Raw genomic sequence first — 111,221 nt, forward strand, 5'->3', positions numbered from 1 at the left:
CGTGTCCAAAAACTCCATAGACATCACAGTACTAGGGCTGGAGGTGCAGCATGCCCCTTCATTCTCAGGAAGTCCTCCAACCCATGTCAGCGCGGAGGCACTGTGCCAGTCACCGGCGTGTGGATGTTAATCGACGGGTGAAAGCTCGAGTATCTCGCAAACGGCATCCATGTGTCCGGCGTGCCTGGATACTTCGGCCAGTAGGTGGGACAACACCCAGTCGACAGTGGGGTGCCTGCCGTCCTCGTCAGCTTGGGATGCAGGCTCTCCCGGTGGATACGTTGCAAGCAAAGACAAGGCATCTTCCCACTCCTGTCGAAGGGCATCGACGAAGGTCTCGACCGTGACCTCGGGATCCGCGTTCCAGTCTTCATGTGGAGAGTCGTCGGTCCACGGGACCGGAAGATCGGCGCCTACCACAACATTTGCGATCCAAAACCGGATGACGTACCGCTGATGGTTCAGAAGTCCCGCAACGGTCCAGCGACTACGGAGGGGAACGTGTGTCACGCCTGAGCGATCTACCTGAACGGCCATGTCGACGATCGAGTCGAGTTGGCGCTGGATCTGATCAGTCAGCTCAGAATAGGACTTTGGTGTGGTGGGCATGTGCAGGAGCCTGCATTCTTAGGACTCTGCAGTTAGACGCCGCACGGCTTCGCGGATGACCTCGGGACGCTTGCAGAAAGCAAAGCGCACCTTGTGCTGCCACGGTTCCGGGTTGTCCGTGAAGGCGGCCAGCGGGATGGCGGCTACGCCCTTCGTTTCGGGCAGCTGCATGCAGAAATCGATGCCGTTTAAACCGGTAGAGGAGATATCGGCAACCACGTAGTAGGTGCCGCCGGTGTCATGCACGTGGAATCCCAGCTGCTTGAGGCCCTCCACAAGGATGCTGCGGCACTCTGCAAGCTCAGACACCATGCCGTCCAGCCATTCCTGTTCATAGCGCAGTGCATGGGCCACGGCCGGCTGGAAGGGCGTGGTGGAGACGAAGGTGGTGAATTGCTTGGCTTTGATGACGCCGTCGAGAAGCTTTGGCTCCGCGATGGCCCAGCCGGTCTTCCACCCGGTGCAGTTGAAAGACTTGGCGGCAGATGACACCGTGACGGTGCGCTCAGCCATTCCCGGCAGGGAGGCGATGCTGACGTGGTCGGTGCCGAAGGTGAGGTTTTCGTAGACCTCGTCAGCTAATACGAGGAGGTTCTTTTCCACGCAGAGCTCGGCGAGCTCGGTGAGTGCTTCGCGGGAGAAGACCGAGCCGGTCGGGTTGTGCGGGGTGTTGATGATGACCATGGCGGTCTTGTCCGTGATGGCTGCGCGCACGGCATCGACGTCGATGTCCCAGCTGTTGCCGGATTCTTTCAAGGGGACGGGGATGCGGGTGGCGTCGGCAAGCGCGATGGCGGCGATGTAGGCGTCGTAGTAAGGCTCGAGGACAATGACTTCGTGTCTGGGCTCCACTAGGCCAAGCACCGTGGCGGTGATGGCCTCGGTGGCACCGGCGGTGACTACGACGTGATCCTGCGGCACGGAGTAGGTCTCCGCGATGGCGTCGACCAGGTCTGGGACCCCGCGTAGGGGAGCGTATTGGTTGTTGCCGCCGGCGATATTCTCCTGGGCAATCTCCAGCATGCGCTGCGGGCCGTCGCTATCGGGGAAACCCTGGCCAAGGTTCACCGCGTCATTCTCCACGGCAAGGGCGGTCATGGTGGCGAAGATGGTTTCGCCAAATTCTTGTAGTCTCTCAACAGTCATTTAGAGCACCAATAGATCGTATTTCGTAGCCTTCACATCGGTCAGACGCTTGCGTGCGCGCTCGAGGCGCTGCCACTGATCCTCCGGAATGGACTTGCGGGCAATCGTCACGGTTTCCGCATCCGGGGTGCCCCAGGCAATCGGCATGGGAGTGATCTGCTGCCAGTGGTCTTTATCGCTTGAGCTGCGCTGGCCGGAGACCGCGGCCACCGGGACCTTGGTGCCCACGGTGCGCTTAATACCCGGGATGTTGCTGACGGTGCGCAGGCACGCGCCCCACCGCGGCGGTGCCTTCGGGTCAACGTTGGTATTTACCAAAGCCATGAGGACCATGTCGCGCTCGTTGACCTCCGCGACGACCGCGGGGGCTAGCGGATAGGAGTCGTAGAGCTTCTGGGCCGAGCCAACCTTGCTCGAAGCCAAGACACCGATGACGGCGCAAAAGATGCCGAAGAGCGCCATACCGACCGCCAGCGTGATGCGCCAGACGGCGTCGATTCCAAAATAGACGGCAATCGCGCCGATAATAAGCACGAGGCCCATGACGAGGCCGGAGTTGCGCAGGCGTGAGGAATCACGCAGGAGCTCGTTGTTCTTCTTGGCAAAGTCTTCGTTGACTTCAAACTTGAAAATCTTCATCAGCTCACAAGTCTACTTCGTCCACCAGCCGGTAGGCATAACCTTGCTCGGCCAAAAAGCGCTGGCGGTGCATGGCGTATTCCGCGTCGATCGATTCGCGCGCCACGAGAGTGTAGAAGGTGGCCTCCTGCCCGTCCTTCTTCGGGCGCAGCAGGCGGCCCAAGCGCTGCGCCTCTTCCTGGCGGGAACCAAAGGTGCCGGAGACCTGGATGGCCAGGGCAGCCTCGGGAAGGTCGATGGAAAAATTCGCCACCTTGGACACCACGAGGGTGGCCAGCTCGCCCTCGCGGAATTGCTGGAAGAGCTTTTCGCGCTTGGCGGTGGAGGTCTTGCCGTCGATTACCGGTGCGTTGAGGTGCTCGCCGAGCTCCTCCAGCTGGTCCACGTAGGCGCCGATGATCAGTGCCTGCTGGCCTGCATGTTTCTTCAGCAGCTTGTCGACGGCCCGCAGCTTCGCGCCTGCCGATGCCGCAATCCGGTAGCGCTCCCGCGCTTGTGCGGTGGCATAGAGCAGGCGCTCCTCCTGCGTCATGTCTACGCGCACCTCGACGCAGTCCGCGGTGGCGATATAGCCGGCGGTTTCCAGTTCCTTCCACGGCGCGTCATAACGCTTGGGCCCGATGAGCGAAAAGACATCGCCCTCGCGGCCGTCCTCGCGGATGAGCGTGGCGGTCAGCCCCAAGCGGCGGCGCGATTGCAGGTCGGAGGTCATACGGAAAACTGGAGCGGGCAAGAGGTGGACTTCGTCGTAGATGATAAGGCCCCAGTCGTGGGAATCGAAGAGCTCGAGCGCGCGGTATTCGCCCTTGGTCTTGCGCGTGACCACTTGGTAGGTGGCGATGGTGATGGGCTTGATCTCTTTCTTCTCACCCGAGTACTCACCAATTTCCTCCGGCATCAGGCTGGTGCGGCGCAATAGTTCATCGCGCCATTGGCGCCCGGCCACGGTGTTGGTCACCAGGATGAGCGTGGTGGCCTGTGCTTTGGCCATGGCGGCAGCACCCACGATGGTTTTGCCCGCGCCACAGGGCAGGACCACGATGCCGGAGCCACCGGACCAGAAGGATTCGGCGGCATACTGCTGATAATCCCGAAGCTCCCAGTCCACCTCCTCCGTGCTCAGCGCGATGGGGTGGGATTCGCCGTCGACGTAGCCGGCGCGGTCATCGGCGGGCCAGCTGGCTTTGAGCAGCTCTTGTTTGAGCCGCCCGCGTGCGGATGGCGGTACGGCGATGGTGTTGTCGTCAATGCGCGGGCCCAGAAGCTCGCTGACTTTCTTGGTGCGCGTGAGCTCCTCTAGGATGACGGGCTCGTCCGATTCGAGGATGAGACCGTGGGCTGGGTGGGCCAGCAGGCGCACGCGGCCGTAGCGCGACATGGTCTCGGCGACGTCGATCAGCAGCGCCTGCGGCACCGGGAAGCGGGAGTAGTTCTCCAGAACGTCGACGACTTGCTCGGCATCGTGCCCGGCGGCGCGGGCATTCCACAGGGCTAGTGGGGTGATGCGGTAGGTGTGAATGTGCTCGGGCGCGCGCTCCAGCTCGGCAAAAGGCGCGAGGGCTGCGCGTGTCTCGTTGGCTTGCGGGTGATCCACCTCGAGGAGGACGGTCTTGTCCGATTGGACGATGAGTGGTCCGGGCATGATGAGGCCTTTCTACTCTGGGCGTCAGGGAAAGATTTAATCCCTGTCGGCGAAGCGGACGGAGGAAATGCGGTGAACCGGGAAACGCACGGGTTTGCCCGCTGAGCCTAGGGCATCAATGTAGCCGCCTTCCACTGATAGTGGTTTCACGGTCACTGTGCGGAGATCGCCGCTTTTATCGGCATAGGAGATCACGATATCGGCGTGGAAGCGCGCGGCAGCGCGGGCGAGCGTGAGCGGATCTGGTTCTTCTTCCTTGTTCGCACTCGGGTTCTGCGCTGATGTCCGCAAGGTCTGCACAGCGTCATCCACCGAGGCGGGCTCGCGCTTGCGGGGCTTCGTACGAGGCGTGGGCAAAAGGTAAGGCTCGGGGGCGACGGCCAGGGAGGCGCCGGATTCATCCTCCGCAGTGGGGGAGAGGCCCTTGGCGCGTAGTTTCTCCAGCAGCTCGCCCACGCGCAGCTGGGATACCGCCACGGTGGGCGCGAGCAGGCGCAGGCCGGGGACTGAGGCGACGGCGAGTTCCAACAGCGCGGGGTCCTCGCTGCGGAGGTAGGAGAGCGCAGGACCACTGCGGAGGGTGCCATGGCGCTTGGCGACGTCCCCGATGGCAAACCCCAACGCCTGCGGCACGCCCGTCGGGGAATGCTTTTCCAAGAAGTCGGTCATTTCCTGGGTGGTGAGGCCCTGGTCCATGCCGCGGCGGATGGTGGACTCACTGATGCGGTACACGCTGGCTAGGCCCGGGGATTCGAGGTCTGCTAAGGATGCGAGGGTGCGGTGTGTGTCTGGCTCAAGGGGGCCGGGCACGAGGACGGTGAGGTCCTGCTGGATGATGAACTCGCTGACCGTCTCAGGAACGAGGCTGGTGGCCGCAGCGGAATCTCCCAGCACGCGGGTGGCCTTGCCCAGTGCCACCGCGCCGATCCATTCGGCTTCGGCGCGCAGCTTCTCGATGGTCAGCGTGCGCGTGTGGCTGGCAAAAAGTGGGGAGCGAAAGCGCAGGTCTTCCCAGAACTCCTCGTCGTCCAGCGCGACTGCGGAGTGTGCATAGACGCCGAGGACGAAGGCACGAAAGTGCGGCAGGCGGCGCACAATACTGTCTTCTGCGAGCACCCGGGTCTCAGCCCAACTGGCCCAAGGGGAGGTGCGCCAGGCGTCGAGAAGAATGCGCCACTTCTCCCCGAGATCGGCCTCGAGCCAGTCTTGGGACCCGGTGGTCGGGGCGAGGAAGTGTCCTTCCAGGCCATCCGGCTCGCCGCGGTGGAGAAGCCTGGCGTGGTGGCCCAAACAGATGAGTCGCGCGACCTCCTCCTTCTCCAGAGCGAGATCCTTGGCCAGCTGGTTGAGGGGGCGAACGCCGACCGAAGAATCCTTGAGCAGCGCTACCGGATGGCTTCCAAGCAACTCGATGAGCCGCTCCATGCCGCGCACGGCTTCCAGGCCAGCTGCGGCACCGGCGTCGTCCGCCTTGGGATCCGGCTCCGGTGTGCCGGCGCGCCCCGAAGGGGTGGTGGGGATGGGTGGGGTGGTATCACCAGCCAGCAGACGGGCAAGCGAGTGCGGCAGGCGCACCGAGTGTGCGTTGATGCGCTCCAGGAAACCTTTGGCCAGCAGGCGCTTGGCGGGATCCTCGGAGTTGATGTCTGGCTCGGTGTCGGTGGTATAGCCCATGCCGTCGCTTTTTCTTAGGGCATCGAGGATTCGGCGCTCTTCGGGAGCAAGCGTGGCTAGGTCCTTTTCATTGAATTCGACTTGGTTGCGCAGCGACCAGCCGGTGGGAAGCGAGCCCATGACGGCGGTGACGATGCGCACCTGGGGTGCGTCACCGAAGACGAGGCCGCGTTCCTTGAGCTGCCGTGTTACTTCAGGGTTGGTGTCTTCCACCATGTTGACCTCGCCGCCGCGGTGGGCGATGTCCTCCAAGGCAGCTAGCTGCTCGGCGTTACTTGCCGCCAAGGCATCCGCGACGTGCATCGGAAGTGTCAGACGCGAGGCCAGCGCGTCGAAGTCCTTCGGTGCGGGGGAGAGGACATCGCTGCGGTTACTCAGTAGGGCGCGCAGGTCCTCGTCGGGTAAGCGGCTGAGCCATTCGCGGTAGCTCTCGGTGACGCGGGCGCGGTTGGAGGGGGTGGTCATAATGGCGATCAAGCTTAGTAGTTAGTAGGCGGGGGAGGTATGGGGCCCTCGTTAAGTGAATAAGTTACTTTTTGCCGCGGGGTTTGGAATAATAAGAAGCATGTCGAATGAGAACAAAGGCTTCGTATCCCCGGCTTGGCCGAAGAACAGCCCCCGCGAGCACGCTATTACTGAACTTACTGCACCTTTTGCTGGTGCTTCCAGCCCGTACGGTGACGACCTGATTTTGCCGATGCCGGCAGAAAAGCTCAACTACGTTCACCCGTACACCCGCATCAACCGCTAAGTAGGCGCGCAGAAATCTGCGCTTCACTGAGCAGATGTGCCGAGCCTTGGCGGCTCGCTTTCAGCCCCTCCGAGAATGTTCTCCTCGGTGGGGCTATACGTGTTTGTAATGTACTTGCGCCTCAACTAGTTGGCACGGGCTTGGGCTTTAAGGCCGTCGAGCAGCGTATCGATGAGCTGGGCTTGTATACCTGATAGGTAGTCGGCGCTCACTGGTGTTCTGGGCAGCGGGCGGGTGATGAGACCGATGCCGATGTGAAGTTCGAGCGGGGGGAGGGACTCGGGGCAGAGACCTGCTTGTCGCGCGGGTTCGATAATCGGTTGGTAGATCGACTTCAGTTCAGCTTTGCGCTGGGCAGCGATCTCCTGCACGTCATCGTCTGAGAATGAGGCAGTATTCACCTCGGCTGCCGCTGCTTGAACAACCGCGGCGAAGTTAAGGCTGGCGATCCGATGAATAATATCGCGCCAGGTGCCTTCGGGATCCTCGTCGAAACCTTGTAGGTGGCTGTCCACCTCTTCTTTGATGTGTGCTACCTCCGCGCCGGTGACGGCATCGAGGAGGGAGAGCCGTTCGGGGAAGTGGCGTGAGACCGTGGCGACGCCCACGCCGGCTTTCTTGGCGATGGAGCGCATGGACACGCCCGGTCCCTCGCTGATGAGCAGCTGCCTGGCTGCTGCGACGATGGCTTGCTTGTTTTCTGCTGCGTCTTGTCTCACAGCTTGCATCATACCAAACGGAGCACTATGCTCCACTTTGTAAGTGAAACACCCTGTTCCGTTTGGAGGTTGGAAGTGTCAGCGGTGAAAAGTCAGGAAGGAAAGCAGCCATCGGTTGCTGTGAAATCGATAGTTGCCATTGTGGGGATCCCCGTCGTCATCGGCCTTATGCTGTGGGCGTTTTTGGCGCCCACCTTTGCATCGGGTCCGGCTGGCGTTCCGGTTGCCATTTCGGCGCCGGAGCCCATGCTCGAAGGTATCTCGCAGAAGATTGAGAGTGCGGCGGGGGATGAGGCTCCGGAGATCGTCGTGAAGCACAGCGAGGCCGAGGTGCGCGACGCGGTGCTGCAGCGTGAAGCTGTTGGTGGACTGGTCATCTCCCCGCAGGGCGCGAGTGCGTTCACCGCTGCGGGAAATGGTGCTCCCTACGTGACGATGATTGATGGCCTCGCTGGCCAGCTTGAAGCACAAGGAATGTCCGTGGAGAAGCAGGAGCTGGCGCCGACGACTGCGGAGGACCCGCAGGCGAGCGGTATCGCACTGTTGGGCCTGCCGCTGGCCTTTGGCGGGATTATTTCCGCTGTCATTGCCACCTTTGCATTTCGTGGCAAGAAATGGGTCAAGCTGGGGGTGCTCGTTGGTATTGCGCTTTTCGGCGGGCTCGTTGCTACGTGGATGCTGCACTCCGTCTATGGAACCCTCGGTGGCAGCTTCGCTGCCGAGTGGATGGCTATCGCTGCGGGCATCCTTGCGACGTCTGCGGTGACTGCAGGCCTTGCGGGGGTGATGGGTGCCGCGGGTATTGGAATCGGTGCCGTGCTGACTATCTTCTTAGCGAACCCGCTGTCGGGTCTGGCAACCGGCCCGTGGCTGCTGCCTGCCGGGTGGTCGACGTTGGGGCAGTGGATGCCCATCGGCGCGACGGGTCACCTAGTCCGCTCGCTGTCCTTCTTTGATGGGCAAGGCTTCGGCCATGCGTGGTGGTCTTTGGGTCTGTGGATCGTTGTTGGTCTGGCGATGTTGGCCTTCGATAGGTCGCGCGCTAAGGAAGGCGTAGCTGTTGAGGAAAAGGCTTAGTCAAAACTAAAAGAAGCTGGATGGAGAAAACCATCCAGCTTCTTTCTATGTAGTTAAAGCACTGCTTTTATGTGCCGTGCTTGCACCGCACGGCGCGCTGCTTAGCGTGCAGCCAGAACCTGTGCCACCGGGTCGATGACGTGGCGGTTAGCGGAGTAGAAGGCGTTGAAGTCGTGGCGGTTGGCCTTGTACTGCTCGGTGAAGGAAGCCGGGACGGTCAGGCCGTACTGGGTAGCGGTGTCCTCGATGAGGGTGTAGAGGGCGTCGACAGCCAGCTCGTCGGTGGGCTCCTCGGCAGCTTCCTGGACTGCCTTCGGTGCCTCAGCCGGTGCCTGCGGCGCGGTCTCTTCCTTTACCTGAGTAGCGGCCGCTGCCGGGGTAGCGTTCACGTTGCGCGGGGTCGGTGCGGAGTTCAGGCCCAAGCTAGCGGAGCAAGCCGGCCATGCGCCCCAGCCCTGCTGTGCCAGGGTGCGCTCAGCAACAGCGATCTGCTGCTCGCGGGTGGCCTGGTTGGCGGTTGGAGCGAACTCGCCGCCGCCGAAGGCCTGCCAGGTCTGAGCGCTGAACTGCAGGCCGCCGTGGTAGCCGTTGCCGGTGTTGATGGCCCAGTTGCCGCCGGACTCGCACTGTGCGAGGCGGTCCCAATCGGAATCCGGTGCAGCGGCAGCGTTCGGAGCCATGATGGCTGCGGCAGCGCCCACGGCAACGGTGGAAGCGGCAAACTTGGTGGCGATGGACTTGTTCTTAGCGGAGTGGCGTCCCATTAAAGTATTCCTTCTCTAGGTTGTTCTTGCTTTCTCGCGCCCAGATGATGCCCAGTCCGGCATGTAGTTTTGCAATTGATGTTCACGTTCATGCACATCATGTATGGCCGCCGTGTGGAAGCCCGGACTGTGTCTGGGGCGAGACTTCCACGACCGGCGGCCGAAGTGCCTGTGGGAAAGAGTAGCGGTTTATAACGAATCAGTCACGTTAAATGGCTCAAAACGATAACGGAAGCGGGGATTCCCCTACGTTTCCCCTGTTCGTGACGGGTGTGTTAGCTATGTCACACCTGTAACGGGTGTGGTGGTTGAGGCGATACCTATTCTTGGTTTCTTTGGTGGGGTGCGTGGAGGTTAAGATGTATCTCTTTATAAGTTCCACGGATAGTTCCTCCGCGCGGCAGCTTAAGTCACAACCACGCTTCGCCGCGCCTCCTTATCCCGGTATGCCGGTGCCTATCGGCAGGCAGGTGATACGGCCTAAGCTTTGGTAGAGGAGAGACGGAAAGAAAGTGAGTGAAGAACCATGCCTATCGGCAAAGTGAAGTGGTATGACGCGGACAAGGGCTTCGGCTTTGTCAGCAATCCCGGCGATGAAGACGTCTATGTTGGCCGTAACGTGCTGCCCAAGGGCGTTGATGAGCTGTACCAGGGCCAGCGCATCGAGTTCGATTTCGCCGCTGGTCGCCGTGGCCCGCAGGCGCTGCGCGTGAAGGTCCTTGATGCTCCGCGCCGCCGCACCCCGGCCCGCAAGCCGGAGGAGCTGTCGAGCATGCTTTCCGACGTCATGACGCTCCTCGAAACCCAAGTGCAGCCGGTGCTCAGCCAGGGTCGCTACCCGGAGCGCAAGACTGGTCGCCAGGTGGCGGAGATTCTGCGTGCTATTGCAAAGGATCTGGATAGCTAGGGGCCTACATTCTTAGGCCGATGACTGAAAAGTGCCCGACCTGCCAAAAGTACAGCTGATTTTGCAATGATCAGCCGTAAATTTGGCAGGTCGGGCACTTTGTCGATTGTAGCGGCGCGCGCTACATCGCGCGCCGCGGCGCGGCTACTTCTCCTCAGGAGCCTCTGCTGGAGATTCGGCGTCACCGGTGGCCTTGGATTCCTTGAGCTCTTCGTCGGTCATGGTGGATAGTGACCACACCGTGTGCATCGGGGTCTCTTCACCATTGGCATCGTGGCCAATCATGAGGGTGGAGATTTCCACGACCATCAGCTGCGGGCGCTCGCCGGTGGAAGCCTCAATCGGCGCGACGGAGCCGGGGATTTCGAGCGAGGTGGTTTCGTTGGCGCCGTGCGCAGTGCTGTCGTTGGCGGCTGGGTCATCGTAAATGGAGAGAACCGACCACTCGTGGTTATAGATGGCTTCGGGGATCTCCAGCTTCAGGGTGTCATCGGGCCCCACCGTGAGGTTGGGAACCTCGCCCTCCTCGCAGTCGGCGCCGGGCTCGCAGACGCTATAGGGCGCAACCTCCATCGTTTCATCACCCACCGTGGCCGTGATGGTGACGTCCTGCGGGTCGGGGCCCGGGCGGTCATTCCACCACTTCTGAAACATCACCACCGCCACGACGATCACCGCCACGGCGATAATGAGCGCCAGAAACTGCAGCAGTGACTTCTTCCTTGCTTGCTTCACGGTAGCCATGGGTGAGAATCCTACTCGAAGCGCACCCTGTACAGCTCATCCCAGAGCTTGCCGGTGATCCAGAACTCGTCGGTGCCCGGGATATGGGCGATGCCGTTGAGGACGGCGTTGGGATCGGCAGACGGGACATGGTTGAGGTTCGCGGTGTCAATCACCGCGGTGACCTCGCCGGTTGCGGGGTCGATGCGCAGGATGTCCTCGCTCATCCACACGTTGGCATAGACTGCGCCATCGACGCACTCTAGTTCGTTGAGGTTATCCACCGGCGAACCGTTGAGAGTGACCTCGGTGCGCGGGCCGAGCTCCTCAAAAGTCTGTGGGTCCAGGTGGCGCAGTGTGGCGGAGCCATCGGACATGATGAGCTCAGAGCCAGCGTTGCACAGGCCCCAGCCTTCGCCGTCATAGGTTGCGCGGTCGAGTTCGTTGAAGGTCTCGGCATCTCGCAGGAAGGCTGTGCCGGACTTCCACGTCAGCTGCCAGATACCGGTCTCGGTCTGCGTGATGCCCTCGCCGAAGAACGAGTCTTCGAGCGCGACCTCTTTCAGCGGGGCTAGCTCGCCCGGCTGGACGCGCATAAGGCGCGATTCGCCCTTCAGCCCGGTGCCGATGAGCAGGTGTCCGTCAGCGTCGACCTCGAGGCCCTGGGTAAAGGTGTCCGCTGGCAAGGGTGCGGTGTCCAGGGCGGTGACGCCGAGGCGCTCTGGGGAGCGTGCGCTTGGCGACGTCCCATCGCTACCCGCCGCTGTCGCCGTCGATGAGGATGCGCGCTCGTCTACAGCTTGGGAGGAACAGGAGGCCAGCGGTGCGAGCAGTACAGCGGCAGATAAAGCCGTGGCGAGCGCGCGGGCGGCGCGGGGGAAGTGTGGGAAGGCCATGACAGTCATTGTGCACGATGCTCGGGCGTGTGATTAATAATGGGAGGGTGACTCGCAAGAAAAAGATGCATTCCCCGCTTCTCGATTCGACGGCTGTCGACCTGGCGCGCCGGGCCGTGGAGGAGGTAGGAGAGGGGGACGTCGGTAAGCACCGGGGCGTTGCGGGTGTGGGCCGCAACGTGGCCACCCACCGTTTTGAGGCCCACGTTCCGGGATACCCGGGATGGGAGTGGCATGCCGTCGTCGCCTGCGCTGAAGGTTCCCGCACGCCGACCGTGAACGAGGTTGCGCTCGTCCCCGGCGGCCAGGCCCTCCAAGCCCCGGAGTGGGTGCCCTATTCCGAGCGCCTGCGCCCGGGTGACTTGGGCCCGGGAGACCTCATGCCGCCGGCGCCTGACGACGACAGACTGGACGGCGGGAAGCTCTCCGAGGCTGGCCTCAAGGAGGCCAAGGAGCGTTGGCGCAAGAAGTATGGGCCGAATACGGAGATGGCGGCGCAGGCCCAACTGCAGTGCAAAACCTGTGCTTTTTACCTCCAGCTGCTGCCCAATTTCGGCGTCTGTGCCAATGAATACTCCGCGGATGGAAAAGTGGTGCACGCCACCTACGGGTGTGGCGCGCATTCCGGTACGAGCGTCCGTGAGGAGGGAGCGGAGCAGGAGAGGCCCTTCGATGATGAGAGCCCTATCTATTAAAGAGAGCGGTTTTCGCCCCGCGCGCAGCAGCGATGCAGCGTGCGAGTTTTGCGTTTTAGTGCCCCGATGGAGCACCCTTAGCAGGTAAAACTTCATTTCTCTAGATAGAAGGGGCGCTCACTCACGATGAACGCAGCTATCGATCGCTATTTCAAAATCACCGAACGCGGATCCACCATTGGAACCGAGGTCCGCGCCGGCGTGGTCTCGTTCTTCGCGATGGCCTACATTATTCTCCTCAACCCTCTCATCCTGGGTACCTCCGCTGACTCGGCCGGAACCACTCTCGGAATCCCACAAGTCGCCGCCGCCACCGCGCTGGTGGCCGGTGTCATGACCATCGCCTTCGGCGTGATCGCTCGCTACCCGTTCGCCATGGCCGCGGGCCTGGGCATGAACACCTTCGTGGCCGTGACCATGGTCTCCCTCAACGGCCTGGAATGGCGCGAGGCTATGGGCCTGGTTGTCATCGAAGGCTTCATCATTGTCCTGCTGGCCATCTCCGGCTTCCGCCAGGCCGTCTTCGATGCCATCCCCGCCTCCATGAAGGCCGCGATGGGCGTCGGTATCGGCATGTTCATCGCGCTCATCGGTTTCGTGGACGGGCACTTCGTCACCCGCGTGCCGGATGCCGCGATGACCACCGTCCCGGTAAGCCTGGGCGTGAACGGCTCGATTGCAACCTGGCCTGCCTTCGTCTTCGTCGTGGGTCTGATTCTCTCCGCCTTCTTTGTCATTCGCCAGGTTCGTGGCGGACTGTTCATCGGCATCGTCATCACCACCATCATCGCCATGATCATCCAGGCACTGACCGGTTCCGAGGACTGGGGCATGGCCACCCCGGAGGTGCCCAGCTCCCTGGGCGGTCTGCCGGACCTGTCGATTGTGGGCCAAGTCGATCCGATTAGCGCCTTCACCAAGTTGGGCGTGGTCTCCACCGTCTTGCTCATCTTCACCCTGCTGCTCACCAACTTCTTCGATGCCATGGGCACCATGAACGGCCTGGGCAAGCAGGCCAACCTCGTGGATGAGAAGGGCAACCTGCCGGAGATGAAGACTGCCCTGGTGGTGGAAGGCTTTGGCGCCGTAGCTGGTGGTGCCGGTTCGGTGTCCTCCAACACGGTGTTTGCGGACTCGGCGGCTGGTATCGGTGACGGCGCCCGCACCGGACTGGCCAACGTTGTGACCGGTGTGATCTTCTTGCTGGCCATGTTCCTCACCCCGCTCTACGAGATCGTGCCGATCGAGGCGGCGGCCCCCGTACTCGTTATCGTCGGTGTGATGATGGCGGCACAGCTCAAGGACATCGAGTGGAACCGCATGGAGGAGGCCATCCCGGCCTTCCTCACCATCGTGGTCATGCCTTTCACCTACTCCATCGCCAACGGTATTGGCGTGGGCTTCATCGCTTATGCACTGATGGCCACCTTTGCCGGTAAGGCTAAGAAGGTGCACTGGATCATGTGGCTCGTGGCGGCCCTCTTCGTGGTCTACTTCGCCATGGATCCCATCAGCTCGCTGTTGGCATAGCCCGCCTAGGGGGAGCAGCTGGCCCTGCGCCTAGACTAGGGCCCATGCGTTTTGTCATCGATGACCCCACAGACCCTCGCCTGGACGATATCCGCGATCTCAAGCACGCGGATAAGTCCGGCGAGGGTTTTGTCTTTGGTGAGGGCCCACTGTGCGTGGAGCGCCTGCTGGCCTCCCGCTTCCCGGTGCGCTGCATCATCGGCTTTGAGGCGAAGCTCGACACCTTCCTGGCGAACCATGATGTCGGGGATATCCCCGTCTACCAAGTAACCCGACAGACTTTGGGGGAAGTCACGGGCTTCGATATGCACCGCGGGTTGGTTGCCGCAGCCGACCGCGCGGAAGCTTGGACCGTGGACGAGGTCCTCGAAGGTGCTCGCACCCTTGCCATCATGGAGGGCGTGGGCGACCACGAAAATATCGGCTCGCTCTTCCGCAATGCTGCAGGCATGGATGTTGACGGCATCCTCTTAGGCTCGGGCGCCGCGGATCCGCTCTACCGCCGCTCGGTGCGTGTGTCCATGGGGCACGTTCTGCGCTTGCCCTGGGCGCGTTTCGACGGCGGTTTTACCACCTGGCAGCGCGGGTTGGAGAAGCTGCGCGAGCAGGGCTTCCGGCTGGTGTCGCTGACCCCGCATCCGGATGCCGTGCACATTGCTGATGCGTTAGAGGGCGCGGACAAGGTAGCGCTGCTGGTCGGTGCGGAAGGGCCGGGCCTGACTGAGCACGCCATGCGTGCGACCGACGTGCGCGCCCGCATCCCCATGGCGGAGGGCACGGATTCCCTTAATGTGGCGACGTCGGCGGCCATCGCCTTCTACGAGCGCCAGCGCTCCCACAGGTTCCGCGAGGTCGATACCGCGTAGCGCCGCACCAAGCCGCCGAGGTGCTTGGCCGTGCGGATGATCTCTTCACCGGTGGATTCCGGCTCGAGGTCGTACTCTTCGTAGTCGTCATAGTCATTGAGCCCCAGCTTCGACACTGAGGTGGTGGTTACCTCGGCTACGCTGCGGCGGGGTGGGGGAGTATCGACCTTGGGCTCGGGGCGCCCGTCGGTGGCATAGCCTACGACGTCCACGTCAGGGCCGTCCGCGCCGACCTCGATGCCCAACCAGTATTCCTGGGCCGCCTCGGTGATGTTGAGTGGCTCAAAGGGAAGGGAAATCCCACCCACCGGCTCATCCATCTCCCCGGCCCAGAAAGGGGCCTCGAAGGTTTCGGGCAGACCATGGTCCTCGTAGAGGTTAAAACGCGTCCCGCACAGCGACCGGCGCAGGCGGCTGCCCGTCCAGTGGGCGAACCCGGCATAGCCGGTCTCCGGATTGGAGGCGAAGGCGTAGATTTCTGTGGCAGGCACGGCCTCGCGCAAGGTGCGGGACAGCTGGGAGAGAGTCAGCTGATCATCGTGGATGATGGTTTGCACCACGGTCACACCGGGATAGCCGCCCACATAGAACTCGCTCGCGCCGGGCTCGGCGGAACGGTTGAGAGGGAATTGCCCGATGGGAGTCACCGGCAGTGCGGGATTGAGCTGAGCGAGGAACTTGCGGCCGAAGCCGCGGTCGGCCTTGGGCTCGCCGCGGAGGACCTCGGCGGGGTCGGCGGCGGTGACGTACCAGAGAGTGAGAACGGCGCTTTGTGTATCCACGGCAGGCTACTCGCGGGGGCGCTTAGTGGAGGAACGAACGCCGAGCAACACATCCTCCCAGTGAGGGGTGACGGCCTTACGGCGGCGCTTGGTGGGCTTAGGCTCCGGATCCGGGTTTTGGAGGAAGTCCTCGTCCACCCCGGTGTCCTTCTCGTCCGTCTGCTGTGTGGCCTCCTCATTAGAAGAGTCCGTGCCCGCATCGGCTGCACTCTCGGCGGGGTGCTCCCCACCGTGCGGGGAGGGAAGAACGGAAGGCTCGGCGTATGCACCGGCGTCTGACTCGTTAGCGGCGTCATCGCCGCCGGTGTAGGAGGACAGCTCCGTCACGCCAGGGGTGCCGGCGCGTGCGGCTTCGTTGACCTCGCGGCCCTCAGCGTACTCCCGCCCGTCGATGGCTTCGTCGTAGCGCTCGCCGCGGCCCACGGAGGTCAGCGACCGCACCGGCTGCACGAAGTCCGGGTCGGTGAGGTCAGCGGCCACAGAGTTGCGTGCCTCCACCGTGGCCGGGGAAGACATGGTCTGTTTGAAGGTCCACTCCGCCTCGTTGGCGGACAGGCCGGTCTTCCACGTGATGCGCAGAATCCACGGTTCGCCTTGGTGGCGGTAGGCATCCCACGTCGCCTCTGACAGGGAGTGCCCGCGCGCGGCAAAGGCGGTGGCCAAGATCTCCCACAGTGTGAGCTTGGCTGGGCCATCCTCGCGGATCGGGTGGGCCTGCTTGGCGACGTCCGCGATGCGCGCCCGCTCCAAGAGCACCGGGTGCGCGAAAGGTTCGATGCGGGATTCTGGAACGTTGAGCTCCTCGGCGATCTCCGCAGCGGAAGCACCGGCGCGGATGCGGGCCTGAATCTCGTTGGGGCGCAGGCGGATTTCTTGTGCCTGCGGTGCAGGCTGGCTCTGTGGGGAAGAAGGCGAGCCACCAGAGGCAGGCATAACGGTGCGCAGCCCGGTGGAATGGTCTTGCTGCGCGGAGGCGGGGGAGGAGTCGCTTGCCTCCTCGTCGGTGTTTTCTGCGTCCTGCTCCGCCCCCTCGTTCTCGGAAGCGGGTTCGGCGGAATCGGCGGGAGCGAGAAGCTCGCGAAGCTCGTCGGTGACCTCGAGGAAGAACTCCTCACCATCCTCGGCCCGGAGGACGAGCGAGGTGTCAGTTGAGTCGCTGGGTGCGAGGAAAATCTCGCGCATGGTGGGCGCTCCTTAGCCTGGTAGCGGACATGTGATGAAGTCCACTTTACCCAGAACATGCCCCGAACTCTGGCAAGAGCGCGGGGCATGTTGTATGCCGCAACAAATGGCTGCAATAAATGGTGTGGTGCGGCATGCCAAGTTAGGGGGCGCGGGTTAACGGTTATCCAGAACGTAATCGATAGCCTTGGTGAGCTTGGTGACATCCGCGGAGTCTATCGCCGGGAACAGGCCCACGCGCAGCTGGTTGCGGCCGAGCTTGCGGTAAGGCTCGACGTCGAGAATGCCGTTGGCGCGCAGCGTAGCGGCCACTGCGGCGGCGTCGACAGAGTCCTCGAAATCGATGGTGCCGACCACCAGGGAGCGTGCCGACGGTTCGGCCACGAAGGGGGTCGCCTCCGGGCGGGACTCGGCCCAGTTGTACAGAATGGAGGAGTTCTCCGTGGTGCGCTTGACCATGCCGTCGAGACCGCCGTTGGCGTTCATCCACTTCACCTGGTCCTCCAGCATGAGGAGCGTGGCGACGGCCGGAGTGTTGTAGGTCTGGTTCTTGCGGGAGTTGTCTACCGCAGTCTGCAGGTTGAGGAAAGCCGGGATGAAGCGATCGGAGGAGTTGATCTTCTCGATGCGTTCCAGGGCTGCCGGGGACATAGCAGCCAGCCACAGGCCGCCGTCGGAGGCAAAGCACTTCTGGGGTGAGAAGTAGTAGACGTCAGCATCGGACATGTTGACTGGCAGGCCGCCGGCGCCCGAGGTGGCGTCGATGACAACAAGCTGCTCTGCGTTATCGGGGTTGGGGCGGGCTACCGGAACCATAGCGCCGGTGGAGGTTTCGTTGTGGGCCCAGGCGATGATGTCGGCGCCCTCGGCGTCGGCAGCCTTCGGGTCTGGGGCGGTGCCAACCTCGGCTTCGGTGACGAGCGGGGCGTCGAGCCAGGGGGCTCCGGCAGCGGCTTTAGCAAATTTAGAGGAGAATTCGCCGAAGCTTAGGTGCGCTGATTTCTTCTCAATCAGGCCGAAGGTTGCGGCGTCCCAGAAGGCGGTAGCGCCGCCCAGGGAGAGGACAATTTCATAGCCCTCTGGCAGCGCGAACAACTCGGAGAGCCCCTCACGGATGGAGCCGACGAGATTCTTGACGGCTGGCTTGCGGTGCGAAGTTCCAATGATGGTGTCAGCACCGGCGGTGATTGCCTCAATTTGGGCGGGACGGACCTTGGACGGCCCGCAGCCGAAGCGGCCGTCGGTAGGGAGGAGATCTGCTGGCAGGACGAGTTCTGAGTTGCTCATGTGGGCAGTGTAGCCTAGTTTCGTTCGCGCACTAGATACTTTGCCAGGATTGCCAATGTTGGCAGAGTCACAAGTTTTGCTAAAGTGTGAAGAGGTTTAGTCTTGTTGCGCCGGCCTTGGCCGGCGTTGAACATTGAGGAAAGGAAAACACGTGGCATCTGAAAACAACAAGGTTGTACTGCAGTACCCCGGTGGCGAGTACGAGATGGACATTAAGCAGTCCACGGAGGGTGACTCCGGCTTCGATATCGGCAAGCTCCGTAACGAGACCGGCCTCGTTACCTTCGACCCGGGTTATGCGGCTACTGGTTCCACCGAGTCCAAGATCACCTTTATTAACGGTGAGGAAGGCATCCTCCGTCACCGTGGCTACGACATCGCGGATCTCGCTGAGAACGCCACCTTTAACGAGGTGTCCTACCTGTTGATTAAGGGACACCTGCCGACCGAGGACGAGCTGTCGAAGTTCAACACTGATATCCGTCACCACACCCTGCTGGATGAGGATTTTAAGGCCGCCTTCAATATCTTCCCGCGCGACGCGCACCCGATGGCCGTTCTTGCCTCTTCCGTTAACATTCTCTCCGCTTACTACCAGGATCAGCTCAACCCGCTGGATGAGAAGCAGCTGGATAAGGCAACCGTCCGCCTGCTGGCCAAGGTGCCGATGCTGGCCGCTTACGCTTACCGTGCATCCCAGGGCAAGCCCTACATGTACCCGGATAACAAGCTGAACGCTCGCGAGAACTTCCTGCGCATGATGTTCGGTTACCCGACTGAGGAGTATGAGGTCGACCCGATCGTGGCCAAGGCTCTGGATAAGCTCCTTATCCTGCACGCTGACCACGAGCAGAACTGCTCCACCTCCACCGTTCGCATGATTGGCTCCGCGCAGGCCAACCTGTTCGTCGCCATCGCCGGTGGCATCAACGCACTGTCTGGCCCGCTGCACGGTGGCGCTAACCAGGCCGTTCTGGAGATGCTTGAGGATATCCAGAACAACCACGATGGTGACGCTACCGACTTCATGAACCGCGTGAAGAACAAGGAAAAGGGCGTTCGCCTCATGGGCTTCGGCCACCGCGTGTACAAGAACTACGACCCGCGCGCGGCCATCGTCAAGGACACTGCTCACGAGATCATCGATCACCTGGGCGGCGACCCGATGCTGGATCTGGCCATGAAGCTCGAGGAGATTGCGCTGAACGACGACTACTTCGTCTCCCGCAAGCTCTATCCGAACGTCGACTTCTACACCGGCTTGATCTACCGCGCCATGGGCTTCCCGACGGACTTCTTCACCGTCCTCTTCGCCATCGGCCGCCTGCCGGGCTGGATTGCTCAGTACCGCGAGCAGCTTGAGCTCAACACCAAGATCAACCGCCCGCGCCAGATTTACACCGGCGAGACCCTGCGTAAGGTCACCCCGCGTAGCGAGCGCTAAACAGTAACCTCAGCGGCGGTCTTCCACAGGCTGCCGTGGCTTAGCGTATAGCCCATACGCTGCATTTCTAGGGCCGAGCCCCACATCTCCGCTTATACTGGAGGGCGTTGTGGCTCGGCCTACGTGTATGCGGCCAGCAAAGAAGAAAGTAATCCAAGGAGGATAATCCCCAATGGAAAAGCCCGTAATTGAGCCGGCAACGGAGCCTGCTCCCCAGGACCTTGTCATCGAAGACATTGTGGTGGGTGACGGCGCCGAAGCCCAGCCGGGCGGCTTCGTTGAGGTTCACTACGTTGGTGTTGACTATGAGACGAACCAGGAATTTGACTCTTCGTGGGGTCGTGGCCAGTCCATCGAGTTCCCGCTGACTGGCCTCATCGCCGGCTGGCAGGAAGGAATCCCGGGTATGAAGGTGGGCGGCCGCCGCAAGCTGGTCATCCCGCCGGAGAAGGCTTATGGCCCGGCTGGTGGTGCACACCCGCTGTCTGGCCGCACGCTGACCTTCGTTATCGATCTCATCCGCGCCTAGCGTAGAAGGGCATAGCCCTTTCCGTTTCCCGAAACGACGCCCTTACCGGCCGTGCACTAGAGCACGGCACACATTGGTGAGGGCGTTTCGCGCGTTTTCGTCTGGGTTGAAGGACGCGAGCCGCCATTTTCCGCCACACAGCGCGCGGGAGTGCGGCACAATGGAGGGCATGAGTGTCCCACAAACTACGTTCAATGATGACCGCGAGATGCCGCTGCTGGGTCTCGGCACCTACAAGATGCGCGGGGAGGATCTCGTCCGCTCCGTGCGTGAAGCCATCGACCTGGGCTACCGCCACTTCGATACTGCCACCCTCTACGAGAATGAAGAAGAGCTAGGCCAAGCGCTCAACGCCGCTATGAAGGCTGGCGACGTGACCCGTGATGAGCTCTTTATTACCAGCAAGGTGTGGCACGACCACCATGGCAAGGACAAAGTGGGCCAGGCCTTCCGTGAGTCCCTGGACAAGCTGCAGCTGGATTACCTTGACCTGTACCTTATCCACTGGCCCTGGCCACAGGGCGGGTTGTACGTGGAGACCTTTGAGGAGATCGCCCGCATGCAGGGCATGGGGCAGATTGCATCGATTGGCGTGGCCAACTTTTATGAGGAAACTCTGCAAACCCTGATCGATGAGACTGGTGTCGTTCCTGTCCTCAATCAGGTTGAGTTGCATCCGGGCTTTACGCAGCCGGAGCTGCGTCAATTCCACGATAGCCATGGCATCGTGACGGAGGCGTGGTCGCCGTTGGCCCGCGGCATCATCCTCAATAACCCAGAAGTTATGGCCGTGGCCGAGAAACACGATATTACTGCTGGCCAAGCTGTCCTGGCGTACCTGTTGAGCAAGGGGATTTCGGTCATTCCGAAGTCCAGCCGCCGCGAGCGCTTGGAGGAAAACTTCGCTGCCGCGAAGGTTGAGCTCACTGCAGAGGATATTGCGGCTCTCGACGCGCTTGATGGCAAGGAAGGATTTGGCCGCATGTTCAAGGACCCGCGTGAGTTTCCTGGCGCCTAAAGCTTGAACACTTAGGGGACGCGTTATGCGCCCGTGAGCGATGGAGCCCGTCTTCCGCACCGTGCTCTTTCTTCCTTCAATATTGGGGAAGAGGAGTGGGGGTGCTGAAGGCGGGCTTTGTTGTGTTCCTGGGGGTGGAAATCGGCAGGGGAGGGCAGTGAAGATCTGTTAAAAACCCTGTGAAGTTTCGGTTTGCTAAATTAGATTCCCTCTTTGAATTCTCCTGTGGGGGTGTTAGCGGTGAGCTGAAAATGCCTTGTAGATGCAAGGAGAGGGGGTAGCAAAAGTGTGTGTTATTAACTTTTCTTGGCAGGATTTACAACCTTGCAAGAGTGGTTAGGTAACTTACTGTGCAAGGCAAAACGTGATTGAAGACACTAACTTTTGTCTCTCACCGCGGTTTGTGGAGAAAAGACCCTTTGTAAGGAGAGCGACATGACTGACGCACCTGCTTCGATTAACTCGCGCCGCGAACCAACGCCGCAAGAGTTCGTCGAGATGCGTGATAGCTCGCAGTTTTCTAAGCTGCGCGGCACATACCGCAAGTTCACCTTCCCCATGACTGTGGCGTTCTTTGTGTGGTACGTCCTCTACGTGCTGGCCGCCGTTTTTGCGCCAGACTTCATGGCTATTGAACTTGGGGGAGGCTGGAACGTCGGCCTCATCTTCGGCCTGGCCCAGTTCCTGACCACCTTCATCATCACGTATATCTACGTCAATTACGCCAACAAGAACATCGAGCCGCAGGCAGCGGCCATTCGCCAGGAACTGGAGGGCTAAACAATGCAGACCATTACCTTGGCCGCAGCGGAATCCTCCGCCGGCAACCCGATTCTGAATATTTCAGTCTTCGCGGCGTTCCTTGTTGTCACCATGTACGTGGTGCTGAAAGCCGGAAAGTCCACCAAGGAAGCCTCTGACTTTTACACCGGCGGCGGTAGCTTCTCCGGCCGGCAAAACGGCCTTGCTATCTCTGGCGACTACCTGTCCGCCGCATCCTTCCTGGGCATCGTGGGTGCCGTGGCGCTCAATGGCTACGATGGCTTCCTTTACTCAGTGGGCTTTTTCGTCGCCTGGCTCGTTGCGCTGATGCTCGTCGCCGAGCCAATGCGTAACGTCGGCCGTTTCACCATGGCGGACGTGCTGTCCTTCCGTCTCAAGCAGCGCCCGGTGCGCGTGGCGGCGGCGATTTCGACCCTGTTTGTGTCGTTGTTCTACCTCATTGCGCAGATGGCCGGTGCCGGCTCCCTGGTTGCCGTGCTGCTGGATATTCATGAGTTCAAGTGGCAGGCCGTCGTCGTCGGCATCGTGGGCATCCTCATGATCGTCTACGTTCTTGTCGGTGGCATGAAGGGCACGACCTACGTGCAGATGATCAAGGCCGTGCTCCTGGTCACCGGTGTGGTCATCATGTGCATCCTCACCTTTGTCTTGCTGAAGGGCGGCTTCAGCGCCCTGTTTACCCAGGCGATTGATATGCACGCTAATTCCGAAGCAATCAAGGAAGGCGGCTACGAGGCTTCCCAGATCATGGAGCCGGGGCTGAAGTACGGCAAGAACCTCACCACGAAACTCGACTTCATCTCCCTGGGTATTGCCCTCGTTCTCGGTGTTGGTGGCCTGCCGCACGTTCTCATGCGCTTCTACACGGTGCCGACCGCGACCGAGGCTCGCCGCTCCGTTACCTGGGCCATCGTCATCATCGGTGCCTTCTACCTGATGACCCTGGTTCTGGGCTACGGCGCTGCCGCCCTCGTTGGCCCGGACCGCATCCTCGCCGCACCGGGCGGTGCGAACTCCGCGGCCCCGCTGCTGGCGTTGGAGATCGGTGGCTCCATCTTCATGGCGGTCATCTCCGCGGTGGCCTTCGCTACCGTTCTGGCTGTTGTCGCCGGCCTCGCCATCACTGCTTCGGCTTCCATCGCGCACGATATCTACCACTCCGTCATCCGCAACGGTGAGTCCACCGAGGCTGAGCAGGTTCGCGTTTCCCAGATCACCGTGGTCGTCCTGGGCATTGTCTCCATCATCCTGGGCATTCTGGCCATGACCCAGAACGTTGCCTTCCTGGTGTCCCTGGCCTTTGCCGTGGCTGCCTCCGCCAACCTGCCGACCATCCTGTACTCCCTGTACTGGCGTCGATTCAACACCGCAGGTGCCGTGGCGTCGATGTACACCGGTGTTATCTCCTGCTTGGTACTCATCTTCCTGTCCCCGGCAGTCTCCGGTACCCCGACCTCGATGTTCCCGAACGCTGACTGGTCCATCTTCCCGCTGTCCTCCCCGGGCCTGGTCACCATCCCGCTGGCCTTCTTCGCCGGCTGGATCGTTTCCATCATGACCCCGCCGGACAACCTAGAAGAACTGTCCGCCGAGATGGAGGTTCGCTCCCTGACCGGCGTGGGTGTTGAGGCTCCGGTGGACCACTAAGCGCCACCTCAAGCACTACATTCCAGACGGTAGCGGGTAGACTCTAACCTCGTGTTTTACCCGCAGCCTCGTTATAGGGCGGTACCAGCGCGTGCTGGTGCCGCCCTTCTGGCGTGCGTGCTCGGTGCCACGGCCCTTGTTGCGTGCTCGCCTGCGAATGAAGAAGACTCCACGGTGGGGCGCCCAACGCACACCAGCACGGCTACTCCCGGCCCCATCGCGCATAAGAAGGGCGATCCACAACTCGCGGCGGTAGAGGACACCGTGGGGCAATTCCTCAAGGGCGATGACGAGAAGTCAATCACGTACTACCGCATTGAGACAGGCATGCACATGGGCTCACCCACCGAGCACCAGCCGCGCTATGCGCTCAGCCTGATCAAGCTTTACATCGCCGCCTACGTGCTCGAGCACGGTTCCTTCGAGGACAAGTATCTAGCGCTGGACATGATTGCTGATTCTTCGGATGAGAGCGCCGGGAAGCTCTTTGAGAAGTACCCGCGGTCCATCGATGCAATCGCCAAGGAATATGGGCTGGACTCTACGTCAGCGGGGGAGGATTGGGGTCACTCGATGACCTCAACCTATGACGTGGTGCGCTTCATCGTTCAGCTCTTGGAAGATGATCCGACGCACCCAGTTTTGGTGGCGATGTCTCACGCCGATGCCGTCTCAGCCGATGGCTACCAGCAAAACTATGGCACCGCGAAGCTCAGTGACGTCGTGGGATCAAAATGGGGCTGGTCGGACAGTAAGGACCGACACTCTTCGGTGTCTTTTGGGGAGAACTTTGTTGTGGCTGCCTCCATCGAGGGCTCTGCCGAGGAGCTTACGTCCTACGTGCGCAAGGAAATCACGGGTAAGAACCTCGTGAAGGGAAACAACTTGAACAAAGAGGCGCTGGCCCATCCTGGCGCTAGCACCACGCGCTTGACGACGTCTACCGCTGCCCCCTCCAGCACCTCAAAGCCAGCGGCGTCTACAGAATCGCCGGCACCGGCGTCATCGACCACGTCGTCGTCCTCCAAGCCGTCTTCTTCGGCAACGAAGACAACGGCGGCGCAGTAGAAACCAGCGCCGCCGCGTGTTGATTAGCCCATGGACTTGCGCACGGTGTTGAGGATATCCACCGCGCCGCGCACCTGGTCATTGCTAATGGAGGAGCCGGCGATGGTGATGCCATCGCCGCTGACGCTGGAGCCGCGCCCGGTGGGATCCGGCAGGGAAACATTGGGCAACGGGATGTCGTCAGGCACTGCCGGGATGTCCTTGACCTTTGGCGGCTCCACAGCACCATCGCCCGGGGTCCACTGGCCCCAGTCGTTGGCATATACGGTGTTGATATCGCACGTAATGCCGTCGATAGTGGCTTGATTCTTGGCCTTCTGGTGGATGGTGGTGCGCGGGTGGAGCTTTCCGCCAGAGCCCCAGTCGTGCATCCAGTAGAACTGGCCGATGCGGTCGGCAACACACCAGTCGATGACGTTGTAGTTGCCATACACGCCAGTCTGGTAGCCCGCGGCGCTCAGCGCTGCGGAGAAGGCCTTGAGGTAGGGGCGGATCTGGTTCTCGTACTGGGCGCGGGTGGGATTGTCATCGATGGCAATGTAGATGGGGCGCCCGGTCGGCCCGCCCGCAGCCTTGTGGATGGCGATGGCCTGCGGCGCATGGACTGCGGCGCCCGCAGCGCCGTTGAGCCAGTCCGCAGTTTCCGCGCGGCCAAACTGGTAGATGGAAGCGGTCTTGAGGCCTGCCGCTGCGTTGGCCTTGGTCTCCGCCAGGGTGACAGGCTTGCCCTTCATCCATTCGGCGCCGGGGCGGCGTTGGGATACGTAGCGGATGGCGCCGAGGTGGCCGGCTGCCTTGATGGCGCGGGCGGAAGGAACACCGGCAGAGAAGTCGATGATGGTGCCCAAAGCTGGGCCCACGGCGAGAGCGGCGGGCGCCTGGCTACCGATGGCACCGGCGGCCAGCGTGAGGGCACCGGCCTTGAACAGGGAACGACGGGACAAGGACATGGTGTGAATTCTCCTAGGGAGGCGGTGAAGAAGAAAGTTTCCGCAATCACTTTAGTCACAATGGTTAAAAATTGCACCAGGGGTAGCATTTGCTGGGCGCGACGGCAATCCCTTTGTTTAAAGGTGCTTAAGGCTTTGTCGTGCGGAACGTGACGTTAGTGGGATTTTCCACCGTGCGGGATACGGTGCAGTCCTTTTCTTGGGAGATGCGCACGAGGCGCTCCACCATGGACTGGGCCTGGCGCCCGGCGTCGGTATCGGGAAAGCGGAGGGAGAATTCCACGTCGACGTCGCTCAGTCGCGAGGCCCCGTCTTCGTCGACGCGGGTGCCTTCAACGTGGACGTCGAAAAGCTCCGGCTCTGTGCGGCGCGAGGTGACCACGTCGATGTCCACGGCCGAGCAGCCCGCCACGGCGGCGAGCAGCAACTCAACTGGGCTGAGTAGTCCCTCAGCGCGGCCAAACTCGAGGCTGATACCTTCGGCATTCGTGGCGCGGTAGTGGCCTGTATCGATGCGGGTGACGTCGACGGAGTATTTCTTGGTGATGTTGCTCATAGCGTCATCCTAGCGGCGGAAACAGGGGTAGGGGCGAGGGCTTTGCAGGTTGCCACACCGCATGCGTCATGCTGCGGAACTTTTAAAATTCTCCCTTTACAAAATTGTCACGCGGGGGAGAGGGTGTGATGTGCATCTCGCTGTGGGGGTAGGAATGGGAGAAATTGTTTCCCTTGATGAAGGAGTTGTGGCTATGACGACTGCGGAAATTAAAGGCTGGCTTGACAAGCTCGTCCACCTCACTGACCGTGAAGCACCGACGGCAGCGGACGTGGAGGAAGTCTTTGAACCCGGGGGCTTCTGGCGGGATCTTGCCGCGGTGACGTGGAACCTGCACACCGCCGAAGGTTCGGAAGCCATCGCCGCGATGATCGCTGGCACTGACGCTGCGCTCGACAACCCGGAGATAACAGAGGTGGAGGACGAAGGCAATGGCGTAACGCGGGTCCACTTCACGTGTGAGTCTGCGAACTTCTATGTCACCGCCGTCGCGCGCCTGCGCGACGCTAAGGCCTGGACCTTCCTCACCTCCGCGCGCGAGCTCAAGGATTTCCCGGAGCCTAAGGGGCGCCGCCGCCCGCTGGGCACGGAGCACAAGGTGGTCAAGGGCGCTAAGAACTGGGCGGACCTGCGGGAGGAGCGCCGTGCGGCACTGGGGCATACGGAACAGCCCTACGTCCTCATTATCGGTGGTGGCCAGGGCGGTATCGCGCTCGGGGCGCGCCTGAAGCGCCAAGGTGTTCCCACGCTTATCGTCGATAAGGCGGGCCGCCCCGGCGACCAGTGGCGCGGCCGCTACCACTCGCTGTGCCTGCACGATCCCGTGTGGTACGACCACCTGCCGTACCTCCCCTTCCCAGATGACTGGCCGATGTTCACCCCGAAAGACAAGATGGGGGACTGGCTGGAGCACTACGTGGGCATCATGGACTTGGATTACTGGACCAATAGCGAGTGCATGAAGGCCTCCTTCGATGAGTCCAGCGGCACGTGGAAGGTCACCGTTCGCAAGGACGGGGAAGAGATTCTTCTGGAACCCACACAGCTGGTTCTGGCCACGGGCATGTCCGGTGTGCCGAATCGTCCCCACCTGGAGGGGCAGGAGAACTTCGCCGGGGAAATCCGGCACTCCTCGGAACACCCGGGTGGCGCAGGCGATGAGGGCAAGGACGTCATTGTGCTGGGCGCGAACAACTCCGCCCACGACATCGCCGCGGACCTCTACGCGCATGGTGCGCGGCCGGTCATGATTCAGCGTTCCTCCACGCACATCGTGCAATCGGACACCCTCATGAAGGATGTCTTTGGCCCGCTCTACTCGGAAGAAGCCGTGGAGGCCGGTGTGGATACGGACAAGGCGGACCTCCTCTTTGCTTCCTGGCCCTACGCTGTGCTTCCCGACGTCCACCGTGAAGTCTTCGATGGCATCCGTGAGGCCGATAAAGACTTTTATGACGGTTTGGAGAAGGCCGGCTTCCAGAACGACTTTGGCGATGACGGCTCGGGTCTTTATCTGAAATACCTGCGCCGTGGTTCGGGCTACTACATCAACGTCGGTGCCAGCGAGCTGGTCATCGACGGCTCGATCCCGGTGAAGTCTGGCGTGTCCATCGCGGAGGTGAAGGAAAAGTCCGTGGTGCTCACCGACGGTACCGAATTGCCCGCCGATGTCATCATGCTGGCCACCGGTTACGGCTCTATGAATGGCTGGGCCGAGCAGTTGATTTCTAAGGAAGTTGCTGACACCGTGGGCAAGTGCTGGGGCTTGGGCTCGGATACCACCAAGGATCCCGGCCCGTGGGAGGGCGAGCTGCGCAACATGTGGAAGCCCACTCAGGTGCCGCAGCTGTGGTTCCACGGCGGCAACCTGCACCAATCGCGCCACTATTCGCGCTACCTAGCGCTTCAGCTCAAGGCGCGCTATGAGGGGATGGATACTCCGGTCTATGAACTGGCGCCGGTGTACCACACCTCTTAAGGCAGAAGAGCGCAGGCAGGAGCCTGCGGAAGTAGACGGCATTCTCATGAGGGGGCTAAAAGGCGGGTAGTCATTTAAAAGGAAATTCACATTGTGGTCACGCGGTCGCAAACTCCGGGCCATAATCTTTCCTTGTCTCTGTCGGTTGCTCCATGGCTTAAACCATGAAGCAACCTCACTACTTCGTTTTGATAGGAAGATCTATGACTGCTCGCCGCCTGCTCGGCACCCTGGTCACCGCCTCGGTGGCCGGTACGTTCCTCGTTGTCCCCGCCTCCGCCGCCGAACCAACAGAAGGCTTGGGCTCGCGCTTTAGCATCGGAGTGCTGCCGGATACTCAGTTCTATTCCCGGTATTCCACCCCGGAAACCGGCAACCTGGCCCAGGCACGCTACGGCAGCGAGCCTTTTAAGGCGCAGGTCGAGTGGCTGGTGAAGAACCAGGAAGCGCTCAACATGGACTTCGCTACGCACCTTGGTGACGTGGTGGACCAAGCGGATGTGGAAGGGGAGTGGAAGGTCGCCGATGAGGCCATGAAGGTCCTCGATGACTCCGATCTGAACTACTCCATCCTGCCGGGCAACCACGACATGATTGAGGATAAGTCAGCGCACCCGTACAACGACCACTTCAGTGCCGAGCGCGCCAAGACCGCCAACCCGGAAACCTTCCAAGAGCGCCACACCGCGGTCAATAACGACTCCGAGTACCACATTTTTGAGGCCGAGGGCCAGAAGTACCTGGTCCTGGCGCTGGGCTGGCGCGCGGATGATGCGGCGTTGGACTGGGCGCAGGGCGTTCTCGATGCCCACCCGGATCTGCCGGTCATCCTTACCAGCCACGAGGTGCTCAACATCGATGGCGCTGGCGAGGTCTTCTACTCCGAGGACTACGGCAAGGGCCTGTGGAACAAGTTCATCAAGAAGAACGACCAGATTTTCCTCACCATGGGCGGCCACCACCACGGCGCGGGCTACCGCGTGGATAAGAACGATGCTGGCCACGACGTCATTGGCATCCTGCAGGACTACCAGATGGCCTACCAAGGCGGTAACGGCCTGCTCGGTGTGCTCGAGTTTGATCTCTCCGGCAATGAACTGGAGATGACCGCCCTGTCCCCGTGGGTGGCGCAGAAACCGGCGAAGGAGCTCACGCAGTTCGACAAGCTCATCCTCGACGGCAAGGGCGATAGCTACCACGTGCCGCTCAACTTCAAGGAGCGCTTCGCTGACTTCGCCCCGGAGTGGACCATCGGCGATGAGAATGACCCAGACCTTGGCCAGAAGGCCCGCGACATCGCGAAGGAAGGCTACACCCCGTACACCATCCCGAAGGATCAGCTTCCGGAGGGCCCGAACGACTTCGTGCAGGCTGACAAGACCGTCTTCCACTGGCGCCCAGGCCAGACCAAGAACAAGGACGGCAAGCAACTTGCCGACGGCGACGTGGCCACCGAGGGCGCTGTTATCCCGGATGCCTTCGGTGCCGACGGTACCGGTGACCTCGTTCGCGAAGGCGGTCCTTCCAACACGGGTGAGCGCATCACTTACACCAAGGATCACCACCCGCTGTCTTCTGATTCTGGTTCCCTCTACTGGTCCGACCCAGCTGGCAAGGCCGCCATGGCGGAGTTCCGCTCCAAGGAGGGCGCTGAAATCAACAAGGTTGATACCTCCGCGGGCTACACCTTCGAGTCCTTCGTGAAAATCCCGAAGGATTTCAACGGCTCTGAGCACGGCTGGGGCAGTGCGCTCTCCCGCGATTCCAGCATCGCTGAGCTTGTCGACGGCTCTGATGACACCGACCCCACCGTCATGTTCGGCATCTCCAACCTGCGTGAGCTGCGCTGGTGGGCGGAGCCGAAGGAAGGTGAAGGCTCCACGGTCTGGTCCCACGAGGTACCTACCGATGAGTGGATGCACATCGCCGTGGTGAACAAGCCGGATTCCGACACCGTGGAGATGTTCATCAACGGTGCACCTATCCTGCGCAACGCCAAGGGTGCTGAGGGCTTGCTCCCACGCGACCTGCAGTGGGTCATGGGCGCTGGCTTTGATAACCGCAAGCCGCAGGACCCGTGGTACGGCTGGATTGGTGAGACCCGCCTGACCCAGGGTGTTCTGGACTCCGACCAGTGGTTGACCGCCCGCCCGGCCGTAAAAGATGAGGAGCCGTCCTCCTCCGCGACCACCTCCCCGGCTGAGACGACCACCACCGAGCCGAGCACGCCCGCTAAGCCGACCAATACGAAGGAGCCTTCCGCTGGTGACATTGGCCAGGCCTTCTTCGCCGGCTCCAGCCACGGCGCGAAGATTATCTTCCCAATCGTCGCCGTCATTGCAGTTGTCGGCGGCGCCGCCTACGCTCTCATCCCAACCATCAACCAACTCTTCGGCCTCAACATCCCGCAGCCGAAGCTGCCGAAGATTCCGGGCCTGAACTAGTCCCGTACACCTTCCGTCCCCCGCTTCGCACTGAGGCGGGGGATTTTTGCTGCACGGCACGACCCGATTTCGGCCCCTGATTGTTAGAAATATGGCTAGTTGTTAGAAATGTGGCTTGAGTGAATCGGCTTCGCAGTGTAGTCGAAGCTAATCCAGTTATGGACAAACTATTCTGGAATGAGTAGTATGAAACTCATGGGACGGCCTCGTAAATTCAATGAAAAAGAAGTTCTCTCTGGCGCGATCACGTTGTTTGGCAGGAGCGGATTCAATGCAGTGTCAGTGGACGTGGTGGTCAATCAACTGGGGCTTAACCGGTCCAGCTTCTACAACCTCTATGGCTCAAAGCATGGATTGTTTCGTGCTGCGGCAGAAACCGTGTGTGCTGAAGCTGAAGGCGGCCGAGTATCGGATGCTGCAAAGGACTTCGTGGTGGTGGCACTGGTTGAGGTGGCGCCAGTCAGTAAAGATTTACGCGAGCTTATTCAGCGAGCTTGTGAACTGTGCTTCGACAGTTCAGAAGCGCTAGGGAAGCACGTGCTGGCCCGTGCACAAGAAACCGAACACTAAGGAGAACCATCATGAACAACAAACTCACTCTGACAGATGCTGAGCTCATCGTCGAACCTCTCGGGCTAGACAAGCTTTGGTCTCTGACCGGCAGCATCACGATTCCGTGGGAGCATGTGCGCGGCGCTACTCATGACCCCGGCATGAAGCACGAACCAAAAGGTTTCCGTGCGCCGGGGCTGCGCAGTGGACAGAAGCTAGCGGGCACCTTCCACGCGGATGGTGGCCGACAATTCTGGAACGTCAGCGGCTATGAGAATGTCGTTGTCATTGAGCTCAAGGAAGAGCACTTCGATCGGCTCATCGTGTCCTTGGATAACCCGGCTGAATGTGTAGCGCGCATCAACGAAAAGGCTCAGGCCGCCTGAGCCTGACGTGAGCCAGCGCCAGAACCTGATGTCATTCACAGTAAAAAGCGTGTGAAAACCGCGGCGGCGAGTTTTCGTCCATTATTTACCGTGAATGACACGTTTAGGCTGAACGGCTCTCGGTTCTGGAGTTAAAGTGCCCCAGGTTTTGTCCTATCTACTCGGACGGAACAAAACCTGGGACACCTCAGTCCTTGGATGTTGAGGGTGTGGCTGGTGCGTCGGCCGGCGGGGTCGGTGAGCCAGTCGGCCTACCGTTGGAATGCAAATTTCACACGGCATTTTGACGGTGCTGGGCAAGGAATCCAACGAGATTTCTGGCATTGCCGGTTTGAGCCACATCTTTATCACGGTGGGGCTGACGGTCTTTCTCGTGAATTTGGGCTGGGCCATCAAGGAACCAGATGCAGGCAGCGCCAATGCTTCGGTGAACGCCTAACCATGAGCGAGCGCAGCGCTCAAGAACGCTCAAGAAAACGTCACGGCGCCTACTCGCCGCGATTGGATGAGCCTGGCGGTTCTTTCCGTCGGACTGGGCGTCATTGTCCTAGATGGCACTATCGTCGGCGTGGCATTGCCCTCGAACATCACTGACCTGCAGCTCAACCTGACGCAGGCGCAGTGGGTCAACAGCCTCTATGCGGTGCTACTGGCGGAGCTGCTCTGCGACGGGGCAAGATTGCGGATACCTGGGGACGCAAGCGAGCCTTCCTCACCGGCCTGACAATATTCGTGGCAGGCAGCGTATTGGCGGGATTTCCTACCTCGGCCGCCACGTGGATCTCCGCGCGCGCAGTACAGGCAATCGGTGCTGCGTTCATCATGCCTTCCACGCTTTCCACGGGGAAACCGTATTCCGCGGCAAATACCGCGCAGCAGCCTTTGGTGTGTGGGGCGCGGTGATTTCCGGTGCGGCAGCGGTCGGACCGCTTGCCGGTGGTGCACTGACGGAATGGGTGTCCTGGTATTCGCGATTATCGAGGGTCCGACCTAGGCTGGTGGGAGCCCAATCCTCATTCAGCTTCTTTGGCTGGACCTGGTTCGAAAACGCGGCTATTTCACCGGTTCCGCTAGGGCGCACGATTTCGGCCGTGGGCTTCGCGCTGTTAATCAGGTTGGAAAAGCACCGCGAGCGGGGTCACCGCTCGGCGCTGTTGTATCTTGAATTGTTTTCTTATTCCACGTTCTCGTGGGGCAATACCACCGCTGGTGCGGTAGCAATCGGCGAGTTTGCCATCATCTTCGTGTTGCCGCTGTACCTGATTAATACGTTGGACCTCTGCACGATGTTGTCTGGCCTGGTGCTGGCAGCCATGGCAATCGGTGCATTCTTCTCCGTTGCAGCAGCCCCCACGTCGCGGCACGGTACGGGGCGCCTGGCACCGTGCTCATTGGGCTCGGCTTGGAAGCCGTCGGCGTCCTTATCCTCGTCCTGCTTATGGGGCCGGATACGAATGATTGGATCATCGCCGCGCCGCTGACCCTGTACGGCTTGGGCCTGGGGTTCGCCTCCACGCAGCCGACCGGCACGATGCTGCGGGATATTCCCGTCGATGACTCCAGGCAAGCCTCCGCAACGCAAACCACCGTGCGCCTGGGGCAGTGGTGTAGACCTTAAGCGAAGGCATGGCCAACGCCGCGCAGTGGTCGCTCGTAGCCGCTACCGCATTCTTCGCTCTGAGCCTTGTCGGTGCACTTAGGGTGCTCCGTGCTGCGGGGGGAGAGGGGGAGAGAAGGGTGTCCCCCGCAAACAATGCCGATCTCGGTGCCCGCGTTAATCGCGTCCCGAACTGATTTTCCACCCGCTTGCTGCTTTGCGTTGCTGCCAGAAGTGACGGTAGATACCGGGGACATCGGAAAGCTCAGAATGCGTGCCCAGCTGGCTGACTTGCCCGTGTTCATCCAAGACTACGATTTGATCAGCAGATTTGATTGTATCCAGCTTATGGGCGATGACAATAAAAGTAGATTGCTCCCGTAGCTCGTCCATCGCAGCAAGAATGTTTGCCTCATTTTCTGCATCGAGCGCGGAGGTAGCCTCATCAAAGAGTACAATCGGCGCTTGCTTGAGAAGCGCGCGAGCTACAGATACGCGCTGGCGTTCACCACCGGATAGAAGCCGCCCGCCTTCACCAACAGGAGTATGCCACCCTAGGCGGTTGGCAATAGAAGTCACGCCTGAAAGATCAGCTGCGCGGAAGACTTCCTCATCGGAGGCGTCGGGACGACCAACGCGGATATTAGCGATTAACGAGTCGTCGAAGAGGTAAACGTCCTGAAAGACCATGGACAGCCTGGACATTAACTGTTCGGTTCCAAGCTCGCGGATATCTACGCCGTCAACCATCACCGCCCCGGAATCTACATCCCAGAATCGCGAAATAAGGCGCGCAATTGTGGTCTTTCCGGAGCCAGAAGGACCGACAATGGCGGTAACGGTGCCTGGTCGAGCATGGAAAGTGACATCTACCAATACTGGTTTATCGCCGTATCCAAACGTGACATTAAGCAGCTCTACATTTCCCGAACCATCGCCTAGGCGCGGAGTAGTGGGTTCTGGCAGGGAAGGAGCATCGGTGATGAGCTCAGTTTCTGCAAGCGCGATACGGCCGGCATCTAAACCGACGAAAGAAGAACCCAGCTGCTCAAGCGTGCGGGTAAACCTCAAGCTGATTCCGATGATCGCAATTGTTTCTAGTGGCGATAGGGCGCCTTCAACGGCAAGATCCGCGGAGACCATAATGAGAGCCACAATGAAGATCTGCACTACTATGCCGTTGAGTAGCAAAGCTAATGTGGATACCCATAGCTCGCGTATTCGTGCTTTATGGTCGATTTCTAGCGCTTGCTCTAGTGGCGCAAAAACCTGTGATTGTCCTGCCGCGCGCAGGGCTGGTTGACGGTTAGCAAATTCTACGATGCGCTGGGAGAGCTCTTTACTCGGCCCCAGTGCGCGGTTCGATGCTTTCTCACGAATCCATGCAGCCAACTGCATCACCACGAGCGCCAATGGTGCGATGATAAGAAGGACCAAGCCCAGCTTCGGGTTCCAGAAACACGCTCCTACTAACAAGGTGACAAGTGCCGCGCTATCGCGGTATATCGTTCCTTGAATATGCGCAATGGTCTCGGCCGCCACCATAAAGCGATCTGAAACGAGGCGAGATAGGCCGCCGGTATTAGCCGGTACGAACCAGCCGAGCGGTAGCGTTGCTAATTTATCGCCCACAGTCGTGTGCGCGGCTCGGATGAAATCCAAGGCCGTGTGGTAAGAGGCCATGGTTGCGAAAAATCGTAGCGCAAAAGCTACGAGCGCAATTGCCAAAAGCGTCCACATCCATGGTGCGATCGTCGTATCCCCATCGAGTGCCTTTGTAAGTGGCACGAGCGTGAGAACGGCGAGGCCATCAAGCACGCCAACGATAAGCGATAGACAAGCATACCTTTTATTGAGCTTATGGCCTACAGGACTTTGCAGCTTTTTGACACTGCGAGTGAGTAGCGGATCACGAAGACGCGAACTAGCAGGCGTAGTGGCATTAGACATGAGAATTATCCTTCATAGGCTTGAGGCAGATTATTTGGTCTGCTCCTTGGATGGACTCCGGCTTGTGGGCGATGACTAAGACGGTCTTGCCTCTGACGAGTGTGGCTAGAGCTGCTTGAATTTCTGCTTCGCAGTCAGGATCAGTTGCCGCAGTAGCTTCATCTAGGATCAAGATTGGCGCATTGGTAATAATTGCCCGGGCAATAGAAATGCGTTGCTGTTGTCCACCGGATAAAGAGGTGTCCTCACCAACAACGGTGTCGAGCCCAGCCGGTAAAGCGCGAATATCAGCAGCTATGTGCGCAGCCTCTGCGGCTTGCCAGATCTCTTCATCGCGGGCTTCTGGGCGTGCAAGGCGAATGTTTTCCCGAATACTCATACGCAGTAAGTGAGGGTCTTGTAAGACGAAAGCCACAGTGCGGTACAAACTGTCGAAAGTGAGATCACGGATATCCACGTTGTTGATAGTGATTGTGCCCGAATCTGGATCCTGGAAACGCGCCAGCATCGTTGCTGCTGTGGATTTGCCAGACCCGGAGGGGCCAATCAATGCCGTGACAGTGCCTGCATTTAGTTGCGCAGAAAAGTCTTGGAGGACTGGTGTGTCTGGGGCGTAGCTAAAGCTGACCTTATGGAACTCCACCTCCATGTCTTGACTACTGGCATCGAGGCTCTTTTGGCCTTCTTTCACATGGGAAATTGTCATGACTTCATCAAGGCGCAACGCCGCATTGCCAGCGAGCTGGTAAGACCACATCATTTGGCCGACGGTTTGAATCGTGCCCGGGAGCACCAGCGCAATTAACGTTGTTGCGATGACTTCAGCGACCGTGACATAGCCACCAGCTATCAGCAGGGAACCGACTCCTAGATTGATAAGGATGAGTACAGGAACCGCCACCACAGACTCTGAGATTGCGGAAACACGCAGAAGCGGACGTAGCCACTCGTAATAGAATTCCGCGAATTTTTGGGCAGCTTCGCGATATCGAGCGTGGGCTTTGCCAACGGTGCCGAAAGCCTTGACGACGGAAATACCTTCGGAGAACTCCACCGCAGTCGCAGAGACCTCACCCAGATAATTATCCAGTTCCGCAGTTTTTGTGCCCATATCTTTCATTGAATATGCTTGGATTGCTAGGAAAATGGGCACAGTGGCAATAGAAAGTAGACCAAGGCGCCAATCCAAGATAAAGGCATAAACCAGAAGCGCGAGGGGCGTAAAGATCGCGGCGACCTTCTCTACAGGAGCGTGGGCTGTCAGGGTGTGCAGAGTTAACGTATCGTCCTCGACGGCTTTGCGGACTTTGCCGGAATTAGTCTGGCTAAACCACGAGAGTGGTGCTTTCGCAATAGCGGTAATAATTCGGCGCCGGTTAATCCCCACCAGCTTTGCATCAGCGAAGTGGGTGATTACAAGGGCAAGGAAATAGAAGAATAGCTGGCCCAAAAATGCAGCAAGTAGCCATTTCACAATGGACGCGACGTCATCAGTATTGCCGTCGATTAGAGCATTTCCCAGTGCCACCAACGCGACGTAGGGTGCTACGGCGAGTACCGAGGATATAAGCGCGAGAAACTGTGCGAAGTAGATGGTTGTTTGCACTGGGGCCAGTAGTTTTTTTAGAGCGACCTGGCCGGCTTTTTGTTTTGCGCGAGCCTCTTCTTCCGGTGACGCACCGTGTGATTCTGGTGCGTGGGTTCCGCTTGATTCTGTGGAACTTTGTTTTAGTTCAGACATTTCTTTCTCAATTCTTGTTGATGTCAGTCATATCGATGATTCTGGTGACTGATTCTTGGATGAATTCGTGGTCATGGGTGATGACGATGACCACTGCTCCGCTTGCTGCAAGAGATCGAAGGAGCGCAGAGATGGATTGCAGTTGGCGCCAGCCCACGCCAGAGGTAGGTTCATCGAAGATGTAGATCGCTGCTTGCTTGGCTTGGGCTGAAGCTATGGCTAAGCGTTGCCGTTGCCCACCGGACAGAGACTGCGGATGCCGTTGGGCCATTCCTGCCAGATCGAGGCGATGGAGAATCTCATTGACATCGATATGGTCCCGCTTCTTCTTTGCCAGTCCGAGCGTTACTTCTTCTTCGGTGGTGGCTGCGAATAACTGGCGGCCAACATCTTGCATCACCATGTACGCGGTACGTCTGCGGGCAGCCGCTCCTACTCGTTTGCTGTTCAAACGAAGACTACCGCCGCGTTTGGGAGAAGCAAGACCACAAATGATCCTGGCGAGGGTGGTTTTTCCAGCGCCGTTGGGCCCGATTAAGGCGGTGACTTCGCCGCTGGGGAAAAATGCGTGGTCAATGTTTAATACCTCATGTGCGCCATAAGAAAAACAGATGTTGCTTAGCTCGAGTCCGCTCCGCTGGGGATCGGCGTTTTCGAGCGTGGGTGGTACCGGCACGCTCGCGGGCAGGGGAACATGGTGTAAGCTGCGTAGCCCCAATTGTTTGCGTTCGGGTTCGTCTAAGGCATAAAACTCCTGAGCGCGGAAACTCCGCGTTATTTTTCCCTGAGTCAAGTAAATAACTTGGTCAGCGATATCTTTTAAGAAAAAGAGACGGTGATCAGCGATAATGATCGTTGTGCCTAATTCCTTCAAGCGGTGTAGCACGCGTGCAAGAATATCGATGCTTTCCATAGAGAGATTGGACGTGGGTTCATCGAGAAGCACGAGACTGCCCGGGGACACAAGCGCGCATGCGCATGCCATGGTTTGTAACTGCCCACCGGATAATTCTTTGAATCGCCGGCCCCGAAGATCGTTAATGCCTAGTAGCTCGACCGCTGATTGAATCCTCGACTCAATTTCTTTGGGATCTACACCAAGGTTTTCTAGCCCGAAGGCCAATTCTGCATTGACGCTTTCAGTGAAAAATTGTGTCCTTGGATTCTGGAATACTGAGGCGCTGAACTCGATGGCTCGGGACAGCGGTTCTTCCGCAGGGGTAAAAGCCTGGTCATCCTTTATAATAGTGATGGTGCCTAGTAGCTCTCCTGGATTGAAATGGGGGATGAGTCCGTTGATCAACTTGAGTACCGTGGACTTTCCCGATCCGGAATCACCGGTAATCAGTAGACACTGTCCTGGAGAGACAGAAAAAGACACATCAGATACACCTTGAATGCCTGGCCGAGCTCCCAATGGATATGTAAAAGAAACGTTGTAGGCGTCTACACTGGTTGCGATACTGCGTTCGTTCATAAGTGGACCTCCGTGGGAAGCCAGACAGAGGCAACAACGAGGCCCAACCCAGCTAGTGCAGTTGCATCGACAAGCTTGAAGGAAAGATCGGCGGTGGTGGTTGGGCGTGCGGGTCCTCCCAATCCCCGGACAAGAGCAGAGGCAGCGAGCTCATCACCAGCGCGGACGACGGCACCTAATAAGGGGATGATCAACATCGCGGACGATTGTGTGGGCTGTGTGATCCAGCTTTTTACTCCAGGCTGGAGACCCCGAAGGACCATGGCATCGCGGATGGCTTTGGCTTCTGCCACGATGATCGGCAAAACGCGCAGGAATACCGCCGGTGGAATGGTGGCCCAGCCTGGTAAACGCAGGTCCCGCAGTGCTGAGGTCAACGTGGATGGTGTGAGAGTGAGCAAGCCGAATGTGCCGATGGACATGCTGATGACAAAACGGCTTAGCCACGAAAAAATTGCCGCTGAAAAAGCGAAAAATGTGGAGCCAGGAAGCTGTAATAGGCCCCAGTACCCTAGATAGGATAATGCAAAAGCGAACAGGCAAATAAGACCATAGTGTGGTTTTACTGTAGCTAGTGCGATGGAGCTGAAAGCGATAGAAATCAGCAGTGTCGGTAGGTGGCCGTGGCTGAGAGCTACCGCATTGATTACTAGAACAGAAAGCAGCACGGTCCGTGGATCGATCGAAGATCGATGAAGCACGCCCTGTTTTTGCAGGCTCACAGGAGACCAGCGCTTTCAAAGTGTTTGCGGCTGACGCGAACTCCGACCTTTCCTCCGATAAAGCCGACGATGAGCGCACAAATGGCCAGTACTCCAATGGTCCATGGCTGGAAGATATCCGACATGGCATCGGCATATTCTTGACCCATTTGGTCTGCGATATCGACGTAGTAGGAGTCCGTATCCAGAATTAGCGGGATAAAAGGCATAGAAATCCAGACACAGAAGACGCTGTAGGAAATAGGGAAGGATTTGGCAATACTGAGGTGGCTTTTTGTAATAATCAAATCCGCGATAAACCCTAGAATTATGCTTCCCAGCAGGGTCCAGAAGTAGTGTCCGGTGAGCATGAATGCTAGTCCGTTAATACCACCGACGAGGGTGAAAGCACCCATTTTGGGCGTGCGGGCGGCATAAAGCGCTAGCACGATTCCGTTTGCGATTGCCGCGATGAACCATCCAATAAACATGAATTGTGGTCCTGCGAATCCAATCATTCCGCTTACAAAGGTGATTACAAAGTAAAGTGCAGCAAAGATGCCAGCGTTGATGAGATCTCTGGTGTTTAAACGTGCCGTCGACCCACTGGATGAGCTTGCACTCCGTGCGGGCGTAGAGGACTGTTGGGTCATAGTAAACCTCGATTTATGAACAGCAGGAAAGGTAAGGCTTACCTAAGTTAGGTAATACTGTTTATAAAACATTTCAAGTTTTGATCTGAAGATTCACCCTTAATGGGGGTGAATGCAGATAAGTAGACATCAAACCAGACCACGACTACCGACTAAGTACCGACAAAATCGGCACCAACGGCAAGACAACCCTGCGATGGGGAGGCAAACTACGCCGCCTCTACATCGGACGCAGATGGGGCGGGGAACCAATCACCATGGTCTGCATCGACAACCACGTCGACGTCAAAATAGCCATCACTGGGGCACAAATCGCCGCCTACACACTCACCGAAGAAAAGATCTACTACAACTAGAAAGACAACGAACTCAACCCCAACGGGGCAACTAAAAACAAAAAATTTCGAGACACCGACCGGAACGATGTCTCGAGACTTCACAGCGTGCCCCAGAGAGGATTCGAACCTCCGACACCGGCTTTAGGAGAGCCGTGCTCTATCCCCTGAGCTACTGGGGCGGGGGTGCGTTGCGCACCTAGGGAAGACTAGCAGCCCTGCTTTAGGCGGCGGTAAATGCGTCGCCTTTGGACGCGCTGGCTGCTCGGGTTTATTCGCCGGCCAGCTCCGCGTACTTGGCACGGACCTCGCTGGCTGCAGGGTTGGTGACGTGGGTGCCGTCGGAGTAGAGGACCGTGGGCACGATGCGGTTGCCGTCGTTGACGGACTCGATCCACGCATTGATGTCTTCGGTGCCGTCGGCTTCGACGTCGACGAGCTCGTATGGGGTTTCGGTGCGATCCAGGTTTTTGATCAGCTTTGCACAGAACGGGCACCAGTCGGCAAAGAAGATGGTGACGTGCTCAGTGGTTTCGGGAGTGGCAACGTTGGTGCTCATTAAGCAGCAGCCTTTCTGTCGTAGGTGAGGAATCGGAATTTCATGGGCAGCTCACTCGGGGGCTGCCCGGGGATCGTGAGGTGGCCAGATTCGGAGGTGAGCCAGTCGGTATCGGCAGACAGACTGAACTCTTCAGGCACGGTGGGGGCCAGGACGGCATCTGCGCCGTAGGCATCGCCCACTTGTACACCCATGAGGGTGAGCTCGATTGTATCCACGCGGTCGAGGGCGGAGCTATAAAGCTGGCCGCCGCCGATGATCCAGGCGTCGTCAAGCGTGGCGTCGAGTGCCGCGTCGAGGTTATCCACCACGGTGGCACCCGCGGACCACTCGCCGGGTTCATGGCTGGACAGCACGATGTTCTCCCGGCCCGGCAGCGGGCGGAACTTGGGGTTGAGGGACTCCCACGTCTTGCGGCCCATGATGACGGGCGCGCCCATGGTCACTTCCTTGAAGTGCTTCAGGTCCTCCGGCACGTGCCAGGGCATGACCACGCCGTCACCAATGACCCCGTCGAGGGACTGAGCCCAGATTGCGCCCAGCATTAAACGGACACCTGCGCCTTGATGGTGGGGTGGGGGTCGTAGCCGATGACCTCAAAATCATCGAAGTCATAGTCAAAGAGGCTCTCAGCCTTGTGGAGCTTGAGCTGCGGGTACTCGCGCGGCTCGCGGGAGAGCTGTTCCTTAACCTGCTCAATATGGTCGTTGTAGATGTGGCAATCCCCGCCGGTCCAGATGAGCTCGCCCACCTCAAGGCCTGCTTGCTGCGCAAACATGTGAGTCAGCGCCGCGTAGGAGGCTAAGTTGAAGGGGACACCGAGGAACATGTCGGCTGAGCGCTGGTAGACCTGCATGGACAGCTTGCCGTTAGCGACATAAAGCTGGAACAGCAGGTGGCAGGGCATGAGCGCCATCTTGTCCAACTCAGAAACGTTCCACGCGGAGACCAAGTTGCGGCGGGAATCCGGGTTGTTCTTGAGCGTGTCCAGCGCGACCTGAATCTGATCGATGTGCTGGCCATCCGGCGTGGGCCAGGAGCGCCATTGCACGCCATAGACAGGGCCCAACTCACCGTCCTCATCGGCCCACTCGTTCCAGATGCGAACCTTGTTCTCCTGCAGCCACGTCACGTTGGACTCGCCGCGCAGGAACCACAGCAGCTCACCAATCACGCCGTGAAAGTAGACCTTCTTGGTGGTCAGCAGGGGAAAAGACTCCGCCAGGTTATAGCGAAGTTGGGCACCGAACAGGGAGAGGGTGCCGGTGCCAGTGCGGTCGCCTTTGGGAGCGCCTTCTTCCAAGACGCGGCGCAGGAGGTCCTCGTACGGAGTCTCAATCATGGTCGCCATGATAGCGCCCTTGCGTCCGTGCCATGTGCGCGGGGCTTAGTAGCCGCCGTTGGCCTCCGCGTAGGTGGCGGCGTGCTCCAGAATCTCCTCTGCCAGCTCCGGGCGGCAGATCAAAAGATCCGGGATGAAGGTGTCCTCGTTATTGAATTTGATGGGGGAGCCATCCAGTCGCGAGCAGTGCAGACCCGCCGCCAGAGCCACGCCCACCGGGGCGGCCTGGTCCCATTCGTACTGGCCGCCGGCGTGGATGTAGCCGTCATAGTCACCGAGCAGCACGTGGATGGCCTTCGCGCCTGCGGAGCCCGCGCCGACGGTCTCAAAGCCCATCTTCTCCGCGACGTAATCCGCTACCTTCGGCGGGCGGTTGCGGGAAACCACGAATTTCTTCGACAGCGGGCCGGTCACTGCGCGCACATCGGAGGACTTAAATGTCACGCCCATGTCTGGCATTCCGACGGCCGCGTGGATCGGGGTGCCGTTTTCTACCAGTGCAATGTGGACGGCCCAATCCTGGCGGCCGGTGGCGAACTCCTTGGTGCCGTCGAGCGGGTCAATGATCCACACGCGGTCCTTCTTCAAACGACTCAGGTCATCGGCGGCTTCCTCCGACAGGACGCCATCCTTGGGGCGGTGCTGCTCCAGGACGCGGGAGATCCATTCCTGAGCGGCCTCATCACCGGCATCACCCAGCGCCAAGCCGCGCAGCAAGCCACCGTTGCGTACGCCTTTAAGGATCTCGCCGCAGCCTTCGGCGAGGGAGTTGGTTAGACGGGAATCAGAAATCTCAACGGTCATAGTGACCAGATTAGCGCGCGCGATAGAGTAGGGCATGTCTAAAAACGTTCTGGCGAAGTTCCGCCCACAGGTGGCCGGTTGGTTCCAGGACGTTTTCGCCGCCCCCACCCCGGTCCAAGAGCAGGCGTGGGAGGCGATTTCCGGTGGCGCGAATGCACTGGTTGTAGCACCAACCGGCTCCGGTAAGACGCTCGCGGCATTTTTGTGGGCGCTGAATTCTTTGGTGGAGCGCGAAGGCCAGACCGCCCTGCCGCTGAGTACTGAGCCCTCCCGCGAGGGAGCTCATGATGGCGTGAGAGTGCTGTATATCTCACCACTAAAGGCCTTGGGCGTGGATGTGGAGAATAATCTGCGCGCCCCGCTCAACGGCATCGCCCGCACCTCTGAGCGCCTAGGTCTCGACGTGCCGGATATCACTGTGGGAGTCCGCTCCGGCGATACCCCGCAAGCCGAGCGTGCCCGCCAAGTGCGCAAGCCCCCGGACATCCTCATCACCACGCCGGAATCGGCATACCTCATGCTTACCTCCAAAGCGGCGGGGATTCTGAAGACCGTGGATACTGTCATCATCGATGAGATCCACGCCCTGGCCGGCACCAAGCGCGGAGTGCACCTGGCCCTGACTTTGGAACGCCTCGCGCTCATCGCCGGGGAGTTTCAGCGCATTGGGCTCTCCGCCACGGTGCGCCCGCTGAGTGCTGTCGCCAACTTCTTGGGCGGCGACCGTCCCGTCGACATCATCGCACCGCCCGCCAAGAAGCGCTGGCAGCTCGACGTCCACGTGCCGGTCGAGGACATGTCGGACCTGCCCACCCCGGAGCAAGGCTCGCCCATCGGGGAGGCGACTGTCGACGACCCCCTTGGCATCACCCAAGGCCCCCAAGACGCGTTGCGCGTAAACGCGCAACGCAAGGAAGAAGGCGGGGTGGGAGACTCCGCCCTGCCCACGGCGAAGTCCATCTGGCCCTTCATCGAGGAAGAGCTCTACGCCGAGGTCATGGAGCACCGCTCGACGCTCGTCTTCGTCAACTCGCGCCGCACCGCCGAGCGGCTCACCAGCCGGCTCAACGAGCTCTATGCCCAGGAGCACGATCCGGAGTCCTTGAGCCCGGCTACCCGGCGCGACCCGGCCCAGCTGATGAAGCAGGTGGACGTCGCCGGGAAGGCTCCTGCGGTTATTGCCCGCGCGCACCACGGCTCGGTGTCCAAGGATGAGCGCGCGTTGACGGAAACCATGCTTAAAGAAGGCACGCTCAAGGCCGTGGTTGCCACGAGCTCCTTGGAACTGGGCATCGACATGGGCGCGGTGGAGCTGGTGGTGCAGGTGGAATCCCCGCCCTCGGTGGCCTCGGGCTTGCAGCGCGTGGGCCGCGCCGGGCACTCCGTCGGCGCGGTCTCTCACGGTTCCTTCTATCCCAAGCACCGCGCGGATCTCGTGCAATCCGCGCTCACCGTTGCCCGCATGGAGGAGGGCCTCATCGAGGAGATGCACTCCCCGCGCAATCCGTTGGATGTCTTGGCGCAGCAGACGGTGGCGGCGGTGGTGGCGTCGGCAAGCGCGGGCACGAGTGAGGGACTAGAGGCCGACACATGGTACGACACCGTGCGCCGCGCCTGGCCTTATAAGGACCTGGCGCGCGAGGTCTTCGACTCCGTGCTGGACCTGGTCAGTGGTGTGTATCCCTCGACGGATTTTGCGGAGCTGAAACCCCGGGTGGTCTATGACCGCGTGACGGGCGTGCTCACCCCGCGCCCCGGCGCGCAGCGCGTGGCGGTGACCAACGGCGGCACCATCCCGGACCGCGGCATGTTCGGGGTGTTCCTAGTGGGAACTGGTGAGGCCGGTTCCGCGCCGCGCCGCGTGGGTGAGCTCGATGAGGAAATGGTCTATGAAACCCGGGTGGGGGATATCTTCACCCTCGGCGCGACGAGCTGGCGCGTGGAGGAGATTACGCGCGACCAGGTGCTGGTGACACCCGCGCCGGGGCATACGGGGCGTTTGCCCTTCTGGAATGGTGACTCCGCGGGGCGGCCCTATGAGCTGGGCAAGGCGCTGGGGGCATTCCGGCGTGAAGCATTTTCGGACCCGTCTATCGTGCGCGGCGTCGATGAGAACGCGCGGCGCAACATCGCCGCTTACCTGCACGAGCAGAACGAGGCCACCGGGCTCATCCCAGATGAGAAGACGCTGCTGCTAGAGCGATTCACGGATGAGCTGGGGGATTGGCGCGTGCTGCTGCACACCCCGTTTGGCAGGCCGGTGAATGCGGCGTGGGCGCTGGCGGTGGGCCAGCGCGTGGCGGAGCGCACCGGTATGGACGCCCAGGCCGTGGCGGGCGATGACGGCATCGTGCTGCGCCTGCCGCAGGGTGAGGCGGACCCGGATGCCGCGCTGTTTCTTTTCGACGCCGATGAGATCGCCGACATCGTCACCGAGCAGGTGGGAAACTCCGCGCTCTTTGCTTCTCGTTTCCGGGAGTGCGCGGCGCGAGCGCTGCTTCTGCCGCGGCGTAACCCGGGCAAGCGCGCGCCCTTGTGGCAGCAGCGCCAGCGCGCGGAGCAGCTTCTCGACGTCGCCCGCAACTACCCCTCTTTCCCCATCATCCTGGAGACCGTGCGCGAGTGCGTGCAGGATGTCTTTGACTTGCCGGCGCTCACGGAGGTCATGCGGGAGCTGGCACACCGTCGCATTCGCATTGCGGAGGTCACCGCGGAGCAGCCCTCGCCGTTCGCATCTTCGCTGCTGTTCAACTACACCGGCGCGTTCATGTACGAGGGGGACTCGCCGCTGGCGGAAAAGCGCGCGGCGGCCTTGGCGCTGGACCCGGCGTTGCTAGCGAAGCTTTTGGGCACAGTGGAGCTGCGCGAGCTTCTCGACGGCTCCGTCATCGCCGAGGTCCATGCCCAGCTACAGCGCACCACCCTGGAACGCCAGGCGCGCACCACCGAGGAGGTCGCGGACCTCCTGCGCGTGCTGGGCCCCATCCCGGTCGAGGAGTTTGGTGCGCACGCCACGGTGCCTCTGCGCGCACTCGATGCGCTGGGCGCGCGCATCATGCGGGTGCGCATCAACGGCCGCGAGCACGTGGCGCAAGCGCTCGATGCGCCGCTGCTTCGCGACGGCCTGGGCATCCCCGTCCCGCCCGGCATCCCCGCCCAGCAGGCCACGATTACCGACGCCCTGGATCAGTTAATCAGCCGCTGGGCGCGCACGCGCGGGCCGTTTGTGGCGCGCGATGTGCAGGAGGCCTTTGGCCTGTCGGCCGCGGTGGCGCACTCGACGCTGAATGGGCTGGATTCCATCCTGGCGGGGCATTACCGGCAGGGCGTGGAGGACCAGGAATACTGCGCGGCGGAAGTCCTCAAGGTCATCCGCTCGCGCTCGTTGGCAGCAGCCCGGGCGGCCACGCAGCCGGTTTCGCCTGCGGCCTTTGGGCGTTTCCTCCCTGACTGGCAGCAGGTGGCGGCGGTGGGCCGGCGCCCGGTGCTGCGCGGGGTGGATGGCGTCTTCGCCGTCATTGAGCAGCTGGCCGGGGTGCGCCTGCCGGCCTCGGCCTGGGAGAGCCTCATCTTGCCTGCACGCGTAGGTGATTATTCGCCGACGATGCTCGATGAGCTCACCGCCAGCGGCGAGGTTCTCATCGTGGGCGCGGGCAAGGCTGGCTCCAACGACCCGTGGATCATGCTGTTGCCGGCGGACTATGCCGCACAGCTCGCCCCGCAGGTCTCCGCCGAGGAGGCTGGCGTGTCCATGCTGCAGACCCAGCTGCTGGAGGCTTTACAGGGCGGCGGCAGCTACCTCATTTCCGATATCCAACCGCAACTGAGCGGTACGCCTGAGGAGGTTCGCGAGGCCCTCTGGGGACTGGTGGAGGCAGGGCTAGTCAGCCCCGATTCCTTCGCTCCTATCCGCGCGCACTTGGTGACGGGGAACGCGGGGCGTACGGCGCATCGCGCGCGGCGTCGGCCATCGCGCTCGCGCCTGCGCATGGGGCGCACGTCCTTTGCGCAATCGCTCAATGTGTCTGGTGCGCAGGCCGCACCAGACGTGGTGGGGCGGTGGTCGCTATCCGTTCCCGCGGCCACGGATGCAACGTCGCGTTCCATCGCGCACGGCGAGGCTTGGCTGGACCGCTACGGCGTGCTTACCCGTGGCTCTGTGGTTGCCGAGGACGTCCTGGGAGGTTTCGCCCTGGCTTATAAGGTGCTCTCCGGTTTCGAGGAATCCGGCAAGGCGATGCGCGGCTATGTCATTGAAGGACTGGGTGCCGCGCAGTTCTCCACGCCTGCGGTCATTGACCGCTTGCGCGGGGTGGATGATTCCCCCGATGTTACGGGCTGGCCCTCCGGAACCCGCGAGCCGCAGGCCTATGTCCTGGCCGCGACCGACCCTGCCAACCCCTATGGTGCGGCGCTGCCCTGGCCCACTACCGATGCCGGCGAATCCGCGGCCCGCCCCACCCGCGCCGCGGGTGCCTTGGTGGTGCTCATGGATGGACTGCCGGTGGCTCACCTGACCCGGGGCGGAAAGACGTTGACCACGTTCTTCAACGCTTTGCCCGAGGGAATCGAGCGCACCGAGGTACTAGCCGCAGTGCTTGCAGGCCTCAACGAGCTGGTGGCCGCCGGGCGCTTGAACAAGCTGGTCATTGAGAAAGCGAACGGGCGGCCCATCTTCGAGTCGAAGCTGGGCGGTGAGCTGCGCGCACTGGGCGCGGCACTGACCCCGAAGGGCGTGCGGATTACTGGCTCTGCCCACACCGCCTCTTCCGGCCGTGCAGGACAGCACGGTCAATCTGGAGAAGCCGCGCGCTCCGCTGAACCTTACCGTCCCGCACGTCGCGGTGGGCGCCGTGCTGTCGAGGCGATGGAGGAGCTCACCTTCGATGATCCGGAGGATTCCACTGAGTCTGGTGGTCCATCGACTGCACCGGGCAGCCCAGGTGGTTTCCGCCCGCGCCGGCGGCGCCGCTGAATGTTAAACCTCAGCGTTTGGGTGTGGGCATTTCAGAGGTCTAACCTCAGAAGTTGATAGCCCAATAGAAAAAGGAGTCTAGTTTCCATGCGGCTGAAGCGCCAACTGCCCAACGTGTCCGAGTTGAAGAACCTCATGCGTTTCGAAGCACCCAACCTCGACCGCCGGGCTGCACGCCTGGCAGAGGCCGCTGACGTGTGGGATCTGCGCAAGATTGCCAAGCGCCGCACCCCGAAGGCGGCCTTCGACTACGTCGATGGTGCAGCCCGCGACGAGGTCAGCTACCGAGAGTCCCGCGACTTCTTCCGTGATGTGCGCCTCATGCCCAACGTGCTCAACGGTGCGAACGACATCTCCTTGAGCACCGAGATCGCCGGCGAGCCCGCGGCCCTGCCTTTCGGCATCGCGCCAACCGGCTTTACCCGCTTCATGCATGCCGAGGGCGAAGACGCCGGCAGCCAGGCTGCCCGCGATGCGGGAATCCCATTCACCTTGTCCACGATGGGCACGCGCTCGGTCGAGGAGGTCGCAGCGTCGCAAGGCAATAGCGGGCGCCGCTGGTTCCAGCTTTACCTGTGGAAGGATCACTCCGCCTGCCAGGAACTCATCGAACGCGCTGCCGCCAACGGCTATGACACCCTCGTGGTCACCGTGGATACGCCCGTGGCGGGCCAGCGTCTGCGCGATACCCGTAACGGCATGCGCATCCCGCCGCGCCTGACCGCCGGCACCGTCTTCGACGCCGCGTGGCGCCCCGAGTGGTGGTTCAACTTCCTCACCACGGACCCGGTCACCTTTGCCTCCCTGACCTCGACCACCGGCACACTAGGCGAGCTGGTCAACACCATGTTTGACCCAGGCCTCAACTTCGAGGACCTAGCGTGGATTCGCAAGCAGTGGACGGGCAAGCTCTTCGTCAAGGGAATCGTCAACCCCGAGGACGCCCGCAAGGTCATCGACCTTGGCGCCGACGGCATCGTGGTCTCCTCCCACGGCGGGCGCCAGCTCGACCGCGTGGTCAACACCCTCCAAGCCCTTGAGGCCGTGCGCGCGGAGGTAGGCCCGGACGTGGAGATCATCTACGACTCCGGCATTATGTCCGGCGTCGACATCGCCATTGCGCTGTCTCTGGGTGCGGATTTCGTCCTCATCGGCCGCGCCTACCTCTACGGGCTGATGGCCGGCGGCAAGGAAGGCGTCGACCGCGTCATTGAGCTGCTCGCGGAGGAGTTCAAGAACACCCTCCAGCTGCTCGGCGTGAAGAAGATCGAAGACCTTTCCCGCCAGCACGTGGTCACCCCGTGGGAGCCGGGTGCGCTGGCATTCGGTGAAGGAAGGAACACGCCGGTAGAGTAGGCACCCGTTTGGTGAGGAGGTTCTGCTGTGCCCGAGGGTGATTCCGTACTGCAGCTGTCGAATCGGCTGCAGTTCATGGAAGGCCGGCGCGTAACCTCCTCCTCCCTGCGCGTGCCGCGCTATGCCACCGTGCGTTTCGACGGGCTGGTGTGCGAGGAGGTCTGGCCCTATGGCAAGCACCTCTTCATGGACTTCGGGGGTGAGCTCATCCTTCATACCCACCTCAAGATGGAAGGCACGTGGGCCATCCACTATGCCGGGGACCGCTGGCGCAAGCCCGGCCACAGCGCGCGCGTGGTGCTGCAGATGGAGAATACCCCGCGCGATATTGAGTTGGTGGGGCACTGGCTAGGGCTGGTCGAGGTCTTTCCATCCCGCGAGTTTGAGCAGCACATGGCGCACCTAGGCCCCGACATCCTCGCGCCTGAGTGGTTGGAAGGCGGCTTTGAGGAGGCTGTGCACCGCATTGAGTCGCGCCCCGAGCGCAGCATCGGCGCGGCCCTCCTGGACCAGCGCAACGTGGCAGGCTTGGGCAACGAATACCGCGCCGAGGTCTGCTTCCTGGCCGGCGTTCATCCAGCAACACCTGTAGCGCTTGTCGACGTCCCCCAGATCCTCACCATCTCCCGTCGCCTCATCTGGGCCAACCGAGACTCGCCGGTACGTGTGACCACCGGCGTGAAAAGGGCAGGGGAGACCACCTATGTCTTCGGACGCAACCGTCAGCGCTGCCGGCGCTGCGGCACGCTCATTGAGAAATCCACGCTGGGTGGTGTGGACGCCGGCGGCGATGAAGGAGAGTTGGAGCGCGTCATCTGGTGGTGCCCGCACTGCCAGCCGCGTCGCTAGGCTGGGATGCATGAAGATCATTTTGAACATCATCTGGTTGGCAACTGGTGGCCTTGTCCTCGCACTGGGCTACTTCCTCCTCGGCATCCTGGCCTGCATCCCCGTCGTGACGATTCCTGCCGGTGTGGCCTCGATGCGTATGGCGAATTTCGCGCTGTGGCCCTTTGGGCGCTCCGTCATTCAACCGGTCAAAGGTACCGGTGGCATGTCTCGGTTCTCTAACGTTGTCTGGTTCCTTGTCGCTGGCCTGTGGCTGGCCATCGGCCACGTCACCACTGCAGCGGCGCAGGCAGTGACCATCGTGGGCATCCCGGTGGCTCTGGCCAACCTGAAGATGATCCCGGTGACGTGCTTCCCGTTCGGCCGCAAGATCGTGGACTCTGACCACATCCCCTTTGGCTGGGAGTCGATGATCAAGCTCTAAAATCTCTGTCTCCGGTTGCGGGGTTGCCTAGGGTGTTTTAGTGTTCTGGGTCATGGGGGATTTAGAGACCTATTTCTCCTACCGCAACTCGGGGATTTCTTTGGTGGAGCAGGCGGTAGGAGGGGAGAAACGCTTACGCGCACTCGGCGCTTCACCTGCCGATGCCGCCGAATTGGCTGGCTTGAACCACATCTACTTCGGCGCTACCAAGTTCACGGGAAAGCAACGCACTGCCCGCAGCCGAGCCGCCGAACAACGCCATGATCTGGCCACGCTGAGCCTCATTGAGTCCTATACGAAGAAGCTGAAGAACCAGCTGCATGCTTGGAACCTACGGGTCAAGCTCGCCGGCACACCAGCACCGAACATCCCAGCCGTGGCGGCCAAGCGCTTAAAAGAGCTCAAGCCCAAACGCGTGCCCACACCTGGTGTGCGCATGACCTATCGCGCTGATGGTCCGCACTCGCTGACCATTACCGATGACCCTCTGACCGTCACTGAGATGCGCGGTGTGCTGGAATCCATCAACCAGAACAACCTGCTGGAAGCAGCCAACCACGTCTTCTTCAACAAATCCCATGGCGGAACCAAACCTGCTGTGCTCACCAGCGTGGTTGTCACCTTGGACAAACTCGACAAGATTGTGAGCGGCGACGGCGACGACATCGTCCTTGAGCTGACCAACGGCGGCCGCATGACCGGCACGGAGTTTCTGAACTACAAGTTCGCCGAGATCGGCTACGTCACCCTCATCCACCCCACGATCGGGCCGGTATGGCTGCACCGGATGAAGCGCTTAGCCGGGTTTGAGCAGCGCATGATGGCCAGTGCCGAACATCCGACCTGTGCCAGGAAGGGATGCAATAAGCCCGCTGATTATGCTCAGGTGCATCACCTTGTGCCGTGGAAGGCAGGAGGGGCTACCAACCCGCCGAACCTGACCATGTTGTGCGCCTATCACAACGGCATTAATGACGATGACCCGGAGAAACCAACAGGTGCTGGCTATGTCTTCCGACTACGCGGCGATGTGGACTACATCCCGCCCTGGGGAGAACCAATCACCGCCCAAGCTGCGTACCAACAAGCCCAGCAAGCTACCGCACGAGGACCAGACACACCCGGCTAAACCGCCACGCACCGCCACGCGGACGCCCACCACCGGGCCTCCGCGGCGTTGGCGATCCCACACGTCAATTGCCCGTTAAAAACGCGTGAACCCCCGACCGTTCGGCCGGGGGGACGTCGCCAAGCAGTGCTTAGCGGTGCTTGCGGTACCAACCGATCAGAGCATCGGTGGAACCATCGCCGGATGCGGCCTCCTCCTTGCCGGAGACTGCCGGTGCCAGGTCATTAGCCTGCTGCTTGCCAAGCTCCACGCCCCACTGGTCGAAGGAGTTGACGTCCCAGATGATGCCCTGGGTGAACACGATGTGCTCGTAGAGCGCGATGAGCGCGCCAAGGGTCTGCGGGGTGAGCTCCTCCGCCAGAATGGTGGTGGTGGGGCGGTTGCCCGGCATGACCTTGTGGGGAACGAGGGCTTCGTCTACGCCTTCGGCAGCGATTTCCTCAGTAGTCTTACCAAAGGCCAGAACCTTGGTCTGCGCGAAGAAGTTACCCATGAGCAGGTCATGCATCGAGCCGGTGCCGTCGGCGGTGGGGAAGTCTTCCTTCGGACGGGCAAAGCCGATGAAGTCCGCCGGGATGAGCTTGGTGCCCTGGTGCATGAGCTGGAAGAAGGCATGCTGGCCGTTGGTGCCCGGCTCGCCCCAGTAAATCTCACCGGTCCCGGCGCTCACGGCGGTGCCGTCGCGGCGCACGGACTTGCCGTTGGACTCCATGGTCAGCTGCTGCAGGTAGGCCGGGAAGCGTCCGAGGTCCTCGGAGTAGGGCAGCACCGCATGGGTCTGCGCGCCGAAGAAGTTGGAGTACCAGACGCCGAGCAGACCCATCAGCGCCGGAACGTTTTGCTCCAGGGGCGCGGTGCGGAAGTGCTCATCCATGGCGTGGAAGCCCTCGAGGAAGCGCATGAAGTCCAGCGGGCCGATGGTGCACATCAGCGACAGGCCAATGGCGGAGTCGACGGAGTAGCGGCCACCCACCCAGTTCCAGAAGCCAAACATGTTCTGGGTGTCGATGCCGAACTCCGCGACCTTCTCCGCGTTGGTGGACACCGCAACGAAGTGCTTGGCGACGGCCGACTCGTCACCATCAAACTGCTCAATCAGCCAGCGGCGTGCGGCGTGAGCGTTGGCCAGGGTTTCCTGGGTGGTGAAGGTCTTGGACGCGACAATGAAGAGGGTGGAGCCGGCGTCGAGGCCGTCGAGAGTCGCGGCGAGATCCGCCGGGTCGACGTTGGAGACGAACTCCGCGCTAATGCCCGCTACCTCGTAGGAGCGCAGGGCCTTCGCGGCCATGGCCGGGCCCAAGTCGGAGCCGCCGATGCCGATGTTGACCACCTTCTTGATGGTGTGTCCGGTGTGCCCAAGCCACGTGCCGGAGCGCAGTGCAGTGGCGAAGTCGCGCATGCGGCCCAGTACCTCGTGGACGTCGGCAGCGACGTCTTGGCCGTCGACGCTCAAGTCCTTTTCAACAGGCAGGCGCAGCGCGGTGTGCAGCACGGCACGGTCCTCAGTGTTGTTGAGGTGCTCGCCGGTGAACATGGCATCGCGGCGGCCCTCGACGTCCGCGGCGCGGGCAAGATCCACCAAAGCGGTGACGACTTCCTCATCGATGAGGTTCTTCGACAGGTCCACGTGCAGGCCCGCAGCATCGAAAGAAAAGTCTGCGGCGCGGGAAGCGGAGTTGGCAAAAAGCTCACGCAGGTTGAGGTCCTTCTTGCTTTCAAAAAGCGAGGTGAGCGCGGCCCACTGCGGCTGAGCGGTGATGTCCATTGCAAAAGCCTTTCTGGCAGGTAGCAGACATGAAACTTACTGTGTCCACCGTAGTCCAGAAATCCCTTCGCTGCCGAGGAAGAAGACCGTACTGCATTGAGCTAGGAGTAGAGCTTCAGGTCGAATTGCTCCATTGTGCTTCCGATCTCCATGGAACCAGTTTCGGGGCCGGTGTAATCATCGTAGTTGCCAAAGGACAAGACACCTACCGCGTACAGTTTGCCGTCGATGGAAGCGTAGACAGGACCGCCGCTATCTCCGGGTACGCTCTCGCTGCCAAAGGTGAAGAGTCCTTGGTTTTCGAAGCGGTCAATGAAATCGTCGCAGGCAGCGCCTCCCGCGGAACCGGCAAAACACATCGTGGGCTTCTTGTGCGTGACATCCTCGAGGCTCATCCAACCGGCCAAAGGCGCATTGAAGGCCGGTGCGGTAGATACTTCGGCGGCTGGGTTGGACACTTCGATCAGTGCAATGTCGGCCGAGTTGATGCTATCGGTGTTGGTGTTGCGGGCCTTCTTTACCATCTGGCCTATCTCTACCGTACTGCCGGATTGATCCTCATAATAGAAGGTGTCGCCCGTGTCCCCGCAGTGCCCGGCGGTGAGGATAAAGAGGCGCTGCCCATCGCCAGCGAAATGACCGGTGGAGCACCGGCCACCGTTTGTGCCGTTGTAGATGGGCGCACCCGGCGTCAACACCCCCAGGCTCATGAAGTAATCGGCAGCTTCAGGAGCTATCAGGTTACGTCGGGGCTCCGGTCGCTCCGCTTGAGGGATTTCGGTGGTGTTATCCCAGAGCGCATCGCCGTCGAGGGGCTCCTCGAAGCCTTGCGTTGTTCCGGATGCTGCGGAACCCTGCCTGCGGTCGGAGTCGCTGACGGCGGGAAGATCGAGCGTCGTGGTGGAAATGGTGGTCTCAGCGGAAGAAGAGGTGCTGCAGGCGGATAACACGGACGCAGCGGTGGCCGCGGCGAGAATCGCAGCCAGGCGAGAGGAAAAGCGCATGGCGCGAGCCTAACCCACCGCATGTTTAAGGGCGCGAGTGCTGGGGACTGGTCCGTGCGGCGTTTGATCAGCCGAGCTTGCCGCGCCCTAAGCGCAGGAGGGCGGAGGCGATGGCGGGGCCTTCCTCCCCGAGCTCGTCGCGGAACTCATTGAGGATCGCGATTTCGCGGGTATGCACCAAACGGGTGCCGCCTGAGCTCATTCGCGTCTTACCAATGGTGCGCGAAATGTCGGTGCGGCGCTTGATAGCGTCGAGAATAACGCGGTCGAGGCGGTTGATCTCTTCGCGGTAGCGCTGAATCTCGGCATCACTCAGCGGGTCATCGGTGCCCGACGGCATGCGAATGTCGAGCCCATTGTCCACGACGTTGGGGTCTTGGTGCTCAGGGCTCAAGCCAGAGTCTGCGTTGCCAGGATGTGAAGAGCTCATGACATCAGATTGTGCCACCACGCCGGGAGAAAAGGGGAATTACCAGCTTTCACGCCGACCAGAAGTGCGGTGAGGGGCAATGTCCGGTGGTGCTAGTAGGTTGGAGAGCATTATGAATAACAAATCTCCTTTCGTCCCCCGTTCGTCTTCCGATTCTTCCACCGGCGGCCTGTTTCCCGCGCCCGGGAGCAACGTCGACGCCCCTTCCGGTCAGGGCTCTGATCCGTTGCTCGAGGGCTTAAATCCGCAGCAGGAAGAGGCTGTGACGCATTCGGGCTCGCCGCTGCTTATTGTGGCCGGCGCGGGCTCGGGCAAGACTGCAGTGTTGACTCGCCGCATTGCGTACCTTATGCGGGAGCGCGGGGTGGCCCCCTGGCAGATCCTCGCCATTACCTTTACCAACAAGGCAGCCGCGGAGATGAAGGAGCGCGTCGGCCAGCTTGTCGGCCCCGTCGCGGAGCGGATGTGGGTGTCCACCTTCCACTCGATTTGCGTGCGTATCTTGCGCAATAACGCCCAGCTCGTACCGGGCTTGAACACGAATTTCACCATTTATGACGGCGATGATGCCCGCCGGCTGCTCACCATGATTGCGAAGGACATGCAGCTGGATCTGAAGAAGTATTCGGCGCGTGTTCTGGCTAATCAGATTTCCAACCGCAAGAACGAGCTCATCTCCCCCGAGCAGGCGCGCGCGGAGGCAGAGAGGACGAAGAATCCTTTCGAGCTCACCGTGGCGAGCGTGTACGAGGAATACCAGCGCCGCCTGCGCGCGGCGAACGCGGTCGACTTCGATGACCTCATCGGAGAAGTAGTGCGCATCTTTAACCAGCACCCGCAGGTGGTGGAGTTTTATCGTCGCCGCTTTAAGCACGTGCTTATCGACGAATACCAGGACACCAACCACGCGCAGTATGCATTGGTCTCGGCTTTGGTGGGCAGGGGCGAGCTGCCGCCGGATGCGCCGGAACTGTGCGTGGTGGGTGATTCGGATCAGTCGATTTATGCCTTCCGTGGCGCTACCATCAGGAATATTCAGGAGTTCGAGCGGGACTACCCGCAGGCGCACACGATTTTGCTGGAGCAAAACTACCGTTCGACGCAGACCATTCTGAACGCGGCGAATGCGGTCATTGCGAAGAATGAGGGCCGCCGCGAGAAGAACCTGTGGACAGCCCACGGCCAGGGCGAGCAGATTGTCGGCTACGTCGCGGATAATGAGCACGACGAGGCGCGGTATATCGCCTCGGAAATTGATTCCTTGGCGGATAAGGGCACAGCTTATTCGGATATTGCAGTGATGTACCGCACCAATAACGCCTCGCGCGCGTTGGAGGATATTTTCGTGCGCTCGGGCATCCCGTACAAGGTGGTCGGTGGCACGCGCTTCTATGAGCGTCGCGAGATCCGGGACATGGTGGCCTACTTGCGCATCATGGATAATCCGGATGACACGGTGAGCTTGCGCCGCATTATCAACGTGCCGAAGCGCGCTATTGGTGACAAGGCACAAGCACAGATCGCTCTGCACGCGGAAAACCTTGGCGTGAGCTTTGGGGCTGCTCTTCGGGATGCAGCAGAGGGCAAGGTCGCGGGTCTCGGTACAAGGGCAGTGAATGCCGTCACCAAATTCAACGAGATGATGGAGGGCGTGCGCGCGCAGATTCCGGGCATGGTCAATGAGGTGACGGGCCAACCGGATTTGGGGGAGTTGCTCAACGCGCTTCTTGACGCCACCGGCTACCGCGCGGAGCTCGAGAACTCCAACGATCCGCAGGATGGTGCGCGCCTGGATAACCTCAACGAGTTGGTCTCGGTGGCCCGCGAATTCAGCTCCGAGGCGGCCAATGAGATGGCATTCATGGGTGCGGACGCAGAAGAAGCGCCCGAGCTAGCAGAAGGTGAAGCCGCGCCGGGCTCGCTTCAGGCGTTCCTCGAGAAGGTCTCGCTTGTGGCGGATGCGGACCAGATTCCGGACCATGAGTCCGGGGTGGTCACGCTGATGACGCTGCACACTGCGAAGGGCCTTGAATTCCCCGTCGTCTTCCTCACCGGCTGGGAGGATGGACAGTTCCCGCACATGCGCTCGCTGGGGGACCCGAAGGAGCTGAGCGAAGAACGCCGCCTGGCCTACGTGGGTATCACGCGTGCTAGGGAACAGCTCTACCTCACGCGCGCGATTCTTCGTTCGTCCTGGGGCAACCCGGTGACGAACCCGGCCAGTCGCTTCCTCGCCGAGGTCCCAGAGGACCTCATCGACTGGCGCCGTGAAGAACCAGACAGCTCGCTGTCTGGCGCGTGGGGCGGAGATGATTCCTACCAATACGGGCGAACCTTTGGCTCGGATAGCGGGTTCTTCCGTGGAGGCGGCTATGGCTCGCGGAGCGCTGCGTCTTCCCCTTCGCAGCGCTCGCGCAAGCCGGCCTCGGCAACGTCGATGCCGAAGAATAACCATCTCAATTTAGTTGTGGGGGACCGCGTCAACCACGCGAAATACGGGCTGGGCACGGTCATCGAGGCCTCCGGGACCGGCGCGCGGGCGACGGTCACCGTGGACTTCGGTTCAGCGGGCAAGGTTCGCCTCATGCTCATCGGCGGAGTGCCGATGGAAAAGCTCTGATGCTTTAGATGAGGATGCCGCGCTCGCTGAACCAGTCCACCGGATCGACGGCCGCGCCGCCGCCCGGGTGAACCTCGAAGTGCAGGTGCGGGCCGGTGGAGTGGCCCTCGTTGCCGATGACGGAGATTTGGTCGCCGGCCTCGACGCGGTCGCCGACGTCGACCAGCAGCTGGTCGCTGGGCATGTGGCCATAGACGGTGATGGTGCCATCGTCGTGCTGGATGCGGATCCAGTTGCCAAAGCCCTGGGCAGCGCCGGAGGAAATGACCTCGCCGTCCATGACAGCGTAGATGGGGGTGCCAATGGGGTTTGCCACATCGATGCCGTTGTGGAAGGAACCCCACCGCGGGCCGAAGCCAGAGGTGAAAGTTCCGGAGGTCGGAAAGACCACGGTGTTACCGTCCGCGTCCTGGCCGCGAGTAGGGGTGAGGCCGGAGTGATCGCCCTGCGGGGCGAAGGCCTCGGCGAGACCAGGAATGCTGGAGGGATCGAGGACGATCTCGAAGCCGTCCTGCGTGGTGTTGACCTCTGGGACGGATGCCCCGTTGAGGGCACCGGCTGTCGAAATGAGCAGCCCCGAGACGGCTTTGAAGAGGTCGGCCTTGGATTCTTCCTTGACTTCGATGTCGGCAGCGGACGGGTCCTTGGAGGACCCGTCGGAGACGTCCACGCTTGCTGCCGGTTCGGCGGCGAACGCTGGGGTCGTCACGGTGGCGGTGCTAACCGCCACGGCGGCGAGTGCGCTGAGCGTGCGCTTCATAACTTCACGTCCTTAAGTCCTGCTGTGGCCCGCTGGGTATGCGGCGGAAGCCTGTGAGCAATAGGGGAGCGGCCGTATCAGCCGCAGTGCGCCTTGCAGCCCGCGACACGCCGGTGCGGTTGCAACCGAGTGCTGAGGCTGTGTGGCAACGAGATACAAACTATCCCGCGGGACCACCCTGCGCAACGCTTAAAAATGCAGGTAAATCCAGGAATTGTTCGAAAAACTATCGAACAGCCCAGCGTGTTGCGCGTGTGAAAGGAGTGAAAATTGTTACAGGGGTAAAGTAGAGGTTTAAAGAATGGGGGTGAGATTTGGGGGGTGAAAAGTGCAGCGCTCCCGGCCAATCTTTCAGCCGAGAGCGCTGGGGTTGTGGGCGCTGCTACTAGGTCAACGCTTTTAAGTTAGGGAACGTGATTCGCTGCGATCCCGCGCGGTGAGCGGGGCCGTTTTGTCGCTGCGGTTGATCGCAGCCGCGAGGGCGGCAGCCAACAGTGGCACGACGAGCACGGCGAGGAATTGCCACCAATCCGGGGTGAAGTAGTCCTGCGGGCGCAAGCCATGGAGCGGCGTCGAGAAAACGTATCCTGAGCTATCGGCAAAGAAGTACGTGCCGAGATGTCCGGCAACCACACCAAAGAGCATGCTTACGGTGGCCAGCATCCACGTCTGCCATGCTGCCACCTTGGACATCAGCGAAGGGTCGGCGCCGATGGATTGCAGCACGGTGCTTTCCTGGCGCATGCTGCTCGCTGCGTTGGCAATGATGAGTGCGAGCACGATGAGGCAGACGATCCCCATTCCGAGGCCCAGGTAGTAGCGGAAGCTCTCGGGAGTAGAGACGGCGAAGCTTAACGAGTATTGCGATTGCGAGGCGCTCGCTGTCAGGTCTTGTAGCTCCTCACGCTCTGACTCGCTCGGTGGCTCGTCGAACGCGAGGGCTTGGCCCACGTAGAAGGGCTCCATGTTCAGCTTTTCTGCTGCCTGCTGGCTAATCAAGACCACGTCGCGGGCCGCGGTGGGTAGTGCCTCTACAACCGGCAGATCCGCGTCCTGTGCCCCGCTCGGTTCTTGGCTGTCAATGCGGTTATAGGATTTTACGGTCACCGTGCCATGAGTCTTATCGCCGACGTGGCTGCTGTGGGGAAGCACGATGCCGCCAGCATCCAGCGTTTGTGCCGCTGCGCGTCGATCTTCTTCTGAGTCGAACTGCCACAGATTGAGCTGGGAAGAATCCGTTTGAACCATCCTGCTTTGATAGATCAGCGGGTTATAGGGGAACGATGTCATCAACTCGTGGGCGCACTCCTGGCGAGCCTCTTCGGACTCATCGGTGCGCCGCCCCTGATTATCCACGAACACTGCCCTCTCAACCGGCTTGCTGAGATCGACCTGCTCGCACTGGTAATCAAACTCGGTGGTGAGCTCGTAAAAAGTGCCATCCTCTGGAAGGCTGTAGGACGTCGTCCACGAGGGGAAAGTGTAGAAGGGGTAGGTACGGGCAGTGGTGGTCTCCAGGATGGCCTCTACCGCTGCGCGTTCTTCCGGCGTGGACACCTGCGTTGGTTGCTCAAACGTCGCCTCCTCAATCAGCGCAGAAGTAGGCGGCATGACGAGCTTTTCTTCGGCGGTGGTCTTTGCGCTATCCGTCATGATGCCCACACCAAACAGGGAGGCTACGAAGGCAACTGAAACGAGAGCGATGGACGTCGGCAAGGCATGCATGCTGCGCCGGGTCAGGCCGCGTCCAGCCAGACGCAACGCGAGGGGGCCGCGGCGCGACAGCAGGGAGCACAAGAAGACCAAGGCCGGGGCAGACGCGGCAACCGCGATGACTCCGAAGAGAGCCAGCACCGTGGGGATGTACTGTCCCCAGGGGGTGAAGCTGAATAACACGAGCAGAAGCAGGAATGCAGGGCCGATGGCCATCCACCGCCGGAAGCGCAAGAGGCGGTCGGGAGCAGCTCCCTGGATTGCAGTGGAGAGGGCACCACGTTGCGCCAACCACGCGGGAACGATGGAGACAATGACACAGCCTGCCACCGCCACGAGCCATGCGAGGCCAATAGCTAGGAAGGGCGGGCGTGCGGCAAAGTCCGGGTAGCGGGCTGCCCACCACGCCCACGAAGCTGCCAGGCCAACAACCACGCCGATGGTGGCGCCGATAAGCCCCATCAGTAGGCCATAAGCCATCACCGCGAACATGATGTGGCGCGGTAGTGCGCCCTGGCTCGACATCAGCGCGTACAGGCGTGTATTGCGTCCGGTAGCCAGTGTGAAGACGGGCGTGAGAAGGAAAAGGATGAGCAATCCGGCGATGGCGTAGAGGCCAAAGAAGAAGAGCACGAAAAGAATACTGCTCAGGATTCCGCCAAAGGAATCCGGCTCAGAATCGGGCCGGTCCGTATCCCGCAGCTCCGGTGCCCAGATTTCCAGCCCGGCTTCACGGGCACGGTCGGCATCCTCCTTGGTCAGCGTTGTATCACCCACGATGGCCCAGGTGGTGCGTGTTGTAAAAGAAGGGTCGCTGAGGGCCTCATTGAGGGTGGGGGAGGTGACAAAATCATAGTTTTCGGGAGCAATGGCCGCGACTGTGGCTTGGTGGTCACTGCTGAGGGCGTTGGTGCGCACGGTGATAACGTCCCCCACGGAGGCGTCGATCTTGCGCGCGGTCGAACGCGATAGAACTGCCTGGTTGGGGCCGAGGTTGAACTTATCGACGGCCTCCTGTGCTGGCTCCGGCGGATTCTCCGCGTCGAACTGATCTACCCAGGAGTTGGTTGACTTCCCATTATGGATTAGTGACGTGCTAGAAAAAGTGGTGACCGGGCTGACGCTGAGGCCCTCAGGAAGCACCTCGGCAGCCAAGCGTGGTACGTCTTCGTTGCTAATGTCCGAGCGCTCGGCGCTGATCTGCCGCTCGGGTGAGCTCAAGGCCGCGGAGAGCCGACCGGAGGAATTATCAAAGAGCGCCATTCCAATCACGAGTGCCACTGGCAGTGCGATGAGCAAAACGGCGGCTAGCGTGCGCCACGGGTGACGCCACAGGTCGCGCCTCGTCGGGCGGGTGGCGGCATTAATGCCGGACATACTAATGCACCTCCTCGCCGGTCAAACGCCCGTCGCGAACCATGACGACACGGTCGGCCCAGCCCGCGAAACGCGGCTCGTGGGTAACCAAAATGCCGGAGGCACCGGCGTCGATGCGTGCGCGCAGGACCTTCATGATCTCTTCGCCCGTCGAGGTATCCAAGGCGCCGGTGGGCTCATCCGCAAGCAGCACCTTGCGTGGCCCGATGAGCGCGCGGGCAATGGCCACGCGCTGGGCTTGGCCACCGGAGATTTCTTCCGGGAAGCGGTCGATGGTGCCGTCGAGGCCGACCTCACTGAGAGCTTCCTCTGCGGCCTCGCGGCACTGCGCAGGCGAAAGTCCGTCCAGTTCGAGGGGCAGGGACACGTTCTCGCCCACGGTGAGGGAGGAGACCAAGTTGAAGTGCTGAAACACCAGTCCCAAGTGGCGGCGGCGGGCGATGGCCGCTTTAGCTTTGGAGAGCTGGGAGGCGTCGGCGCCGTCGAGAAGCACGCGCCCTGATGTTGGCGGCTGCAGCAAGCCCGCGACGTTGAGCAAGGTGGACTTGCCGGAACCAGAAGGGCCCATGACGGCTACCAGTTCGCCCGGCTGCAGCTGCAAGTTCACGGAATCCAAGGCAGTTACCTGGCGGGCACCGCTGCCGAAGACGCAGGTAATGTTTTCGAGCTCGAGAGGAAACGGCATGTGCTGGGTCGTGGGCGCGGAGTTGGGGGTCATCGCGGGTCCTCCTCGGTGGTGGTTGGGTTGGTTAGGGATTCCACGCGGTCGAGCCAGCGTGAGAGAGATTCCAGGTCGAAGATTTGGCGCTCGACGGCCAAACGCTGGGCGCTGCGTTCCGCAGGCAACTCAGAGGCCTGACGGTTGAGCTCGCGCAGTTGGCGGACGGTGGCGAAGCGTTGGGCGTCGAGGACGGCAATGACGTCGACGTCGGAGCGTCGTGCAGCAAGCGATACTTTGAGCACGAGCTCATCGCGCTCGATGGCGTCGTTGTGCAAGGTGGACATCCACCACTGTGAGAGTTCCTCGCGGCCAGCGGGGGTGATGGCGTAGCTAGTGGAGCGCCGCCCGGTCGGGCCGGTGAGCTCACCGTCGGTGGCGATGAGACCATCGCGCTCCAAGCGGCTCAAAGTTTGGGCGACTTGGCCCATGTTGAGCGGCCAGAGGTTGTCGAAGGTCTCGGCAAAGCGGTTTTTGATGTGGCTGGCAGTAGCGGGCTCTTCACTCAGCAGCGCAAGCACGGAATGTTTGACGGACATGGTCACCTCCTTGGCGGAGGGCAAGGGAGGAAATCTTTCGGTACATACCCAGTAAGTTACTGGGTAACTTTCTGTCCGGTCAACGGTTGGGGCAGGCGGGGGTGGAAGGTGGGGGAATGCACAAGGCGGTATAGGGCAACAGTGCCCTATACCGCCTTAGCGCTGGAGGAAGGCTTTAAAAGCGTGGCTTAGCTGATGTTGATGCCGCGCTCTGCGAGCCACGGAATCGGGTCCACGGCGCCCTCGCCGGTGGGGTGAATTTCGAAGTGCAGGTGAGAACCGGTGGAAAAGCCCAGGGAGCCCATGCCGGCGATCTTCTGGCCAGCGTGGACGCGCTCGCCCACGGCGACGTCGAGAGTCTGCATGTGGCCGTAGACGCTCATGGAGCCGTCATCGTGCTTGATGCGGATCCACTGGCCATAGCCGGATGCCGGGCCGGAGTCGATGACGGTGCCGCCCATAACGGCGAGGATGGGGGTGCCCACGGCATTTGCGATGTCAATGCCGGAGTGGAAGGAGCCCCAGCGGGGGCCGAAGCCGGAGGTGAAAGTGCCCTCTGCGGGGCGGGCGATGGTCGGCGCGCGGTTAGCTTCATCAGCGGCGGCGCGGGCATCGGCGGCCTGGATGGCCTTGTCGAGCTGCGTAGCCAAGTCGGCGACCGGCTTGGACTCGGCGATGGCGAGGATCTGCGGGGCTGCGTCTTCGACGGCAGCCTGCGCGTTCTTCAGCGGATCGGTATCTGCCTGCAGGGTGTAGTCGACGGACTGTGCCTTGGTTTCCCCGGCGCCAGCGGATTGGATAGTACCTGCTGCTGCGCCGCCAACGCCTGCGGTGGATACAGCGCCTGCCGCAACAGTCATCACTGCCAGACGTCCCTTCGCGGTCTGTGCGGTGGTGATTTTGCGGTGGCGTCCTACGCTTCGCTGAGTCTTGCTTCGCATGAACTCTTCTTCCGTCCTCAATTCACTATCGCCCGCCCAGAGCAAACGTTACGTTTCAATCTGGGTGGTTATCCGATTGTGACCTTCCTGTTACCAACGAGATGTAACAGTAGCGTCTCGGCGAATGCAGAGCAAGCCAGATTGCGGTTTTTCTTCTGGATATCTGGGAAGAGCCGCACATAATGAAACGACAGCTGATTCCTGTGAATGAAGTGAATCAATCTCCGTGGAGTCGCCGGGGCTTTCCGTGGTCGGCATGAGTAGTGCGCACTCGTGAAGTTTTCCTTCGGGGGTGTCCCGCACCATTTAGCGCTTACCTCGCCGCGCCACCCCCGGTGGGGGAGGGGGCCGTGGCAAAGTGGACGCCGATGAATAAGAACACGAGTCCCCAGTCCAGGTCGTCAGCTCGTCCACGCGCGCACGTGCGTGGGCGCGGTGATAGTGCTGAGCACTCTGAGCGCGGGCACCGCAGAGATCGTCGAGATCCAGCGCAGCGCATCAAAGGGGTCGAGTCCGACAAGGCTCGCGCCCGCCGCGCGCAGGCCCCGACCACGCTCCGCGGGCGTATCCGCCGCATGCTCATCGTCGTTGGCGTTCCGAACCTCGTCGTCGTGCTGGGCATTCTCGTGGTCGCTATCGCGGCACTGCTTCTGACAAGTTCCCCGTCGGCATGGCTGCCCACCATCGTCGGGGAAGCATGGATGGTCTTTAACCTTGCGCCTATTCGCGCGGGCGGTATTGACGTGGGCTTTATCCCGGTTCTGCCTGCGCTGCTCCTAGCCTGGCTGGTGGGGCGGCGCGTGCGGGCGGCGGTTAAGGATAAGGCGAGCATTAACGACCTCATCGTTTTGAGCGTGTGCGTGTTGCTGGTTCCCTTAGCCCTTACTGTCATCGCATGGCTGATGCTGTGGGACGCTGGCAAGGTCTACGATGTTTCCCCTCCGGAGCTGTACCGTGTGCTTCCCCGTATGTTGTTATTGCATGCGGTCGCCCTCATTGGTGGAATGGGCCCACGCCTGTGGAAGGCCCTGGCCAAGCGCAGCGGGGTCCCCCGCGTGTTCGTCGATGCCGCCCAGATAGGCTTGAGCTACCTCGGATACCTTTTTGCTGCTGGTTTCATTCTCGCGGTGGTCTTGTGGGGAGTCGGTTGGACGCGTCAATCAGAGATGCTCGCCGAGTATCCAGTCCTTAATGCACTGGGAACCGCCGGTCTTTTCCTGCTGAGTATTCTTTATCTCCCCAACGCTGCCGTGGCTGCGGGAGCGGTGCTGAGCGGTTCGGAGCTGCACATCGGTGAAGGCACCAGCGTGAGCCTCTTTAGCGGCCACGTGGTTCCGCTTCCACCGCTGCCGTTGGCTGCCGCAGTTCCGCCATCTATCAATCCTTGGGCGGCGGTCTTGTTGATCATCCCAGCAGTTGCAGCAGTGGTGGCGTTTTACCGTCGCCGTGCACTGGCCTCCTTCCAGGTTGCGCTCGTGGCCACCGCTACCGCCGCGGTAGCCGCTCTCGTGGCTGTGTACGGCGTGTCCGGCGCGCTGGGGGTGTACGGCTACACCGGTCCCGAGGTATGGACCGCGGTGGGCCTGAGCTGTCTGTGGTGCCTAGTCGTGGGGTGTGCATTCGCAACGGCACAGGCAGTGACATCGTGGCGTGCGCGCCGCGCGGCTGCCACGGAGGCTGCTCCTGAAGCGCCCGCAGAGACTGAAAAGACCGTGCACACACCCGTCAACACGGCGAATGCTGTGCCGGTTTCTGCCTTGCTTGACGACGTCCCCGTTACCGAAGAACCCTCGGCCGAAGACGCGGCCGAAGCCGATGCCGAGGCTGACACGGAGACCGAGGCTGACGTGATTGACGCAGGGGTCGTCGAGTCGGACGACGCCGAGAGCGAGAATGCAGAAGAGAATGAGGATGAAGAGCCAGCCGAGGATGCCGAACCGGGGACCGGGGAAGTGTCTGAGGCAGAGGACGAGGCCCCCTCTAAGGAGTAAAATTCCCCGGTTCAGGGCGGCAGCGGCTAGGCTGTAGCGCGTGACTACACCGCACCAGCCCGCTGCTTCTGCCCGCCTTAACGTCGTGGTTCTTGTTTCTGGAACCGGCTCTTTGCTCCAGGCCATCCTCGATGGCCAGGATGAGCGCTATGGCGTCGTGAAGGTCGTCGCGGACGTGCCCTGTCAAGGCATTGAGCGCGCGCAGGCGGCGGGAATCGCCACCGAGGTCGTAGAGATGGGTGCTGACCGCGCCGAATGGAATAAGCGTCTGGTTGCCGCAGTGGATTCTGCGCAACCAGACGTTGTTGTTTCTGCAGGTTTTATGAAGATCCTGGGGAAGGATTTTCTGGATCGCTTCGAAGGTCGCACCATCAATACCCACCCCGCGCTCTTGCCCGCCTTCAAAGGCGCGCACGGCGTGCGCGATGCGCTGGCCTACGGCGCCAAGGTCACAGGCTCGACCGTCCACTTCGTAGATGCCGGCGTCGATACCGGCGCCATCATTGCCCAAGAGCCCGTGCGGGTCTTGCCGGGGGATGATGAGGCCAGCTTGCACGAGCGCATCAAAGTGGTCGAAAGAGAACTCATCGTTGCCGTCCTTCGCGCCACGCGCGTGAAGGACGAGGAACTCAGTATTCAGCTCTAACTACCTCTCATTACCGCAAGGAAGGCTTAAGTCCCCGTACCATGAGCGAAGATCGTAAGAACATCAAGCGCGCACTCATCAGCGTGTACGACAAGACCGGTTTGGAGGACCTTGCCCGGTCCCTGGATAAGGCCGGCGTGGAGATCGTTTCCACCGGTTCCACCGCGAAGAAGATCGCGGACTTGGGCATTGAGGTCACGCCCGTCGAGAAGCTCACCGGCTTCCCGGAGTGCCTCGAGGGTCGAGTCAAGACCTTGCACCCGCGCGTGCATGCGGGGATCCTGGCGGATACCCGCAAGGAGGACCACCTGAAGCAGTTGGAGGAGCTGGAAGTGGATCCGTTCCAGCTCGTCGTGGTGAACCTGTACCCCTTCCGTGAGACGGTGGCTTCTGGCGCAGACTTTGATGGCTGCGTGGAGCAGATCGATATCGGTGGCCCGTCCATGGTGCGCGCGGCTGCCAAGAACCACCCGTCTGTTGCTGTGGTCGTGGATCCGGCTCGCTACGGCGAGGTAGCTGACGCTGTGGCCAACGGCGGCTTTACCCTGGAGCAGCGCCGCGGTCTGGCCCGCGATGCCTTCCTGCACACCGCTGATTACGACGCCGCGGTGTCCGCATGGTTCGTCGATCAGCTCAGCGAGGGCGAGGAGACCACCCCGCTGCGCTACGGCGAGAACTCTCACCAGAAGGCAACCGTGACCCGCATCGGTACCACTGGTTTGGCCAACGCGAAGCAGTTCAACGGCAAGGAGATGAGCTACAACAACTACCAGGATGCCGACGCCGCCTGGCGCGCCGCCTGGGATCACGAGCGCCCGTGCGTGGCCATCATCAAGCACGCCAACCCGTGCGGCATCGCGGTGTCTGAGGAGTCCATCGCGGCTGCTCACCGCGCGGCTCACGCCTGCGACCCGATGTCTGCCTTTGGCGGAGTCATCGCTGTGAACCGTGAGGTCACCGTGGAGATGGCCGAGCAGGTCAAGGAGATTTTCACCGAGGTTATTGTGGCTCCGTCCTACGAGGAAGGCGCCATCGAGGTTCTCAAGGCTAAGAAGAACCTGCGCATCCTGCAGGCCGAGCATGAAGCACCGGAGAGCGAAGTTAAGTTCATCTCCGGCGGCGTGCTCACCCAGGAGCCGGATACCTACCAGGCAGAGGGCGATAACCCGGCCAACTGGACCCTGGCTGCTGGTGAGGCTCTGAATGAGTCCGACCTGGCGCAGCTGGAGTTCGCCTGGCGTTCCGTTCGTGCGGTGAAGTCCAACGCCATCTTGCTGGCCAAGGACAACGCCACCGTGGGCGTGGGCATGGGCCAGGTCAACCGCGTGGACTCTGCAAAGCTGGCAGTCGAGCGCGCTAACACGCTTGCCGACGGCACCAACCGCACCGAAGGTTCCTTCGCTGCTTCCGATGCCTTCTTCCCCTTTGCCGATGGCCTGGAGGTTCTCCTCGAGGCTGGTGTCAAAGCCGTGGTTCAGCCGGGTGGTTCCATCCGCGATGAAGAGGTCATTGAGGCCGCTCAGAAGGCCGGCGTGACCATGTACTTCACCGGCACTCGCCACTTCTTCCACTAAGCCTGGCAAAGGCGCTGCCATGGGCAGCACACAGCCGCTTCCTTCATTCCTGCGCACCACTGCGTGGGAAGGGGAGGCGGCTTTCGCGTGCACGCGAGCTATCCCTCGAGGACAATAACTGCCCTAAACGACGAAGTTATGCGCCGCCACCGCGGTCAGAGCCTATAACTTTGGCAACAAGGGCAGCTTCGGCGCCACGGCGTGATGGCCCGGCGGTGCGCGCTACTGCGCGTGGAGGGAAGCCACCGCGAAGCCAGAGTTGTCCGCGGGATTGCCGCGGGCGTCCTTATAAGTAAAAGTAAAGCGCAGTTCCTGGTGGTCTGCGATGTTGATGGGCATTTCGAGAGCTTCCTCTGCTGGAACCTCGAAGGAGGCCAGCTCAGCACCGTCAGCGCCGTTGACGGTAACGGTGGCACTGGCAACGTTCGTATTTGCGCGGTCATCGCTAAATCCAAAGACAGCGATAAGTTGGCTGTGTCCTTCGCTCAGCTGCACGTCAGCGATGTTGGTGCTGCCGGACTGCGAGACATAGGAATCCGGGAAGAACGTGCGGGCAATGACTACGCCGCCTGCTTCCAAGTCGGTGTCGATGCGCGCGGACGTGGTGATTGGAGCTCCCGCGAGCGAGGCGGTCGTCGTCGGCTCAGAGGAGGCACCGGTCTGCGAATCGTCGGAGGATTCGCGGCCCCAGATAAACCACGCGCCCACACCGAGGACCACAGCCAGCACGATGAATAGGGAGATCAGCGCCGCAATAGCGCCGCTGAATCGTCCCTTGCCTTGTGGAGGAGCAGGCGCGGAGTACTGGGACGGCTGGGGTTGGGGCGGCGGTGTAGGTGCGCCACCACCGAAGGAGGACGGCGCGGGGGCACCTGTTGGCTGCCCACCAAACGGCGGTGTGTTGCCAAAGCCACTCGGGCGAGCCTGTGGCTGGCCGGGTGGAACGGGAGAACCGCCGGGGCGGCCAAACCCGGGGGAACCGAAGCCGGAAGGGCCGGAGTTATGCGGCGGCGTGCCCGAAGGGCCGGTAGGAAAAGTCATGGCGGGAGAATAACAGCCTTTCCGTGCGCAGGAAGGGGGAGCAAAGAGGTACCTCTAATAATTTAAACTCTGTGACACCGTCCGTGTGGTGTGAGAGACACTCCCGTGGGAGTACTCCCCACCGCGTACGAACGCCACCGTCACCAGTGCGGCTGTGTAAAGATAGTAAAGATAGAAACGTGCCCACAGGGCGCACTCGACATGTCTAGATCTACGGAGGCCTCGGTGACTGATTCAGATCGCAACCATGGATTCGGCTCCCAGCACCCGCAAGGAAATGGTGGCCAGCCACAGCCTTCCCGCAAGGAAACTCACCCGGACACTGTGGATTTTGAGGCCCCGCCCACCCAGGAACGCCCCGTGCACCCTCGGGCCTTCCCGCAGGAAGGTGAGCGCAACTACTCCAACCCCTTCGCCCACTCCGGAGCGCAAGGCAACTACGCCCAGCAGCAGTTTCCCACCCAGCAATTCCCGCCCCAGTCAGCACCGCAGGGCGGCGGCCAGTACGAACAACAGCCGTTTGCTTATTCCACTGCTTATTCGGAGAGCGCGCCGGCACACCGTGGTTCCGGCAACGGCGGAAAGTATGTGCTCATTGCCGTGCTGATCTTGGCGGTGCTGCTCGTCATTGCCGCGCTGGCCTACCTTATCTTCTTTAAAAATAGCGGCACGGGAACTCAGGCTGATGCGCCCCTGACCACCGCGGCGCAGCTCACTGAGGACAACGACGACACCCAGGAGACGGCCTCCGCGGCGGATGAGGCGGAAAAGACCACGGAGGAGACTACGACGAGCTCCGCCTCACAGAAACGCCCGGAGCACCCCGATTTGCCTGCGGGGGCGATACCGGCGAACGACGCCGCGCGGAAAAATGAGCCCGGCGGCAACTTCAACAGCGTCTACCGCGGCACTGAGGTGACGTCGGAGCCATTCGCCAACGCAGTGCGCGACGAGTACGTCAAGCACTGGGTGGATACCCATGAGTATGACGCCACGATTGAGGCCTACAGCCCAACCACCAAGCAGAACTACACAATGGATTGCTCCGATAACGGTGAATTTGTCACCTGCAAAGGTGGCAACAATGCGGTTGTGTACATCCTCTAATACGCAGGCGGTCAATGATGAAACATGCAGCAGCACGAGTGGTGATCGCGGGGATTGCGGTGGCGTCGCTAAGCGCCTGCACCATCGGCGATGTCTCCGCGCCGGAGCAACCCACGGCAGCGAGCAGCCCCCAGCCCACCCTGCCTGAGTCCACCCCCGAAAAGGAGCCACCCGTGATTGAGGCCTCCGACATCCACGAAGCCCTCGAAGCCATCGCGGCCGACAACCCGGGGACCGGAATCGCGGTGGCCGGCGCAGATACCGTCGCCGCAGCAGGCATCACAGACCCGCAGTCCGCATGGTCCACGGCGAAGGTGCCGCTGGCCATTGCCGCCGAGCGCGCCGGCGTGGCCGATCCGGAGACCGTGTCGCGGGCGATTACCTTTTCCGATAATGCCGCGGCCGATTCCCTCTGGGAAGCACTGGGTGGGGGAGAGCACGCCGCGCAGGCAACCCAGGAGATCATTGGCACGGCTACTGTCCCCGCCACGCCGCCGCGCCCCGGCTTTAGTGCATTTGGCCAAACGCAGTGGCCGGTAGCCGAGCAAGCAGAGTTTGTCGCCGACCTGGGATGCCAGCAGGGCACTGACCCCGTTCTGGCAGCCATGGGACAGCCCGATCCCGCACAGCAGTATGGGCTGGGCACCCTCGAAGGATCAGTCATGAAGGGCGGCTGGGGCCCAGCCGAGGACGGGGCCTATGAAGCCCGCCAGATGGGGCTTGTCTCACTGGGCGGGCACACGGTGGCGGTGGCCATCTATGCCAAGGCCGAATCCGGGGACTACGGAGAAGCCCAGCAGATGCTCACGCGCCTAGTCAAGCAGCTCGCCGCCGCCGAGGTGGAATGGCCCGATGCAGGCTGTCAGCAAGGCGCGGTCTAAGGACCCCTAGCGCGGCCAGTAATCCTCGAAGGTCCCGGCCTCGCCATCGATGTCATAGTCCGTGCCGCGGATGGTGAGTACGGAACCGGTGTCCTCGCCGCTGGTGGGGTCGAGGATGGAGGCGGTATAGGAGCTGCCCTCACCCCGGGCCGGTCCGAAAGCGGCACCGTTAGACCACACGCCGCGGTAGAAGAGCGAGTCCTGCTTTTCGCAGATAACGATGTGCGAATCCGGATCGGAGCCCGCGGCGGCAAAGACCATGTCCTCGCCCTGCTGGCAACGCGCCTCCGGGTAGTCGGACCAGCCGGCCGCGGTTAGGCCCTCTGGGACGTCAGCAGCTCCAGGGCTGGCTGAGGTCTCTGGTGCTTCCTCGCTCGGCGCGCCTTCCGTGTCCTCTTCTTCGTCGTCTTCTGGTGCGGTTTCTTCCGCGGAGGATTGCGCTTGCTCCGAGGATTCGGCGGTACTGGGGGTTTCCTGGCCGGTGGAGCGGACGTGATTCCAGATCACGGCACCGGAAATCAGGAGTGCGATAAGGATGGCGATCGCGCAGATGATCGGAACGAGGTTGCGCTGGTCGGGCTGGGTCTGCTGAGGCCCGCCGTGCACAGGGCTCGTGTGCTCGTAGGGGTTAGTGCCAAATCCTGGGGTGGTCATAGGGTCCTTGGAAAACTATAGAGAACAACAGGTAGCATAACTGGCTCCCGCATGCCTGACTGAACCACGGTGAAGTCCCCTCCATTTGGGGGCGATGGGACATGGCACCCTCATGCTTGGTTGTGCATATGGTGCAATGGGGCGGTGACTAATTCCTACTTCGTGCAATGGCTGACCCAGCAGAAGCGGTACACCAACGTGTACCTGCTGGGTGAAGGCGGCATGGGGCAGGTCTTCCATGCCACCGATCCGGATCTTTCTCGTGAGCTTGCCGTCAAGGTGCTGCTGGATGATGTCCGCGATGAAGCCTCCCGCGCCCGCTTCAACAACGAAATGAAGGCGCTGACCAAGATTGGCAGTCACCCGGGAGTGGTCCAGTTCTATTCCAAGGAGTCCACGCCGCGCGGTGACGACGTCATGATGATGGCGTTCATCGACGGCGGAACCCTGGCGCACGCCATCCGGGAACGCGCGCAGGAAGGCCGGGGGTTTAGCGTGGCTGAGGTGGTCTACTACCTCACGCCGATTGCCTCGGCGCTGGACTACATGCACCACGAGCTACATCCCGGGTGGGTACACCGCGATATCAAGCCCGCAAATATCCTGTTGCGCAAGACCCCGGGCAGCCTGCCGCCTGCCGTGCTCAGCGATTTCGGGATCAGCATCGAAGAGGGGCAATCCCGTCTGACGAAGGTTGGCCACATCGTGGGCACTGAAAAGTACCTGGCCCCGGAAAATAATGGTCATGCCTATGGCGATGACGATATGTCGGCGCGCGCGGATGACTACTCGCTAGCGCTTATTGCATTCGAGATGCTCACGCTGCATCACCTCAAGGACACGATGCCGCGCAGTGAGTGGGAAGGGCAGCGGCGCATCCCGGACTTGTCTAGTGATGCTTTCACGACGTTCCTGGCGAAGGACACCGCACGGGTGGTGACTCAGGTGCAGACTGTCCTGAACAAGGCGCTGGATAGCGTGCCCATGCAACGCTATGCGCGCGCCCGGGATTTCATTGCCGCGCTTGACGACGTCTCCCGTTCCCAGCCCACCACCAACCAGGCGACGGAACCCGCGCAGCCACGGCAGGCAAAAACCCCTGGGCAGCCGACGCAATACTGGCCGCGACCTGCCGGTTCCTTTGGGTCTGTCGAGCAGGCTATGCCGACCGGTTTTGTAGCTCCCGCTAACCCTGTCGCCTCACCCGGGACGGTATCTCCCTCCACGCCGGTGACTCCTGCGGTACCGGGGGCTACCGTTCACAAGCGTGCCGCGGCAGAGCCTAGAGCTGCCAAACCAGCCGCAAAGGATAATCAGAACGCTCTGATCATCACAGTCACCGTTGTTGTCATCATCCTCATTTTCGTGGTGACATGGGCCATCGTGTCCTAGTCCCCAACAAGCTGGGGCAAGCGGCTTGTCCCCGCAGTACTGTGGTGAGAGTCGCTACACTGTAGGGCATTGTTGAGGCATATCGCCGAGCCGAACGGCGATGTGCGCGAATTGTCCAGCCGCCTACGGAGGTGTCCATGAGCCAGCAACAGCCACTCCCATCGCACGACGCGCCCCGGGGGCCCAGGTTGCGCATCGATGACCTGATCGGCGGCGTACTGGTCATGGCACCAGGCGAGGAAGTAGTCGTCGGCCGCGCTGGTGACTTCCGGATTGGCGAGGGGGATCTCACCCTGCACCGTCAGCTTTTCCAACTGTGGTACGGCGGTCAAGGCTGGATGATCTGCAACGTAGGCAGCCACATTCCGCTGCGCATCGAGCTGCGCGGGGTTAAGGGTTTCTCCCGCATCGATCTCGGCCCGCGCTCGGTGGCGGCCGTGCCGCCGGGCCCGTCACGAATTACGTTTGAAACCCCGGAATGCCCTTATGAGCTTTACATCGATGTCGAAAACAGCAACTACTCGCGTCGGACTAAGCGCGAGCAGGACCTCGATGAGGAGCGCACCCGCACCCGCCATGTGCCCAACGATGAGCAGGAGGAGCTGCTTTGCCAGCTAGCCAGCTACCTCAAGAAGCCGGGCTCAACTGATGCCGATATTCCCTCGGTGCGCGAGATTGCTGAGGCTCTGGACTGGACCGAAAAGAAAACCAACCACAAGATGGATCGCCTCGTGGACAGTCTTCGGGCGGACGGCGAAAAGGCCTATAAACCGTATAAGACCTTCTTGGCGCATTACGCCATCCGGCACGGTCGTTAGCGCGTCGTCTTCTTACGGTCGGCCGCGGCAGCGGCGGCTGCCGAGATGGAGTCGTTGCGGTTCTTCAGCAGCTCCAAGGTAGTGGCTTCGGCGTTGTCGGGAGGGGTGGTGCCGAGGACTGCTAGGGCGGCGTCGGCAAGCATGGCGGATTGCTCCGGCACGCGCTGCGAGGCGTCGAAAGGCGCGGTGCCATCGTTGGGGCGCATCTCAATGACGGAAAGCGCGATGTGGAAAGGCAGCTCCACGCGCGGGTCATCATCACCAACAATGCCAGCGGCGGCAGTGCGGAAGTGATCCTTGAGGCGATCACGCTGCTCGTGGTACTCGCCGAACTCCGGGGAGTTAGCCACCGGAAGCTGGTACAGGCGGCCCACGTTCCACGCCGACGTCAAGAGCAGGCGGGACTCCGCGGCCACCAGGGACCACAGGCGCTGCGCCGGCGCTGCATCCGAGGCCGCGAGCTCCTCCGCCAGCTCGAGTGAGGGCTCGATGGTGGAATTCAGCAGCGTGAGGAAGATATCCGTCTTGGAAGGGAAGTGATAGTACAGCGATGCCTGCCGGATGCCGACGGCATCGGCGATCTGGTGCGTCGAGGTTGTCGCAAAGCCCTGGGTAGTGAAGAGCTCGGATGAGGCATCCAGGATTTCCTCGCGCGCGGTGTTTCCCCGGCGGCGTGGGCTATTCTTCCTTGGCCTGCCAACGCTACCTGCCATGAGGCGGACTCCCTTCGATAAAACTTATGCAATAACTGACAGCAAGTCAGTAATCGTACACCCCGCCGCGAACGGCGTTCGTCAAAGCGTAGCTTTGACTTCAGCTAACCACATTACCGTGCCGGATCATTATGGATTCGACGGCAGCGGAGACTGTGCGGCACGCCGAGCCGTAGGCGGTGCGGTCCAATGGCGGAAGGTCTTCGAGAATAACGCTGTGCTTGTCGACGCCTTCGTACCACCGCCCCAATTCCAGCGCGATGCCCGTGCCCCACGCCAGGCTCAGGCCTTCTGCCTCGGCTGCGGTGAGCAATTCGCGCTCCACGCCAATAGCAAGGCGGTCAGGGGTGGGCCGAGGTGCCGGCGCCGCCCAGCGGGCGATGGCCGAAACGGGGGCGAGTAGGGAACGGCGAATGGACACCTCGGCGGAGCGGTCCGGCAGCCCATCCACGAGTTTGAGGGGCGCTGGGCGCTGCGAAACAGCCTCGGCATAGAGTTCCTCCTCGCCGCCGGTGCCCAGCGGCAGGCCGGCATCAGCGCGGGTTGAGGCGCATTCCTCCACCGCGCCGCAGGGCAATCCGGCCTCGATGATGACTTGCTCCAGCTGCTCGTCGGCGCCCAGCCAGGTGATGGGGAGTGAGGGGAGAAGATCCCCGCGGGCGGCAGCGCCTGTCAGCCGCACAGGGCTAGCCAGACCCGGGGAGCGAACAATATCGGTGACCACGCGGGAAAACCACGCCGCAAGCTCGACCCCGTCGGTCCGGTGGGCGGTGGCATTGCGCAGAAGGTCCTGGGCTTCTTCCAATAGTCCACGCGCGTGGGCGGGGGAGTGGCAGTGGGCGGCCAGTTCACTGAGATCAGTGAGGGATTCGTGCAGCGGCATTAGGTGTTAGTTGCCTTTCCGTCAGGGGCTTTCTAGCTCTTCAATGTAGCACTGGGAATTTGTGGGGCGGCAGAGCAACCGCCCTAGCCGCGAAAACGACGACCGCCGCCTGCCTGCCCCGAGAGGGGGAAGGAGGCGGCGGCCTGAAAGCTCTTTTGTCCTGTCCTAGTGAGTCACGAGTACAGCGGCAAAAGTGCGCTGTTGAAACCAGCTAGTGTTTAGCGGGACGTGAACGGCAGGAGAGCCATTTCGCGTGCGTTCTTGACGGCAGTAGCAACCTGACGCTGCTGCTGCGGGGTCAGACCGGTGACGCGACGGGAGCGGATCTTGCCGCGGTCGGAGATGAACAGACGCAGGGTCTTGATCTCCTTGTAGTCAACCTTCTCAATGCCCTCGGCCTTGAGCGGGTTCTTCTTCGGGCGGCGGGTCTGCTCCATACGGAACTTCTTGTGGTTATTACGCTTGACAGCCATTGTATGGGTACCCCTTTACCAGCTGGACTTGCGAACGCCCGGCAGCTCACCACGGTGAGCCATGCCGCGCATACGGACACGGGACAGACCGAACTTGCGGAGGTAACCGCGCGGACGTCCATCAGCGGAGTCGCGGTTACGGACGCGGACGCGGGCGGCGTCGCGCGGCTGACGGTTCAGCTCGAACTGCGCCTCGAGGCGCTCTTCGTCCGGGGTGTTCGGGTTTTTGATGATTGCCTTGAGCTCAGCGCGACGCTCCGCGTAGCGGGCGACGATTTCCTTGCGCTGCTCGTTCTTGGCGATCTTTGACTTCTTAGCCATAAATTATCGCTCCTCGCGGAATTCGACGTGCTTGCGGACGATCGGATCGAACTTCTTCAAGGTGATGCGATCCGGGTTGTTGCGCTTGTTCTTACGGGTCACGTAGGTGTAACCGGTGCCCGCAGTGGACTTCAGTTTGATGATTGGACGGATGTCATTACGTGCCATCTTTAGATCTTCTCCCCACGTGCGCGAATCTTAGCCACGACGGACTCGATGCCATCGCGGTCGATGATCTTCATGCCCTTGGTGGAAACGGTCAGGGTGATGGTACGGCCCTCAGAGGGCAGGTAGTACCGACGACGCTGCACGTTGGGGTTCCAACGGCGCGAGGTGCGGCGGTGCGAGTGCGAGACCTGCTTGCCGAATTCCGGCTTGCGGCCCGTTACCTGGCAAATAGCCGACATGGGTCTTCTTTCTCCTAGCCGCCCACATCGAAAGCGACTAACGGAGGCCTATTTCCGCGGTGAGGCGCGGCGCTCGAAAAAGTGAGGTTGAGCAGGAGGCTTAATCCGTTGAACACCAGTTGATGGGGGCGTAAAACGATTACTTTGACAACAGCAAGGGGAAATCTTACATGCCACAGCCTGCAGAACCTAATCACCGCCGGCGTGCGGGCCGGTGTGGATACCTCTGATCTATACCTGAGCTACGGCTGATCTATACCTGATCTACCGCGCGTTCCTGCCGAAGGGGCAGGTGAGGGGTGTGGTTGTGGATTCTGTCCGTCGGAGCGCGGCGGTGGAGGCCAGAGCGATTTCGGTTTTAATGCTGGTGGCCTGTAGGATATGTCAAGTTGTCGGCACGAGCCGCACAGTTTGTAAGTATAGAGACCCAACTCGGGCACGATCCTTTCACACTTCCTTCCACGCCGGAGATGTGTTGCGGAAGGAACCGACCCGTAGTTCAACCCTGAGGGAATCGACATATGAAGAAAGATATCCACCCGGATTACCACCCGGTGGTCTTCAAGGATGCCGGTACCGGCCACTCCTTCCTGACCAAGTCCACCGCTACCTCCGATCGCACCGTTGAGTGGGAAGACGGCAACGAGTACCCGCTCATCGTCGTTGACGTCACCGCTGAGTCCCACCCGTTCTGGACCGGTGCCCAGCGCGTTATGGATACCGCTGGCCGCGTTGAGAAGTTCAACCAGCGCTTCGGTGCAATGGCTCGCCGCAAGAAGAAGAACGCGTAAGGAGGATAGGAAAAGATGGCAACTCCTAAGTTTAAGAAGTCCCGCGCGAACACCCACTCTCGCCGTTCCCAGTGGAAGGCTGACAACGTCGCCCTCCAGGAAGTCACCATCGACGGCCAGACCGTGCGCATCCCGCGCCGTCTGGTGAAGGCCGCCAAGCTCGGCCTGGTCGACGTGGAGCAGTTCTAAGGCTTTCTAAGCCTCAAGGCTGCGAATTCTGCCCCGAGGGATTCACCCTTTCTGAGTGAATCCCTCGGGGCATTTGTGTTGGCCTAGTTGCCCGCTGCAGTGACTCATTCTCGAGGCTGCAGTGCTCGGCTGCGGTGCCTTTCTTGTCTGGGCGTTCGCTGATGCCACGGGTAGTGGGGTGAATAAAATCTTAAGGGGTGATTTAAGGGGGCGAAAGAACTAGGCCCACTTCGTGAATGCGCCTTAGATAGGACATAATTGGAAACATGAAGATTCTTGTCGTGGATGACGAGCAGGCCGTACGCGAATCGCTTCGCCGCTCCTTGAAGTTTAATGGCTACGACGTAATGTTGGCCGCCGATGGCGTAGAGGCTGTCGAGATGGTCCACAGGGAGAACCCAGGACTGCTCATCCTCGATGTGATGATGCCGAACATGGACGGCTTGGAAGTCTGCCGAACCTTGCGCAGTGAGGGTTGGGACCGTCCAATCCTCGTGCTCACGGCTCGTGATGGCGTGTCTGACCGCGTTGCAGGGCTCGATGCGGGTGCCGACGATTACCTGCCCAAGCCTTTCGCTCTTGAAGAGCTTTTGGCTCGTGTTCGTTCCCTGGTCCGTCGTGCTGCTGCGGAGTCGATCAGCAAGCAGCAGCCCGTTGAAACCCAGCTGAGTTTTGAGGACCTCAAGCTCGATGCCGATACGCGTGAAGTCACTCGTGGCGACCGTCAGATTTCCCTGACGCGCACCGAATTCGCCTTGTTGCGCTTGCTCATGGAGAACCCGCGCAAGGTGCTCTCCCGCAACACCATCCTGGAAGAAGTATGGGGCTATGATTTCCCTACCTCAGGCAACGCTCTCGAGGTGTACATCGGCTACCTGCGTAAGAAGACCGAAGAAGATGGCGAGCCGCGACTTATCCACACCGTGCGTGGCGTCGGCTATGTCATGAGGGAGGCTATCGCGTGATTTTGCGGAGGCCCGCGCCCGACGCGGTGCCTTCTGAAGACCTAGATTCCACGGCGTGGTTGGGCCTGTCAGGTCGTCGCGGCTGGGCTTCGCGGGCGCCGCTTCGGTGGCGCCTTTCTTTGGTTACTGGTGTCGTTGTCGCTGTCTCGGTGGCAGTGATGACGTTGGTGACCTACTGGTTGGTTGCGGCGTCGATGACGGCGAGCGTCGACAAGCAAATCATGCAGCAAGCGGACGTGCTGATGGAGCAGGCACAGGATCCGCGCTTCGTGGAGAATATCGATCAGGAGATCGCTTCTTTTAAGCTCTACAATCCTTCGACTCGGGTCTCTATCTCTCCGCCAGCAGCTACCTTTTCCTATGGTGACGCCTTGCCGGTGGGTGGGGACTTTAAACCGGACGGGGACACCATGGAAAGCTCCATCCGTACCCTGGGTGGTGAGCGCGTGCTGGCCAAGTCCCAGGAAGGTGGCGCCACGGTAGTCCTGGCCAAGGACCTTGGTCCCACGGAGGAGATTGTGTCCGCGGTGGGCTCCGCGCTGCTGATTATCGTGGCCTTTGGCGTGCTGCTTTCCGTCTTCGCGGGAATGGTGGTGTCCAAGACCGGCATGGAGCCGATCGCTCGCCTCAAGCGGGCTGCTGATTACGTGACGCAGACCAATGACCTGCGGCCGATTGCCGTGGAGAGCAACGATGAAATGGCACAACTTACTGTGTCCTTTAACCGAATGCTTTCCGCCCTGCAGCACGCGCGCGTGCAGCAATCACAGTTTGTGGCTGATGCCGGCCACGAGCTTAAGACCCCGCTGACGTCCATGCGGACGAACATTGAGCTTCTCATGATGCTCAATAAGTCCGGTGGCGGGTTTGGCATCAGTGAGGAAGACCGGCGCGACCTCGAAGATGACGTAATGGCGCAAATGTCGGAATTGGCCACCCTGATCGGTGACTTGGTGGACCTAGCGCGCGAGGACGCCACTGAAAAGGAGCCGGAGCCCGTTGAGCTGCACGAAGTGTTGGAGAATTCGCTCAACCGCGCCAAGCGCCGCCGTCCTGACGTGGACTTCCGCGTGCGGTTTATCCCGTGGATGATCGACGGCGATCCTTTTGCCCTGGGCCGCGCCACCCTCAACCTCATGGACAATGCTGCGAAGTGGTCCCCGCCGACGGGAACCGTGCGCGTGTCCATGCGGCAAATCGCCCCCGACAAGGTGCGCCTGCGCGTTGACGATTCTGGCCCCGGCATCGCTCCGGAGGAACGGGACAAAGTATTTGAGCGCTTCTACCGTTCTGCTGAAGCCCGTGCCATGCCGGGATCCGGATTGGGCCTAGCAATCGTGAAATCCGTGGTGGAGAGGCACAATGGAGAGATCACCATCAAGGATTCCGCGGACGGCGGAACGCGCATGGAGGTTATCCTGCCCGGGCACCCCACCGAAGGTGATGCCTTGGTGGACGGGCTGGAAGACTTGCCCTACGATTTCCAGTCCGAACTCTCCGCTGAGCAGCAGTCAGCGGGGCAGCTACACGACCCCGCGGTCAGCCAACCGAAAGAGCGCAACGACCGCGGCCATATCTTTGCGGAGCGGTGGTTCAATCAGGGCTAGTGTGCCAGGGATCACCCCAGCTCAAGGCGCACAGGAAACGTCCAGCTTCTCGTAGCACACTGGCAGATTAGTATCAGATACGCGCCAGCGCGATGGTGCACACTACCTGACATGAATATGAGGAATTCGAACATGGATAACCCCATGGATAGCCCGCAGAACTTTGACGGACGGGGACAATCACAGCAGCGAGGCGAGGTACCTTCTGCGGGAAGTGAATCGAATGGCTGGAATCAGCCGCGGTCGGATACATCGAGGCAAGGCGGACAGTCGCCCTACGGAAGCCAGGCGGGGCAGGGAGCCCGGCCTACTTCTTTTGGCAACCAGCCTTCCCAGGCACCTTACGGGGCGCAGGCGCCGTATGGCGGTTCGAATTATGGATTCGGTCAACAAGGTCAGCAGCGTTTGGCAGCACAGCAGCCTTCGGCAGGGCAGCACTCGCAGGAGGGAACACAGCCTTATGCCGGTCAGCGCTACACTGCGGCGCATGCTGGTAATCAGAACCAGTTCTTCGGGGGCCAAGAGGGGGCAGGCGTACGGGTCGTGGAACCGAGCGATGAGCCTAAGGCCAAGCGCAAGGTCGGCCTGGGCACCGCGCTGTCCATGATGCTCGTAGCCTTCATCGCTGCCGGCGGTGTTACCGGCGTGGTGGTCGGAACGGTGGGCAAAGACAAGTCCTCCCCCTCGACGGTCAATGAGGTCCTGGAGCGCCAGCCGGTGGCCAACAGCACCGGTAAAGAGCCTGCCGACGGCTCCGTCGAGGACGTGGCATCGAAGGTACTTCCAGCAGTGGTATCCATTTACTCCATTACCCGCTCCGGCGGTGCCGAGGGCTCGGGCTCGATTATTTCCCCGGACGGCTACGTGTTGACCAATCACCACGTCGTCGCCGGCGCGGATCAAGGCGGGCGCTTGGAAGTGACCATGAATGATGGTTCCCGCCATAGCGCCACGTTTGTGGCCTCGGATGCGACCACGGACGTTGCTGTCATCAAGATTGATGACGTTAACGATCTTCCCTTCCTGCAGTTCGGTGATTCGGACGCAGCCGCGGTGGGGCAAGAGGTCGTTGCCGTAGGTTCCCCGTTGGGACTCAACGCTACGGTGACTTCCGGAATTGTCTCGGCCAAGAACCGTCCCGTCCGTGCTTCGCAGGAAGGTGGGGAGTCCTCGCTGATCGACGCCATCCAGACCGACGCCGCCGTCAACCCAGGCAACTCCGGTGGTCCCTTGGTGGACATGGAAGGCAACATCATTGGAATGAACTCGATGATTGCCTCGCTATCGGGTAGCTCGAATTCCGAGGGCGGTTCCATCGGTCTGGGATTCGCTATTCCCTCCAACTTTGCCAAGCGGATGGCCGATGAGCTCATCAACAATGGCAAGGTCAAGCACCCAACCTTGGGCGTTAAGGTCCGCGCGCAAAGCGACACCCTTGGTGCGGAGATCGTCGATGTAGAACGCGATAGCCCAGCCGATAAGGCAGGGCTCAAGTCTGGTGACGTGGTCACCCGCGTCAACGATCGGCTTATTGAAAGCTCTGATGCCCTCATCGCGGCAACCCGTTCCCAGGAGTTCGGCGCGACCGTGACCCTGGAGGTACGGAGCCGAGACAGCGAAGATGTGAGAAAGGTAGAGGTAACTCTGGCAAGCGAGTAAGTTAACAAATACTTGGGCGGTGCGTGAGCGCCGCACGAACACCGCACCCTGAGACCTTGTGAAGAAACCACTACCGGAAGATTCCGCCCCTACCTTTAAGGAGAACCTCCGTGGCAGAAAACACCGACGCAACTGAGTTGCTGGGGCGCGATGCCTCACGCGAACTCGATGATGTCACCGAACCAGATGACGCTTTCCTCATCGCGAGCGAACAAGAACAAAGTGTGCAAGCACCGCGCCGCGCGCTCGTCGTCATCGTTACCGACCACCCAGATGATGCAGCGCAGGACACGTCGCGCTTGGCGGGCGAACTGTTGGCTGAAGCTGATTTCACCGTCGACGGCGCAGTAATCGTTCGTTCCAAGAAGTCCAAGATCCGGCAGGCGATTGAAACCGGCGTGGTCGGGGGCGTTGACTTGGTCCTCACGATTGGCGGCACGGGCGTTGGCCCGCGCGATAAGACCCCAGAGGCGACTCGCGCGGTGCTGGACCAAATGGTGCCTGGCGTGGCGCAGGCCCTGCGCTCGTCCGGCCAAGCATGCGGTGCGGTGGATGCGTGCACATCCCGCGGCATTTCGGGAGTGTCTGGTTCAACGGTGATTGTCAACGTCGCGTCTTCCCGCGCGGCGGTACGTGATGGCATGGCTACGCTGACCCCCTTGGTGCACCACCTCGTTGATCAGCTGCAGAAGTCCAGCGTCTAATGGCTGATTCCACACCGCGTACCCCGCGTGCGCGCCGTCGCGTGAAGCGTCCGTCGACGGCCGAGAATTACGATCGCAGTTTTGATGTTCCTCACGGGCCAATGTCTGGGGCCGCTGGCTCTTCTTCCGTCGCAGGGGCCGATGAGCTGCGCACCGTGAGCTTTGATGCGGACGCAGGCGGCCCCGGTGGTGACAGCGAGGACGAGGCCACGGGGGAGGCCTTCTACCGCGAGAACATGCCGCCGCATTTTGGCACCACGCAGTAGTGCGTGAGCAGCGGGCGGAGGCATAAGAGAATCCCGCAGAACTCCGGCGAAATGCCGGTTCTGCGGGATTTTTAGGCTTGGGGCTTCTGGCTTAGATGTTGGAGCCAGGCTTGTTGGTGGTGGTGCCACCGTTTTCAGCAGCGAGCAGGTCGCGGATCTCGCCGAGCAGCTGCTCGGTGGTCGGAGCCGGTTCCTCCGGGTCAACGCCCTGGCGGCGCTTTGCGCGCTCGGTGACGGCGTTGATCGGAGCAACGATGACGAAGTAGATGACAGCGGCAACGATGAGGAAGTTGATAAGGGCGGTGATGACTGCACCGAAGTCCAGGAAGGTCTCCGGGCTATCGGTAATTGCGAAGCCCAAGCCGCCAAAGTCTGGGGAGCCGAGGGAGTTAATCAGCGGCTGGATGATGTGATCGGTGATGGAGGTAACGATCGCGGTGAAGGCGGCACCGATGATGACTGCTACGGCCAACTCGATGACGTTGCCGCGCAGGATGAAATCTTTAAAGCCCTTGAGCATGGAAATGTGTCCTTTTCTGCAATGTATGTGCTTTTCGTTCTCGCGCCTGCACTGCAGGCCGCGTGGTGAGCGCCCTCGTGGTGTTCAAATGGATGATGCCCAGTAGGAGTTGTGCCAGCAGGGGCTGGGTAGAGAGGTCATCTTGGCTTGAAAAGTAGGAGCGCTTACTAAACAAGAAGCGGGGGAATTACTGGAGTAGAGAAGACCACTGTCGAGCGCTCAAGGCATGTGTTGCCACCAAGTTATGGGGCAGGATTGACGCACAAGCTATAGCGCCTGGGTGGATGGACATATAGTAGGCAGCATTTGCGTGTCGTGGCAACATTCCATGACGACCTTTTGGGGTAAACGCGGCGATTCTCACAGAGCTGACTAACTGTGGGCGCGATCGCCTACGATGACGACCGTGAGGGGCTGCGCTAGAGACGCGGCTGCCACAGCTTCGGCTGCTTCGGCTGGTAGCGCAACGAGGAGTGTGTGCGCGCGGGCATCCTCTCCGCCGGCACCCACCGACACGACGCGTGCGCCACGGGCAATCGTTGAACCGCGGGCGGGGAGGGAAGCGTCGTCACCACCGTCGAGGGCACCGACAATATTGACCGTATCGCCGTGATGGAGGTTGCGGGCAACGTCTGGCTCGGCGAGCGTGAGTGGGATAAGGTGGCCGTCTTCCATCCCGAAGTCTGCGATGAGGTCCGAACTGAGCAGCCGGGTGGTGGTAAGTATTTCGCCGGCGCTGGCCGCCGCCACCAGAACTCGCCCCACCGCATCTTCCGGGTTGCTCCCCAACGCCGTGGCGGGGAGAGCGGAGGAGGGGACGCGGGCCACGGAGACATCGCCAAGTGCCAGCGTCTCCCCGGCGGCGACGTCCCGGGCCATGACCACCACGCGCGGCTGCTCACGGGTAGAAGCGAGCGCGCTGGCCGCCGCGGCCACGAGCAAGACTGCGGCCGTTACGCGGCGCAGAAGAACGCTGCGGCGATGCCCGGGGGTGCGCAGAACGTGAAGAAAGTCCATACCTTTTTAGACTGCGCTCCGACCCGCGCGGTTCCCAGGCGGCGGCATGGAATCTGAGAAGGGGCCGATTAAAGCCAGCGCATCCCGCGCTCGGTGAGGATGCCATCGACGGGACGGTCGTGTTCCTCGAAGGGGACGTCCCGGACCTCGCTGGAGTGGACGAGAGCCACGACAGGCGGGTTCCCAGTGGGAAGCGGGGTGAGTGCGCGGTCGTAGTAGCCGGCGCCTTTTCCGAGGCGCATGCCTGACTCGCTCACCGCCATTGCGGGCGCCAAGATGAGGTCGAGGTGCGCCAGGATTTCGCTGCTATGGCGCTGCCCGACGGGCTCTGCAATCCCTAATGCCCCTGGGCGCATGGCCTCCGGCCCGCCATACAGCGTCCACAAGAGCTCACCGTTTTTGCCTGAAATGGGAAGGTAGACCTCCTTGCAGAGTGCGGACACGGTCTCCACGAAGTCGGGGCCACCCGGCTCTGTGCCCAGGGGATGGTAGGCGGCAACACGCATCGCAGGAGTGAGTAATTCACCCACACCGGCGCACCACGCGGCGTTGTCATCAGCGCGCTGCTCGGCGCTGCGCTCGCGCCGAGCGTTCAGGAGTGAGGATCTTAAGGCGTCCTTGGGGGAGGTCGTCATGGTTGTCAATCATAGCGGGACGGCGTAGCGCAGCACGGGAGCGGGAAGGGCGCATTGTAAAGTGGAACTTATGGCTATTGCACACGAGGATTCCCACACCGGGATCGCTACGGTCGTTGTTCCCGCTGCTGGCATGGGCACCCGCTTCTTGCCCGCCACCAAGACCGTACCGAAGGAGCTGCTCCCCGTCGTTGATACGCCGGGTATTGAACTCATTGCGGAAGAGGCCGCGTCCGTGGGCGCCCAGCGCCTTGCGGTGATTACCGCGCCGAACAAGCAGGAAGTGATGCGGCACTTTGATGAGTTCCCCGATCTCGTCGAGACCCTCGACGCCCGCGGCAAAGACGAGCAAGTGGCCAAGGTCAAGCGTGCTGCTCAGTTGATCCACCCGATTTCCGTGGAGCAGGAAAAACCGCTGGGCCTGGGCCACGCGGTGGGCTTGGCGGAATCCGTGTTGGAGGATGACGAAGAATTCTTCGCCGTCATGCTGCCGGATGACATTGTCCTGCCGGCCACCGTCATGGGGGAGATGGCCCGGGTTCGCGCCGCCCTGGGCGGCAGCGTGCTGTGCGCCTTCGAGGTATCGCGCGAGGAGACCTATAACTACGGCGTCTTCGACGTTGAGGACACCAACGCGCCGGGCGTGAAGAAGGTCGTGGGCATGGTGGAGAAGCCGGATCCGGACGATGCGCCTTCGAACCTCGTGGCCACTGGGCGCTACTTGCTCGACAGGAAGATTTTTGATGCCCTTCGCCGCATCAAGCCAGGAAAGGGCGGGGAGCTGCAGCTGACCGATGCCATCGAGCTCCTTATCAAGGAAGGCCACCCCGTTCACGTCGTAGTCCACCAAGGCAAGCGCCATGACCTGGGTAACCCGGGTGGGTACATTCCGGCCAATGTTGACTTTGGTCTGCGTGATGAGAAGTACGGTCCTGCGCTCTACAAGGCGATCAAGAAGATTGTGGAGGACTACGAAGAAGAAAAGGGGCTGAAGGGCTAAGCCTTCACACGTCCAGCGCGCTAAGCTCTACTCCAGTAACTTCCATCCCTTTAGGCCCCACATACCCCAGAGTAAAGGCAGGCGGTACATGCGTTCGGTCGATGACCAGATGGCGTTCATTCTTGATGCAGCGATGACACCTGAGCCGGTACGCATCGCCATCGCGAATGCCCTAGGTCTCAAGTGCGCGGAGGAGGTGCAGGCAAACCAGCCGCTCCCGGGGTTTCCGCAAGCAGCCATTGATGGCTATGCCGTGCGCGCCGTGGACGTTGGGGGAGAAAAAGCCCTCAAGGCACGCTCCCGCCACGACGTTGAGGATGCGGATGCACCCGCCACCGAGACGGAGATTGAGCGTTCCCTGCCTGTAGTGGGGGAGGTTCCTGCAGGGTCGCGCCAGCCTTTGCGTTTGCAGCCCAAGCAAGCGGTGCGCGTGTACACGGGCGCGCCTCTGCCGACGCTTGCCGACGCCGTCCTTCCCCTCGAGTGGACCGACCGTGGCCGCAAGCGCGTGACCTCGCACCGCCCGGTGCGCTCGGGGGACTTCGTGCGCCGCGTGGGCGACGATATTCAGCCCGGGGATGTAGCCGTGTCCTCCGGTACCATCTTGGGCCCAGCGCAGATTGGCCTGCTCGCGGCGGTGGGGCGTTCGAAGGTGCTGGCGTACCCCCGCCCGCGCGTGACCATCGTGTCCTTTGGCAAGGAGCTTGTCGACGTCGACCGCGAGCCCGGCCTGGGGCAAGTCTTCGACGTGAACTCTTATTCGCTTGCAGCGGCTGCGAAGGAGGCCGGCGCCGACGTGCACCGCGTCGGCATCGCCGCCGGCGAGCCGCGTCGCGTGCGCGAGGCTTTGGAAACCTACTTGGCGCGCAGCGAGGTGCTGGTGATCTCCGGTGCCGTGGGTGGCGCGGGTTCGGAAGAAATCCGCGAGGTCCTTGATGAGTTGGGAGATGTGGATACCTCACGCGTAGCAATGCACCCAGGATCGGTCCAGGGCTTCGGTCTGTTGGGGGAGGAGCGCATCCCGACCTTCCTGTTGCCCTCGAACCCGGTGTCCGCGCTGGTTATCTTTGAGGTCTTTGTGCGCCCGCTGATCCGTCTCTCCCTGGGCAAGCGCAGCGGCCAACGCCGCGTGGTGCGCGCACGCGTGCTCAACCACATGGAATCCCGCCCGGGACGCCGCGGCTACATCCGCGCCCGGCTCATGCGGGATGCCGAAACCTCCGACTATCTGGTGGAAGGACTGGGCGGTGCGGCGGGCGCGCCGGCGCACCTGCTCGCAGGGCTCTCGGAAGCGAACGCGATGATCCGCATTCCGGAGGAAGTTACAGAGATCCGTCCCGGGGACGTGGTGGACGTCCTGTTCCTGACCCAGCGCAGCTAGCCGCCGGCACACACGTCATGCTTGATCCTTTTGGTACCGCCGCGGGGCGCTTTTCCACCCCCGCCACCGGTGGGGTCAACCCCGATCATCCGGGTTGGCCAGAAGCTACACCCGCGGTACGGCTGCGGGAGTCTCGCGTTTTCCCACGCGGGGCGACGCTACGTTTACGCCCCCTGTTGCGGAGGGACGGTGCGGCGTGGCGACGGCAGCGCATCGAGGATAGGGATTTCCTCAAACCGGTGGAGCCGACGCTGCCGACGGGGTGGGATGCGGCGCACTCCCAGTCGGCTTGGTGGAATCACCTGGTGTTTCTGCGTGACTCGGCCCGGGCCGGGACAGTGGTGCCGCTGGTCATTGAGGTTGATGGCCACTTCCGTGGGCAATTGACCTTAGGCAATATCCAGCATGGAGGGGTCAGCGAATGCTGGATTGGCTATTGGGTGCATTCCGCGGTGCACGGTGCGGGCGTGGCTACTGCTGCCTGTGCTCTTGGCGTGGACCATGCCTTTTATCGTGTGGGGCTGCATCGTGTGACGGCGACCTATCTGCCGGAGAACCCCGCTTCAGGCAAGGTGCTGCACAGCAACGGGTTCCGCGATGAAGGGTTCCTGCGCCGCAACCTGCATATCGACGGCGCGTGGCGGGACCATCACTTTTTGGCTCTTAATCGCGAGGATTTTGCCTCTGGGGCGGTGGAGCGCCTCCGTGCGGCGGGACGAATCGCGGGGGCGTAGCAGGTGTCTTAGCTGTTGGCTTAGCAGGTGGCTTAGCTGTTGCTAAGCCGGTGATGGGTTGGGGGATTGTTTCGGTCAACTACCTCTGCTTTCACTTGAGTAACAACCTTGTAATTTAGGGGTTCGTTGGTGCCCACGGGGCGGGGTTGGGCAGCTAGAGTAGGGGCCTAGTTATATTCCCTTTTTCGTCGACCCCTGAAAGTGGGACTCAGCCACATGATGACTGCCGTGCCGATCATTCTCGTAATCGTGCTGTGGCTCTTCATCCTCGCTCCGTTGCTTTTGCGCTCGCAGCGTCCGATGAGCCACACAGGTGAGGCCTTTGAAGAGACCCGCGTGCTCTTCGAAGGAGATTCTGGCTCCGTGCCGGGCCGCCGTAAACCGCGCTTGGGCAAAGACGATATCCGCCCGCACGCTCCGGCAGCAGCGGAGGCCAGCGATGAGGAAGCCGAGTATGAGCTGGTTGAGGCCGAGGGGGTTGCTGATACCGCGGAGTCGCTCCAGGGCGATGGCGAAGGAAAGAGCGCTGCCGAATCCGTAGTGGCGGACACGATTGATGGCGAAGTCGTAGAAGCTGAGGACGCCGAGACGGACTTCGAGCTCGAGGACGATTCCGACGACGCTGCCGAGGATGATCATGGGTCGGAGCAGGAGGCTGAGAACGTTGAGGCGGATGCTGCCGAGGTATTCACGGCTCCTGCCAACGCCGGCGTGGCCGTGGATGCCTATGACTTCGATGAGACCTATACCTCGCCGGTTGATCTGATGTATCCGGGTGCCATCGACGCGGTGGAGGAAGCACCGGCTGCGTCTGATGTGAGCAACTCCGACGAAGCAGCGGTTGAAGCGGAGAGCGCTGATGCCGAAGACACAGAGGAAGGCTCGGACGCAGTCCCGCAGGGCGGGGACCTTGTTGCTGCTGAGACTGAGGACGAGGATGTGAGCGGAAGCGATACCGAGCTGTCCGCCGAGGAACTGGCCTTCGCCCAGCGCCGCCTGGGCCGCGGTGGCTGGGATCCGGTGAAGGAAAAGGAAGCCTCCGCAACGCGTTATCAGCGCCGCCAGCGCACGCTCATCGGCTTGGCGGTAGCAGTGGTAGCTACGGTGTGCCTGGGCATTGTCGTGGGGAGCTGGACGTGGTGGCTGGCGGGTATTGCCGGCGTTATGACCATGGTCTACCTGGTGGCACTGCGCGCCCAGGTGCGCCGCGAGCGGGAGCTGCTGCGCCGACGCGTCTACCACCTGCGCCGCGCTCGTTTGGGTGTGCGTAATGCGGAGAACCCTGCCGAGTCGCTGCCACCCAACTTGCGCCGCCCGGGCGCACTCATCCTGGAAATCGATGATGAAAGCCCGGACTTTGACTACCTGCCCGTCTACTCGGAGGGCGATAGCGACGATGGCTTCGACGGTCCCCATCCCTCTCCACGCCAGCGCCGCGATGACCTAGCAGCCCGCCGAGTTGGTTAATCCACCCGGCCCCTAGGCCGGCCAGATGCCGGATGTGCCGCGGCGATGGGAGCCTACTAGGTGGGCGTCAACCATCCCGATGGCCGTCATCAGGGAGAAACACGTCACTGGGCCGACGAATTTGAAGCCGGCCTTCTTCAAAGCCTTGGACATGTCCAAGGCTTCTTGCGTGTATTTTGGAATATCCTCTTCGCTTTCCGGCGCAATCGTGTCAGCGGGCAGGAAGCTCCAGATGAATTCATCGAGCCCGCCTGTCTCCCGCAAGGCCACCGTGGCCTTCGCGTTGTTAAGCACCGCGTTGATTTTCAAGCGGTTGCGGATGATCCCCGCATTGTTCATGAGGCGCTCGACTTCTTCCTCCCCGAAGCTGGCCAGTAGGTCTGCATCAAAGCCCACAAAGGCAGCGCGGAAGGCTTCGCGCTTGCGCAGCACTAGTTCCCAGCTCAACCCGGCCTGGAAACCTTCCAGGCAGAGGCGTTCCAGTAGGGCGGATTCCTCATGGACGGGCATACCCCATTCGGTGTCGTAATACTCCTGGAGAAGCGGGGAGGTCATTGCCCAGGCGGGGCGGCCAAGCCCCGCGGAGTCATAAACAAGTCTCGTATCGTTTGCCATCTGTGTACTAGTCATGCCTTTTTAGACTGCAGAATCGGTTCATCGGTTCCCCACGGCTCTCACGGCCTCGTGCCGCAGAGCGTGGCCTCGTGCTCCAACAGCATCTGCTTCGCGGCTGTGCCCCCACGATAGGAACCGAGGCCGCCGCTTGCCGGAACGACGCGGTGGCACGGCACCACGATGGGAAGCGGGTTGGTGGCACAGGCGCTTCCAGCAGCGCGGGCGGCCTTCGCACTACCGGCGGCAGCAGCGAGGCGCGAATAAGTCCAGCGCTCGCCGTACGGGATATCGCGCAGCGCACGTTGCGCGCGGTCGCGGAAGGTGTGCGGGGATGCGGGGACGTCGAGAAGCAGCTCAAAGTCCCTGCGCGTGCCCCCAAAGTATTCGGTGATCTGCTGGGCAGCGGCGACGAGGGCGTCGGCCCCCGCAACACCAGCGCCCGCAGTACTGGGGTGTCGGGCGCTGGTAGGGCCATCGGGAAAGCGTTGCAGACCGCTGAAATCCGGGGATTCACCGGGGAAATACACCCTTGACAAACCCCGCAAAGAGGCGACTAGGAGAAGACGGCCGAGCGGAGTGTCCAGCGAGGTCCACATGTGCATGGTAGGAGGGGAGTCCTTTCGGAGGGAGGTGGCCATCCAGGGTAGTCTATGAACCATGAATAGACCCGCCGTACGCGATGCCGCGCTGCTCATCTTCCGCGCGGTGCTGGGAGTTATCTTCGTCGCGCACGGTGTGGACAAGATGTTCTTTAGCGGCATGGACGAGGTAACCGGTCAATTCTCCGCATGGGGAGTTCCGCAACCGCAGACCTCGGCGTACTTGGCTGCCTTCGCAGAAATGCTGGGCGGGGCGGCCCTCGTAGTCGGCCTGCTCACCACCTTTGTGGCAGGGGCATTGGCGCTGCTTATGGCCTGTGCGTTGTACTTCGTACATATGGGCAATGGACTCTTCGCCGCCGATGGTGGCATCGAGTACCCGCTGGTGCTCATCGTGTCGCTGCTCATGATCGTTGTCTTCGGCTCCGGCCGGGCGAGTGTGGATGGGGTGTTGAGCCGTGCTGACGCATGAGCAGGTGCAAGCGGCGATCTCCGCGCAGCTCGATGGGGAAGCCCCGCAGCTGGCGCCCGATGTCATTGACGCGCATGTCTCCGGCTGCCCGGAGTGTGCCGCCTTCCGGGAGAAGGCGGCGGCCTTGTCTCGCTCACTGAGCCTCGTGGAACCTGAGGGCCTCCCGCCGCAGGACTTGTCGGAAGTCATCCTGGCTGGCGTGGAGCCGGAGTGGCAGCGGGCCTCCAGCGCGCGGCAGGCATCGCTCACGCTGGCTCGGGTAGCTCTCGGAGTGTTGGCCGTGGCGTTTCTGATCTGGGCGATCGTGGTCGTCGTCAGTGCTTCCGGCTTGACCACCCTGGGCAGTGAAGGAACCCTCGCGGAAGGGGCCGACCCGGAGCGCGCACACCTTCTGATGGAGGCTGCGGCGCTGCGCTTCGGCCTGGCGAGCGGTTTAGTTTTTGCTGCCTGGCGCCCAGCCTCAGCGCCTGGATTGCTGCCGGTGGTCTGCACGATATTCGCGTTCTTGTGCGGCTTTACCATGCGCGACTTTGCCTTGGGCAGCGTTGTCGCGGAGCAGGTTTATATCCTCATCGGCACCGGTCTCGCAACGGCCAGCCTGGGGTGGGCGTGGGCGGCCGACCGGGGCTTCTTGCTACGGGACGTGTATAGGACGTTGTCCGCTAACCCGCGCTAAGCCTTAAAGGCCACGTCTACGAGGCCGAGTCTAAGGGCCCAAGCCTAAGTGGCTTGGGCCAGAGGGGGTAGGGCCAGGGGCTTAGGTCCAGGACGGTAGCCACATCATGGAGTGATACCAAGAATCCGGGATGAGGTAGCCGTAGAGAATCGGGGAGAAGTAGGCAAACATTGCCACGACGAGCGCGGCGTAGCACACGGTAAGGAAGGTGCCCAGCGGCATCGCGGCCCCAAAAAGCTCCGTGAGCCAGCGCCACCGTAGAACCCGTCCACGTCCAATCATTTGCCCCAAAGCCAGAGAGATCAGCACGATGACGAACGGAATGAACGCCGTGGCGTAGAAGAAGTACATCTGTCGGTCAAAGACCATGAGCCAGGGCAGGAAACCCGCCGCGGCACCCACAAGCGGGATGAGGAAGGCGCGGTTGCGTCGCACGAGCAAGGACCACAGTCCCCACAGCACCGCCGGGATGACCAGCCACCAAATGACCGGGGTACCAAAGAGGTACAGCATCCTGCGGCAGGATCCGCCGTCCCCGCAAGAGATGTCCGTGGAGGAGTAGTAGAGGATGGGGCGTGCGGCCACCAGCCAAGCCCATGGCTTGGAGTCCCAGGGGTGGCTGTGGCCACCTGAGGAGGTCAAGGAGGCGTGGAACTCCAGCACAGAGGAGTGGTAGTAGAACCAACCGGCAAGAGGCTCGGGGAGGTGGAGCAACCAAGAGCCATCCTCGATCGTGCCGTCAACCTTCGCGTGGCGGTAGACGGCGGTCTCATCGGCAAACCAAGCGCGCCAAGACCACGCATACAGGGCTACGGGGACCGCAACGAGTGAGGCCAGGGCTGCTGGGGTATCGCGTACCAGCGTGCCCACGATGTAGCGGCGTACGCCATACAAGCGGCGCAGAGCGAGATCCGAGAAAACGCTCATGAGACCGAAGAACATGATGTAGTACAGGCCTGACCACTTCACGGCCAGCGTTAGCCCCAGGAAAACGCCGGCAGTAAAACGCCACCACCGGAAACCAAATCTGGGGCCGAAGTCGGAGTCCCCCATCGTGCCTGACAGGAAGGCGGCGTGCAGGCGCTCGCGCATCTGCTGGTGATCCCGCGCCAAGGCCCAGGCAGCGGCGACGATGAAGAAGACCTGGAAGATGTCAAGCATTCCGAACTTGGAGGCCACGAGCAGCACGCCGTCGCACACGGCGAGCAGGCCGGCGAGGAAGCCCACCTGCCAGGAACCGGACAAGCGGCGTGCCAGCGCCATGGTGAGTAGCACGGTGCCCACGCCAAAGAGCGCGGCCATGGCCCGCCAGCCCAGTGGGGTGTAGCCGAAGATGGCCTCCGATATCGCGACAATCTGCTTGGCCAGCGGTGGGTGCACAACCAGGCCGTAGCCCGGGTTGGACTCGATGCCGCCGAGGAAGAGGTTGTGCCAGCTGGTGACCATATCCCATGCCTGCGGCACGTAATGCTTCTCGTCGAAGACGGGAGTTCCCTCGGAGACCGGTGCGGTGAGACCTGCAAACCGCGTGATGAATGCCAGCACAGCGATGATAGCGGTGCTGATCGTGTCGGCCTTGGTCCAGGTGTAGTGCCGGGGAGCAGGGGGAGCTGGCCGGGTATGGATGCCGCGGGCGGCGGGGACGCGCGCGCGGCTGGTGTGGCCAGATCGATCAGTAGGGATAGCGATACTCACGCGGAAGAGTCTAGCGTGCGTGTGCCATGCTGGGGGTATGAGTCTTCAGCTTGAACCCCTGCCGCGTGGAGTCATCCTGGCCGCCACGCCGCTGGGAAATCCCGGTGATGCTTCTGCTCGATTGATGCAGGCGTTGGGCCACGCGGATGTGATCGCTGCGGAAGACACCCGCCGCGTTCGTAACCTGGCCCAGGCGCTGGGGGTAGAGATCCGCGGCAAGGTGGTTTCCAATTTCGACCACAACGAAGAGGAGCGCTCGCGCGCGCTCGTCAACGCTGCCCGGACGGGCACGGTTCTCGTGGTGTCGGATGCTGGCATGCCGCTGGTCTCCGATCCTGGGCACTCCATCGTCACCGCTGCGGTGGAAGCGGATGTGCCTGTGACCTGTTTTCCGGGGCCCTCGGCGGTGCCGACTGCGCTTGCACTTTCCGGACTGGGGGTGGGGCATTTCCTCTTCGATGCCTTCCCGCCGCGCAAACCCGGACCGCGTAAAGCCTGGCTGGAGTCCCTCGTGGGGGAGCGCCGTGCCATTGCTTTCTTTGAATCCCCGCACCGTCTAGCGCAGACGCTTGGCGACGCCTCAGCGATCCTCGGCGCGGAGCGCCGCGCTGCGGTCTGCCGTGAGCTGACGAAGACCTACGAGGAAATCAAGCGTGGCACCTTGGGCGAGCTTGCCGAGTGGGCGCAGGAGAATGCGCGGGGTGAAATCACCGTCGTCATCGAGGGCGGGGATGCCGCACCCGTGTCGTTGGAGGCCCTCGTGGAGCAGGTCCGTGCGGAGGTTGAGCGGGGCGTGCGGGCCAAGGATGCCTGCAAGCAAGCAGCAGCGGGAACCGAGTGGTCCAACCGTGAACTTTATGATGCATACCTCGCCGCGCGCGGCTGAGCTTTAACAATAAATTCTGGTGATGCCCGTCTCTTTTGGGCCAATCGTTATGGCATCGTTATGTCACCCGGCGTGGCCGCGGCATGCGCGGTAGGGATGCCATACCTCGGAAGTGCCTCCGAACAAGCTGGCAAGCTGCACAGTTGCGGTACAGATTCGGCAGCTGCGGTGGAATAGCGGTCGTGCAAAGAAGCTCGTGACAGACGCTTTAGGAACGCTATATGCCCGAAATGCATGTGGTGAATAGTCTTTTTGTTTCCGTTTTAGTTTGACTAGTTGATGAGACAGCACCAAGGTCGGGAGGTATGACAGACTCGACGAATGCAGACAATGTAAAGGACACGGGGGTGTCTTCGGCTGTGCCCCAAGGCGAGAGCTCGCCGGCCGCGGTTGAGGAATACCGCACCGTCGACGAGCGCCTCGAGGAGGCCTCGGCCACAAGCCAGCTCCAGGATATGCTCACCAATAAGGCGTTCAATCCTGAGGCGGCTCCCGCGCCGGTGGAGGAGGAAGAGGACGAGAAGTTTGGCCCAGGCGGCATTGATTCACCGATCGACTGGACCATTGTGGGAATCGCCGGCCTGCTCGTTGCCGCCTTTGTGGCATGGGGCTTGGCCGCTCCAGAGAGCTTTGCCTCCTTCTCCAGCAATGCTCTGAGCTTCGTGGTGAATAACTTTGGCTGGGCCTATGTGCTCTTCGGGACCATTTTTGTGGTTTTCGTTATCTGCGTTGCGGCCTCGAAGTTCGGCACCATTCGTTTGGGCAAGATTAACGAGGAACCGGAATTCTCCACGGCCTCTTGGATTGCGATGATGTTCGCTGCCGGCATGGGCATCGGCTTGATGTTCTATGGTGCTTCCGAGCCGCTCAACTACTTTAAGAACGGCGTTCCGGGCCATGGTGAGAATGAGGTAGGAACCTCAATGGCCACGGCCATGTTCCACTGGACCCTGCACCCATGGGCCGTGTACGCCATCGTGGGGCTTGCCATCGCTTATTCCACCTTCCGTATTGGCCGCAAGCAGTTGTTGAGCCAGGCCTTCGTGCCGCTCATTGGCCAGCGCGCCGCCGACGGATTCGCAGGCAAGATCATTGATATCTTGGCCATCTTCGCCACCGTCTTTGGCACCGCTTGTTCGCTGGGCCTCGGCGCGATGCAGATTCAGGCAGGCCTGCAGGCCTCCGGAATTATTGAGAACCCCACGCAGAACGTCGTCATCGGCATCGTTCTCGTGCTGACCTTGGCCTTTATTCTGTCGGCCATGTCGGGTGTAGGCAAAGGTATTCAGTACCTCTCTAACACCAATATGGTCTTGGCGGCTCTGCTGGCCATCTTCGTGTTCGTCTTCGGCCCAACCGTGTCGATTTTGAACCAGATCCCAGGCTCCATTGGTAACTACCTGGCGAACTTCACCGAGATGATCGCTCGTACCGCTGAGTCCGATAACGGAAACGCTGGCGAGTGGCTATCTACCTGGACCATTTTCTACTGGGCTTGGTGGGTTTCCTGGTCGCCGTTCGTGGGCATGTTCCTCGCCCGCATTTCGCGCGGCCGTTCCGTCCGCGAGTTCTGCGTTGGTGTGCTTCTCGTCCCGGCTGGTGTCTCCACGGTGTGGTTTGCCATCTTCGGCGGTACCGCCATCCACATGGAGCAGAACGGCAACTCCATCTCCGGTGAGTCTGCCGAGCAGGAGCTGTTCAACCTGCTGCAGAACCTCCCCGGTGGTTTCATCGCGGGCATCGTCGCCGCCCTGCTCCTGGCCACGTTCTTCATTACGTCGGCCGACTCGGCGTCGACAGTCATGGGCTCGATGTCCCAGTCTGGCGCTACCACCGCTAAGCCGTGGCTATCCGCCGCCTGGGGTGTGCTCACCGCAGCCGTTGGCCTGACCCTGTTGCTGTCCAGCGAGGACTCCCTGTCGAACCTGCAGAACGTCACCATCGTGGCGGCGCTGCCATTCCTTTTCATCCTTGTCGGCCTCATGTTCGCTATTTACAAGGACTTGAGCAACGACGTGATTTACCGCGAGTACCGCGAGTCCCAGGCCTTCCAGCGCAAGATGGCGCGTGAGCGTCGCCTGCACCGCGAGTTCCAGCGCGAACAGGCCTACAAGGCCCGCCGCCGCCAGCACAGCCAGAAGAACTAGTTCTGGCGCGAGCATTTCTCTCATACACCCCCTCACTGCATTGCCGGTGAGGGGGTGTTCGATAGAGTAGGGGCCATGACTGAGACAGTTGTCGTTAATGTTGCTTGGCCCTATGCCAACGGACCCCGCCACATCGGACACGTGGCGGGTTTCGGTGTTCCTTCCGACGTGTTCGCCCGTTTCCAGCGAATGCGTGGCAACGACGTCCTCATGGTTTCCGGTACTGACGAGCATGGCACCCCGTTGCTCGTGCAGGCGGATAAGGAAGGCGTGACGGTTCGTGAATTGGCGGATCGCTACAACCGCCAGATTGTCACCGACCTGGCTGGGCTCGGCCTGTCTTATGACCTCTTTACCCGCACCACCACTCGCAACCACTACGCGGTGGTGCAGGAGCTGTTCAAGGGGCTGTACGAGAACGGCTACATGATTAAGGAGACCACCCAGGGCGCCATTTCGCCGTCCACGGGCCGTACCTTGCCTGACCGCTATATCGAGGGAACCTGTCCGCTGTGTGGTGCCGATGGCGCGCGCGGTGACCAGTGCGATAATTGCGGCAACCAGCTCGATCCGGTAGATCTCATCAACCCGGTGTCCAAGATCAACGGTGAAACCCCGGAGTTCATCGATACCGAGCACTTCCTGCTGGACCTGCCTGCGGTCAAGGACGTCCTCGAAGAGTGGCTGAAGAGCCGCGAGGATTGGCGCCCGAACGTCCTCAAATTCTCCCTCAACTTGTTGGAGGATATGCGCCCGCGCACCATGACCCGTGACATCGACTGGGGCATTCCCATTCCGGTCGAAGGCTGGGAGGATAACGGCGCGAAGAAGCTCTACGTGTGGTTCGACGCGGTGATTGGTTACCTGTCTTCCTCCATCGAGTGGGCCCACCGCACCGGCAACCCGGAGGCTTGGAAGGACTACTGGCAGAACCCGCAGGCACGCCACTACTACTTCCAAGGCAAGGACAACATCACCTTTCACTCCCAGATCTGGCCAGCAGAGCTCTTGGGCTACGCGGGCAAGGGCTCCAAGGGCGGTGAGCTGCACACCTACGGTGAGCTCAACCTGCCCACGGAGATTGTGTCTTCGGAATACCTGACCATGTCCGGCTCCAAGTTCTCCTCCTCCAAGGGCGTCGTTATCTACGTCAAGGACTTCCTCGAGGAGTTCGGCCCAGACGCACTGCGCTACTTCATCGCCGTTGCCGGCCCAGAAAACAATGACACTGACTTCACCTGGGATGAGTTCGTGCGCCGTATCAACAACGAGCTTGCCAACGGCTGGGGCAACCTGGTCAACCGCACCGTGTCGATGGCCCACAAGAACTTCGGCGAGGTCCCGGCCCCGGCCGCGCTGGAGCAGGCAGACAAGGACATCCTGGCACTGGCGGAGGAGACCTTCACCACCGCCGCGAATTTCCTCGAGCAGTCCAAGTTCAAGCAGGCCATGACCGCCATCATGCACGTCGTCGGCGAGGCCAATGCCTATGTCGCGGCGATGGAGCCGTGGAAGCTGGCCAAGGATGAAACCCAGCGCGAGCGTCTGGCCACCGTGCTGTGGACCGCACTGCAGGTGGTCTCCGACTGCAACGTAATGTTGACCCCGTTCTTGCCCTTCACCGCACAGAAGGTGCACGAGACCCTGGGACGTGAGGGCGTCTGGGCCGCACAGCCGCGCATTGAAGACGTGGTGGATGATATGCCGGTCGAACTCGTTGGCGTAGACCTCCCGCCGGAGAATCACCCGTACCCGATCATCACCGGTGACTACGCGGCGCAGCAGGCTGCGTGGAAGCGTGTCGACATTACGCCGGGTACAACGCTGCAGAAGCCGAAGCCGCTGGTGGCTAAGCTCGACCCGGAGCTTGGTGAGACCGGCCCGGAGTGGGCCCCGGTTCAGAAGTAAAGGCGTGGGCTCGGCGTTTCGGCGCTCCCTGGCGCCCGTCCTACTCTTTGTTGTTGTCTGCCTGACCGCGCTGAACCTACGGACGGGCATCGCGTCGGTGGCGCCGGTGCTGGGGCAAATCCAAGATTTCTTTGAAATCAGCTCCGGCCAGGCGGGTTTGCTTACCGCACTTCCGGGGCTGTGCTTCGCGGCCATGGGTTTGGCCGCCGTGCCCATTGCTCGGCGGGGCGGGCTCAGCCGTACCTTGGCCGGCGGCACGCTGGCCCTAGTGGTGGGCCTGGCGCTGCGTCCGTGGGTGAGCAGCTTCCCGCTGTTTATTGCGTTGACCCTGGGCGTTGTCGGCGGCATCGCTCTAGCCAACGTTCTGCTTCCCGCGTGGATCAAGCAACATGGTTCGGGCCGCACGCTGGTGGCGTTGATGACCACCTACACCACGATGCTGGGCGTATCCAGCGCCCTTGGCCCGCTGTCCGCGGTGATGCAAAGCACGTGGCAAGGTGCGCTGTGGATCTGGTGCCTGCCCGCCATCGCGCAGCTGGTGGCATGGATAGTGGTCCTTCCACAGGCTGGCAAGGACGTTGCCCACGGCGCGGTCGACGGTGAGGGCGCGCCAAAGCCCATGTACACCTCGCCCACGGCGGTAGCCATGCTTTTCTTCTTTGGGCTGCAGTCCTCCATGGCCTATGTCCAGATGGGGTGGCTGCCGCGCATGCTGGTGGAGAAGGGGGTGAGTGAGAATACCGCCAGTGTGGCACTTGCCGTCATCGGTGTCTTTAACATCGCCGGCGGCGTGATCATGCCCTGGCTCATTTCTCGCTTGGACCGCCTCACACCCGTACCTATTGTGCTGGCGCTGTGCACCTGCGCTGGGTGGGGTGGGGTCCTTGTGGCTGCCGACGCCGCCCCGCTCGCCTGGGCCTGCCTGATGGGGATCGGCGGTATGTGCTTCCCGCTGGCGCTGGCGCTGCTCACCGCCCGCACTCGGAGTGCGCTGACGACCGCGCGCCTTTCTGGTTTCGTCCAGCCAGGCGGCTACATCTTGGCGGGGCTGTTGCCGCTTTTCGTGGGCGTTGTGCGCGGCGCTACCGGTAACTGGACGGCCGTGCTGATTGCGCTGATGGTGCTCAGCCTCTGCATGTTGGTGGCGGGTTTGCGCGCGACCAGGCGGGTCTACATTGACGACGAGCTCGCTGCCTAGCGGGGTCCTCCTTAGTTGCGGTAACTTTTGTATTGCAGCGTTAGTTAGAGTTAACGCCTCGCGTTATTGACGTGTCGCGTTATGGGGGGTATGGTGCATTTATGATTCAGTCGTTCGCGGATAGGGATACAGAGCGCTTATGGAATCGAGAGAGGGTGTCCTCGATAGATTCACGTATTCACTCGGTAGCTCTTCGCAAACTGAGGCAATTGGGCTATGTGCAGAGGCTAGATGAGCTTCGGATTCCTCCGGGGAATAGGCTCGAAGCGTTGAAGGGCGATCGGCGGGGTCAATATAGTATTCGTATCAATGACCAATGGCGGATCTGCTTCCGGTGGACCGCTTTAGGGCCAGAGGAGGTTGAGATCGTTGACTACCACTAACAAGCTCCCCCCAGTGCACCCAGGCGAAATCCTTATGGAGGATTTTCTTAAGGAAATGGGGATCACCCAGCACAAACTCGCTGTTTCGATAGGGGTCCCGCCTCGACGTATTAACGAAATCGTCCACGGAAAGCGGGCTATTACCGCCGATACGGCTCTTCGCCTTGCCAAGTACTTTGGAATGTCCCCACAGTTCTGGCTGGGGTTACAGACTCACTACGACTTGGATGTTGCGGAAGACAAAATTCTTGCCGAGCTGGACGATATTGTGCCGCTTCAGGCAGCGTCGGCTTAACGCGTTTGCCGTCTGTGACCGCGTAGCGCAGGGCGAGTTGCTCAAGCCGAAGTCGCCGTTGTTGCCAAAGTTTCTCGCCTCGCCGCGGTATCTGGCCAGATCTTTGGCAACAATGGCAGTGCCGTCACTGGGGGGTGGGGCGTAGGGTAGTGCCGTCACTGGGGTGGGGCGTAGGGTAGTGCCGTCACTGGGGTGGGGAGGCCATCCAGCCGCTTTAGGAGCGGTCGAAGTCGCGCTGCAAGTGGACCAAGCCGAGGCGCACGCCGTCCTTGGTGTGGATATTGGGCATGCGGCCGGTTTCCACGAAGCCAAACTTCTTGTGTAGAGCAATCGAGGACTCGTTGGTGTCCACGATGTAGGTAATCATCGTCTCCACGTAGTCATTTTCCTTCGCGTGGTCCATGAGCGTGTCCATGAGCTCGCTGCCCACGCCCTTGCCCCGTGCGGACTCCGCAATATAGATGGAATCCTCCGCCGTGCCGTAGTAGATAGCTGGGGTGACAAACTGGAAGTAGGCGGCCCAGCCAATGATTTCGTCATCGTTCACCGCCACATAGACGGGAAAACCTTCCTCCTCCATCTGTGCGAGCCACTTTTCGCGGTCCTCGACGGACTCCTGCCACGTGACTAGGTTGGTGGCCGGCTTCGCGGCGGAGGCGGCATTATAGATGGCGGCGATTGCGGGGGCGTCGGCAAGCTCTGCGGGACGTACGTGCATGATGTTCCTTAAACCATGAGTTGCAAGTGGGTGAGGTCTATCCAGCGCCCAGCTTTGCGGCTGACTTCTTTTAACGTTCCTACAGTGGCAAAGCCGAACTTCTCATGCAACTTGATGGATGCGACGTTGTCCGCCACGATGAGTGCCAGCAGCGTATGGACCTGCTCCGCCTCGCGGGCATGCTGAACGACTGCATCGAGCAAGCGCGTGCCTACCCCGCGGCCGTGGGCGGTGGGATCAACGTAGATCGTCGTCTCGTAGCAGCCCAGCCACACCTTAGGATCGCGGTAGGGGCGGTAGAGTGCCCAGCCCAAGTACGCGCCATCGTCATCGAAAGCCACGAAACAAGGACAGGCTTCGCGGCGCAGCTGGTGGAGATACTCGGTGCGCTCTTCCACTGTGGCGGGTTCGCTGCGAAAGATGAAGTGGGTCTCCCGGATGGCCCAGTTTAAGGTGGCGGTCATTGCGGGGACGTCGGCGTCCGTCGCTTCACGGATTATCATGCGCGCAAGACTACACTCGCAGCCATGTCTAAGAAGAAGCCACGCCCCATGCCCGTTCCCGCCGAAGGTTTGAGCCAGCTTATCGACGCCCACACGCACCTCGCCTCTTGCCGCGACGCTGACGCCGACCTCGTTGAGCGTGCCCGTGCCGCAGGTGTTGAGCGCATCGTCACCGTGGGCGATGGCCTAGCGGAGGCGGAGAAGGCTTTGGCCGCGGCGCAGGAATTCGACAACGTGTACGCGGCCTGCGCTATTCATCCCACCAAGGCGCATGAACTCGACGAGGCCGCCCGTGCGCGCCTGAGCGAAATGGCTGCGGACCCGCGCTGCGTGGCCATCGGGGAAACGGGTCTGGATACCTACTGGATTTATCATGAGCCGGAACGAACTGCGCCGCTTGACGTCCAGGAGGAAGCGCTTCACTGGCACGCCGAGTTGGCAGCGAAGGTGGGCAAGACGCTGATGATCCACAACCGCGAGGCCGATGAGGATCTCATGCGCGTGCTGGGGGAGTGCGCTGAGGCGCCGAAGGTCATGCTGCACTGTTTCTCCTCGCCACTTGATGTGGCCAAGGAGGCTCTGGAGCGTGGCTACGTTTTGTCCTTCGCCGGCAACGTGACGTTCAAGCGCAACGAGGAGATGCGCCAAGCCGCAGCGCTCGCGCCAGCCGGGCAGCTGCTCATTGAGACGGACGCGCCGTACATGACCCCGGAGCCCTTCCGTGGTGCGCGTAATGAACCTTCGTTGATTGGTCATACGTACCGCTGCGTGGCGCAGGCGCGCGGCCAAGAAGTGGAGGACTTGGCCGCAGAGGTGGCTGAAACCTTCGCCGAGGTCTTCGGAGTGTGATGATCTTCACTCAAAGCAAAGGTGCTGCTCAACGGTGGCGCGCGTGTTTGGTGTGACGAGTGTGTTGCCAGTGGTGGCGGCGTGTGAGAACGTCTCGATCGTTACGCTCTGTTACCGTATCGTTATCCAAAGTTAGTCCGGCCTTGATGTTGCCGGCTGGCGTGCATTCGCACGCCACGTCAGGTGCTGAGGAGAGTGCAAAGGCCTCTCTGGGCACGAAGCAACGCAGAGACGAGTAAAGGTTTATGTCCCCGAAGAAGCAGATCAAGCGAATCAACAACTCCCGCTCCCTGCCCCTGCGCATGGCCACCGGCGGTGTGCTCGGCACGTTGGCTGTGGGTGGTGTCGTTGCCGTCGGTTCTCAGAAGGACATCACGCTCGACATCAACGGTGAGACCACCCAGCTGGCTACCTTCGCCGGTGATGTTAACGCGGCCCTCGAGGCCGCAGGTGTGAGCGTTGGCGGGGAGGACGTTGTCTACCCGGCGCTGTCTGAGCAGGTCTCCGATGGTGACTCGATTACCGTTCGTACCGCCAAGCCGGTTGCGGTGACCATCGATGGCGTGGAGACGAAGATGTCCTCCACTGACCTCACTGTGTCTGACCTGCTGGGCGGCCTCGACGGCATCGCCCCAGGCGCTGCTATCACCTCCGGTTCCAAGACCGTCGAGGATGATGAGGTTCTGACTGAGGGCATGAACCTTGAGGTGGTATCCCCGAAGATCATTAAGCTTTCTGACGGTGGCTCTGTGTCCTACGCCAGCGTTGCGGCTAAGACCGTGGAGGACGTACTGGAAGCCCGCGGTATCACCGTGGGCAAGGATGACCGTGTGTCGCCGGACCTTGACGCTCCCGTCAAGGCCGGCACGGCCATCACCGTGGACCGCGTGGACATCTCGGAAGAGGAGAAGACGGAGGACTTCGACGCACCAGCTACCTACGTTGATGACCCGGAGCTGGAAGAAGGCACCGAGGAAGTCCGCGAGGAGGGAACCCCAGGTTCGCGCACCGTGACCCGCAAGATTGTGAAGGTCAACGGTACGGAAGAGTCCAACGACATCATCAAGGAAGATGTGCGCACCGAGGCCGTCGCCGCAGTGATCGCGCGCGGTACCAAGCCGAAGTCCACCGCACCGGCCGTTGCTGAGGGCTCCGTATGGGATGCCCTCGCCCAGTGTGAGGCGACCGGTAACTGGTCCATCAACACCGGTAACGGTTTCTCCGGCGGCCTGCAGTTCACCCCGTCGACCTGGGCTGCCTTTGGCGGCACCGAGTACGCCCCGCAGGCCTGGCAGGCCTCCCGCGAGCAGCAGATTGCGGTGGCCCAGAAGGTTCAGGCCGCGCAGGGCTGGGGCGCATGGCCCGCCTGCACCTCGAAGCTCGGCCTGCGCTAAAGCTTCAGCGCCCTGCGTATTAGTCTGGATGACATGACACAACCCCACCTGCTGGGCCCGGTGGAAATCCGCGAGCTCGCCGCTGAGCTCGACGTGACGCCGACAAAGAAGCTGGGCCAGAACTTTCTGCATGATCCCAACACCATCCGGCGCATCGTGGCTGCCGCGGACCTGCAACCGGAGGACCGCGTGGTGGAGGTCGGCCCTGGTTTGGGTTCGCTGACCTTGGGACTACTGGGCGAAGTCGAGCACGTGACGGCCGTGGAGATTGACCCGCGCCTGGCAGGCAAGCTCCGAGATACCGTGGCGGCGCGGGCAGCCAACTTTGCGGATCGCCTCACCGTGGTGGAGAAGGACGCGCTCACCGTTGCGGCAGGGGAGTTGGGGGAGCCGACCGCCTTGGTAGCCAACTTGCCCTACAACGTGGCGGTGCCGGTGCTGCTCCACCTGCTGGAGGTCTACCCATCCATTCGCCGCGTCCTGGTCATGGTGCAGCTGGAAGTAGCTGAGCGCCTCGCCGCCGCGCCAGGCAGCAAGGTCTATGGCATCCCCAGCGTGAAAGCATCCTTCTATGGACCGGTTCGCCAGGCCGGCACGATTGGCAAGAACGTGTTTTGGCCGGCACCCAAGATTGAGTCAGGGTTGGTGCGCATCGATTGCACCCGCCCCTTCGACGAGACACTACGGCCGCGGCTCTTTGCGCTGATCGACGCCGCCTTTGCCCAACGCCGCAAGACACTTCGCGCCGCCCTGGCAGGTTTCTATGGTTCCGCCGCAGCAGCCGAGGAAGCGCTGCGCGCGGCGGATATCGATCCGCGCCTGCGCGGTGAGAAGCTGGGCGTGGAGGACTTCGTCCGATTGGCGGAAGCCTCATGAGTAGGACAGGAGACGACTCCCCGCAGATCTGGCAGGCGCGCGCCCACGCCAAGGTCAACCTGCACCTGGGGGTGGGGGAGGCACGCGCGGATGGTTTCCATGAGCTGGCTACGGTCTTCCAGTCCCTCGACGTGCATGACCGCATTAGCTACCGCTGGGGCGAGGAAAGCAGCGTGGTGGTCACCGGCAACCACGCGAAGGGTGTGCCGGCGTCAACCGAGAATCTGGCGTGGCGCGCGGTAGAGCTGGTGGCTCACAACCTCATGTTGCCAGCTGCCGGCACGCTCACGATGGAAAAGAACATCCCCGCCGCCGGGGGCATGGCCGGTGGCTCCGCTGATGCCGCGGCCGCCTTGCTTTTGGCCAACCAAGCTTTGAGCACCGAATTCGGCCGTGAAGCCCTCAGCATGGAGAAGCTCTACGAACTCGCCGCGGAACTGGGCTCCGACGTGCCTTTTACCCTCATGGGCGGCACCGCCTTGGGGCGCGGGCGCGGCGAACTCTTGACCCCGATGCTCAAGCGCGGGCGCTATATCTGGGCAATCATCACCAATGCGGAGGGTTTGTCCACACCCACTGTCTTCCGCAAGCTGGATGAGCTGCGCGCTGCCGGCCGTGGAAGCACACCGCACTTGGACACGGAAGCCGTGGGCCAAGCCCTCGTCGGCGGCAACCCCCACGAGCTTGCCGCGGTGATGCACAATGACCTCCAGCCGGCAGCACTCTCTTTGCGTCCGGACTTACGCAAGATTCTCGACACCGGTGAGGCCGCCGGCGCCCTCAAGGGCATCGTTTCCGGGTCTGGGCCTACCTGTGCCTTCCTCTGCGAGGACGAGGAGACCGCACAGGAAGTGGTGGCCCAGGTCTGCGCCGATAACCGCGGAACCCGTGGCCTGGTGACCGCAGGCCCCGCAACCGGAGCAACGCTGGTCTAGCGCCAGCGCTGTAGGTAGCGGTCCTTAGAGGACGGCCATCTCCACGGGCTTGAAGTCGAGCTTGTAGCGCTGCGGCTCCTGGTCACCGAGGAGGTCAAGGACCACCAGTTCTTGCTTGTTCGCATCGGTGACGTAGGCATAGCCGTTTGCCGCCTTGAGGATCGGACCCGGCTGCTGCCACTCCTCGTTTTCCTTCCACGGGGAGATAGCGTCAATCTTCTTTGTTACCTCGCCGGAATCCGGGTCGATGACGTTGAGCTTGCCGTCGGTCGTGAGGACTAAGGCCTCGCCCAGGGGACCGCGGGCCAACGAGCGGAACCAATAGGATTCGCCCAGTTCAACCTTCTTGGCAGAGTAGTCCTCCGTATTGATGAGGGTCACTGAGGTGGGACGCTCGAAGTCGACATCCTTGTCGGTCTTGTTGTCTGCCAAGATGATGTTGGATTCCTCCGAACCCGCAGAATTGCCGGAGCGCTGGTATCCGTCCTTGCCCGCGTAAGCGGAGACGTCGATCTTGTGGAATTCGGTGCCGTCGAAGACGACGGGCCCATCCTCGCAGCCGAAGAAAAGGGAACCGTTGCCGGCGGCAGCTTCGCCGTGGACGCCAGGACACTCAGTGGTTTCCGCAAGGACCTTGCCGGACTTGTCGAGGTGCTGGATGGTGTGGCGCTCGTCTTCCGTGCCCTTCGTGGTGACCACGGAGCCGTCTTTCAGCGGGACGGCCACACCGTGGTGCGCAGCGCCTGTCTCGACGGTGTTGACGGGCTTGGCGTCTTCCTTGCCGATGTCCTCGGTCTTGTAAATCCGTGCCACACCATCGCCGTCGGAGAAGAGCGCGGTAAAGCCGTCGTGGTGAACCACGTGACCGGCGTGCGGTGCGTCGATGGCTGCGCTGAGAAGCTGCGGCTGCGCCGCGTAGTAGTGCTTGTGGTCGCCGTGGGGCTTGGTGATGCGCCCCGTGTCGAAGGTGAGGAAGCTATCGCCCTTGGTCACCATGATGTGGCGGTTATCGCCGGCATCGCTTAGACGGAGGAATGCTTTCAGATCTTCGCTTTCGATGACCTCACCGGTTTCGCCGTCGAGCGTGGTGAGGCCGTTTTTGTGGGAAAGAAGGATACGGTTTGGCAGCTCAGCTACCTCAGTCTCACCTTCCGCGGCTTCGAAGCCGTCATGGCTGTGCTCCCCATCATGGTCATCGTCGTGCTCGGCATGCGCGTGGGAGGCTTCAGCGCTGGAGGGCGACGTGGATTCCTCGCTGTCAGGGGAGGAGCAAGCGGACATGGTGAGGATCGTGGCGGAAAGTGCGGCGCACAGGGCGAGACGTTCTTTTTTCATAGTGCGCCAGAGTATTGGAAGTGAAAATCAATAGCAATAAAGGTAATGGTGCGGGGGTAACCGCGCCGAGGCACTAAGATGAACACTCGATATGGCGAACCTCATTAACCTTGAAAACGTAACCAAGTCCTTTGGGCTTAAGACCCTGCTGGACGGGGTCTCCCTCGGCGTGCAAACCGGTGATCGCATCGGCATCGTCGGCGTCAACGGCGGCGGCAAAACGACGCTGCTGGAAGTTCTCACCGGTATCGAATCCCCAGACTCGGGCCGCGTGTCCCACAACTCGGAATTGCGCATGGCGGTGGTGACCCAGCGCTTTGAATTAGAAGAATCGCTCACCATCGCCCAAGCCATCATTGAGCCGTTGGGCTTGGAGACTTTCGAGTGGGCATCCAACGCGAAGGTGCGCGATGTCCTCGGCGGCCTCGGCATTGTTGACCTAGGGCTAGACACCCCTGTGGGCTCGCTCTCCGGTGGTGAGCGCCGCCGCGTCAACCTGGCTGCCGCACTCGTTCAAGACCTCGACATCGTGGTGCTCGATGAGCCGACCAACCACCTCGACGTCGAAGGTGTGCAATGGCTGGCCAGCCACCTGCTTTCGCGCAAGCTAGCGGTCGTCGTCGTCACGCACGACCGCTGGTTCCTCGACACCGTGGCCACCACTACCTGGGAGGTGCACGACGGTGTCGTCGATGCCTACGAGGGTGGCTATAACGACTGGACCTTTGCCCGCGCCGAGCGCGCCCGCCAAGCCGATGCTATTGAGCAGCGCCGGCAGAACTTGGCCCGCAAGGAGCTGGCGTGGCTGCGTCGCGGAGCGCCGGCGCGTACCTCGAAGCCGCGCTATCGCATCGAGGCAGCCGAGGCACTCATCGCCGACGTCCCCGCACCGCGCGACAAGGTCGAGCTCATGGCCTTTTCCAAGCAGCGCCAGGGACGAGTCGTCATTGAGCTCGAGGACGCAAAGGTCACAACCCCGGACGGTCGCACGCTCGTGGATCACCTCACCTGGCGCTTGGCGCCGGGCGAGCGCATCGGCCTCGTTGGTGTTAACGGTTCGGGCAAGACCACGCTGCTGCGCGCCCTTGCTGGTGAAGTCGAGCTTGCCGCTGGCAAGCGCATCGAGGGCAAGACGGTGCGCCTGGGCTGGCTGCGCCAGGAGCTCGATGATCTGGATCCGGAGCGCCGGCTTCTCGACGCCGTCGAAGACGTCGCCACCTACGTTCACCTAGGCAAGAAGGAACTGTCCGCGTCCCAGCTCGCGGAGCGCCTGGGTTTTTCCGCCAAGCGCCAGCGCACGCCGGTCGGCGACCTCTCCGGCGGTGAGCGCCGCCGTCTGCAGCTGACCCGCGTGCTTATGGCGGAGCCAAACGTGCTGCTTCTCGACGAGCCCACGAACGACCTCGACATCGATACTCTCCAGGAGCTGGAGTCTCTTCTGGACTCGTGGCCGGGCACCTTGGTGGTCATCTCGCACGACCGCTACCTCATCGAGCGCATCGCGGATAACACCTATGCGCTGTTTGGGGATGGCAAGCTCACCAACCTGCCGGGCGGAATCGAGGAATACCTGCGCCGCCGTCAGGAGATGGAGGCCGCCACCGCCCGCGGCGTCCTTGATTTAGGAGAAGCCTCCAAGAACTCTGACGAGCAGAGCGCGGATGCCGCCCCGGCCAAGCGGTTGAGCTCCCAGGAAGAGCGCGAGCTGACCAAGAAGATGAATGCGCTGGAGCGCAAGATGGGCAAGCTCGACGATAAGACGGCGAAGCTGAACGAAAAGATGGCGGTGGCTGCAGAGAAGATGTCCTCCGGTGAGGGGGACAGCGGTGAGCTAGCGAAGCTCGACTCCGAGCTCAAGGCCATTGCCTCTGAGCGCGAAGAGCTAGAAATGGAATGGCTGGAGTTGGGGGAGAAGCTCGAGGGGTAGGCCCAGCCCTACCCGAAGAGAGCCGCGATGCCCAGCATCGCCGGCAGCGAGAGGAAGGTGGTGAGGAAGACCGTATCGCGCGCCACCGTTTCTCCCGACTGGTAGGTCGCGGCATAGTTGTAGACGTTCTGTGCGGTCGGAAGCGCGGCCAAGATCAGCGCTGTGTAGAGCTCGTTGCCGCTCAGCCCCAACGCCAAGCCGGCCGCCAGCGCAATCGCCGGCATAGCAATGAGCTTGAGAACCGTGGCGGTAATCGTCGGCAGGCGGTCAACGGCTAACAGCCCGTCGCCGGTGAGTGAGGCGCCAAAGCTCATCAGGATCATCGGGATGGAGGCACCACCAAGGATCTCGAGCGGAGCCATAATGACGTCGGGGACGTGCCAGCCTGCGGCGGACACGATGAAGCCGGCGATCGCCGCGATGACCACTGGGGCTGTCAACCCTGAGACCACGGAACTTAAAATCGAACGCAGGCTTGTTCCCTGGGCGTTGAGGCCGGCAATGATGAAGGGCGAGAGGACTGCCATTTGCAGCACGAGCGCTGGCACCACAAAGGTGGCATCACCGATGACATAGGTGGCGATGGGCAGCCCGATGTTGACCGAGTTGTAGTAACTGGCCGCGGCCGCGCCGGCCATGGTTTCCGCTCCGCTACGCCGGAAGAATAACGCGCTCAGCACCCAATACAAGGCCATCGTGGCGACCGAAGCTATCGCGATGACGGCGACAACCGGCGAGGCAAAGGCCGAGGTGTCAGAGGTGGCCACGCTGGAAAAGATCAGCGCTGGGGTCGCCGCCCAGAACGCCGTGCGATTGAACTGCAGGCGCGCCTCACCTTCGCCGATAACGCCGCGCCGAGCCATGATGAAGCCCACGCCGATAACCACAAAAATGATGGCGAAACCGGTTAAGACGTCCAGCAACAGTGATCACCTTTCGGATACTCGTTAAAAAATCCATACTAAAGCCAGCCTTGGCTATTCTTCCATGCCGGCATGCAGCCACCGGCAAGTGATAACAAAGTGGTATCGAAAATCCCACATGAGCGGGAAGTCTTTTTCCGCCGAAGCATTTTTGTGGCACGGTGGAAGGCATGAATTCTTTCCGTCGTGTTTCCCGCATGTCCGCCACCGCCGCCGTGGCAGCTACCCTCACCACTGCTCTGTCGGTGTCCGCTGCCCAGGCCGCCCCGGTTAACTCCTCTTCCGCACAGCTGCAGGACGTAAACCAGCTGTCTTCCCAGGCCGTTGAGCAGGTCAACTCTTTAGAGATCGAGCTGCCTGCGCAGGCCTATGACCTGGCGAAGCAGTTTAACGTCCAGTTGCCGGGCTTCATTAAGAAGCCGACCCCGGCCGTCGCCGGCGAACTCGTTGGTGCTACCCACGCCCACCTGCTCAAGCAGGGCCACCACGAGGATGCCAACGCCAAGAACATCGCGCAGGAGTGGGCAAACCAGGCAGCAGCTGGCAAGGTCACCTTCCACGACAATGCAGGCGATGGGCTGACCCACCTGGAGGAGGGCAGCGGCAACATTTACAAGCTCACCGAATCTGAGGCCAAGGAGCGCGTGGACTGGCTCAACCGCGACGTGCCCGTGACCAAGACGGATGGCACCGGCTTCGGCGTCGCCCAAGCTTTTGACGGAACCTACGTCTATGTGGCGGAGTACTTCTTCAACAAATAATCCTCCCGAGAGGCTCTTTTTAAGGCCCTGCTGGAATTGGGCTAGCTCAGTTCAGCCATTGGCGGGGCCTTCTGCACGTTTTCGTGGAGAAGGTTACAGTGGGGCCCATGATTTTGATCAACGTACAGTTCCACGTCAAGCCCGAGTATGCCGAGACCTTCCTCGACGAGATCGACTGGTACACCAAGGCCTGCCAGGCTGAGCCCGGCTGTATCGATTTCAAGTGGTTCCGCGATCCGGAAGACAAGCAGCGCTTCCTGCTCCTCGAGTCCTACAAGGACGGCACCGACGTTGACCACGTCAACACCGAGCACTTCAAGCGCTCCTGCGAGGAGCTCCCGAAGTACCTGGTGGAGACGCCGGACATCATCAACACTCACATCGATGGAAAGACCAATTGGGATAAGATGGCTGAATTCTCCGTATAGGAGAGTGAGCAGCTTGGCTTCCAGTAAGAAGGAAGCACACAAGTAACGGCGAAGCGAGAACGGCCGGGGAGGCACATCCCCGGCCGTTTTCTATGTGCTCAGACCTAGAGGCGAATCACGTCAACTGCCCGAGTTGCCAAAACATGTGCTCCCGCCGCAGGATCTGGCCAGAACTTTGTCAACTTTGGCAGTGCTGCTGGGACAATGCTGCTAGCGCACTGCCCTGATTGGAGAGCAGCTGACTCGAGAGCGGCCGAAGGCTAGAGCGAGCAGGCCGTGGTGCTGGACTTGTCCCCGTTGGCGTACTGCTCGAGGGCGTCGGAAAGCGCCTGCACATACAGCGCTGCGCCCTCGGCCTGTGGGTGCACGCCGTCGTCGTAGAGCAACGCCGGGTTCTCTTGGGCCATGCCGCACCAGTCGGCCACGTAGACGTTGTCGTGCTCCTTTGCGGCCTCGATAATCTCTGCGCGCGCCTGACCCATCCAGTCGCGCTCGCCGTAGGGCACGACGAGGATAACCGTGCGATCGGAACCGAGGATGGTGAGGAGCTCGTCCATCTCGCCGTCCGCAGCCGGCCCGTTCGTTCCCAGCCCCACAAAGACGGTGGAACGTAGCTGTTCAGAGTCCTTCAGCTGTCGAATCGCAGGAATCGCCTCCCCATACTGGCGGGAAACCGCCGCATCGATGAGGATTCCGGGGAAGCGCTCGTTGAGGGCTTCGGAAGCAGCAAGCATGACCGAATCACCCACCGCGTTGATCTCCGTGCCCGCAGGTAGCGCCCGCTTCTCCTTCGGCTTCGTGGTTTCTGTCGGCGTTGCTGGGGCCGATGCGGCGGTCTGCTCATTGGCCTGCGACATGC

General features: G+C 61.4%; 109 protein-coding genes, 1 tRNA gene and 1 pseudogene (1 of these 111 running past the window's edge). 60 read left to right on the plus strand and 51 right to left on the minus strand.

Annotated elements, in window-relative coordinates; genetic code table 11:
• Nucleotides 1-126 precede the first annotated feature (126 nt).
• The 5 genes from HMPREF3056_RS08115 to HMPREF3056_RS08135 are packed head-to-tail and all read right to left on the minus strand — an operon-like array spanning nt 127 to nt 6,175.
• Nucleotides 127-609: a mycothiol transferase gene (locus HMPREF3056_RS08115; protein ID WP_070701502.1), complete on the minus strand. Its 483-nt coding sequence runs from the start codon at nt 607-609 to the stop codon at nt 127-129.
• Between the two features lie 18 nt (nt 610-627).
• Entirely contained in the window at nt 628-1,755 is a 1,128-nt protein-coding gene (locus HMPREF3056_RS08120; protein ID WP_070510507.1) for an aminotransferase class I/II-fold pyridoxal phosphate-dependent enzyme, read from the minus strand.
• Nucleotides 1,756-2,394: a DUF3239 domain-containing protein gene (locus HMPREF3056_RS08125; RefSeq protein WP_049154135.1), complete on the minus strand. Its 639-nt coding sequence runs from the start codon at nt 2,392-2,394 to the stop codon at nt 1,756-1,758.
• A 4-nt stretch (nt 2,395-2,398) separates the two neighbouring features.
• Nucleotides 2,399-4,036: a DNA repair helicase XPB gene (locus HMPREF3056_RS08130; RefSeq protein WP_070754525.1), complete on the minus strand. Its 1,638-nt coding sequence runs from the start codon at nt 4,034-4,036 to the stop codon at nt 2,399-2,401.
• Nucleotides 4,037-4,072: 36 nt separating this feature from the next.
• The gene (locus tag HMPREF3056_RS08135; protein WP_070754526.1) at nt 4,073-6,175 is read right to left on the minus strand and encodes a helicase-associated domain-containing protein; all 2,103 of its coding nucleotides are present in this window, start codon (nt 6,173-6,175) and stop codon (nt 4,073-4,075) included.
• A 100-nt stretch (nt 6,176-6,275) separates the two neighbouring features.
• Here HMPREF3056_RS08135 and HMPREF3056_RS08140 point away from each other — a divergent pair, with 100 nt between their 5' ends.
• Complete coding sequence (locus tag HMPREF3056_RS08140; protein ID WP_010187772.1) at nt 6,276-6,461, plus strand: hypothetical protein; 186 nt, start codon at nt 6,276-6,278, stop codon at nt 6,459-6,461.
• 125 nt (nt 6,462-6,586) lie between these two features.
• Here the strand turns inward: HMPREF3056_RS08140 and HMPREF3056_RS08145 are convergent, their stop codons facing one another.
• On the minus strand, nt 6,587-7,189 hold the full coding sequence (locus tag HMPREF3056_RS08145; protein WP_232745347.1) for a TetR/AcrR family transcriptional regulator: 603 nt from the start codon (nt 7,187-7,189) through the stop codon (nt 6,587-6,589).
• A gap of 111 nt (nt 7,190-7,300) precedes the next feature.
• Between HMPREF3056_RS08145 and HMPREF3056_RS08150 the strand changes: the two genes are divergently transcribed.
• Complete coding sequence (locus HMPREF3056_RS08150) at nt 7,301-8,257, plus strand: ABC transporter permease (RefSeq protein ID WP_232745344.1); 957 nt, start codon at nt 7,301-7,303, stop codon at nt 8,255-8,257.
• A 101-nt stretch (nt 8,258-8,358) separates the two neighbouring features.
• On the opposite strand, the gene HMPREF3056_RS08155 is transcribed toward HMPREF3056_RS08150, so the two are convergent.
• Entirely contained in the window at nt 8,359-9,021 is a 663-nt protein-coding gene (locus tag HMPREF3056_RS08155) for a resuscitation-promoting factor Rpf1 domain-containing protein (RefSeq protein WP_070754527.1), read from the minus strand.
• 526 nt (nt 9,022-9,547) lie between these two features.
• On the opposite strand from HMPREF3056_RS08155, the gene HMPREF3056_RS08160 reads away from it, so the two are divergent.
• On the plus strand, nt 9,548-9,928 hold the full coding sequence (locus HMPREF3056_RS08160; RefSeq protein ID WP_070517013.1) for a cold-shock protein: 381 nt from the start codon (nt 9,548-9,550) through the stop codon (nt 9,926-9,928).
• 144 nt (nt 9,929-10,072) lie between these two features.
• On the opposite strand, the gene HMPREF3056_RS08165 is transcribed toward HMPREF3056_RS08160, so the two are convergent.
• Together HMPREF3056_RS08165 and HMPREF3056_RS08170 are read right to left on the minus strand one after the other, a co-directional pair.
• Nucleotides 10,073-10,672: a DUF2771 domain-containing protein gene (locus HMPREF3056_RS08165; RefSeq protein WP_070545055.1), complete on the minus strand. Its 600-nt coding sequence runs from the start codon at nt 10,670-10,672 to the stop codon at nt 10,073-10,075.
• Nucleotides 10,673-10,683: 11 nt separating this feature from the next.
• Nucleotides 10,684-11,556: a glutaminyl-peptide cyclotransferase gene (locus tag HMPREF3056_RS08170; RefSeq protein WP_070754528.1), complete on the minus strand. Its 873-nt coding sequence runs from the start codon at nt 11,554-11,556 to the stop codon at nt 10,684-10,686.
• Nucleotides 11,557-11,612: 56 nt separating this feature from the next.
• On the opposite strand from HMPREF3056_RS08170, the gene HMPREF3056_RS08175 reads away from it, so the two are divergent.
• The 3 genes from HMPREF3056_RS08175 (at nt 11,613) to HMPREF3056_RS08185 (ending at nt 14,638) form a co-directional block, all read left to right on the plus strand.
• Complete coding sequence (locus HMPREF3056_RS08175; RefSeq protein ID WP_369799711.1) at nt 11,613-12,242, plus strand: DUF3027 domain-containing protein; 630 nt, start codon at nt 11,613-11,615, stop codon at nt 12,240-12,242.
• 126 nt (nt 12,243-12,368) lie between these two features.
• Nucleotides 12,369-13,772, plus strand: a complete 1,404-nt coding sequence (locus tag HMPREF3056_RS08180; RefSeq protein WP_070754529.1) for an NCS2 family permease — start codon at nt 12,369-12,371, stop codon at nt 13,770-13,772.
• A gap of 44 nt (nt 13,773-13,816) precedes the next feature.
• Nucleotides 13,817-14,638: a TrmH family RNA methyltransferase gene (locus HMPREF3056_RS08185; protein ID WP_070754530.1), complete on the plus strand. Its 822-nt coding sequence runs from the start codon at nt 13,817-13,819 to the stop codon at nt 14,636-14,638.
• Here the strand turns inward: HMPREF3056_RS08185 and HMPREF3056_RS08190 are convergent.
• From HMPREF3056_RS08190 to serC, 3 genes are all read right to left on the minus strand, one after another.
• Nucleotides 14,590-15,420 (minus strand): DUF6928 family protein, encoded by an 831-nt coding sequence (locus HMPREF3056_RS08190; protein WP_070754531.1) that lies wholly within the window; start codon nt 15,418-15,420, stop codon nt 14,590-14,592. The genes HMPREF3056_RS08185 and HMPREF3056_RS08190 overlap by 49 nt on opposite strands.
• A 6-nt stretch (nt 15,421-15,426) precedes the next feature.
• The gene (sepH, locus tag HMPREF3056_RS08195) at nt 15,427-16,602 is read right to left on the minus strand and encodes a septation protein SepH (protein WP_070754532.1); all 1,176 of its coding nucleotides are present in this window, start codon (nt 16,600-16,602) and stop codon (nt 15,427-15,429) included.
• Between the two features lie 156 nt (nt 16,603-16,758).
• Nucleotides 16,759-17,889 carry a phosphoserine transaminase gene (gene serC, locus HMPREF3056_RS08200; protein WP_070545057.1) on the minus strand — a complete coding sequence of 377 codons (1,131 nt, stop codon included), beginning with the start codon at nt 17,887-17,889 and terminating at the stop codon, nt 16,759-16,761.
• Nucleotides 17,890-18,040: 151 nt separating this feature from the next.
• Between serC and HMPREF3056_RS08205 the strand changes: the two genes are divergently transcribed.
• The 6 genes from HMPREF3056_RS08205 to HMPREF3056_RS08230 all read left to right on the plus strand — a co-directional run bounded on the left by HMPREF3056_RS08205 (nt 18,041) and on the right by HMPREF3056_RS08230 (nt 24,378).
• Nucleotides 18,041-19,333 (plus strand): citrate synthase, encoded by a 1,293-nt coding sequence (locus tag HMPREF3056_RS08205; protein ID WP_083306669.1) that lies wholly within the window; start codon nt 18,041-18,043, stop codon nt 19,331-19,333.
• A 172-nt stretch (nt 19,334-19,505) separates the two neighbouring features.
• Complete coding sequence (locus HMPREF3056_RS08210; RefSeq protein WP_010187736.1) at nt 19,506-19,862, plus strand: FKBP-type peptidyl-prolyl cis-trans isomerase; 357 nt, start codon at nt 19,506-19,508, stop codon at nt 19,860-19,862.
• A gap of 160 nt (nt 19,863-20,022) precedes the next feature.
• Nucleotides 20,023-20,880 (plus strand): aldo/keto reductase, encoded by an 858-nt coding sequence (locus HMPREF3056_RS08215; protein ID WP_070754533.1) that lies wholly within the window; start codon nt 20,023-20,025, stop codon nt 20,878-20,880.
• 435 nt (nt 20,881-21,315) lie between these two features.
• The gene (locus HMPREF3056_RS08220; protein WP_070529440.1) at nt 21,316-21,660 is read left to right on the plus strand and encodes a DUF485 domain-containing protein; all 345 of its coding nucleotides are present in this window, start codon (nt 21,316-21,318) and stop codon (nt 21,658-21,660) included.
• Between the two features lie 3 nt (nt 21,661-21,663).
• Nucleotides 21,664-23,310 carry a solute symporter family protein gene (locus HMPREF3056_RS08225; protein ID WP_070754534.1) on the plus strand — a complete coding sequence of 549 codons (1,647 nt, stop codon included), beginning with the start codon at nt 21,664-21,666 and terminating at the stop codon, nt 23,308-23,310.
• Between the two features lie 51 nt (nt 23,311-23,361).
• A complete protein-coding gene (locus HMPREF3056_RS08230; protein WP_070517032.1) occupies nt 23,362-24,378 on the plus strand; it encodes a hypothetical protein in 1,017 nt (338 codons plus the stop codon).
• Between the two features lie 23 nt (nt 24,379-24,401).
• Here the strand turns inward: HMPREF3056_RS08230 and HMPREF3056_RS08235 are convergent, their stop codons facing one another.
• Both HMPREF3056_RS08235 and HMPREF3056_RS08240 read right to left on the minus strand, forming a co-directional pair.
• The gene (locus HMPREF3056_RS08235; RefSeq protein ID WP_070754535.1) at nt 24,402-25,328 is read right to left on the minus strand and encodes a DUF1906 domain-containing protein; all 927 of its coding nucleotides are present in this window, start codon (nt 25,326-25,328) and stop codon (nt 24,402-24,404) included.
• Between the two features lie 127 nt (nt 25,329-25,455).
• A complete protein-coding gene (locus HMPREF3056_RS08240; RefSeq protein WP_070754536.1) occupies nt 25,456-25,884 on the minus strand; it encodes an OsmC family protein in 429 nt (142 codons plus the stop codon).
• Nucleotides 25,885-26,077: 193 nt separating this feature from the next.
• Between HMPREF3056_RS08240 and HMPREF3056_RS08245 the strand changes: the two genes are divergently transcribed.
• From HMPREF3056_RS08245 to HMPREF3056_RS08275, 8 genes are all read left to right on the plus strand, one after another.
• Complete coding sequence (locus HMPREF3056_RS08245; protein ID WP_070754537.1) at nt 26,078-27,862, plus strand: flavin-containing monooxygenase; 1,785 nt, start codon at nt 26,078-26,080, stop codon at nt 27,860-27,862.
• A 203-nt stretch (nt 27,863-28,065) separates the two neighbouring features.
• On the plus strand, nt 28,066-30,306 hold the full coding sequence (locus tag HMPREF3056_RS08250) for a LamG-like jellyroll fold domain-containing protein (protein WP_070754538.1): 2,241 nt from the start codon (nt 28,066-28,068) through the stop codon (nt 30,304-30,306).
• Nucleotides 30,307-30,483: 177 nt separating this feature from the next.
• Entirely contained in the window at nt 30,484-30,876 is a 393-nt protein-coding gene (locus HMPREF3056_RS08255; protein WP_012714925.1) for a TetR/AcrR family transcriptional regulator, read from the plus strand.
• A gap of 11 nt (nt 30,877-30,887) precedes the next feature.
• Nucleotides 30,888-31,244 carry a hypothetical protein gene (locus HMPREF3056_RS08260; protein WP_070754539.1) on the plus strand — a complete coding sequence of 119 codons (357 nt, stop codon included), beginning with the start codon at nt 30,888-30,890 and terminating at the stop codon, nt 31,242-31,244.
• A 262-nt stretch (nt 31,245-31,506) separates the two neighbouring features.
• A complete protein-coding gene (locus HMPREF3056_RS08265; protein WP_246822490.1) occupies nt 31,507-31,683 on the plus strand; it encodes a DUF2871 family protein in 177 nt (58 codons plus the stop codon).
• 66 nt (nt 31,684-31,749) lie between these two features.
• Complete coding sequence (locus HMPREF3056_RS08270; RefSeq protein ID WP_246822500.1) at nt 31,750-31,968, plus strand: hypothetical protein; 219 nt, start codon at nt 31,750-31,752, stop codon at nt 31,966-31,968.
• Complete coding sequence (locus tag HMPREF3056_RS13355; RefSeq protein ID WP_141759863.1) at nt 31,866-32,147, plus strand: MFS transporter; 282 nt, start codon at nt 31,866-31,868, stop codon at nt 32,145-32,147. The genes HMPREF3056_RS08270 and HMPREF3056_RS13355 overlap by 103 nt, the downstream gene beginning before the upstream one ends.
• A 481-nt stretch (nt 32,148-32,628) precedes the next feature.
• The gene (locus HMPREF3056_RS08275) at nt 32,629-32,862 is read left to right on the plus strand and encodes a hypothetical protein (protein ID WP_070754540.1); all 234 of its coding nucleotides are present in this window, start codon (nt 32,629-32,631) and stop codon (nt 32,860-32,862) included.
• Between the two features lie 156 nt (nt 32,863-33,018).
• Here HMPREF3056_RS08275 and HMPREF3056_RS08280 read toward each other — a convergent pair whose 3' ends face one another.
• The 5 genes from HMPREF3056_RS08280 to HMPREF3056_RS08300 are packed head-to-tail and all read right to left on the minus strand — an operon-like array spanning nt 33,019 to nt 39,363.
• Nucleotides 33,019-34,791: an ABC transporter ATP-binding protein gene (locus HMPREF3056_RS08280; protein WP_070754541.1), complete on the minus strand. Its 1,773-nt coding sequence runs from the start codon at nt 34,789-34,791 to the stop codon at nt 33,019-33,021.
• Nucleotides 34,784-36,532 (minus strand): ABC transporter ATP-binding protein, encoded by a 1,749-nt coding sequence (locus HMPREF3056_RS08285; protein ID WP_070754542.1) that lies wholly within the window; start codon nt 36,530-36,532, stop codon nt 34,784-34,786. Before HMPREF3056_RS08285 ends, HMPREF3056_RS08280 begins: the two co-directional genes overlap by 8 nt.
• 7 nt (nt 36,533-36,539) lie before the next feature.
• A complete protein-coding gene (locus tag HMPREF3056_RS08290) occupies nt 36,540-38,009 on the minus strand; it encodes an ABC transporter ATP-binding protein (RefSeq protein ID WP_070754543.1) in 1,470 nt (489 codons plus the stop codon).
• The gene (locus HMPREF3056_RS08295; protein ID WP_010187692.1) at nt 38,006-38,731 is read right to left on the minus strand and encodes an energy-coupling factor transporter transmembrane component T family protein; all 726 of its coding nucleotides are present in this window, start codon (nt 38,729-38,731) and stop codon (nt 38,006-38,008) included. The genes HMPREF3056_RS08290 and HMPREF3056_RS08295 overlap by 4 nt, the downstream gene beginning before the upstream one ends.
• On the minus strand, nt 38,728-39,363 hold the full coding sequence (locus tag HMPREF3056_RS08300; RefSeq protein ID WP_049155193.1) for an MptD family putative ECF transporter S component: 636 nt from the start codon (nt 39,361-39,363) through the stop codon (nt 38,728-38,730). The genes HMPREF3056_RS08295 and HMPREF3056_RS08300 overlap by 4 nt, the downstream gene beginning before the upstream one ends.
• A 140-nt stretch (nt 39,364-39,503) precedes the next feature.
• Here HMPREF3056_RS08300 and HMPREF3056_RS13070 point away from each other — a divergent pair.
• Nucleotides 39,504-39,719 (plus strand): annotated as a pseudogene (locus tag HMPREF3056_RS13070) (IS481 family transposase); the annotation flags it as partial.
• An 88-nt stretch (nt 39,720-39,807) separates the two neighbouring features.
• Here the strand turns inward: HMPREF3056_RS13070 and HMPREF3056_RS08310 are convergent.
• The 5 genes from HMPREF3056_RS08310 to HMPREF3056_RS08330 form a co-directional block, all read right to left on the minus strand.
• Nucleotides 39,808-39,880 (minus strand) — tRNA-Arg (locus tag HMPREF3056_RS08310).
• An 89-nt stretch (nt 39,881-39,969) separates the two neighbouring features.
• A complete protein-coding gene (locus HMPREF3056_RS08315; protein WP_070754544.1) occupies nt 39,970-40,257 on the minus strand; it encodes a glutaredoxin domain-containing protein in 288 nt (95 codons plus the stop codon).
• Nucleotides 40,257-40,802 carry a dihydrofolate reductase gene (locus HMPREF3056_RS08320; RefSeq protein WP_070754545.1) on the minus strand — a complete coding sequence of 182 codons (546 nt, stop codon included), beginning with the start codon at nt 40,800-40,802 and terminating at the stop codon, nt 40,257-40,259. Before HMPREF3056_RS08320 ends, HMPREF3056_RS08315 begins: the two co-directional genes overlap by 1 nt.
• Nucleotides 40,802-41,608, minus strand: a complete 807-nt coding sequence (locus HMPREF3056_RS08325; RefSeq protein ID WP_070754546.1) for a thymidylate synthase — start codon at nt 41,606-41,608, stop codon at nt 40,802-40,804. Before HMPREF3056_RS08325 ends, HMPREF3056_RS08320 begins: the two co-directional genes overlap by 1 nt.
• A 36-nt stretch (nt 41,609-41,644) precedes the next feature.
• The gene (locus HMPREF3056_RS08330) at nt 41,645-42,403 is read right to left on the minus strand and encodes a 3'(2'),5'-bisphosphate nucleotidase CysQ (RefSeq protein ID WP_210401789.1); all 759 of its coding nucleotides are present in this window, start codon (nt 42,401-42,403) and stop codon (nt 41,645-41,647) included.
• Nucleotides 42,404-42,437: 34 nt separating this feature from the next.
• Between HMPREF3056_RS08330 and HMPREF3056_RS08335 the strand changes: the two genes are divergently transcribed.
• The 5 genes from HMPREF3056_RS08335 to HMPREF3056_RS08355 all read left to right on the plus strand — a co-directional run bounded on the left by HMPREF3056_RS08335 (nt 42,438) and on the right by HMPREF3056_RS08355 (nt 51,136).
• Nucleotides 42,438-47,378 carry an Lhr family ATP-dependent helicase gene (locus HMPREF3056_RS08335; RefSeq protein WP_070754547.1) on the plus strand — a complete coding sequence of 1,647 codons (4,941 nt, stop codon included), beginning with the start codon at nt 42,438-42,440 and terminating at the stop codon, nt 47,376-47,378.
• Between the two features lie 87 nt (nt 47,379-47,465).
• Nucleotides 47,466-48,734: an alpha-hydroxy acid oxidase gene (locus tag HMPREF3056_RS08340; RefSeq protein ID WP_010187669.1), complete on the plus strand. Its 1,269-nt coding sequence runs from the start codon at nt 47,466-47,468 to the stop codon at nt 48,732-48,734.
• Nucleotides 48,735-48,761: 27 nt separating this feature from the next.
• On the plus strand, nt 48,762-49,583 hold the full coding sequence (locus HMPREF3056_RS08345) for a DNA-formamidopyrimidine glycosylase family protein (protein ID WP_010187668.1): 822 nt from the start codon (nt 48,762-48,764) through the stop codon (nt 49,581-49,583).
• 10 nt (nt 49,584-49,593) lie between these two features.
• The gene (locus tag HMPREF3056_RS08350; protein ID WP_049155174.1) at nt 49,594-50,007 is read left to right on the plus strand and encodes a YccF domain-containing protein; all 414 of its coding nucleotides are present in this window, start codon (nt 49,594-49,596) and stop codon (nt 50,005-50,007) included.
• A 52-nt stretch (nt 50,008-50,059) separates the two neighbouring features.
• On the plus strand, nt 50,060-51,136 hold the full coding sequence (locus tag HMPREF3056_RS08355) for an HNH endonuclease signature motif containing protein (protein WP_246822491.1): 1,077 nt from the start codon (nt 50,060-50,062) through the stop codon (nt 51,134-51,136).
• 130 nt (nt 51,137-51,266) lie between these two features.
• Here HMPREF3056_RS08355 and pgi read toward each other — a convergent pair whose 3' ends face one another.
• From pgi to HMPREF3056_RS08370, 3 genes are all read right to left on the minus strand, one after another.
• Complete coding sequence (pgi, locus tag HMPREF3056_RS08360) at nt 51,267-52,901, minus strand: glucose-6-phosphate isomerase (RefSeq protein ID WP_070754549.1); 1,635 nt, start codon at nt 52,899-52,901, stop codon at nt 51,267-51,269.
• Between the two features lie 101 nt (nt 52,902-53,002).
• On the minus strand, nt 53,003-53,905 hold the full coding sequence (locus HMPREF3056_RS08365; protein WP_070754550.1) for a trypsin-like serine protease: 903 nt from the start codon (nt 53,903-53,905) through the stop codon (nt 53,003-53,005).
• Between the two features lie 67 nt (nt 53,906-53,972).
• Entirely contained in the window at nt 53,973-54,335 is a 363-nt protein-coding gene (locus HMPREF3056_RS08370; RefSeq protein WP_070510536.1) for a chorismate mutase, read from the minus strand.
• Between the two features lie 112 nt (nt 54,336-54,447).
• Here HMPREF3056_RS08370 and pcrA point away from each other — a divergent pair, with 112 nt between their 5' ends.
• On the plus strand, nt 54,448-56,955 hold the full coding sequence (pcrA, locus tag HMPREF3056_RS08375) for a DNA helicase PcrA (RefSeq protein WP_070701554.1): 2,508 nt from the start codon (nt 54,448-54,450) through the stop codon (nt 56,953-56,955).
• Between the two features lie 4 nt (nt 56,956-56,959).
• Here the strand turns inward: pcrA and HMPREF3056_RS08380 are convergent, their stop codons facing one another.
• The 5 genes from HMPREF3056_RS08380 to HMPREF3056_RS08400 all read right to left on the minus strand — a co-directional run bounded on the left by HMPREF3056_RS08380 (nt 56,960) and on the right by HMPREF3056_RS08400 (nt 63,003).
• Nucleotides 56,960-57,715, minus strand: coding sequence for a M23 family metallopeptidase (locus HMPREF3056_RS08380; protein WP_070754551.1), 756 nt, complete (start codon nt 57,713-57,715; stop codon nt 56,960-56,962).
• Between the two features lie 399 nt (nt 57,716-58,114).
• Entirely contained in the window at nt 58,115-60,805 is a 2,691-nt protein-coding gene (locus HMPREF3056_RS08385; protein ID WP_070754552.1) for an FtsX-like permease family protein, read from the minus strand.
• Nucleotide 60,806: 1 nt separating this feature from the next.
• Nucleotides 60,807-61,523, minus strand: coding sequence for an ABC transporter ATP-binding protein (locus HMPREF3056_RS08390; RefSeq protein ID WP_070681917.1), 717 nt, complete (start codon nt 61,521-61,523; stop codon nt 60,807-60,809).
• A complete protein-coding gene (locus tag HMPREF3056_RS08395) occupies nt 61,520-62,062 on the minus strand; it encodes a PadR family transcriptional regulator (RefSeq protein WP_070754553.1) in 543 nt (180 codons plus the stop codon). The genes HMPREF3056_RS08390 and HMPREF3056_RS08395 overlap by 4 nt, the downstream gene beginning before the upstream one ends.
• Before the next feature lie 188 nt (nt 62,063-62,250).
• Entirely contained in the window at nt 62,251-63,003 is a 753-nt protein-coding gene (locus HMPREF3056_RS08400) for a M23 family metallopeptidase (RefSeq protein WP_046646979.1), read from the minus strand.
• 368 nt (nt 63,004-63,371) lie between these two features.
• Between HMPREF3056_RS08400 and HMPREF3056_RS08405 the strand changes: the two genes are divergently transcribed.
• The 3 genes from HMPREF3056_RS08405 to purH are packed head-to-tail and all read left to right on the plus strand — an operon-like array spanning nt 63,372 to nt 67,214.
• Nucleotides 63,372-64,994: a cell division protein PerM gene (locus tag HMPREF3056_RS08405; RefSeq protein ID WP_246822492.1), complete on the plus strand. Its 1,623-nt coding sequence runs from the start codon at nt 63,372-63,374 to the stop codon at nt 64,992-64,994.
• A 40-nt stretch (nt 64,995-65,034) separates the two neighbouring features.
• Nucleotides 65,035-65,640, plus strand: a complete 606-nt coding sequence (gene purN, locus HMPREF3056_RS08410) for a phosphoribosylglycinamide formyltransferase (protein ID WP_070754555.1) — start codon at nt 65,035-65,037, stop codon at nt 65,638-65,640.
• A 41-nt stretch (nt 65,641-65,681) separates the two neighbouring features.
• On the plus strand, nt 65,682-67,214 hold the full coding sequence (gene purH, locus HMPREF3056_RS08415; protein ID WP_070754556.1) for a bifunctional phosphoribosylaminoimidazolecarboxamide formyltransferase/IMP cyclohydrolase: 1,533 nt from the start codon (nt 65,682-65,684) through the stop codon (nt 67,212-67,214).
• Between the two features lie 222 nt (nt 67,215-67,436).
• Here the strand turns inward: purH and HMPREF3056_RS08420 are convergent, their stop codons facing one another.
• Entirely contained in the window at nt 67,437-68,255 is an 819-nt protein-coding gene (locus HMPREF3056_RS08420; RefSeq protein WP_070510425.1) for a flagellar basal body-associated FliL family protein, read from the minus strand.
• 225 nt (nt 68,256-68,480) lie between these two features.
• Here HMPREF3056_RS08420 and HMPREF3056_RS08425 point away from each other — a divergent pair, with 225 nt between their 5' ends.
• Nucleotides 68,481-69,362 carry a hypothetical protein gene (locus HMPREF3056_RS08425; protein WP_046646974.1) on the plus strand — a complete coding sequence of 294 codons (882 nt, stop codon included), beginning with the start codon at nt 68,481-68,483 and terminating at the stop codon, nt 69,360-69,362.
• Nucleotides 69,363-69,376: 14 nt separating this feature from the next.
• Nucleotides 69,377-70,243, plus strand: coding sequence for a hypothetical protein (locus HMPREF3056_RS08430; protein WP_070701566.1), 867 nt, complete (start codon nt 69,377-69,379; stop codon nt 70,241-70,243).
• A 6-nt stretch (nt 70,244-70,249) separates the two neighbouring features.
• Here HMPREF3056_RS08430 and HMPREF3056_RS08435 read toward each other — a convergent pair whose 3' ends face one another.
• Nucleotides 70,250-70,897 (minus strand): hypothetical protein, encoded by a 648-nt coding sequence (locus HMPREF3056_RS08435; protein ID WP_070754557.1) that lies wholly within the window; start codon nt 70,895-70,897, stop codon nt 70,250-70,252.
• Nucleotides 70,898-71,041: 144 nt separating this feature from the next.
• Between HMPREF3056_RS08435 and HMPREF3056_RS08440 the strand changes: the two genes are divergently transcribed.
• Nucleotides 71,042-72,289, plus strand: a complete 1,248-nt coding sequence (locus HMPREF3056_RS08440) for a serine/threonine protein kinase (protein WP_049154191.1) — start codon at nt 71,042-71,044, stop codon at nt 72,287-72,289.
• A gap of 137 nt (nt 72,290-72,426) precedes the next feature.
• The gene (locus HMPREF3056_RS08445) at nt 72,427-73,107 is read left to right on the plus strand and encodes a hypothetical protein (RefSeq protein WP_046646970.1); all 681 of its coding nucleotides are present in this window, start codon (nt 72,427-72,429) and stop codon (nt 73,105-73,107) included.
• On the opposite strand, the gene HMPREF3056_RS08450 is transcribed toward HMPREF3056_RS08445, so the two are convergent.
• From HMPREF3056_RS08450 to rpmB, 6 genes are all read right to left on the minus strand, one after another.
• On the minus strand, nt 73,104-73,820 hold the full coding sequence (locus HMPREF3056_RS08450) for a TetR/AcrR family transcriptional regulator (RefSeq protein WP_070545568.1): 717 nt from the start codon (nt 73,818-73,820) through the stop codon (nt 73,104-73,106). The genes HMPREF3056_RS08445 and HMPREF3056_RS08450 overlap by 4 nt on opposite strands.
• A 100-nt stretch (nt 73,821-73,920) precedes the next feature.
• On the minus strand, nt 73,921-74,703 hold the full coding sequence (locus HMPREF3056_RS08455; RefSeq protein WP_070754558.1) for a hypothetical protein: 783 nt from the start codon (nt 74,701-74,703) through the stop codon (nt 73,921-73,923).
• Nucleotides 74,704-74,921: 218 nt separating this feature from the next.
• Entirely contained in the window at nt 74,922-75,176 is a 255-nt protein-coding gene (gene rpsR / locus HMPREF3056_RS08460; protein WP_010187626.1) for a 30S ribosomal protein S18, read from the minus strand.
• A gap of 15 nt (nt 75,177-75,191) precedes the next feature.
• A complete protein-coding gene (gene rpsN / locus HMPREF3056_RS08465; RefSeq protein WP_010187625.1) occupies nt 75,192-75,497 on the minus strand; it encodes a 30S ribosomal protein S14 in 306 nt (101 codons plus the stop codon).
• Between the two features lie 3 nt (nt 75,498-75,500).
• A complete protein-coding gene (rpmG, locus tag HMPREF3056_RS08470) occupies nt 75,501-75,665 on the minus strand; it encodes a 50S ribosomal protein L33 (RefSeq protein ID WP_010187624.1) in 165 nt (54 codons plus the stop codon).
• Between the two features lie 2 nt (nt 75,666-75,667).
• Complete coding sequence (rpmB, locus tag HMPREF3056_RS08475; protein WP_010187623.1) at nt 75,668-75,904, minus strand: 50S ribosomal protein L28; 237 nt, start codon at nt 75,902-75,904, stop codon at nt 75,668-75,670.
• 521 nt (nt 75,905-76,425) lie between these two features.
• On the opposite strand from rpmB, the gene HMPREF3056_RS08480 reads away from it, so the two are divergent.
• The 7 genes from HMPREF3056_RS08480 (at nt 76,426) to HMPREF3056_RS08510 (ending at nt 82,085) form a co-directional block, all read left to right on the plus strand.
• A complete protein-coding gene (locus HMPREF3056_RS08480) occupies nt 76,426-76,695 on the plus strand; it encodes a type B 50S ribosomal protein L31 (RefSeq protein WP_005530151.1) in 270 nt (89 codons plus the stop codon).
• A 15-nt stretch (nt 76,696-76,710) separates the two neighbouring features.
• Nucleotides 76,711-76,884, plus strand: a complete 174-nt coding sequence (rpmF, locus tag HMPREF3056_RS08485; protein WP_010187615.1) for a 50S ribosomal protein L32 — start codon at nt 76,711-76,713, stop codon at nt 76,882-76,884.
• A 266-nt stretch (nt 76,885-77,150) separates the two neighbouring features.
• Complete coding sequence (locus HMPREF3056_RS08490; RefSeq protein ID WP_049154197.1) at nt 77,151-77,849, plus strand: response regulator transcription factor; 699 nt, start codon at nt 77,151-77,153, stop codon at nt 77,847-77,849.
• Entirely contained in the window at nt 77,846-79,456 is a 1,611-nt protein-coding gene (locus tag HMPREF3056_RS08495; protein WP_049154199.1) for a HAMP domain-containing sensor histidine kinase, read from the plus strand. The genes HMPREF3056_RS08490 and HMPREF3056_RS08495 overlap by 4 nt, the downstream gene beginning before the upstream one ends.
• 111 nt (nt 79,457-79,567) lie before the next feature.
• Entirely contained in the window at nt 79,568-81,115 is a 1,548-nt protein-coding gene (locus HMPREF3056_RS08500; protein ID WP_246822493.1) for a S1C family serine protease, read from the plus strand.
• 110 nt (nt 81,116-81,225) lie between these two features.
• Nucleotides 81,226-81,819, plus strand: coding sequence for a MogA/MoaB family molybdenum cofactor biosynthesis protein (locus tag HMPREF3056_RS08505; RefSeq protein WP_046646961.1), 594 nt, complete (start codon nt 81,226-81,228; stop codon nt 81,817-81,819).
• Nucleotides 81,819-82,085, plus strand: coding sequence for a hypothetical protein (locus tag HMPREF3056_RS08510; RefSeq protein WP_070681895.1), 267 nt, complete (start codon nt 81,819-81,821; stop codon nt 82,083-82,085). Before HMPREF3056_RS08505 ends, HMPREF3056_RS08510 begins: the two co-directional genes overlap by 1 nt.
• A 91-nt stretch (nt 82,086-82,176) precedes the next feature.
• On the opposite strand, the gene mscL is transcribed toward HMPREF3056_RS08510, so the two are convergent.
• The 3 genes from mscL to HMPREF3056_RS08525 all read right to left on the minus strand — a co-directional run bounded on the left by mscL (nt 82,177) and on the right by HMPREF3056_RS08525 (nt 84,257).
• Entirely contained in the window at nt 82,177-82,605 is a 429-nt protein-coding gene (gene mscL / locus HMPREF3056_RS08515) for a large conductance mechanosensitive channel protein MscL (protein ID WP_070681892.1), read from the minus strand.
• A gap of 372 nt (nt 82,606-82,977) precedes the next feature.
• Nucleotides 82,978-83,622 (minus strand): SAF domain-containing protein, encoded by a 645-nt coding sequence (locus tag HMPREF3056_RS08520; RefSeq protein ID WP_070754560.1) that lies wholly within the window; start codon nt 83,620-83,622, stop codon nt 82,978-82,980.
• Between the two features lie 68 nt (nt 83,623-83,690).
• The gene (locus tag HMPREF3056_RS08525) at nt 83,691-84,257 is read right to left on the minus strand and encodes a 5-formyltetrahydrofolate cyclo-ligase (protein ID WP_049154209.1); all 567 of its coding nucleotides are present in this window, start codon (nt 84,255-84,257) and stop codon (nt 83,691-83,693) included.
• Nucleotides 84,258-84,327: 70 nt separating this feature from the next.
• Between HMPREF3056_RS08525 and HMPREF3056_RS08530 the strand changes: the two genes are divergently transcribed.
• The 4 genes from HMPREF3056_RS08530 to glpR all read left to right on the plus strand — a co-directional run bounded on the left by HMPREF3056_RS08530 (nt 84,328) and on the right by glpR (nt 88,839).
• Nucleotides 84,328-85,257: a UTP--glucose-1-phosphate uridylyltransferase gene (locus HMPREF3056_RS08530; protein ID WP_046646956.1), complete on the plus strand. Its 930-nt coding sequence runs from the start codon at nt 84,328-84,330 to the stop codon at nt 85,255-85,257.
• An 88-nt stretch (nt 85,258-85,345) separates the two neighbouring features.
• Nucleotides 85,346-86,638 carry a molybdotransferase-like divisome protein Glp gene (glp, locus tag HMPREF3056_RS08535; protein WP_070510397.1) on the plus strand — a complete coding sequence of 431 codons (1,293 nt, stop codon included), beginning with the start codon at nt 85,346-85,348 and terminating at the stop codon, nt 86,636-86,638.
• A 17-nt stretch (nt 86,639-86,655) separates the two neighbouring features.
• A complete protein-coding gene (locus HMPREF3056_RS08540; protein ID WP_083317799.1) occupies nt 86,656-87,372 on the plus strand; it encodes a GNAT family N-acetyltransferase in 717 nt (238 codons plus the stop codon).
• A 216-nt stretch (nt 87,373-87,588) separates the two neighbouring features.
• Nucleotides 87,589-88,839, plus strand: a complete 1,251-nt coding sequence (glpR, locus tag HMPREF3056_RS08545; protein WP_070754561.1) for a divisome protein SepX/GlpR — start codon at nt 87,589-87,591, stop codon at nt 88,837-88,839.
• A 12-nt stretch (nt 88,840-88,851) separates the two neighbouring features.
• Here glpR and HMPREF3056_RS08550 read toward each other — a convergent pair whose 3' ends face one another.
• Together HMPREF3056_RS08550 and HMPREF3056_RS08555 are read right to left on the minus strand one after the other, a co-directional pair.
• The gene (locus HMPREF3056_RS08550) at nt 88,852-89,469 is read right to left on the minus strand and encodes a DNA-3-methyladenine glycosylase I (protein WP_080975044.1); all 618 of its coding nucleotides are present in this window, start codon (nt 89,467-89,469) and stop codon (nt 88,852-88,854) included.
• Nucleotides 89,470-89,513: 44 nt separating this feature from the next.
• Nucleotides 89,514-90,092: a methylated-DNA--[protein]-cysteine S-methyltransferase gene (locus tag HMPREF3056_RS08555; RefSeq protein WP_246822494.1), complete on the minus strand. Its 579-nt coding sequence runs from the start codon at nt 90,090-90,092 to the stop codon at nt 89,514-89,516.
• 19 nt (nt 90,093-90,111) lie between these two features.
• On the opposite strand from HMPREF3056_RS08555, the gene HMPREF3056_RS08560 reads away from it, so the two are divergent.
• The gene (locus HMPREF3056_RS08560) at nt 90,112-90,525 is read left to right on the plus strand and encodes a DoxX family protein (protein WP_046646952.1); all 414 of its coding nucleotides are present in this window, start codon (nt 90,112-90,114) and stop codon (nt 90,523-90,525) included.
• Complete coding sequence (locus tag HMPREF3056_RS08565; RefSeq protein ID WP_046646951.1) at nt 90,512-91,201, plus strand: zf-HC2 domain-containing protein; 690 nt, start codon at nt 90,512-90,514, stop codon at nt 91,199-91,201. Before HMPREF3056_RS08560 ends, HMPREF3056_RS08565 begins: the two co-directional genes overlap by 14 nt.
• 81 nt (nt 91,202-91,282) lie before the next feature.
• Here HMPREF3056_RS08565 and HMPREF3056_RS08570 read toward each other — a convergent pair whose 3' ends face one another.
• Complete coding sequence (locus HMPREF3056_RS08570) at nt 91,283-92,827, minus strand: dolichyl-phosphate-mannose--protein mannosyltransferase (protein WP_246822392.1); 1,545 nt, start codon at nt 92,825-92,827, stop codon at nt 91,283-91,285.
• Nucleotides 92,828-92,933: 106 nt separating this feature from the next.
• On the opposite strand from HMPREF3056_RS08570, the gene rsmI reads away from it, so the two are divergent.
• The 6 genes from rsmI (at nt 92,934) to HMPREF3056_RS08600 (ending at nt 99,713) form a co-directional block, all read left to right on the plus strand.
• On the plus strand, nt 92,934-93,782 hold the full coding sequence (rsmI, locus tag HMPREF3056_RS08575; RefSeq protein WP_046646950.1) for a 16S rRNA (cytidine(1402)-2'-O)-methyltransferase: 849 nt from the start codon (nt 92,934-92,936) through the stop codon (nt 93,780-93,782).
• Nucleotides 93,783-94,087: 305 nt separating this feature from the next.
• On the plus strand, nt 94,088-95,929 hold the full coding sequence (locus HMPREF3056_RS08580) for a BCCT family transporter (protein WP_070754563.1): 1,842 nt from the start codon (nt 94,088-94,090) through the stop codon (nt 95,927-95,929).
• A 75-nt stretch (nt 95,930-96,004) separates the two neighbouring features.
• On the plus strand, nt 96,005-97,837 hold the full coding sequence (metG, locus tag HMPREF3056_RS08585; protein WP_070701584.1) for a methionine--tRNA ligase: 1,833 nt from the start codon (nt 96,005-96,007) through the stop codon (nt 97,835-97,837).
• 4 nt (nt 97,838-97,841) lie between these two features.
• Entirely contained in the window at nt 97,842-99,035 is a 1,194-nt protein-coding gene (locus HMPREF3056_RS08590; RefSeq protein WP_070754564.1) for an MFS transporter, read from the plus strand.
• 101 nt (nt 99,036-99,136) lie between these two features.
• Nucleotides 99,137-99,418, plus strand: a complete 282-nt coding sequence (locus HMPREF3056_RS08595; RefSeq protein ID WP_046646946.1) for a type II toxin-antitoxin system RelE/ParE family toxin — start codon at nt 99,137-99,139, stop codon at nt 99,416-99,418.
• Between the two features lie 34 nt (nt 99,419-99,452).
• Nucleotides 99,453-99,713, plus strand: coding sequence for a HigA family addiction module antitoxin (locus HMPREF3056_RS08600; RefSeq protein ID WP_070754565.1), 261 nt, complete (start codon nt 99,453-99,455; stop codon nt 99,711-99,713).
• Between the two features lie 214 nt (nt 99,714-99,927).
• Here HMPREF3056_RS08600 and HMPREF3056_RS08605 read toward each other — a convergent pair whose 3' ends face one another.
• On the minus strand, nt 99,928-100,431 hold the full coding sequence (locus HMPREF3056_RS08605; RefSeq protein ID WP_070701588.1) for a GNAT family N-acetyltransferase: 504 nt from the start codon (nt 100,429-100,431) through the stop codon (nt 99,928-99,930).
• A gap of 8 nt (nt 100,432-100,439) precedes the next feature.
• Entirely contained in the window at nt 100,440-100,934 is a 495-nt protein-coding gene (locus HMPREF3056_RS08610) for a GNAT family N-acetyltransferase (RefSeq protein ID WP_080975046.1), read from the minus strand.
• Between the two features lie 24 nt (nt 100,935-100,958).
• Between HMPREF3056_RS08610 and HMPREF3056_RS08615 the strand changes: the two genes are divergently transcribed.
• The 4 genes from HMPREF3056_RS08615 (at nt 100,959) to HMPREF3056_RS08630 (ending at nt 104,988) form a co-directional block, all read left to right on the plus strand.
• Nucleotides 100,959-101,783, plus strand: coding sequence for a TatD family hydrolase (locus HMPREF3056_RS08615; RefSeq protein ID WP_046646942.1), 825 nt, complete (start codon nt 100,959-100,961; stop codon nt 101,781-101,783).
• Between the two features lie 245 nt (nt 101,784-102,028).
• A complete protein-coding gene (locus HMPREF3056_RS08620) occupies nt 102,029-103,177 on the plus strand; it encodes a resuscitation-promoting factor (protein WP_049154227.1) in 1,149 nt (382 codons plus the stop codon).
• A gap of 33 nt (nt 103,178-103,210) precedes the next feature.
• Entirely contained in the window at nt 103,211-104,053 is an 843-nt protein-coding gene (rsmA, locus tag HMPREF3056_RS08625; RefSeq protein ID WP_070754566.1) for a 16S rRNA (adenine(1518)-N(6)/adenine(1519)-N(6))-dimethyltransferase RsmA, read from the plus strand.
• Nucleotides 104,050-104,988 (plus strand): 4-(cytidine 5'-diphospho)-2-C-methyl-D-erythritol kinase, encoded by a 939-nt coding sequence (locus tag HMPREF3056_RS08630; protein WP_070701594.1) that lies wholly within the window; start codon nt 104,050-104,052, stop codon nt 104,986-104,988. Before rsmA ends, HMPREF3056_RS08630 begins: the two co-directional genes overlap by 4 nt.
• A 24-nt stretch (nt 104,989-105,012) precedes the next feature.
• Here the strand turns inward: HMPREF3056_RS08630 and HMPREF3056_RS08635 are convergent, their stop codons facing one another.
• Nucleotides 105,013-106,323, minus strand: coding sequence for an NHL repeat-containing protein (locus HMPREF3056_RS08635; RefSeq protein WP_070510391.1), 1,311 nt, complete (start codon nt 106,321-106,323; stop codon nt 105,013-105,015).
• A 91-nt stretch (nt 106,324-106,414) separates the two neighbouring features.
• On the opposite strand from HMPREF3056_RS08635, the gene HMPREF3056_RS08640 reads away from it, so the two are divergent.
• Entirely contained in the window at nt 106,415-108,250 is a 1,836-nt protein-coding gene (locus tag HMPREF3056_RS08640; RefSeq protein ID WP_070510389.1) for an ABC-F family ATP-binding cassette domain-containing protein, read from the plus strand.
• An 8-nt stretch (nt 108,251-108,258) separates the two neighbouring features.
• On the opposite strand, the gene HMPREF3056_RS08645 is transcribed toward HMPREF3056_RS08640, so the two are convergent.
• On the minus strand, nt 108,259-109,173 hold the full coding sequence (locus HMPREF3056_RS08645) for an AEC family transporter (RefSeq protein WP_046646938.1): 915 nt from the start codon (nt 109,171-109,173) through the stop codon (nt 108,259-108,261).
• A 170-nt stretch (nt 109,174-109,343) separates the two neighbouring features.
• Here HMPREF3056_RS08645 and HMPREF3056_RS08650 point away from each other — a divergent pair, with 170 nt between their 5' ends.
• Nucleotides 109,344-109,934 (plus strand): hypothetical protein, encoded by a 591-nt coding sequence (locus HMPREF3056_RS08650; RefSeq protein WP_070510387.1) that lies wholly within the window; start codon nt 109,344-109,346, stop codon nt 109,932-109,934.
• A gap of 107 nt (nt 109,935-110,041) precedes the next feature.
• Nucleotides 110,042-110,362, plus strand: a complete 321-nt coding sequence (locus tag HMPREF3056_RS08655) for a putative quinol monooxygenase (RefSeq protein ID WP_070510385.1) — start codon at nt 110,042-110,044, stop codon at nt 110,360-110,362.
• Nucleotides 110,363-110,622: 260 nt separating this feature from the next.
• On the opposite strand, the gene HMPREF3056_RS08660 is transcribed toward HMPREF3056_RS08655, so the two are convergent.
• Nucleotides 110,623-111,221, minus strand: partial view of an acyltransferase family protein gene (locus HMPREF3056_RS08660; protein ID WP_083317801.1) — the 3' end only. 1,657 nt of this gene lie beyond the right edge of the window; 599 of the gene's 2,256 nt are visible here — the last part of the coding sequence; its start codon lies off the right edge, out of view; it ends in the stop codon at nt 110,623-110,625.

It is taken from the genome of Corynebacterium sp. HMSC056F09, assembly GCF_001815785.1.
Classification (GTDB): Bacteria; Actinomycetota; Actinomycetes; order Mycobacteriales; family Mycobacteriaceae; genus Corynebacterium; species Corynebacterium hiratae.

Bases quoted from the DNA above. Each gene is read 5' to 3' on its own strand.
- HMPREF3056_RS08115 (WP_070701502.1), bottom strand. From the start codon at position 609: ATGCCCACCACACCAAAGTCCTATTCTGAGCTGACTGATCAGATCCAG.
- HMPREF3056_RS08120 (WP_070510507.1), bottom strand. From the start codon at position 1,755: ATGACTGTTGAGAGACTACAAGAATTTGGCGAAACCATCTTCGCCACC.
- HMPREF3056_RS08125 (WP_049154135.1), bottom strand. From the start codon at position 2,394: ATGAAGATTTTCAAGTTTGAAGTCAACGAAGACTTTGCCAAGAAGAAC.
- HMPREF3056_RS08130 (WP_070754525.1), bottom strand. From the start codon at position 4,036: ATGCCCGGACCACTCATCGTCCAATCGGACAAGACCGTCCTCCTCGAG.
- HMPREF3056_RS08135 (WP_070754526.1), bottom strand. From the start codon at position 6,175: ATGACCACCCCCTCCAACCGCGCCCGCGTCACCGAGAGCTACCGCGAA.
- HMPREF3056_RS08140 (WP_010187772.1), top strand. From the start codon at position 6,276: ATGTCGAATGAGAACAAAGGCTTCGTATCCCCGGCTTGGCCGAAGAAC.
- HMPREF3056_RS08145 (WP_232745347.1), bottom strand. From the start codon at position 7,189: ATGCAAGCTGTGAGACAAGACGCAGCAGAAAACAAGCAAGCCATCGTC.
- HMPREF3056_RS08155 (WP_070754527.1), bottom strand. From the start codon at position 9,021: ATGGGACGCCACTCCGCTAAGAACAAGTCCATCGCCACCAAGTTTGCC.
- HMPREF3056_RS08160 (WP_070517013.1), top strand. From the start codon at position 9,548: ATGCCTATCGGCAAAGTGAAGTGGTATGACGCGGACAAGGGCTTCGGC.
- HMPREF3056_RS08165 (WP_070545055.1), bottom strand. From the start codon at position 10,672: ATGGCTACCGTGAAGCAAGCAAGGAAGAAGTCACTGCTGCAGTTTCTG.
- HMPREF3056_RS08170 (WP_070754528.1), bottom strand. From the start codon at position 11,556: ATGACTGTCATGGCCTTCCCACACTTCCCCCGCGCCGCCCGCGCGCTC.
- HMPREF3056_RS08175 (WP_369799711.1), top strand. From the start codon at position 11,613: ATGCATTCCCCGCTTCTCGATTCGACGGCTGTCGACCTGGCGCGCCGG.
- HMPREF3056_RS08180 (WP_070754529.1), top strand. From the start codon at position 12,369: ATGAACGCAGCTATCGATCGCTATTTCAAAATCACCGAACGCGGATCC.
- HMPREF3056_RS08185 (WP_070754530.1), top strand. From the start codon at position 13,817: ATGCGTTTTGTCATCGATGACCCCACAGACCCTCGCCTGGACGATATC.
- sepH (WP_070754532.1), bottom strand. From the start codon at position 16,602: ATGCGCGAGATTTTCCTCGCACCCAGCGACTCAACTGACACCTCGCTC.
- serC (WP_070545057.1), bottom strand. From the start codon at position 17,889: ATGAGCAACTCAGAACTCGTCCTGCCAGCAGATCTCCTCCCTACCGAC.
- HMPREF3056_RS08210 (WP_010187736.1), top strand. From the start codon at position 19,506: ATGGAAAAGCCCGTAATTGAGCCGGCAACGGAGCCTGCTCCCCAGGAC.
- HMPREF3056_RS08215 (WP_070754533.1), top strand. From the start codon at position 20,023: ATGGAGGGCATGAGTGTCCCACAAACTACGTTCAATGATGACCGCGAG.
- HMPREF3056_RS08220 (WP_070529440.1), top strand. From the start codon at position 21,316: ATGACTGACGCACCTGCTTCGATTAACTCGCGCCGCGAACCAACGCCG.
- HMPREF3056_RS08225 (WP_070754534.1), top strand. From the start codon at position 21,664: ATGCAGACCATTACCTTGGCCGCAGCGGAATCCTCCGCCGGCAACCCG.
- HMPREF3056_RS08235 (WP_070754535.1), bottom strand. From the start codon at position 25,328: ATGTCCTTGTCCCGTCGTTCCCTGTTCAAGGCCGGTGCCCTCACGCTG.
- HMPREF3056_RS08240 (WP_070754536.1), bottom strand. From the start codon at position 25,884: ATGAGCAACATCACCAAGAAATACTCCGTCGACGTCACCCGCATCGAT.
- HMPREF3056_RS08245 (WP_070754537.1), top strand. From the start codon at position 26,078: ATGACGACTGCGGAAATTAAAGGCTGGCTTGACAAGCTCGTCCACCTC.
- HMPREF3056_RS08250 (WP_070754538.1), top strand. From the start codon at position 28,066: ATGACTGCTCGCCGCCTGCTCGGCACCCTGGTCACCGCCTCGGTGGCC.
- HMPREF3056_RS08255 (WP_012714925.1), top strand. From the start codon at position 30,484: ATGAGTAGTATGAAACTCATGGGACGGCCTCGTAAATTCAATGAAAAA.
- HMPREF3056_RS08260 (WP_070754539.1), top strand. From the start codon at position 30,888: ATGAACAACAAACTCACTCTGACAGATGCTGAGCTCATCGTCGAACCT.
- HMPREF3056_RS08265 (WP_246822490.1), top strand. From the start codon at position 31,507: ATGCAAATTTCACACGGCATTTTGACGGTGCTGGGCAAGGAATCCAAC.
- HMPREF3056_RS08270 (WP_246822500.1), top strand. From the start codon at position 31,750: ATGAGCCTGGCGGTTCTTTCCGTCGGACTGGGCGTCATTGTCCTAGAT.
- HMPREF3056_RS08280 (WP_070754541.1), bottom strand. From the start codon at position 34,791: ATGTCTAATGCCACTACGCCTGCTAGTTCGCGTCTTCGTGATCCGCTA.
- HMPREF3056_RS08285 (WP_070754542.1), bottom strand. From the start codon at position 36,532: ATGTCTGAACTAAAACAAAGTTCCACAGAATCAAGCGGAACCCACGCA.
- HMPREF3056_RS08290 (WP_070754543.1), bottom strand. From the start codon at position 38,009: ATGAACGAACGCAGTATCGCAACCAGTGTAGACGCCTACAACGTTTCT.
- HMPREF3056_RS08300 (WP_049155193.1), bottom strand. From the start codon at position 39,363: ATGACCCAACAGTCCTCTACGCCCGCACGGAGTGCAAGCTCATCCAGT.
- HMPREF3056_RS08315 (WP_070754544.1), bottom strand. From the start codon at position 40,257: ATGAGCACCAACGTTGCCACTCCCGAAACCACTGAGCACGTCACCATC.
- HMPREF3056_RS08320 (WP_070754545.1), bottom strand. From the start codon at position 40,802: ATGCTGGGCGCAATCTGGGCTCAGTCCCTCGACGGGGTCATTGGTGAC.
- HMPREF3056_RS08325 (WP_070754546.1), bottom strand. From the start codon at position 41,608: ATGGCGACCATGATTGAGACTCCGTACGAGGACCTCCTGCGCCGCGTC.
- HMPREF3056_RS08330 (WP_210401789.1), bottom strand. From the start codon at position 42,403: ATGACCGTTGAGATTTCTGATTCCCGTCTAACCAACTCCCTCGCCGAA.
- HMPREF3056_RS08335 (WP_070754547.1), top strand. From the start codon at position 42,438: ATGTCTAAAAACGTTCTGGCGAAGTTCCGCCCACAGGTGGCCGGTTGG.
- HMPREF3056_RS08340 (WP_010187669.1), top strand. From the start codon at position 47,466: ATGCGGCTGAAGCGCCAACTGCCCAACGTGTCCGAGTTGAAGAACCTC.
- HMPREF3056_RS08350 (WP_049155174.1), top strand. From the start codon at position 49,594: ATGAAGATCATTTTGAACATCATCTGGTTGGCAACTGGTGGCCTTGTC.
- HMPREF3056_RS08355 (WP_246822491.1), top strand. From the start codon at position 50,060: ATGGGGGATTTAGAGACCTATTTCTCCTACCGCAACTCGGGGATTTCT.
- pgi (WP_070754549.1), bottom strand. From the start codon at position 52,901: ATGGACATCACCGCTCAGCCGCAGTGGGCCGCGCTCACCTCGCTTTTT.
- HMPREF3056_RS08365 (WP_070754550.1), bottom strand. From the start codon at position 53,905: ATGCGCTTTTCCTCTCGCCTGGCTGCGATTCTCGCCGCGGCCACCGCT.
- HMPREF3056_RS08370 (WP_070510536.1), bottom strand. From the start codon at position 54,335: ATGAGCTCTTCACATCCTGGCAACGCAGACTCTGGCTTGAGCCCTGAG.
- pcrA (WP_070701554.1), top strand. From the start codon at position 54,448: ATGAATAACAAATCTCCTTTCGTCCCCCGTTCGTCTTCCGATTCTTCC.
- HMPREF3056_RS08380 (WP_070754551.1), bottom strand. From the start codon at position 57,715: ATGAAGCGCACGCTCAGCGCACTCGCCGCCGTGGCGGTTAGCACCGCC.
- HMPREF3056_RS08385 (WP_070754552.1), bottom strand. From the start codon at position 60,805: ATGTCCGGCATTAATGCCGCCACCCGCCCGACGAGGCGCGACCTGTGG.
- HMPREF3056_RS08390 (WP_070681917.1), bottom strand. From the start codon at position 61,523: ATGACCCCCAACTCCGCGCCCACGACCCAGCACATGCCGTTTCCTCTC.
- HMPREF3056_RS08395 (WP_070754553.1), bottom strand. From the start codon at position 62,062: ATGTCCGTCAAACATTCCGTGCTTGCGCTGCTGAGTGAAGAGCCCGCT.
- HMPREF3056_RS08400 (WP_046646979.1), bottom strand. From the start codon at position 63,003: ATGCGAAGCAAGACTCAGCGAAGCGTAGGACGCCACCGCAAAATCACC.
- HMPREF3056_RS08405 (WP_246822492.1), top strand. From the start codon at position 63,372: ATGAATAAGAACACGAGTCCCCAGTCCAGGTCGTCAGCTCGTCCACGC.
- purH (WP_070754556.1), top strand. From the start codon at position 65,682: ATGAGCGAAGATCGTAAGAACATCAAGCGCGCACTCATCAGCGTGTAC.
- HMPREF3056_RS08420 (WP_070510425.1), bottom strand. From the start codon at position 68,255: ATGACTTTTCCTACCGGCCCTTCGGGCACGCCGCCGCATAACTCCGGC.
- HMPREF3056_RS08430 (WP_070701566.1), top strand. From the start codon at position 69,377: ATGATGAAACATGCAGCAGCACGAGTGGTGATCGCGGGGATTGCGGTG.
- HMPREF3056_RS08435 (WP_070754557.1), bottom strand. From the start codon at position 70,897: ATGACCACCCCAGGATTTGGCACTAACCCCTACGAGCACACGAGCCCT.
- HMPREF3056_RS08445 (WP_046646970.1), top strand. From the start codon at position 72,427: ATGAGCCAGCAACAGCCACTCCCATCGCACGACGCGCCCCGGGGGCCC.
- HMPREF3056_RS08450 (WP_070545568.1), bottom strand. From the start codon at position 73,820: ATGGCAGGTAGCGTTGGCAGGCCAAGGAAGAATAGCCCACGCCGCCGG.
- HMPREF3056_RS08455 (WP_070754558.1), bottom strand. From the start codon at position 74,703: ATGCCGCTGCACGAATCCCTCACTGATCTCAGTGAACTGGCCGCCCAC.
- rpsR (WP_010187626.1), bottom strand. From the start codon at position 75,176: ATGGCTGTCAAGCGTAATAACCACAAGAAGTTCCGTATGGAGCAGACC.
- rpsN (WP_010187625.1), bottom strand. From the start codon at position 75,497: ATGGCTAAGAAGTCAAAGATCGCCAAGAACGAGCAGCGCAAGGAAATC.
- rpmG (WP_010187624.1), bottom strand. From the start codon at position 75,665: ATGGCACGTAATGACATCCGTCCAATCATCAAACTGAAGTCCACTGCG.
- rpmB (WP_010187623.1), bottom strand. From the start codon at position 75,904: ATGTCGGCTATTTGCCAGGTAACGGGCCGCAAGCCGGAATTCGGCAAG.
- HMPREF3056_RS08480 (WP_005530151.1), top strand. From the start codon at position 76,426: ATGAAGAAAGATATCCACCCGGATTACCACCCGGTGGTCTTCAAGGAT.
- rpmF (WP_010187615.1), top strand. From the start codon at position 76,711: ATGGCAACTCCTAAGTTTAAGAAGTCCCGCGCGAACACCCACTCTCGC.
- HMPREF3056_RS08490 (WP_049154197.1), top strand. From the start codon at position 77,151: ATGAAGATTCTTGTCGTGGATGACGAGCAGGCCGTACGCGAATCGCTT.
- HMPREF3056_RS08500 (WP_246822493.1), top strand. From the start codon at position 79,568: ATGAATATGAGGAATTCGAACATGGATAACCCCATGGATAGCCCGCAG.
- HMPREF3056_RS08510 (WP_070681895.1), top strand. From the start codon at position 81,819: ATGGCTGATTCCACACCGCGTACCCCGCGTGCGCGCCGTCGCGTGAAG.
- mscL (WP_070681892.1), bottom strand. From the start codon at position 82,605: ATGCTCAAGGGCTTTAAAGATTTCATCCTGCGCGGCAACGTCATCGAG.
- HMPREF3056_RS08520 (WP_070754560.1), bottom strand. From the start codon at position 83,622: ATGGACTTTCTTCACGTTCTGCGCACCCCCGGGCATCGCCGCAGCGTT.
- HMPREF3056_RS08525 (WP_049154209.1), bottom strand. From the start codon at position 84,257: ATGACGACCTCCCCCAAGGACGCCTTAAGATCCTCACTCCTGAACGCT.
- HMPREF3056_RS08530 (WP_046646956.1), top strand. From the start codon at position 84,328: ATGGCTATTGCACACGAGGATTCCCACACCGGGATCGCTACGGTCGTT.
- glp (WP_070510397.1), top strand. From the start codon at position 85,346: ATGCGTTCGGTCGATGACCAGATGGCGTTCATTCTTGATGCAGCGATG.
- HMPREF3056_RS08540 (WP_083317799.1), top strand. From the start codon at position 86,656: ATGCTTGATCCTTTTGGTACCGCCGCGGGGCGCTTTTCCACCCCCGCC.
- glpR (WP_070754561.1), top strand. From the start codon at position 87,589: ATGATGACTGCCGTGCCGATCATTCTCGTAATCGTGCTGTGGCTCTTC.
- HMPREF3056_RS08550 (WP_080975044.1), bottom strand. From the start codon at position 89,469: ATGACTAGTACACAGATGGCAAACGATACGAGACTTGTTTATGACTCC.
- HMPREF3056_RS08555 (WP_246822494.1), bottom strand. From the start codon at position 90,092: ATGGCCACCTCCCTCCGAAAGGACTCCCCTCCTACCATGCACATGTGG.
- HMPREF3056_RS08560 (WP_046646952.1), top strand. From the start codon at position 90,112: ATGAATAGACCCGCCGTACGCGATGCCGCGCTGCTCATCTTCCGCGCG.
- rsmI (WP_046646950.1), top strand. From the start codon at position 92,934: ATGAGTCTTCAGCTTGAACCCCTGCCGCGTGGAGTCATCCTGGCCGCC.
- HMPREF3056_RS08580 (WP_070754563.1), top strand. From the start codon at position 94,088: ATGACAGACTCGACGAATGCAGACAATGTAAAGGACACGGGGGTGTCT.
- metG (WP_070701584.1), top strand. From the start codon at position 96,005: ATGACTGAGACAGTTGTCGTTAATGTTGCTTGGCCCTATGCCAACGGA.
- HMPREF3056_RS08595 (WP_046646946.1), top strand. From the start codon at position 99,137: ATGATTCAGTCGTTCGCGGATAGGGATACAGAGCGCTTATGGAATCGA.
- HMPREF3056_RS08600 (WP_070754565.1), top strand. From the start codon at position 99,453: ATGGAGGATTTTCTTAAGGAAATGGGGATCACCCAGCACAAACTCGCT.
- HMPREF3056_RS08605 (WP_070701588.1), bottom strand. From the start codon at position 100,431: ATGCACGTACGTCCCGCAGAGCTTGCCGACGCCCCCGCAATCGCCGCC.
- HMPREF3056_RS08610 (WP_080975046.1), bottom strand. From the start codon at position 100,934: ATGATAATCCGTGAAGCGACGGACGCCGACGTCCCCGCAATGACCGCC.
- HMPREF3056_RS08615 (WP_046646942.1), top strand. From the start codon at position 100,959: ATGTCTAAGAAGAAGCCACGCCCCATGCCCGTTCCCGCCGAAGGTTTG.
- HMPREF3056_RS08620 (WP_049154227.1), top strand. From the start codon at position 102,029: ATGTCCCCGAAGAAGCAGATCAAGCGAATCAACAACTCCCGCTCCCTG.
- rsmA (WP_070754566.1), top strand. From the start codon at position 103,211: ATGACACAACCCCACCTGCTGGGCCCGGTGGAAATCCGCGAGCTCGCC.
- HMPREF3056_RS08630 (WP_070701594.1), top strand. From the start codon at position 104,050: ATGAGTAGGACAGGAGACGACTCCCCGCAGATCTGGCAGGCGCGCGCC.
- HMPREF3056_RS08635 (WP_070510391.1), bottom strand. From the start codon at position 106,323: ATGAAAAAAGAACGTCTCGCCCTGTGCGCCGCACTTTCCGCCACGATC.
- HMPREF3056_RS08640 (WP_070510389.1), top strand. From the start codon at position 106,415: ATGGCGAACCTCATTAACCTTGAAAACGTAACCAAGTCCTTTGGGCTT.
- HMPREF3056_RS08650 (WP_070510387.1), top strand. From the start codon at position 109,344: ATGAATTCTTTCCGTCGTGTTTCCCGCATGTCCGCCACCGCCGCCGTG.
- HMPREF3056_RS08655 (WP_070510385.1), top strand. From the start codon at position 110,042: ATGATTTTGATCAACGTACAGTTCCACGTCAAGCCCGAGTATGCCGAG.